General features: G+C 63.1%; 106 protein-coding genes and 2 tRNA genes (1 of these 108 cut by a window edge). 57 read left to right on the forward strand and 51 right to left on the reverse strand.

What is annotated here, in order from left to right:
* A partial coding sequence (locus AC1DVW_RS24175) for a transposase (RefSeq protein ID WP_477326451.1) occupies positions 1-233 on the forward strand: 233 nt, incomplete at its 5' end.
* Between the two features lie 12 nt (positions 234-245).
* On the opposite strand, the gene denD is transcribed toward AC1DVW_RS24175, so the two are convergent.
* From denD to AC1DVW_RS24195, 4 genes are all read right to left on the reverse strand, one after another.
* Positions 246-1,220, reverse strand: a complete 975-nt coding sequence (gene denD / locus AC1DVW_RS24180; RefSeq protein ID WP_477326453.1) for a D-erythronate dehydrogenase — start codon at positions 1,218-1,220, stop codon at positions 246-248.
* 1 nt (position 1,221) lies between these two features.
* Positions 1,222-1,428 (reverse strand): hypothetical protein, encoded by a 207-nt coding sequence (locus AC1DVW_RS24185; protein ID WP_477248387.1) that lies wholly within the window; start codon positions 1,426-1,428, stop codon positions 1,222-1,224.
* A 60-nt stretch (positions 1,429-1,488) separates the two neighbouring features.
* The gene (locus AC1DVW_RS24190; RefSeq protein WP_477326455.1) at positions 1,489-2,469 is read right to left on the reverse strand and encodes a cation diffusion facilitator family transporter; all 981 of its coding nucleotides are present in this window, start codon (positions 2,467-2,469) and stop codon (positions 1,489-1,491) included.
* Between the two features lie 114 nt (positions 2,470-2,583).
* The gene (locus AC1DVW_RS24195) at positions 2,584-3,270 is read right to left on the reverse strand and encodes a GNAT family N-acetyltransferase (protein ID WP_477326457.1); all 687 of its coding nucleotides are present in this window, start codon (positions 3,268-3,270) and stop codon (positions 2,584-2,586) included.
* Between the two features lie 83 nt (positions 3,271-3,353).
* Between AC1DVW_RS24195 and AC1DVW_RS24200 the strand changes: the two genes are divergently transcribed.
* Positions 3,354-4,538, forward strand: coding sequence for a pyridoxal phosphate-dependent aminotransferase (locus tag AC1DVW_RS24200; protein WP_477326459.1), 1,185 nt, complete (start codon positions 3,354-3,356; stop codon positions 4,536-4,538).
* 3 nt (positions 4,539-4,541) lie between these two features.
* Here AC1DVW_RS24200 and AC1DVW_RS24205 read toward each other — a convergent pair whose 3' ends face one another.
* From AC1DVW_RS24205 to AC1DVW_RS24215, 3 genes are read right to left on the reverse strand one after another with little or no spacing between them, the layout of a single operon-like run.
* Positions 4,542-5,282, reverse strand: a complete 741-nt coding sequence (locus AC1DVW_RS24205) for an MBL fold metallo-hydrolase (protein WP_477326461.1) — start codon at positions 5,280-5,282, stop codon at positions 4,542-4,544.
* A complete protein-coding gene (locus tag AC1DVW_RS24210) occupies positions 5,282-5,959 on the reverse strand; it encodes an amino acid ABC transporter permease (protein WP_477326463.1) in 678 nt (225 codons plus the stop codon). The genes AC1DVW_RS24205 and AC1DVW_RS24210 overlap by 1 nt, the downstream gene beginning before the upstream one ends.
* A 12-nt stretch (positions 5,960-5,971) precedes the next feature.
* Complete coding sequence (locus tag AC1DVW_RS24215; protein ID WP_477326465.1) at positions 5,972-6,811, reverse strand: transporter substrate-binding domain-containing protein; 840 nt, start codon at positions 6,809-6,811, stop codon at positions 5,972-5,974.
* 131 nt (positions 6,812-6,942) lie between these two features.
* On the opposite strand from AC1DVW_RS24215, the gene AC1DVW_RS24220 reads away from it, so the two are divergent.
* Positions 6,943-7,839, forward strand: a complete 897-nt coding sequence (locus AC1DVW_RS24220) for a LysR substrate-binding domain-containing protein (RefSeq protein WP_477326467.1) — start codon at positions 6,943-6,945, stop codon at positions 7,837-7,839.
* A 26-nt stretch (positions 7,840-7,865) separates the two neighbouring features.
* Here the strand turns inward: AC1DVW_RS24220 and AC1DVW_RS24225 are convergent, their stop codons facing one another.
* Together AC1DVW_RS24225 and AC1DVW_RS24230 are read right to left on the reverse strand one after the other, a co-directional pair.
* The gene (locus AC1DVW_RS24225) at positions 7,866-8,627 is read right to left on the reverse strand and encodes an SDR family oxidoreductase (RefSeq protein ID WP_477326469.1); all 762 of its coding nucleotides are present in this window, start codon (positions 8,625-8,627) and stop codon (positions 7,866-7,868) included.
* Positions 8,628-8,863: 236 nt separating this feature from the next.
* A complete protein-coding gene (locus tag AC1DVW_RS24230; RefSeq protein WP_477273135.1) occupies positions 8,864-9,613 on the reverse strand; it encodes a tellurite resistance TerB family protein in 750 nt (249 codons plus the stop codon).
* Positions 9,614-9,796: 183 nt separating this feature from the next.
* On the opposite strand from AC1DVW_RS24230, the gene AC1DVW_RS24235 reads away from it, so the two are divergent.
* Entirely contained in the window at positions 9,797-10,159 is a 363-nt protein-coding gene (locus AC1DVW_RS24235) for a YybH family protein (RefSeq protein WP_477326471.1), read from the forward strand.
* Positions 10,160-10,193: 34 nt separating this feature from the next.
* Here AC1DVW_RS24235 and trhO read toward each other — a convergent pair whose 3' ends face one another.
* Positions 10,194-11,117: an oxygen-dependent tRNA uridine(34) hydroxylase TrhO gene (gene trhO, locus AC1DVW_RS24240; protein ID WP_477273139.1), complete on the reverse strand. Its 924-nt coding sequence runs from the start codon at positions 11,115-11,117 to the stop codon at positions 10,194-10,196.
* A gap of 191 nt (positions 11,118-11,308) precedes the next feature.
* On the opposite strand from trhO, the gene AC1DVW_RS24245 reads away from it, so the two are divergent.
* A complete protein-coding gene (locus AC1DVW_RS24245; RefSeq protein ID WP_477273141.1) occupies positions 11,309-11,947 on the forward strand; it encodes a 2-dehydro-3-deoxy-phosphogluconate aldolase in 639 nt (212 codons plus the stop codon).
* Between the two features lie 359 nt (positions 11,948-12,306).
* Here the strand turns inward: AC1DVW_RS24245 and AC1DVW_RS24250 are convergent.
* From AC1DVW_RS24250 to AC1DVW_RS24260, 3 genes are all read right to left on the reverse strand, one after another.
* Positions 12,307-12,380 (reverse strand) — tRNA-Gln (locus AC1DVW_RS24250).
* A gap of 136 nt (positions 12,381-12,516) precedes the next feature.
* Entirely contained in the window at positions 12,517-14,304 is a 1,788-nt protein-coding gene (gene mepK, locus AC1DVW_RS24255; protein ID WP_477248411.1) for a peptidoglycan L,D-endopeptidase MepK, read from the reverse strand.
* A gap of 381 nt (positions 14,305-14,685) precedes the next feature.
* On the reverse strand, positions 14,686-16,212 hold the full coding sequence (locus AC1DVW_RS24260) for a sigma-54-dependent transcriptional regulator (RefSeq protein WP_477248413.1): 1,527 nt from the start codon (positions 16,210-16,212) through the stop codon (positions 14,686-14,688).
* A 149-nt stretch (positions 16,213-16,361) separates the two neighbouring features.
* Here AC1DVW_RS24260 and AC1DVW_RS24265 point away from each other — a divergent pair, with 149 nt between their 5' ends.
* From AC1DVW_RS24265 to AC1DVW_RS24325, 13 genes are all read left to right on the forward strand, one after another.
* Entirely contained in the window at positions 16,362-18,200 is a 1,839-nt protein-coding gene (locus AC1DVW_RS24265) for a M3 family oligoendopeptidase (protein WP_477248415.1), read from the forward strand.
* A gap of 377 nt (positions 18,201-18,577) precedes the next feature.
* Positions 18,578-19,345, forward strand: coding sequence for a proton-conducting membrane transporter (locus AC1DVW_RS24270; protein WP_477326473.1), 768 nt, complete (start codon positions 18,578-18,580; stop codon positions 19,343-19,345).
* Positions 19,346-19,512: 167 nt separating this feature from the next.
* A complete protein-coding gene (locus tag AC1DVW_RS24275) occupies positions 19,513-20,658 on the forward strand; it encodes an aminodeoxychorismate synthase component I (protein ID WP_477326475.1) in 1,146 nt (381 codons plus the stop codon).
* Complete coding sequence (locus tag AC1DVW_RS24280) at positions 20,607-21,269, forward strand: aminotransferase class IV family protein (protein WP_477326477.1); 663 nt, start codon at positions 20,607-20,609, stop codon at positions 21,267-21,269. Before AC1DVW_RS24275 ends, AC1DVW_RS24280 begins: the two co-directional genes overlap by 52 nt.
* Positions 21,270-21,291: 22 nt before the next feature.
* Positions 21,292-21,579, forward strand: a complete 288-nt coding sequence (locus tag AC1DVW_RS24285; protein ID WP_477273201.1) for a YciI family protein — start codon at positions 21,292-21,294, stop codon at positions 21,577-21,579.
* Positions 21,576-22,529, forward strand: coding sequence for a heme-dependent oxidative N-demethylase family protein (locus AC1DVW_RS24290; protein WP_477326479.1), 954 nt, complete (start codon positions 21,576-21,578; stop codon positions 22,527-22,529). The genes AC1DVW_RS24285 and AC1DVW_RS24290 overlap by 4 nt, the downstream gene beginning before the upstream one ends.
* A complete protein-coding gene (locus AC1DVW_RS24295; RefSeq protein WP_477326481.1) occupies positions 22,513-23,778 on the forward strand; it encodes a hypothetical protein in 1,266 nt (421 codons plus the stop codon). The genes AC1DVW_RS24290 and AC1DVW_RS24295 overlap by 17 nt, the downstream gene beginning before the upstream one ends.
* A gap of 249 nt (positions 23,779-24,027) precedes the next feature.
* Positions 24,028-25,473, forward strand: a complete 1,446-nt coding sequence (locus AC1DVW_RS24300; protein ID WP_477326483.1) for a homospermidine synthase — start codon at positions 24,028-24,030, stop codon at positions 25,471-25,473.
* 86 nt (positions 25,474-25,559) lie between these two features.
* Positions 25,560-25,937, forward strand: a complete 378-nt coding sequence (gene omp10, locus AC1DVW_RS24305; protein WP_477326485.1) for an outer membrane lipoprotein Omp10 — start codon at positions 25,560-25,562, stop codon at positions 25,935-25,937.
* Positions 25,938-26,141: 204 nt separating this feature from the next.
* Positions 26,142-28,169, forward strand: coding sequence for a 5'-nucleotidase C-terminal domain-containing protein (locus AC1DVW_RS24310; RefSeq protein ID WP_477326487.1), 2,028 nt, complete (start codon positions 26,142-26,144; stop codon positions 28,167-28,169).
* A gap of 158 nt (positions 28,170-28,327) precedes the next feature.
* The gene (gene hemH / locus AC1DVW_RS24315; RefSeq protein ID WP_477326489.1) at positions 28,328-29,392 is read left to right on the forward strand and encodes a ferrochelatase; all 1,065 of its coding nucleotides are present in this window, start codon (positions 28,328-28,330) and stop codon (positions 29,390-29,392) included.
* 138 nt (positions 29,393-29,530) lie between these two features.
* Positions 29,531-30,481, forward strand: coding sequence for an SPFH domain-containing protein (locus AC1DVW_RS24320; protein ID WP_477248435.1), 951 nt, complete (start codon positions 29,531-29,533; stop codon positions 30,479-30,481).
* Positions 30,482-30,562: 81 nt separating this feature from the next.
* On the forward strand, positions 30,563-31,027 hold the full coding sequence (locus tag AC1DVW_RS24325) for an NfeD family protein (RefSeq protein WP_477326491.1): 465 nt from the start codon (positions 30,563-30,565) through the stop codon (positions 31,025-31,027).
* Positions 31,028-31,030: 3 nt separating this feature from the next.
* Here AC1DVW_RS24325 and AC1DVW_RS24330 read toward each other — a convergent pair whose 3' ends face one another.
* Positions 31,031-32,032, reverse strand: a complete 1,002-nt coding sequence (locus tag AC1DVW_RS24330) for a KpsF/GutQ family sugar-phosphate isomerase (protein WP_477248439.1) — start codon at positions 32,030-32,032, stop codon at positions 31,031-31,033.
* A 276-nt stretch (positions 32,033-32,308) separates the two neighbouring features.
* Between AC1DVW_RS24330 and AC1DVW_RS24335 the strand changes: the two genes are divergently transcribed.
* Positions 32,309-34,084 carry an outer membrane beta-barrel protein gene (locus tag AC1DVW_RS24335; RefSeq protein ID WP_477326492.1) on the forward strand — a complete coding sequence of 592 codons (1,776 nt, stop codon included), beginning with the start codon at positions 32,309-32,311 and terminating at the stop codon, positions 34,082-34,084.
* Positions 34,085-34,090: 6 nt separating this feature from the next.
* Here AC1DVW_RS24335 and galU read toward each other — a convergent pair whose 3' ends face one another.
* On the reverse strand, positions 34,091-34,993 hold the full coding sequence (gene galU, locus AC1DVW_RS24340; protein ID WP_477273217.1) for a UTP--glucose-1-phosphate uridylyltransferase GalU: 903 nt from the start codon (positions 34,991-34,993) through the stop codon (positions 34,091-34,093).
* A gap of 210 nt (positions 34,994-35,203) precedes the next feature.
* Between galU and AC1DVW_RS24345 the strand changes: the two genes are divergently transcribed.
* Complete coding sequence (locus tag AC1DVW_RS24345) at positions 35,204-36,427, forward strand: lytic murein transglycosylase (RefSeq protein ID WP_477326494.1); 1,224 nt, start codon at positions 35,204-35,206, stop codon at positions 36,425-36,427.
* Positions 36,428-36,481: 54 nt separating this feature from the next.
* Positions 36,482-37,702, forward strand: coding sequence for an SGNH/GDSL hydrolase family protein (locus AC1DVW_RS24350; protein WP_477326496.1), 1,221 nt, complete (start codon positions 36,482-36,484; stop codon positions 37,700-37,702).
* On the opposite strand, the gene AC1DVW_RS24355 is transcribed toward AC1DVW_RS24350, so the two are convergent.
* Together AC1DVW_RS24355 and gltB are read right to left on the reverse strand one after the other, a co-directional pair.
* The gene (locus tag AC1DVW_RS24355; protein WP_477248451.1) at positions 37,699-39,153 is read right to left on the reverse strand and encodes a glutamate synthase subunit beta; all 1,455 of its coding nucleotides are present in this window, start codon (positions 39,151-39,153) and stop codon (positions 37,699-37,701) included. The two genes, AC1DVW_RS24350 and AC1DVW_RS24355, sit on opposite strands and share 4 nt — an antisense overlap.
* A gap of 145 nt (positions 39,154-39,298) precedes the next feature.
* Entirely contained in the window at positions 39,299-44,047 is a 4,749-nt protein-coding gene (gene gltB, locus AC1DVW_RS24360) for a glutamate synthase large subunit (protein WP_477326498.1), read from the reverse strand.
* 477 nt (positions 44,048-44,524) lie between these two features.
* Between gltB and AC1DVW_RS24365 the strand changes: the two genes are divergently transcribed.
* Positions 44,525-45,577 (forward strand): threonine aldolase family protein, encoded by a 1,053-nt coding sequence (locus tag AC1DVW_RS24365; RefSeq protein WP_477326500.1) that lies wholly within the window; start codon positions 44,525-44,527, stop codon positions 45,575-45,577.
* Positions 45,578-45,590: 13 nt separating this feature from the next.
* Here the strand turns inward: AC1DVW_RS24365 and AC1DVW_RS24370 are convergent, their stop codons facing one another.
* Positions 45,591-46,355 carry a sulfite exporter TauE/SafE family protein gene (locus AC1DVW_RS24370; protein WP_477326502.1) on the reverse strand — a complete coding sequence of 255 codons (765 nt, stop codon included), beginning with the start codon at positions 46,353-46,355 and terminating at the stop codon, positions 45,591-45,593.
* Between the two features lie 198 nt (positions 46,356-46,553).
* A complete protein-coding gene (locus AC1DVW_RS24375; RefSeq protein ID WP_477248458.1) occupies positions 46,554-47,021 on the reverse strand; it encodes an Hsp20 family protein in 468 nt (155 codons plus the stop codon).
* A 465-nt stretch (positions 47,022-47,486) separates the two neighbouring features.
* On the opposite strand from AC1DVW_RS24375, the gene AC1DVW_RS24380 reads away from it, so the two are divergent.
* Positions 47,487-48,443: an alpha/beta fold hydrolase gene (locus AC1DVW_RS24380; protein WP_477326504.1), complete on the forward strand. Its 957-nt coding sequence runs from the start codon at positions 47,487-47,489 to the stop codon at positions 48,441-48,443.
* 21 nt (positions 48,444-48,464) lie between these two features.
* Here AC1DVW_RS24380 and AC1DVW_RS24385 read toward each other — a convergent pair whose 3' ends face one another.
* The 3 genes from AC1DVW_RS24385 to AC1DVW_RS24395 all read right to left on the reverse strand — a co-directional run bounded on the left by AC1DVW_RS24385 (position 48,465) and on the right by AC1DVW_RS24395 (position 51,127).
* The gene (locus tag AC1DVW_RS24385; protein ID WP_477326506.1) at positions 48,465-48,977 is read right to left on the reverse strand and encodes a DUF1579 domain-containing protein; all 513 of its coding nucleotides are present in this window, start codon (positions 48,975-48,977) and stop codon (positions 48,465-48,467) included.
* Positions 48,978-49,082: 105 nt separating this feature from the next.
* The gene (hisN, locus tag AC1DVW_RS24390; RefSeq protein WP_477326508.1) at positions 49,083-49,856 is read right to left on the reverse strand and encodes a histidinol-phosphatase; all 774 of its coding nucleotides are present in this window, start codon (positions 49,854-49,856) and stop codon (positions 49,083-49,085) included.
* Positions 49,857-50,185: 329 nt separating this feature from the next.
* The gene (locus tag AC1DVW_RS24395) at positions 50,186-51,127 is read right to left on the reverse strand and encodes an N-formylglutamate amidohydrolase (protein ID WP_477326510.1); all 942 of its coding nucleotides are present in this window, start codon (positions 51,125-51,127) and stop codon (positions 50,186-50,188) included.
* A gap of 163 nt (positions 51,128-51,290) precedes the next feature.
* Here AC1DVW_RS24395 and cpdR point away from each other — a divergent pair, with 163 nt between their 5' ends.
* On the forward strand, positions 51,291-51,653 hold the full coding sequence (gene cpdR, locus AC1DVW_RS24400) for a cell cycle two-component system response regulator CpdR (RefSeq protein ID WP_010911372.1): 363 nt from the start codon (positions 51,291-51,293) through the stop codon (positions 51,651-51,653).
* A 104-nt stretch (positions 51,654-51,757) separates the two neighbouring features.
* A tRNA-Val gene (locus AC1DVW_RS24405) sits at positions 51,758-51,832 on the forward strand.
* Between the two features lie 188 nt (positions 51,833-52,020).
* On the opposite strand, the gene AC1DVW_RS24410 is transcribed toward AC1DVW_RS24405, so the two are convergent.
* Positions 52,021-52,227: a hypothetical protein gene (locus AC1DVW_RS24410; RefSeq protein WP_477326512.1), complete on the reverse strand. Its 207-nt coding sequence runs from the start codon at positions 52,225-52,227 to the stop codon at positions 52,021-52,023.
* Positions 52,228-52,413: 186 nt separating this feature from the next.
* Positions 52,414-53,577: a dihydrodipicolinate synthase family protein gene (locus AC1DVW_RS24415; protein ID WP_477326514.1), complete on the reverse strand. Its 1,164-nt coding sequence runs from the start codon at positions 53,575-53,577 to the stop codon at positions 52,414-52,416.
* 239 nt (positions 53,578-53,816) lie between these two features.
* On the opposite strand from AC1DVW_RS24415, the gene AC1DVW_RS24420 reads away from it, so the two are divergent.
* From AC1DVW_RS24420 to AC1DVW_RS24480, 13 genes are all read left to right on the forward strand, one after another.
* Positions 53,817-54,872: a LacI family DNA-binding transcriptional regulator gene (locus AC1DVW_RS24420; protein WP_477326516.1), complete on the forward strand. Its 1,056-nt coding sequence runs from the start codon at positions 53,817-53,819 to the stop codon at positions 54,870-54,872.
* Complete coding sequence (locus AC1DVW_RS24425) at positions 54,869-55,885, forward strand: Gfo/Idh/MocA family protein (RefSeq protein WP_477326518.1); 1,017 nt, start codon at positions 54,869-54,871, stop codon at positions 55,883-55,885. Before AC1DVW_RS24420 ends, AC1DVW_RS24425 begins: the two co-directional genes overlap by 4 nt.
* 47 nt (positions 55,886-55,932) lie before the next feature.
* On the forward strand, positions 55,933-57,483 hold the full coding sequence (locus AC1DVW_RS24430) for an acyl CoA:acetate/3-ketoacid CoA transferase (RefSeq protein ID WP_477326607.1): 1,551 nt from the start codon (positions 55,933-55,935) through the stop codon (positions 57,481-57,483).
* Positions 57,476-58,252, forward strand: a complete 777-nt coding sequence (locus AC1DVW_RS24435; protein ID WP_477326520.1) for an enoyl-CoA hydratase/isomerase family protein — start codon at positions 57,476-57,478, stop codon at positions 58,250-58,252. The genes AC1DVW_RS24430 and AC1DVW_RS24435 overlap by 8 nt, the downstream gene beginning before the upstream one ends.
* A 16-nt stretch (positions 58,253-58,268) precedes the next feature.
* Complete coding sequence (locus AC1DVW_RS24440; RefSeq protein ID WP_477326522.1) at positions 58,269-59,780, forward strand: aldehyde dehydrogenase family protein; 1,512 nt, start codon at positions 58,269-58,271, stop codon at positions 59,778-59,780.
* Positions 59,781-59,838: 58 nt separating this feature from the next.
* Complete coding sequence (locus AC1DVW_RS24445) at positions 59,839-61,092, forward strand: ABC transporter substrate-binding protein (RefSeq protein WP_477326524.1); 1,254 nt, start codon at positions 59,839-59,841, stop codon at positions 61,090-61,092.
* A 152-nt stretch (positions 61,093-61,244) separates the two neighbouring features.
* A complete protein-coding gene (locus tag AC1DVW_RS24450) occupies positions 61,245-62,195 on the forward strand; it encodes a carbohydrate ABC transporter permease (RefSeq protein WP_477326526.1) in 951 nt (316 codons plus the stop codon).
* Positions 62,192-63,136: a carbohydrate ABC transporter permease gene (locus tag AC1DVW_RS24455; protein ID WP_477326528.1), complete on the forward strand. Its 945-nt coding sequence runs from the start codon at positions 62,192-62,194 to the stop codon at positions 63,134-63,136. The genes AC1DVW_RS24450 and AC1DVW_RS24455 overlap by 4 nt, the downstream gene beginning before the upstream one ends.
* Positions 63,137-63,140: 4 nt before the next feature.
* On the forward strand, positions 63,141-64,256 hold the full coding sequence (locus tag AC1DVW_RS24460) for an ABC transporter ATP-binding protein (protein WP_477326530.1): 1,116 nt from the start codon (positions 63,141-63,143) through the stop codon (positions 64,254-64,256).
* Positions 64,257-64,261: 5 nt separating this feature from the next.
* Positions 64,262-65,764: a GMC oxidoreductase gene (locus AC1DVW_RS24465; RefSeq protein ID WP_477326532.1), complete on the forward strand. Its 1,503-nt coding sequence runs from the start codon at positions 64,262-64,264 to the stop codon at positions 65,762-65,764.
* Positions 65,761-66,522, forward strand: coding sequence for a 3-ketoacyl-ACP reductase (locus AC1DVW_RS24470; protein WP_477326534.1), 762 nt, complete (start codon positions 65,761-65,763; stop codon positions 66,520-66,522). The genes AC1DVW_RS24465 and AC1DVW_RS24470 overlap by 4 nt, the downstream gene beginning before the upstream one ends.
* Positions 66,523-66,534: 12 nt before the next feature.
* Positions 66,535-68,163 (forward strand): GMC family oxidoreductase, encoded by a 1,629-nt coding sequence (locus tag AC1DVW_RS24475; RefSeq protein WP_477326536.1) that lies wholly within the window; start codon positions 66,535-66,537, stop codon positions 68,161-68,163.
* Positions 68,164-68,177: 14 nt separating this feature from the next.
* Positions 68,178-68,495 (forward strand): Dabb family protein, encoded by a 318-nt coding sequence (locus tag AC1DVW_RS24480; protein WP_477326538.1) that lies wholly within the window; start codon positions 68,178-68,180, stop codon positions 68,493-68,495.
* Here AC1DVW_RS24480 and AC1DVW_RS24485 read toward each other — a convergent pair.
* The 12 genes from AC1DVW_RS24485 to AC1DVW_RS24540 all read right to left on the reverse strand — a co-directional run bounded on the left by AC1DVW_RS24485 (position 68,482) and on the right by AC1DVW_RS24540 (position 82,977).
* Positions 68,482-69,327 (reverse strand): EamA family transporter, encoded by an 846-nt coding sequence (locus AC1DVW_RS24485; RefSeq protein ID WP_477326540.1) that lies wholly within the window; start codon positions 69,325-69,327, stop codon positions 68,482-68,484. The two genes, AC1DVW_RS24480 and AC1DVW_RS24485, sit on opposite strands and share 14 nt — an antisense overlap.
* A gap of 7 nt (positions 69,328-69,334) precedes the next feature.
* Positions 69,335-70,246, reverse strand: a complete 912-nt coding sequence (locus AC1DVW_RS24490; protein ID WP_477326542.1) for an endonuclease/exonuclease/phosphatase family protein — start codon at positions 70,244-70,246, stop codon at positions 69,335-69,337.
* 86 nt (positions 70,247-70,332) lie between these two features.
* Positions 70,333-71,886 carry a cation:proton antiporter gene (locus AC1DVW_RS24495; RefSeq protein WP_477326544.1) on the reverse strand — a complete coding sequence of 518 codons (1,554 nt, stop codon included), beginning with the start codon at positions 71,884-71,886 and terminating at the stop codon, positions 70,333-70,335.
* 216 nt (positions 71,887-72,102) lie between these two features.
* Positions 72,103-73,167, reverse strand: a complete 1,065-nt coding sequence (locus AC1DVW_RS24500; protein WP_477326546.1) for an ABC transporter ATP-binding protein — start codon at positions 73,165-73,167, stop codon at positions 72,103-72,105.
* A gap of 30 nt (positions 73,168-73,197) precedes the next feature.
* Positions 73,198-73,989: an ABC transporter permease gene (locus AC1DVW_RS24505; protein ID WP_477248506.1), complete on the reverse strand. Its 792-nt coding sequence runs from the start codon at positions 73,987-73,989 to the stop codon at positions 73,198-73,200.
* Complete coding sequence (locus tag AC1DVW_RS24510; RefSeq protein ID WP_112559240.1) at positions 73,986-74,900, reverse strand: ABC transporter permease; 915 nt, start codon at positions 74,898-74,900, stop codon at positions 73,986-73,988. The genes AC1DVW_RS24505 and AC1DVW_RS24510 overlap by 4 nt, the downstream gene beginning before the upstream one ends.
* Before the next feature lie 63 nt (positions 74,901-74,963).
* Entirely contained in the window at positions 74,964-76,070 is a 1,107-nt protein-coding gene (locus AC1DVW_RS24515; protein ID WP_477326548.1) for an ABC transporter substrate-binding protein, read from the reverse strand.
* A gap of 241 nt (positions 76,071-76,311) precedes the next feature.
* The gene (locus AC1DVW_RS24520) at positions 76,312-77,484 is read right to left on the reverse strand and encodes an iron-containing alcohol dehydrogenase (protein ID WP_477273303.1); all 1,173 of its coding nucleotides are present in this window, start codon (positions 77,482-77,484) and stop codon (positions 76,312-76,314) included.
* A gap of 17 nt (positions 77,485-77,501) precedes the next feature.
* A complete protein-coding gene (locus AC1DVW_RS24525; protein ID WP_477326550.1) occupies positions 77,502-78,890 on the reverse strand; it encodes an aldehyde dehydrogenase family protein in 1,389 nt (462 codons plus the stop codon).
* Positions 78,891-79,057: 167 nt separating this feature from the next.
* Positions 79,058-80,428, reverse strand: a complete 1,371-nt coding sequence (locus tag AC1DVW_RS24530) for a glutamine synthetase family protein (RefSeq protein WP_477248514.1) — start codon at positions 80,426-80,428, stop codon at positions 79,058-79,060.
* 95 nt (positions 80,429-80,523) lie between these two features.
* The gene (locus AC1DVW_RS24535) at positions 80,524-82,137 is read right to left on the reverse strand and encodes an amino acid permease (protein WP_477326552.1); all 1,614 of its coding nucleotides are present in this window, start codon (positions 82,135-82,137) and stop codon (positions 80,524-80,526) included.
* Positions 82,138-82,158: 21 nt separating this feature from the next.
* Positions 82,159-82,977: an N-formylglutamate amidohydrolase gene (locus tag AC1DVW_RS24540; protein WP_477273308.1), complete on the reverse strand. Its 819-nt coding sequence runs from the start codon at positions 82,975-82,977 to the stop codon at positions 82,159-82,161.
* A 146-nt stretch (positions 82,978-83,123) separates the two neighbouring features.
* On the opposite strand from AC1DVW_RS24540, the gene AC1DVW_RS24545 reads away from it, so the two are divergent.
* Positions 83,124-83,951 carry a MurR/RpiR family transcriptional regulator gene (locus AC1DVW_RS24545; protein WP_477326609.1) on the forward strand — a complete coding sequence of 276 codons (828 nt, stop codon included), beginning with the start codon at positions 83,124-83,126 and terminating at the stop codon, positions 83,949-83,951.
* A gap of 16 nt (positions 83,952-83,967) precedes the next feature.
* Here AC1DVW_RS24545 and AC1DVW_RS24550 read toward each other — a convergent pair whose 3' ends face one another.
* Both AC1DVW_RS24550 and AC1DVW_RS24555 read right to left on the reverse strand, forming a co-directional pair.
* Positions 83,968-85,005: a zinc-binding dehydrogenase gene (locus AC1DVW_RS24550; protein WP_477326554.1), complete on the reverse strand. Its 1,038-nt coding sequence runs from the start codon at positions 85,003-85,005 to the stop codon at positions 83,968-83,970.
* 57 nt (positions 85,006-85,062) lie between these two features.
* Positions 85,063-86,304 (reverse strand): acyl-CoA dehydrogenase family protein, encoded by a 1,242-nt coding sequence (locus AC1DVW_RS24555; protein WP_477326556.1) that lies wholly within the window; start codon positions 86,302-86,304, stop codon positions 85,063-85,065.
* A gap of 119 nt (positions 86,305-86,423) precedes the next feature.
* On the opposite strand from AC1DVW_RS24555, the gene AC1DVW_RS24560 reads away from it, so the two are divergent.
* The 6 genes from AC1DVW_RS24560 to AC1DVW_RS24585 all read left to right on the forward strand — a co-directional run bounded on the left by AC1DVW_RS24560 (position 86,424) and on the right by AC1DVW_RS24585 (position 90,728).
* Positions 86,424-87,239, forward strand: a complete 816-nt coding sequence (locus AC1DVW_RS24560; RefSeq protein WP_477326558.1) for an SDR family oxidoreductase — start codon at positions 86,424-86,426, stop codon at positions 87,237-87,239.
* On the forward strand, positions 87,236-87,763 hold the full coding sequence (locus AC1DVW_RS24565; protein WP_477248527.1) for a MaoC family dehydratase: 528 nt from the start codon (positions 87,236-87,238) through the stop codon (positions 87,761-87,763). Before AC1DVW_RS24560 ends, AC1DVW_RS24565 begins: the two co-directional genes overlap by 4 nt.
* Positions 87,760-88,794 (forward strand): phosphotransferase family protein, encoded by a 1,035-nt coding sequence (locus AC1DVW_RS24570; protein ID WP_477326560.1) that lies wholly within the window; start codon positions 87,760-87,762, stop codon positions 88,792-88,794. The genes AC1DVW_RS24565 and AC1DVW_RS24570 overlap by 4 nt, the downstream gene beginning before the upstream one ends.
* On the forward strand, positions 88,794-89,570 hold the full coding sequence (locus AC1DVW_RS24575; RefSeq protein WP_477326562.1) for an SDR family NAD(P)-dependent oxidoreductase: 777 nt from the start codon (positions 88,794-88,796) through the stop codon (positions 89,568-89,570). The genes AC1DVW_RS24570 and AC1DVW_RS24575 overlap by 1 nt, the downstream gene beginning before the upstream one ends.
* Positions 89,571-89,661: 91 nt before the next feature.
* The gene (locus AC1DVW_RS24580; RefSeq protein ID WP_477248533.1) at positions 89,662-90,306 is read left to right on the forward strand and encodes a TetR/AcrR family transcriptional regulator; all 645 of its coding nucleotides are present in this window, start codon (positions 89,662-89,664) and stop codon (positions 90,304-90,306) included.
* 185 nt (positions 90,307-90,491) lie between these two features.
* Entirely contained in the window at positions 90,492-90,728 is a 237-nt protein-coding gene (locus AC1DVW_RS24585) for a DUF680 domain-containing protein (protein ID WP_477326563.1), read from the forward strand.
* Positions 90,729-90,837: 109 nt separating this feature from the next.
* On the opposite strand, the gene AC1DVW_RS24590 is transcribed toward AC1DVW_RS24585, so the two are convergent.
* From AC1DVW_RS24590 to AC1DVW_RS24610, 5 genes are all read right to left on the reverse strand, one after another.
* The gene (locus AC1DVW_RS24590; protein ID WP_477273322.1) at positions 90,838-91,068 is read right to left on the reverse strand and encodes a hypothetical protein; all 231 of its coding nucleotides are present in this window, start codon (positions 91,066-91,068) and stop codon (positions 90,838-90,840) included.
* A gap of 78 nt (positions 91,069-91,146) precedes the next feature.
* Positions 91,147-91,728, reverse strand: coding sequence for a sarcosine oxidase subunit gamma (locus AC1DVW_RS24595; RefSeq protein WP_477326565.1), 582 nt, complete (start codon positions 91,726-91,728; stop codon positions 91,147-91,149).
* The gene (locus tag AC1DVW_RS24600) at positions 91,721-94,714 is read right to left on the reverse strand and encodes a sarcosine oxidase subunit alpha (RefSeq protein ID WP_477326567.1); all 2,994 of its coding nucleotides are present in this window, start codon (positions 94,712-94,714) and stop codon (positions 91,721-91,723) included. Before AC1DVW_RS24600 ends, AC1DVW_RS24595 begins: the two co-directional genes overlap by 8 nt.
* Positions 94,711-95,007, reverse strand: a complete 297-nt coding sequence (locus tag AC1DVW_RS24605) for a sarcosine oxidase subunit delta (RefSeq protein ID WP_477248543.1) — start codon at positions 95,005-95,007, stop codon at positions 94,711-94,713. Before AC1DVW_RS24605 ends, AC1DVW_RS24600 begins: the two co-directional genes overlap by 4 nt.
* A gap of 61 nt (positions 95,008-95,068) precedes the next feature.
* On the reverse strand, positions 95,069-96,322 hold the full coding sequence (locus tag AC1DVW_RS24610) for a sarcosine oxidase subunit beta (protein ID WP_477326569.1): 1,254 nt from the start codon (positions 96,320-96,322) through the stop codon (positions 95,069-95,071).
* Between the two features lie 216 nt (positions 96,323-96,538).
* Between AC1DVW_RS24610 and AC1DVW_RS24615 the strand changes: the two genes are divergently transcribed.
* The 9 genes from AC1DVW_RS24615 to AC1DVW_RS24655 all read left to right on the forward strand — a co-directional run bounded on the left by AC1DVW_RS24615 (position 96,539) and on the right by AC1DVW_RS24655 (position 103,332).
* Positions 96,539-96,907 carry a YrdB family protein gene (locus AC1DVW_RS24615; protein ID WP_477326571.1) on the forward strand — a complete coding sequence of 123 codons (369 nt, stop codon included), beginning with the start codon at positions 96,539-96,541 and terminating at the stop codon, positions 96,905-96,907.
* A 109-nt stretch (positions 96,908-97,016) separates the two neighbouring features.
* Positions 97,017-97,787, forward strand: a complete 771-nt coding sequence (locus AC1DVW_RS24620; protein ID WP_477326573.1) for an SDR family oxidoreductase — start codon at positions 97,017-97,019, stop codon at positions 97,785-97,787.
* Positions 97,788-97,911: 124 nt separating this feature from the next.
* Positions 97,912-98,298, forward strand: coding sequence for an SET domain-containing protein (locus AC1DVW_RS24625; protein ID WP_477248551.1), 387 nt, complete (start codon positions 97,912-97,914; stop codon positions 98,296-98,298).
* 177 nt (positions 98,299-98,475) lie between these two features.
* Entirely contained in the window at positions 98,476-98,754 is a 279-nt protein-coding gene (gene rpsU, locus AC1DVW_RS24630; protein WP_023671138.1) for a 30S ribosomal protein S21, read from the forward strand.
* A 140-nt stretch (positions 98,755-98,894) separates the two neighbouring features.
* Entirely contained in the window at positions 98,895-99,749 is an 855-nt protein-coding gene (locus AC1DVW_RS24635; RefSeq protein ID WP_477326575.1) for a tetratricopeptide repeat protein, read from the forward strand.
* 117 nt (positions 99,750-99,866) lie between these two features.
* Positions 99,867-100,484, forward strand: a complete 618-nt coding sequence (locus tag AC1DVW_RS24640) for a DUF4274 domain-containing protein (protein ID WP_477326577.1) — start codon at positions 99,867-99,869, stop codon at positions 100,482-100,484.
* Positions 100,485-100,624: 140 nt separating this feature from the next.
* Entirely contained in the window at positions 100,625-101,098 is a 474-nt protein-coding gene (locus AC1DVW_RS24645; RefSeq protein ID WP_477326579.1) for a DUF992 domain-containing protein, read from the forward strand.
* 73 nt (positions 101,099-101,171) lie between these two features.
* On the forward strand, positions 101,172-101,654 hold the full coding sequence (locus AC1DVW_RS24650; protein WP_477326581.1) for a DUF992 domain-containing protein: 483 nt from the start codon (positions 101,172-101,174) through the stop codon (positions 101,652-101,654).
* Between the two features lie 241 nt (positions 101,655-101,895).
* Entirely contained in the window at positions 101,896-103,332 is a 1,437-nt protein-coding gene (locus AC1DVW_RS24655; protein WP_477326583.1) for an MFS transporter, read from the forward strand.
* Between the two features lie 4 nt (positions 103,333-103,336).
* Here AC1DVW_RS24655 and coaBC read toward each other — a convergent pair whose 3' ends face one another.
* From coaBC to ubiE, 3 genes are all read right to left on the reverse strand, one after another.
* Positions 103,337-104,809, reverse strand: a complete 1,473-nt coding sequence (gene coaBC / locus AC1DVW_RS24660) for a bifunctional phosphopantothenoylcysteine decarboxylase/phosphopantothenate--cysteine ligase CoaBC (protein WP_477326585.1) — start codon at positions 104,807-104,809, stop codon at positions 103,337-103,339.
* 80 nt (positions 104,810-104,889) lie between these two features.
* On the reverse strand, positions 104,890-106,464 hold the full coding sequence (gene ubiB, locus AC1DVW_RS24665; RefSeq protein WP_477326587.1) for a 2-polyprenylphenol 6-hydroxylase: 1,575 nt from the start codon (positions 106,462-106,464) through the stop codon (positions 104,890-104,892).
* Positions 106,465-106,534: 70 nt separating this feature from the next.
* A complete protein-coding gene (gene ubiE, locus AC1DVW_RS24670; RefSeq protein WP_477273350.1) occupies positions 106,535-107,311 on the reverse strand; it encodes a bifunctional demethylmenaquinone methyltransferase/2-methoxy-6-polyprenyl-1,4-benzoquinol methylase UbiE in 777 nt (258 codons plus the stop codon).
* A 147-nt stretch (positions 107,312-107,458) separates the two neighbouring features.
* On the opposite strand from ubiE, the gene AC1DVW_RS24675 reads away from it, so the two are divergent.
* The 3 genes from AC1DVW_RS24675 (at position 107,459) to AC1DVW_RS24685 (ending at position 109,876) form a co-directional block, all read left to right on the forward strand.
* On the forward strand, positions 107,459-108,433 hold the full coding sequence (locus AC1DVW_RS24675) for an adenosine deaminase (RefSeq protein WP_477326589.1): 975 nt from the start codon (positions 107,459-107,461) through the stop codon (positions 108,431-108,433).
* A 148-nt stretch (positions 108,434-108,581) separates the two neighbouring features.
* Entirely contained in the window at positions 108,582-109,211 is a 630-nt protein-coding gene (upp, locus tag AC1DVW_RS24680) for a uracil phosphoribosyltransferase (protein ID WP_095084682.1), read from the forward strand.
* Positions 109,212-109,318: 107 nt separating this feature from the next.
* A complete protein-coding gene (locus AC1DVW_RS24685) occupies positions 109,319-109,876 on the forward strand; it encodes a TIGR02281 family clan AA aspartic protease (protein ID WP_477326591.1) in 558 nt (185 codons plus the stop codon).
* A 20-nt stretch (positions 109,877-109,896) separates the two neighbouring features.
* On the opposite strand, the gene deoA is transcribed toward AC1DVW_RS24685, so the two are convergent.
* The 5 genes from deoA to AC1DVW_RS24710 all read right to left on the reverse strand — a co-directional run.
* Positions 109,897-111,216, reverse strand: a complete 1,320-nt coding sequence (gene deoA, locus AC1DVW_RS24690; RefSeq protein WP_477248572.1) for a thymidine phosphorylase — start codon at positions 111,214-111,216, stop codon at positions 109,897-109,899.
* Positions 111,216-112,034 (reverse strand): purine-nucleoside phosphorylase, encoded by an 819-nt coding sequence (locus AC1DVW_RS24695; protein ID WP_477326593.1) that lies wholly within the window; start codon positions 112,032-112,034, stop codon positions 111,216-111,218. Before AC1DVW_RS24695 ends, deoA begins: the two co-directional genes overlap by 1 nt.
* Before the next feature lie 29 nt (positions 112,035-112,063).
* The gene (cdd, locus tag AC1DVW_RS24700; protein ID WP_477248577.1) at positions 112,064-112,456 is read right to left on the reverse strand and encodes a cytidine deaminase; all 393 of its coding nucleotides are present in this window, start codon (positions 112,454-112,456) and stop codon (positions 112,064-112,066) included.
* Between the two features lie 80 nt (positions 112,457-112,536).
* Positions 112,537-113,508, reverse strand: a complete 972-nt coding sequence (locus tag AC1DVW_RS24705) for an ABC transporter permease (RefSeq protein WP_477248578.1) — start codon at positions 113,506-113,508, stop codon at positions 112,537-112,539.
* A 1-nt stretch (position 113,509) separates the two neighbouring features.
* A protein-coding gene (locus AC1DVW_RS24710; RefSeq protein WP_477248579.1) for an ABC transporter permease crosses the window boundary here: on the reverse strand, positions 113,510-114,379 show its 3' portion. Its footprint extends 270 nt past the window's final position; only the last 870 of its 1,140 coding nucleotides appear in the window; the start codon falls outside the window, past its right edge — the gene reads right to left on this strand; it ends in the stop codon at positions 113,510-113,512.

The following is a 114,379-nucleotide window of genomic DNA, read 5'->3' on the forward strand; positions in this document are numbered from 1 at the left end:
AGGCCGTGCGCCGCGCCATCCGCTCGGCCGGCGCCAGGCTGTTCTTGCTGCCCAAATACTCGCCTGACCTGAACCCCATCGAGAAGCTCTTTGCAAAGCTAAAGCATTGGCTCCGTAAGGCTGCCAAGCGTACCGTCGAAACCGTCTGTGACGCCATCGGCCAAATCCTCGGCACCGTCTCTTCAACCGAATGCAGAAATTACTTCACAGAGGCAGGCTATGCGCCAACCTAGATTCATCCCGCTCTAACTTATCTTGCCGCCCAACTCGTCTTCGATATGGGCGCGGATAATGTCGTCGAAGCTGGTTTCGGCGACAAAGCCAAGCTCCCTTGAGCGCCGCGCCTCGAACCGGGTTGGCCAGCCCTTGACGATCGCCCAGATCGTGTCGTCGGGTTCTTCGCGGATCAGCTTCACCGCCTTGGCCCCGGCAATGCGCTCCAGCGCCTCGATCTGCTCGCCGACGGTAACGGCGACGCCGGGCATTGTCAGATTGCGGCGCGGCCCGACGGCATTGCCGTCGATCCCCGCGGCATGGATCAGGAAACCAACCGCCGAGCGCGGGCTGGCATGGGTGTGGACCACCGAGCGCGGCACCGGCAGGATCGCCTCCTGGCCGCTCAACGGCTCGCGGATGATGCCGGAGAAGAAGCTGGAAGCCGCTTTGTTGGGCTTGCCTGGCCTCACACAGATGGTCGGCAGCCTGATGCCGATGCCGTCGAAGAAGCCGCGCCTGGAGTAATCTGCCAGCAGCGCTTCGCTCATCTGCTTTTGCGTGCCATAGGAGGTCAGCGGCGTCGGATGGAATTCGTCCGGGATGACATCCGGGAACGGTGCACCGAACACGGCGATGGACGAGGTGAAGACGACACGCGGCGCAAAGCCGGCCAGCCGGATCGCGTCAAACAGCGCCCTTGTGCCGTCGAGATTGACGCGGTAGCCGAGATCGAAATTGGCTTCCGCCTCGCCCGACACGATGCCGGCGAGATGGAAGACGATATCGGGACGCGAAGCCACCAGGCTTGCGGTTGCACCGGGTGCCGCGAGATCGCCGGTATGGATGGAAACGGCCACGCCTTCCATCGCCGGCGCCTGCGGCGGCACGATATCGTGCAGGTCGAGCGCCGTGATCTTGTGGCCGTTGAGCGTTCCGTCCTCTGCTAGCCGGGCGATGAGCTTGCGGCCGACCATGCCTGCCGCGCCGGTAATCAGAATGCGCATGTCAAAGACCCTTTTTGCGTTGGCTGCGGGCGCGCAGCCAGAACACGGCGAAGAACGCCACCAGGAAAATAGCCGCGACAATGCCGGCCAGGACGGTGGAGACGCTGCCAACCGCCAGCATCACCGTTGGCAGCCAATAGGCGGCGAGGCCAAACAGCAGCATGATCCACGCCGCCGCGATCAGCGCGTTGCGCGTGTCGCGATCCACTACGCGCGCCCGCTGCGGCGGAAATTCAGTCTCGTTGCCAATGTCATGGAGGTCCCTGCGTCAGTGATAATGGCCATGATGCGGCACCGTACCATGCGCATGATCATGGTCGTTGTCATGCTCGTCGTCGGCGCAGTGGCCGAATTCCGGTTCGACGGTGGCATGACTGATGCCATGCTCGGCGGCAAGCCGTTTCTTGATGGCGCTGACCGCCATGTGCGCATCGACGCCGTCGTTGAGACAGGCATGCAATGTCGCCATGTTGCTGGAACCGTCGAGGGACCAGACATGCATGTGATGCACCTCGCGCACGCCCTTGACCTTCGCCTCGATATCCTTGGCGATCAGGTCGCGATCGAGGCTGGCCGGCACGCCTTCGAGCAGGACATGGGCGGCCTCGCGCATCAGCGACCAGGCAGTGGACAGGATCAGCAGCGAGACCAGCACCGACAGGATCGGATCGATCGGCGTCCAGCCGGTTGCCAGGATGACCACGGCAGCTACAATGGCTGCCGCCGAGCCGAGCAGATCGCCGAGCACATGCAGGATGGCGCCGCGCATGTTCAGGCTGTCGCGGTCGCCGCCATGCAGCACGAAGAACGAGCCGATGTTGACCAGCAAGCCGAGGATCGCAACCACCAGCATCGGCCCGCCGAGCACCGGCGCCGGCGTCAGCAGGCGCCCCCAGGCCTCGTAGACGATCCACAGCGCAATGGCGAAGATGGCGATGCCGTTGGTGTAGGCCACCAGGGTTTTGACCCGGCCGAAACCGTAGGTGAGACGGACTGTCGCCGGTCGTCCCGCCAGATGAAACGCATACCAGGCCAGGCCGAGCGCGATCGCGTCGGCGAGCATGTGGCCGGCATCCGCCAGCAGTGCCAGCGAGCCCGTGAGCAGGCCGCCAAGCGCTTCCGCGACCATGAAGCCGGCGGTCAGGCACGCCGCAATCAGCACGCGTTTCTTGTCGGTCGAGCCGTGCACATGACCGGCGCCATGGCTGTGGTCGTGCCCTTGCGCACCATGGTCGTGGCTATGCGCCATCATCCAACTCCCGCTAGAGCCTGATCCATCCCGATAAGATCGGCATGGAGGCTCTATCTTCTTGTTTGACCATGATCTTGTCCGAAAACCGGTTTCCACTTTTCAGGATCATGGTTAGGCGCCAAACTCGGCGCGGAAATCCTCAAGCCGTCGCTTCTGCCCACCGTCACCATCGAAATTGGCCGGATCGAGCCATGCCTCATAGGCACTGCGCAGCGCTGGCCACTCCTTGTCGATGATCGAATACCACGCCGTATCGCGGTTTTCACCCTTGACCACAAGATGCTGGCGGAAAATGCCCTCGAACTTGAAGCCGAAACGCTCGGCCGCGCGCTTCGACGGCTCGTTGCGGTTGTTGCATTTCCATTCGTAGCGGCGATAGCCGAGGTCGTCGAAGATGTATTTCATGAACAGGAATTGCGCTTCGGTCGCCGCGGGCTTGCGCGAAATCAGCGGGCCCCAATAGATGTTGCCGATCTCGATGACGCCATAGGCTGCATCGATGCGCATCAGCGTCTGGCGCCCGGCGACCTTGCCGCTGGCCTTGTCGATGACGGTGAAGAACAGTGGGTCCTCGCTGGCTTCCACTCTGTCCAGCCATGGCTGGAAGTCGGCGCGGGTCTGCGGCGGATAGTCGGGCAGCCAGGCGAAACGGCCGCCTATATCGGCCACCGACGACGCCTCGTACAGGCCGTCGCCATGCTTTGCGGCGCTCAACGGCTCGAGCCTGGCATAGCGGCCGTCGATGACCTTGCGTTCGGGACGCGGGCGAGGCTGCCAATTCTTGAGATTTTCCGACACGCAAGACTCCAATCCGTTTGACATTTGCGAGCGGACGCTCACAAAAACGCACGCCCAGGGAAAGAACCACACGGACGGGAAAAATGCTCCACACGATTTCGGCCTTCGACCGTCTCGGCGAGGAAAATGCTTTTGCGGTGCTGGCGCGGGCGACAGCATTGGCGCACCAAGGCCGCGATATCGTCAATCTCGGCATTGGCCAGCCCGACTTCAAGACGCCGCAGCACATTGTCGAAGCGGCGATCAAGGCACTGCGCGACGGCCATCATGGCTACACGCCGGCCAACGGCCTGCTGGCGACGCGCGAGGCGGTGGTGCGGCGCACGCTGACCACCACCGGCATCGAGGTCTCCCCGGAGAATGTGATGATCTTGCCCGGCGGCAAGCCGACCATGTTCGCCGCGATCCTGATGTTCGGCGAGCCGGACACTGAGATCCTCTATCCCGATCCCGGTTTTCCGATCTACCGCTCGATGATCGAGTTCACCGGTGCGGCGCCCATTCCGGTGCCGATGCGCGAGGCAAACGGCTTTGCCTTTTCGGCCGAGGAAACGCTGGCGCTGATCACGCCAAAAACCAGGCTCCTGATCCTCAACTCGCCGGCCAACCCGACCGGCGGCGTCACGCCGCGGGTCGAGATCGAGAAGCTGGTCAAGGGGCTCGAGGCGCACCCGCATGTCGCCATCCTCTCCGACGAGATCTATGACGTCATGACCTATGATGGCGAGACGCATTGCTCGTTGCTCACCTTCCCGGAAATCCGCGACCGGCTGATCGTGCTCAACGGCTGGTCGAAGACCTGGGCGATGACCGGCTGGCGCATGGGCTGGTCGATCTGGCCGAATGGCGACAAGGGCGCCCATCTCTACGACAAGGTGCGCAAGCTGGCGGTCAATTGCTGGTCCTGCGTCAACGCGCCGAGCCAGTATGCCGGAATCGCGGCGATCGACGGCCCGCAGGACGACGTCGACAAGATGATGCGCGCCTTCGACAACCGCAGGAAGGTCGTTGTCGAGGGGCTGAATGCGCTCCCCGGCGTTTCCTGCATCACGCCGAAGGGCGCCTTCTATGCCTTTCCCAATGTCTCGAAGACCGGCTGGAAAGCAAAAAAGCTTGCCTCGGCATTGCTTGAGGATGCCGGCGTGGCGCTGATCGGCGGGCCCGATTTCGGCATTCTTGGCGAAGGCTACATCAGGCTGTCCTACGCCAACTCCGAAGAGAACATCTTGCGCGCGCTGGAGCGGATCGAGGCGTTTCTGGCGAAGTGACGCTCAGCTGTCCAGATAGGTTGTTGCAATCGATCGCAGTTCGTTCTGGTCGATCATCTCACCGTGCCCGCAATATGCCCTGCTGAATTCTATTTCCAGAAGCCGTTGCATGGTTTTCCGATAGGCCTGCACGTCCGAACCCGGAAGATCGTCGACCAATCGCCCGCGATAGATCGCATCGCCGGCCAGGAAGTCGCCGTTGCGTTCATCAAGAAGCCCGAGCGACCCCGGCGAATGACCCGGGAGGTGAAGGACCAGAAACGACCTGTCGCCTGTCTCTATGATGCTGCCTTCATCCACAATTCGCGACAATGGCGCTGGTCTGATCTGGAAACACTTGGGCGACCATGCCGGATACGGTGACCTGCTCACTGCATCCGTCTGCGCACGGAAGAGATGAGCCAATGTGTGCTCATCCGCCATGGCTTCGAAAAGCGCTGACTCGTCGCGATGGCCGGCTCTCGTCTCGAACTCGCTCAATGCGCCGACGTGATCGACATGGATGTGCGTTGCAACGGCTACAACCGGCTTGCCAGGCATGAGGTCCAGAATCGGCCTGAGAGGCACGAGACCCATCCCGCCGTCGATGACGAGATCGACATCGCGCCCGCGAACATGAAAGACATTGCTTCTGAAATAGGGATGGACGTGCGGCTCCCATATCCGCGTGATGCCTTGCCCCAGCGCTTCGCGTGAAAACCAGTCGGAAGCACGCTGCACCTCGCCGGCGGCTGTGAACGACATCAACGATGTCCCCGCGCAAGCATCCGCTCGATCTTCATCTGAAAGACGGTCAGAACCGAAACCATCGACATGTAGTAGATCAGTGCAGCGCCATACCATTCCAGGAAGCGAAAGCTGGTGGCGATGGCAAACTGGGTGACGGTCATGAGCTCCTTCAGGGAGATCACCGTCGCCAGCGAGGTCGCTTTCAACAACGAAATGAACTCGTTGACCAGGGACGGCAGCGCGACGCGAAGCGCCTGAGGCAAGACGATCAGGAAGAATATCTGGCCTCGGTGCAGGCCAAGAGCCGCCGCCCCTTCCGATTGTCCCTTGCCTATGGATGCGTAGGAACTGCGAAAGATCTCGGTCAGGTAGGCAATCTGGATCAGCGTCAAGGCAAGAAACGCCGCGAGGAACGGCGTGAACCAACTCGATCGGAAGACCGTCGAGATTTGCGGCAGCCCGTTCCACACGAACAGCAGGACGAGCAGCGCCGGCGCTCCGCGAAAAAGCCAGACAAAGGCGGCAATCAAGAAACGCACCCAACGCCGCTTCGACGTCGCCAACGCCGCTGTTGCCAGCGATATCGCCAAGGCAACGGACATCACGAAAACCGAAAGCATCAATGTCAGCAAGGCCCCCTTGGCGAGGGGCCAGCCGAACAATGCCGTCAGGAAGAGCTTGTTGTCGAACACGGCAGCCCTTCCTCAATTGGTCGCGTGCTTGACGTCGGTGGCAGTCGCGGGGAGGGTCCACTTCTTCAGCAGCGTCGCCATCTCGCCGCTCGCCTGCATCGCCTCGATCGCCTTGACCAGTTGCTGGCGATCATCGCTGCTTTTTCTCAGGTAGATTCCGTAGGTTTCACCGCCGCCATAGTTGTACGGAATTTGCAGCTGGCCCGGCATCTGCTGCATGCGAAATGCTGCCGTCGTGTCCTGGGTGATTGTTGCAGCGGCTCGCCCGACCAGGATCTGCTGGATGACGCCAGACGCAGAGGGGTAGGTCTGTATTTCGGCTGGCGCCTTGCCGGCCTTCGTCAATTCGGCGTTCAGATCGGCGGCTGTCTTTTCGTAATTGGTACCGGCCTCGATCGCCAGCACCTTGCCGCTCAAATCCTGCGGGGTCTTGGTTGCCTCATCGGCGACAGCCGTCACCATAACGACATTGGAGATGAAGTAGGGAACCGCATCATAGGCCTTGAGGCGCTCGGGGGTAACCAGGATGCCGGAAGCGACCAGATCGCAGCGCTCGGCGCCGAGTGATGGCAACAGCCCCTTGAAATCGCCAACGACATATTTGGTGGTGGCGTTCCACTGCTTGGCGATCGCATCGACGACATCGACTTCGAAACCGACAAGCTTCTCGTCACCCGGATTCTGGTAATATTGCATGGGCGGGAAATCACCACCGGTGCAGACATTCAGCACGCCGTTCCGGACCAGTTTAGAATCCGTGGCCTGTGCCGCTGGCATGGTGATTGAAAGAGCAATGAGGATCGTTCCGCCAAGCGCAAATTTGGCTGCGGCGGAGATCGGCGCATGAAACATTTCGAGGTCCCCTTTTGTTTTTTGTGACGGCCGGATGGCAGCGCGGGGAACGTTATGTTGCTAGTTTTCTTCAAACAAGCTAAATCTTTAGAGGAAAATATGAGCAGTTTTTCTAAACTATCAAGGTCGAAATGAGCCTGCCATCCCTTCATTCGCTTCGTGCTTTCGAGAGCGTTTCGCGGTTGGGCAACATCGCTGCCGCAGCCGCCGAACTGCATGTGACGCCGGGCGCCATCAGCCAGCAATTGCGCGCGCTGCAGTTGTCGCTCGGCCTCGACCTGCTCGAGAAGCGCGGCCGCCGCCTCGTGCTGACCGAGCGCGGGGCTGCGTTGCAGAAGAGCGTGGGCATCGCCATGCAGCAAATATCGGAATCGATCCGTGAAATATCGGCCGATGCCTACAGCACGGCCGCCAAGGCGACTCTCAGCGTGTCGGTGCCTTCGGTCTTCGGAACCACATGGCTGGCGGCCCGGATCTTTCGGTTTCTCGATGCGAACCCGGATATTCGCATGCGGATGCACACGGCGGTGGCCTTCGAGGAGATCGACTGGCGAAAAGTCGATGTCGCCATCGTCTATGGGAATCCACCCTGGGCTGGATTTTGGTGGCGGATGCTGCACAGCATCTACGCGGCACCAGTGTGCAGTCCGCAATTGCTGCGGGGCCTAAACGCTATTCGAGAACCCCGCGACGTTCTGAAACACCGCCTGCTCCACGAAGACGACGGCGACCAGTGGAGGCGTTGGCTAGCGGAAGCGCGCGTGCCACATGCGGTGGAGTCCGATATCTATTTCGACAACTTTGCCATGGTGCTACAGGCCGCGCGCGACGGTCATGGTGTCGCCCTCACAAACGATATCATTTCCTTCAGAGACCTTGATGAGGGCCGACTTGTGCAACCCTTGACGCTCGGCGTTCCCTCCGCACGAAACTATCACTGCATCTGCCACGAAGAAGGCTTGGCAAATCCAGCTATCGGCCGGTTTGTCGACTGGCTGGTCGATCAGGCGTCGCGACGGTCAGGCTGACATGCGATGACGGCGCCAGGGTCAAATCATCCGCGCCCGACGAACGGCATCTTGGTCGCCATCACGGTCATGAAAAGCACATTGGCGTCGAGCGGCAGGCTGGCCATGTGGACGACGGCGTCGGCGACGCGCTGAACATCCATCACCGCTTCGGCGGCGATACTGCCATTGGCCTGCGGCACGCCAACCGTCATCGCTTGCGCCATGTCGGTCAGCGCATTGCCGATGTCGATCTGGCCGCAGGCGATGTCAAAGGGCCTGCCGTCCAGCGCCAGCGTCTTGGTGAGGCCCGTGATGGCATGCTTGGTCGCCGTATAGGGCACCGAGCCCGGCCGTGGCGCATAGGCCGATACCGAGCCATTGTTGATGATGCGGCCGCCCATCGGCTTTTGCTTGCGCATGGCGCCGAAGGCAGCACGCGCGCACAGGAACGAGCCAGTGAGATTGACGCCGACGATATCGTTCCACACCTCGACCGGGATCTCGTCGATCGGTGTCGACTTGTAGCTCATGCCGGCATTGTTGAAGAGCAGGTCGACGCGCCCGAAAGCCGCAAGCACCGTCTCGAACAAGTCATCGACCTGATCGGCCTTGCTGATGTCGCAGGCAACCGCCAAGGCCTTGGCTTGCGTTGGCCCGGCTTCCGCGATCGCAGCGTCCAGGACCGGCTTGCGGCGGCCGCAGAACACCGTGTTCCAGCCGGCCTTCAGCAGCGCCGTGGCGACGCTCTTGCCGATACCGGTGCCGGCGCCGGTGACGATGGCGGTTTTCTTAGTGATGGCTGTCATCGCCGTCCCCCCTGATCATGGCTGGAAGAACATGTGGCATCGCAAATGATGACAGCTATGGCAAGGCGCTCGAAGGGAGCGTGCCCGACAAAAAGGGCGGTCATTGGCGACCGCCCCTGATCTGAATCGGGCTTGGGAGGAGGAAAAGCCGATCCGACTGGCTAGAATCATGCGCTTGCTAGGTTAACGAGACGTTAGCGCGAAACGGTGTCCGACTCCGCACTCTCGTTTGAAGCCTACCAGCGTGGGTTCGGCGCCGTCCCGGCCTTGGCCTTGCCTGAAGCCGGCACCTGTGCCGCCGACACGGTCGCTTCGACATGGTCGACCAGCGCGTCCGGCAGGCCGAGCCGGCCGGCCAGCAGGTCGAGATAGCCGCGTTCGGCACGCGTGTCGGGATCGATGGTGAGGCGCGACGCGGTGTAGAGCTCAAGCTTCTGCGCGTCGGTCTTGGCGCCGGCGACCAGCGTATCGAGGTCGAGCGGGCTCTCCAGCTCCGACATCAGGAACTTCTCCGCTTCCGTGCCGATGCCCGCTAGGCTGAGCTTGCCGGCGATCTTCTGGCGTTCGTCATCGTCGACATGGCCGTCGGCCTTGGCCGCCGAGATCATCGCCCGCACCAGCGTCAGCGTGAACTCATCCTCGCCCTGCGGCGCTTGCGAGGGATGGAAGGCGGTGTCGGCGGGCGGCGGCAGCAGTTCCGGCTCGCCGGCGGCCGGCGCCTGCTCGGGCGCATTGCCGGCCTTGTAGTTCTGGTAGGCCTTGTAGGCGAGGCCGCCGATCGCGGCCAGTCCGCCGAGCTTGATGGCGGTGCCCGTTACCTGGCGTCCGGTGCCGGTCCCAAGCAGCACCGCGGCCAGCGCGCCGGCCGCCAGCGGATTGTCCTTGGCCATCTGCACCGCCTGCCCGGCCTTGTCGCGGACGGTGCCGCTGGTGCCGGGAATTTGCGAGCCGAGCAGATCGTCGAGGAGCTTCTTGGGATCGAACATCAATGCCTCCAGAATTTGCCCAGCCAAACGGGCAGGTTTCGAACGTCAGAGAGGTAGGCCCCGCATATGGACATTACAATGACGGGCGAGCGCTTTGCCAGCAGCGGCGGAAATCGACGTGTCGAAACAGACTTCGGCTTCGGCTAGTGTCACGCTCCCCAACTGGATTGTCTGGAGCGTCGCATGACCGATGAATCAAGCCGTGAACCCGCACGTGATCCTCAGGATCTCGAGCGCCTGTTGATTGATCGGCAGTGGGTGGGAGACATTGACGGCATGGTTGCGTTGTTCGAACCCGATGCCGTCATCGATAGCGGCGAGGCTGAATTGACGCGCGGCCGCGAAGCGATCCGCGCGCTGTATGCCGCGTTTGCCGCGACCGGGCGAAAATTCCAGCGCGGAGAGCAGCGCCCGGCGGCGATCAACGGTGACCTGGCGCTGACGTCGACCCGGCTTCCCGACGGCACGGTGACCTCCGAGGTCGCCCGTCGGCAAAGCGACGGCACGTGGCTGTGGGTGATCGACCGCTATTCCGTCGCCTGGTGACGCAATCAGAGTCCGCGCCGGCGCTCCGCCAACGCTAGCTGCCGATATGCGGCCCCCTGCCCTGGGCCTGCGCCAGCTCGACCTGGCGCTGCCGCTCGGCATAGCGGGCGCGATCCTCGTCCGAGCGAGCCTCAAAGCAATGCGGGCATGAGACGCCGGCGGCATAGTTCGGCGACAGGCGATCCTCTAGCGTCAACGGATGGCGGCAGGCGCGGCAGAGTTCGGCATCACCCTCGGTAAGGCCGTGCGACACCGAAACGCGCTCGTCGAAGACGAAGCACTCGCCTTGCCACAGGCTTTCCTCGGCCGGCACCTCTTCGAGATATTTCAGAATGCCGCCCTTTAGGTGAAACACATCCTCGACGCCCAGCGACTTCACATAGGCTGTCGCCTTCTCGCAGCGTATGCCGCCGGTACAGAACATGGCGACCTTCCTGCCGTCGAATTCGTCCCGATGTTTTTCGACCCAGGCCGGGAATTGACGAAAGCTCGCCGTTGCCGGATCGACCGCGCCCTTGAAAGTGCCGATCGACACTTCGTAGGCGTTGCGAGTGTCGATGACGATCGTGTCCGGGTCCGCGATCAGCGCGTTCCAGTCCGCCGGCGCGACATAGGTGCCGGCACTTCTCGCCGGATCGATATCCTCGACACCCATGGTGACGATCTCGCGCTTGAGCCGCACCTTCATGCGGTGGAACGGCATCGTCTCGGCGCTACTGTATTTGACTTCGAGACCGGCGAGACCCTCGATGGTTTCCAGGTGATCGATCAGTTCAGCGATTGCCGCCTCGCTGCCGGCAACCGTGCCGTTGATGCCCTCATGCGCCAGAAGCAGCGTGCCCTTGATGCCGCGTCCGCAGCAGAAGGCGGCGAGCGGCGCACGCAACGCCTCGAAAGCATCGAGCCGCGCAAAGCGGTAGAGCGCCGCAACGCGCAAAGGTTGATTGGACAGTGTCATTGCCAAGCCACTAAACGCTTGCGAAAGCCGATTCAAGGCAAGGCCAGCACACCAGTCTTTCCATGACTGACGCAGCGACTCGATTCAGGGCATTGCCGGCCATGCGTGACATCGCGACACGCTTGCCTTCGTGGACAGAAAAACGGCCTTCTGCTAATCGGTTGAATTGTTCGAAGCCGGAGAGACGACAAATGCCCAGCAAGACCGAAAAGCTCCTGTCGCTCCTCAATGGCCAGCCGGTCATCCCGGTGTTGAAGATCGCCAATGTCGCCGACGCCGTGCCGCTCGCGCGGGCGCTCGCCGCCGGCGGCCTGCCGGCGATCGAGATCACGCTCAGGACAGCCGATGCACTGGAGGCGATCCGCCGCGTCGCCGGCGAAGTCGAGGGCGCCATCGTCGGCTCCGGCACCATTCTCGATGCCAAGCAGTTCGACGAGGCGGCGGCCGCAGGCTCGAAATTCATCGTCAGCCCCGGCATCACCCGCGAACTGCTGGCGGCGGCGAAGGACAGCGAGGTTCCGTTGCTGCCCGGCGCCATCACGCCGGGCGAAATCATGGCCGCCCGCGAGGCCGGCCTGCGTTTCCTGAAATTCTTCCCGGCCGAACAATCGGGCGGCATCGCCTCGCTGAAGGCGTTCGCCTCGCCGCTTGCCGACGTGAAATTCTGCCCGACCGGCGGCATTTCGGCCAAGAACGCTGCCGATTATCTGAGCCTGCCCAACGTCATCTGCGTCGGTGGCTCCTGGGTGGCCCCGGACGAATTGGTCAAGGCCGGCAAGTGGGATGAGATCGAAGCGCTGGCGCGGGCCGCGAGCAAACTCGGGAAGTAAGCCCAAAAAAGCCCGTCCGGCTTTCGCCGACCGGCTCGCTTCTTCGAATGCCTCAGTTGCAGACTTTGACCTTCTCGACGACCCTGTGGTGGTGGACCCAATGCGTAACCCACTTGGTCCTGCAGTGATGCTTTCCGGTCTTGATGATCACGGTTTCAGCCTGCGTTGGAAGCGATCGCGGCCGAAACTGCCGCCAGCGCCAGAACTGACGCCAATAGAATGTTTTTCATTGAAATCCCCAGGTTGGAACAAACCTAGCCCCATCCCGGAAAAGGCTGGGGTGTTCCACCATCACGGGAAGTTCAGTCCTGCGTGATCTTGCAGGCCCAAGGGGCGCGAAAAGCATCATTTGAGGAAGCTGGTTCCCGCTCATGGGCTCGAACCACGATTCACGCCTTCAAAGGGCGCTGTCCTACCATTAGACGAAGCGGGAGAAAGGTGGCTTGGTGGTTAGCATCCCAGCGCGATGAAGGCCAGCGCCGTGTGGAAAAGACCGACCAGTAGAATTTCCTTAAAACAAAAAACCGCGCGGGTTGCCCGGCGCGGCTTTGGTGGCATTCGGCCAGACGTTACTTGGTCTGGAAGCGGGCGACAGAAAGGAACTTGATTGCGTTGCCGGTGAACCGGTTGGCGTCGGCCATCTGGTTGTCCTGCTGGAAGCCGGCCGTGTAGACCTCGCTCGGCGCCGTACGCACCAGGTTGTAGGCAAAGCGCGGCGCCGTCGTGGAGTCTGAAACGGTGGCGACATACTCGCCGCTGTGCAGCGCCCAGCGCGCCGCCTGCGGCGCGGCGGCAACCACCACCGCTTTCGGTCCCGGCTTCAGGTCGCGGGCGGTGGCCCTGGCTTCCTTGCGCGTGGTCTTCACACCGGCGCCGATTGCTGCAGCCGGATCGGAACCGGCCGGGCGGGCGGCGATGGCATCGCGCGGCGAAGCGGCATCGACACCGGACGGGTCGTTGAACGCCGAGCGCGGCTGAAGCGAGGCGACCTGATAGCCGTCGGTGACGCCGGCCTGCTCGAGAACAGCCTTGACCTCATCCGGACGCTGCGACGGCAGCACCGAGAAGGCGTCGGTAGCGGTCTGGTTGTGTGATGCCGTATCCGCCAGCGCCAACAGCACGTCCTTGTCCTGCGGTGCGAGATCGGCCGGCAGCGAACGGTCGGGACGCCAGGTCGGCAACGGAATGTTGTTGACCGCGACCTGCGCCGGGTCGGCGATTGTAGAGGGATCCGCCATGCCGAAAGGAACGCTCGTCGGCGCTTGCGCCGTCGCCACCGTCTGCTCGGTTGTGGCGGTGGCATCGGCGGTGCCGAACGGAACATTTTCAGGTGTCTGCGCGCCGACATCAGCCTTCGGACGCGGTGCGAAATCAGGCAACGGAATCTCTTTGGCCGGCAGCGCCGCGATGATCGTCGCCGGCGTGTCCTGCTGCGGCTCCGAATCGGCAGCGTCATCGGCAAGCTGCGGAATCTCGGCACGCTGCGCATCCTGCGGCGCCACAATGGTTATGCCGGGAAGGTTGCTGCTCTTGGCGGTCGGCTTCACGCTCTTCAACTTGGGAGCGGGGGCGGCCGAAGCCGTCTCGACATCGGCGCTGTCATCGGCCTCGTCGTCGCCGCCGCCAAAGAAAGCAGCAAGGAAGCCACCGGACTTCTTGGTGCTGCCGCCAGCACTTGCCAGTTCGATGGCGGGGGCGCCAGAACCCTTGCGCGCCTTGTAGGAGGCGAGCGCCTGCGCATAGCCCGGCAGCGGCTTGCCGTCGCTCGGCACATGCAGCGTCTTGCCGTTGGGAAATACACTCACCAGTTCCTGACGGCTGATGCCGGGCCAATGGCGCACATTGCCGACATCCATGTGGACGAAGGGCGAGCCGGAGGTCGGATAATAGCCGACGCCGCCACCTTGCATCTTGAGACCGATGTTACGCAGCTTCTTTAGCGGCACGCCGGGAATGTAGAAGTCCATTGCCCTGCCCAGCATATGCTGGCTTTTCTCGGCAACGCCCCGGCTGCGGCTGCGCAGCATCGAGTTGGTGGCCGGCGAGCGATAGCCGCAGACGACCTGGATGTAGTCGGTGGCACCGCTTTCCCGGTAGGCTTCCCAGACCAGGTCCAGCAAGCGCGGATCCATCTTGGTCGGCTCGTTGCGACGCCAGTCGCGCAGGATGATGTTGATCTTCCTCAGCCCCTCGGGGACATAGCGGCCATTGCGCTTGTAAACGATCTCGGCCTTTTCGTGCGTGTGGAGATGATACAGCTTGAGCGAACGTGTTTCCGCGCTGGCGCCGGTTGCAGCCGCGGAAAGGAAACAAACAGCAAGAATCACCGCTGCCAGCCATCTCGGCCAGACGCTCATGTGATAGTGCCGCCCGTTTGTGTGTCGTTCGACTCTGTTCAAATCAAAAGGCCCTGCAGGCTGCCGTTTGTCCCCGGATTTGCCCAAACGGATGCGTCGTTTTCACATCCGAATATCGATCCTAATGGTTAATCATCGCTTATTGAAGCCGAAATGCGGTAACACCGTGGCGATATCCCGTCAAAAATATTGCACAGGGTTTCTTGGTAAACTGCTGGTTTAGATCAGGTTTCAGCCTTTTGCAGCAACACGATCTGTTACCGTTGGCCTTAATGCGTGAACAGCAGCACACATACGTCGTCCCAGCCTGCCACATTCCGGCTTTGACGCCTGAATCAAGGCCGCATTATGATTGGGGAAACTGGTCCCGGCCTTGCGCCGTCAGGATGCTAGCCGGTCGACGCGGCCGGTTTCCGGGTCGATACCGTATTCCTTGAGCTTCCGGTAGAGCGTCGAGCGGCCAATGCCGAGGCGGCGGGCGACCTCGCTCATCTGGCCGCTATAGTGGTCGATCGCCAGCTTGATCATTTCCAACTCGACATCGGCCAGCGCGCGCACATTGCCGCGCTCGTCCAGCGCCCGCAGCGTGCCGAAACGCGGCTGCAGCCTGGCCGGAGGATCGAGTTCGGTCGCAACGGCACCGCCATCGTCTTGCGGCTCGCTGCCCGGGATCGAGCCGGGTTGGGGCAATGCGGCATACGCATCGAGATTGACGGTGCCGTCCACCTGCGCCCGGATCTGCGGAAACTCCTCCGTGGTCAACACATCGCCTTCGGCAAGCACTGAGGCCCTGAACACTGCGTTTTCCAGCTGCCGGATGTTTCCCGGCCAATCATAGGCCTGCAGCATGGCAAGTGCTGCATCCGAAATGCCGAGCAGTCGGTGGCGCGAATCGACGGGCGCAACCTTCTCCATGAAGTGCGTGACCAGATAGGGAATATCGTCGCGACGGTCGCGCAGCGGCGGTACGAAGATCGGATAGACATTCAGCCGGTAGAACAGGTCCTCGCGGAACTTGCCGTCCTTGACCTGCTGCAAAAGGTTCCGGTGCGTTGCCGAGATCAGCCTGATGTCGACCCTGACGGTCGAACGGCCGCCGACCGGATCGACCTCGCCATCCTGAACGGCGCGCAGAAGCTTGACCTGCACGTCGAGCGGCAGGTCGCCGATCTCGTCGAGGAACAGCGTGCCCGAATGCGCCTCGACGAACTTGCCCGTGTGTTTTTCGGTGGCACCGGTGAACGACCCTTTTTCGTGGCCGAACAGGATCGATTCGACCAGATTATCGGGGATGGCGCCGCAATTGACGGTGACGAAGGGTCTTGAGCGGCGGTCGCCGCTGCCCTGGATGGCACGCGCCACCAGTTCCTTGCCGACGCCCGACTCGCCCTCGATCAGGATCGGGATGTTGGAGGCCGCCGCCTTCTGGCCGAGACGGATCACCCGGTCCATCGCCGGGCTGTGCGTGATCATGTCCTTGAAGGTCAGATGGCCGCCGCGCCGTCGCGACGTGCGCTTGACCTCGTCCTCGACCGCCTCGACCTTGAGCGCGTTGCCGATCGACGTCTGCAGTCGGTCGGGAGAAGCCGGTTTGACGACAAAATCGAAAGCACCGTGCCGCATCGCCGAAACGACGGTTTCGATGCCGCCCTGGGCGGTCTGCACGATAACAGGGATATGGATGCCGCGCTCGCGCATGGCCTTCAGCACGCCGATGCCGTCGAGGCCCGGCATGACAAGATCGAGGATGATCGCCGACACATCGCCTGCATTGGGCCCGTCGAGGACCGCGAGCCCGGCTTCGCCGCCATCGGCAACGATCGCGGTGTGGCCGAACCGCGTCACTGCCGCCTCGAGCAGCCTGCGCTGCACGGGATCGTCATCGACTATGAGTATGGAACCTGTCATGACTGCTCTGAATTACCCGCCCGATTGTATCCGCCCTATGGATCATCTTGGCACAGGGTTCTAAATAAGGTTTCAAAAAACCCGGTGAATGAATTCCTTAGGATTTGACCGGCTTGTCCTTTCCCCTTGATTCCGGAAGGTTATTGTTGATGCGCATGGTTCCAGGTGGGCAGCTTGCTGCGGCGGCGTCCGGTCAGGGCGCAGCGGAGCTTGGCGATCTGCCGGAGTGGAACCTCGCCGATCTCTATCCCGGCATGGAAGCGCCCGAGCTGAAGCGCGACATCGCCAAGGCAGCAAGCGATGCCACCGCCTTCGAGAATCGCTGGAAAGGCACGCTGGCCGCCGAGGCCGGACGTGGCAGCGCCGGCAAGTTGGGCGAGGCGCTTGCCGCCTATGAGGCGCTCGAGGAACTGATCGGCCGCATCGTCTCCTATGCCGGTCTGGTCTATGCCGGCAACACGGCCGACCCGCAGCGCGCCAAACTCTATGGCGACATTCAGGAGAAGATGACCGACGCCAGCGCGCATCTCCTGTTTTTCGCGCTCGAACTGAACCTGATCGACGATGCCGCGATCGAGGACGCGCTTGCATCCGACCCGGGCTTCGCCCACTACCGGCCTTGGGTGCTCGATCTGCGCATGGACAAGCCTTACCAGCTCGAGGATCGCGTCGAGCAGCTCTTCCACGAAAAGTCGATTACCGGGCGCGGTGCCTGGAACCGGCTGTTCGACGAGACGATGACCGATCTGCGCTTCGACATCGACGGCGAGGAACTGGCGCTCGAGCCGGCGCTGAACCGCCTGCAGGACGCCGACAGTGAGGTGCGCCGCCGGGCTTCCGAGGCGCTGGCCGCAACCTTCCGCAAGAATTTGCGCACCTTCACGCTGATCACCAACACGCTGGCCAAGGACAAGGAGATTTCAGACCGTTGGCGCGGCTTCGAGGACATCGCCGATTCACGCCATCTCGCCAACCGCGTCGAGCGCAGCGTGGTCGATGCGCTGGCGTCGGCCGTTCGCGACGCCTATCCGCGCCTGTCGCATCGCTATTACGCGATGAAGGCGCGCTGGCTCGGCATGGACGTGATGAACCATTGGGACCGCAACGCGCCATTGCCGGAGACGCCGCAGGCGGTGATTGGCTGGGACGAGGCGAAGAACACGGTGCTGTCCGCCTACCAGCGCTTTTCACCCGACATGGCGGAAATCGCCAGGGTCTTCTTCGACCGCAACTGGATCGACGCACCGGTCAGGCCGGGCAAGTCGCCGGGCGCGTTTGCACATCCGACGGTGCCGTCGGCGCATCCCTATGTGCTGCTCAACTATATGGGCAAGCCGCGCGATGTGATGACGCTGGCGCACGAACTCGGCCACGGCGTGCACCAGGTGCTGGCCGGCGGCCAGGGCGCGCTGATGGCCTCGACGCCGCTGACGCTGGCCGAGACGGCATCCGTCTTCGGCGAGATGCTGACCTTCCGCTCGCTGCTCGACCAGACCACCGACAAGCGCGAGCGCAAGGCCATGCTCGCGCAGAAGGTCGAGGACATGATCAACACGGTCGTGCGCCAGATCGCCTTCTACGAGTTCGAGCGCAAGGTGCATGCCGAGCGCAAGAACGGCGAACTGACCTCCGACAAGCTCGGCCAGTTCTGGCTGGAAGTGCAGGCGGAGAGCCTCGGGCCGGCGATCAAATTGCGCGAGGGCTACGAGGTCTTCTGGACCTACATCCCGCACTTCATCCACTCGCCCTTCTACGTCTATGCCTATGCCTTCGGCGATTGCCTGGTGAACTCGCTCTATGCCGTCTACCAGAATGCCGAACGCGGTTTTCAGGACAAGTATTTCGAGATGCTGCGCGCCGGCGGCACCAAGCACCATTCGGAGCTTCTGGCGCCCTTCGGCCTCGACGCCACCGACCCCGCCTTCTGGCAGATCGGACTTGGCGTGATCGGCGGACTGATCGACGAACTGGAAGCGCTGGACAACTGACCCGCACCGGCATGGCGTCAGCTGGCGGGTCGACCAGAACAGTTTACCGGGAATGCATGTTGAGACGCTCTATTCTTGCTCTAAATATTTGTTCTTGAACAACTCTGCGTGGAAATTTTCCGTTAGCTTTCCGTAGGCTGTATGGTAGCGTCGCGCTTGAAGCTCAGCCGGGCTCGCGGCTCCGGCCGGCAAGATTTCGGCCGGTCGTGGCGGCTCGGCGAATGCGACAACGACCGTTGGCCATGGGCGGGAAGCCGATCCCCGACAGTCGATCAAGAAGCCGGCTGTTCTGCGAACCGCCGAACCACCATTGATTGATCCTTCGCCAAGGTCATGACTTTTAGGCCACGGCGGGCGGATCTGACCGGAGAGAGACAATGGGCACTTTTATCTACATCCTCCTGGCGTTCCTTGTAGGCGTGTTGGTTGGCTGGTTTCTCTGGGGGCGTCTGCGCGGCGAGCTTGACAGCCTGCGCGGCGACATGGACCGCACGCGCAGCGAGCGTGACAGATTGCGTGCCGATTCCGACCGCCTGACCGGCGAGCTGAATGCATGCGGCAAGACCCGCGCCGATCTCGAGCGCCGGCTGCGCGAAACGCAAGCGGCACCCGCCAAGCCCGGCCCGGCAAAGGCAGCTGGCCAGGCGCCGGCAGCCCTGATGTCAACGCCGGCGGCGGCCAAGTCCGCACCGGCCAAACCGGCGGCGGCCAAATCTGCGGCGGCCAAGCCCGCGCCAGCAAAGCCGGCGGCTGCCAAGCCTGCGGCCGCAAAACCAGCCGCAGCCAAGACGGCAGCCGCGCCAAAGGCCGCCGCCCCCAAGGCGGCTGCGTCAAAGGCAAATGCCGCACAGGCCGCGCCAACGGCAACGACAGCAGCGCCGGCCGCCGGCAAGGCCGACAATCTGCGCCGCCTGATCGGCATCGGCCCGGTCAACGAGAAACTGCTCAAGGGCCTTGGCGTCACAACCTACGCCCAGATCGCCGGCTGGACCGCCGACGACGTCAAACGGATCGAGGACGTTCTGAACTTCGACGGCCGCATCGCGCGTGAGCACTGGATCGAGCAGGCGAAGCTTCTGGCCGCCGGCGACGAGACGGAATTCGCCAAGCAGTTCCCGACCGCCGGAACCGCCAACAACACCTGAGCCCGGCAACAAGACTGCATTTGGAACAAGGCGGCGTCCCCGGACGCCGCCTTTGTCTTTTGGCCGTAACCACCTTTGCGTCTTCAGACGCCGTTCCCTCGATTGCGCGCGGTCACCCCCCCATATAGAGCCATCACTGGCGCCATCGACTGCAGCATCCGAGCCTCATGTCCCTGCCCTCTGCAATTTTCCGCAATGATGAAAGCGGCCGTCAGCTCGTTTTCGACCGTCCGGCTGAAATCATCGTCGCAAACACGGCTGAGGATTTCCTGCCGGCGTTGCAGGCCGCGCAGGCAGCAACCGATGCCGGCAAATGGCTGGCTGGCTATTTCTCCTACGAGGCCGGCTATCTGCTCGAGCCAAAACTTGTTCCGCTGCTGCCGGCAGGTCGACGCGCTCCACTCGTTTGTCTGGGTGTCTTCGATGCTCCGGTCGAACAGGCCCTGCCGCATCGTGGCGCGCCGGCCACCAACGGTCCGATCTTCGACGCCAAAGCCGACTGGTCTTCAAAGGACTACTCGGAACGCTTTGCGCGGCTGCACGACCACATCCGCAAGGGCGACTGCTATCAGGGCAATCTGACCTTTCCGATCCATGCGCAGTGGTCGGGTGATCCGCTCGCCGCCTTCGACGCGCTGACCGAACGCCAGCCGGTGAAATATGGCGCGCTGGTCGCGCTCGGCGACCCGATCGTTCTGTCGCGCTCACCGGAGCTGTTCTTCCAGATCGGCACTGAGGGCATCATCGAAACCCATCCGATGAAGGGCACCGCACCGCGCGGCGCGACCAAGGCGGAAGACGCGCGGCTGAAAGCGTTTTTGCGCAACGACGAGAAGAACCAGGCCGAGAACCGGATGATCGTCGACCTCTTGCGCAACGACATCTCGCTGATCAGCGAGGTCGGCACGCTGGAGGTGCCGGAGCTGTTTCGCATCGAAAGCTATCCGACCGTCCACCAAATGGTCAGCCGCGTGCGGGCAAAGCTTCTGCCGGATCTCACCATCCGCCAGATCTTTGCGGCGCTGTTTCCCTGCGGCTCGATCACCGGCGCGCCGAAAATCCGCGCCATGGAAATCCTGCACGAGCTGGAAGGCGTGCCGCGCGATGTCTATTGCGGCGCCATCGGCTGGATCGCGCCTGAGGGCATGATGCGCTTTTCGGTGGCGATCCGCACCATCTCGCTCTTCTCCAGCGGCGAAGCCGTCTACAATGTCGGCGGCGGCGTCGTCTTCGATTCGACGGCCGAGGAGGAGTACCAGGAGTGTCTGCTGAAAGCGCGCTTCGCGACGGGAACGCCGCCGACTTCGAACTGATCGAAACCATGCGCTGGGAGCCTGGAACAGGCTTCCTCCGTTTCGACCGCCACCTTGCACGCCTCTATGGCTCGGCAGCTGAACTCGGCTTCGCCTGCGATCCGCAGAAGGTCGGCGAGGTGTTGATGGATACGGTCGGCCGACAAGGCATCGCCCTGCGTACTCGGCTCGTTCTCTCGCGCAACGGCAAGGCGACGGCTGCTGCCCAGCCTTTTGAACCACTCGCCGCCAACAAGGTCTGGCGGCTGCAGCTGGCCCGGGTGCGGCTGGATTCGAACGACACCCTGCTGCGCCACAAGACCAGCCGGCGGCATTCCTATCAGCGGGCTCGTTCCGAGTACCTGATCAGCCAGGCCGACGAAGTGCTTCTGGCCAATGAGCGCGGCGAAATCTGCGAGGGCACCATCAGCAATATCTTCGCCGATTTCGGCGATGGCGTGCTGGCGACACCCCGGCTCGACTGCGGCCTGCTGCCTGGCGTATTGCGCGGCGCGTTGCTGGATGAAGGCCGAGCCCGGGAAGCGATCTACACCTTGGATGATCTGAAGTCGGCCAAGGCGCTTTTTGTCGGCAATTCCTTGCGCGGTTTGATCCCCGCACGGCTAGGCTGACCGAAGCCATCGGGAGAAAAGAATGTTCGTGGTTTCGCTGAACTACAAGGTGCCGCTGACCGAGATCGACCGCTTGGCGCCCGCGCATGTCGAGTGGCTGAAGGCCTGCTATGCCGAAGGCGTCTTTGTCGCTTCCGGACCGAAGAAACCACGAACCGGCGGCATCATCATCGCACGCGGCCCTCGTGACGTACTCGACGCCAGGCTGGCCGCCGATCCTTTCGCCAAGGCAGGCGCCGCTGACTACGATGTCACCGAATTCACGGCAAAAATGACCGCCGCCGCATTGGACGCCTACAAAGAGGCATGAGCGTCCGCCAGCCCACCCACACGCCCTATGACGGCTCCTCGAAGCTCTTCACCATCGGGCTGAAGCCGCTCGACCCCGATAGATGGATCGAGGTCGATGAACACCTCAAACCTTATCTCGCCGAGAAGCGCCGGCTTTATGCGACAATGCCGGACAAGGTTTTTGTCGAGGAGGCAGGCACGCGCGACGCCCAGCGCGAAGTGCTCGAAATGCTCGGCCCGCATCTCACGGCGAAATTTCCCGAGACCTACAGGCGCACAGCGGCGGGGATCGAAGTGATCGACGCGGCAGACAATCTAGCCGGCAGCACCACCGCCAGTTTCAGCGACGCTCCACTTGTCGCGGCCTCCTTGCTTGTCCAGGAAGACCTGATCCTGATGCGGCGCGACGACAGCGGTTGGCGACTGGCCGCCGGCTCGCTGTGCTTTCCCTCGTCATGGTCGCTGACCGAAAAATTCGGCAGGCCGCTGCAGCAGATCCACGCGCCGGTGCCGGGTTTCGGGCCGGGCACGCGTTCGGCCGACCTCATCAACCGCATGTTCGACGGCCTGCAGGGCCAGGCGGTCGAGCGCTACAACTGGTCGATCCAGGCCGACGACGCGCTCTATCATCCGCTGTCCAACGTCGAGCGCATCGATCGCGCCACGAACCGCCCGACCCGATTTCCCGATGGCGACGTCAACGCTCATGCCTTCATCCGCGTCGAGCGGCAGACGCTGCGCAAGCTGCCTGTTTCGCGCGACATCCTGTTCACCATCCGCATCCATCTCGACCCGCTCAAGGTGCTGGCGCGGCATCCCGACAGGGCCACGCTGGCGGCGTCCTTTGCCGCCCAGCTCCAGGCGCTGGATCAGGCGCAGCTTGACTATAAGGGCCTGACCGCCGACCGTGACAGACTGGCGCAAAGCCTGGATATCATGGCTCGGGGGAACAATGATCCATCATCCTAGCAAGCCGGTCGCGCTTGCCTGCGTGCTGTCGGGTCTGGCGACCGCAACGCTGGCCGAGCCGGTGACCTATGCCGGCAAGATCGGACAGACCGACATCGTTGTCGAATTCACCAGCGATCCGTCGGAGCCGGACGGACCACTCGCCGGCCGCTATTTCTACCGCGCGAAAGGTGTCGACATCCCGCTGCAGGCCAGGCCGCTGAAGGGGCGCCGGTTCGAATTGGCGGAGGAGGAAGCGTGCGGCCCCGAGAAATGCGGAGAAGGCCGGGCCGCGCCAGTGGCCGCGATCTGGCGCCTCGCCTCCGCCGATAAGGGCAAGACATTGGAAGGCACCTGGATCGGGAAAAAGACGCGGCCGTTGAAGCTGACCCGGATTGCAGAGCGTGAGCAGACCGAGCCGCCGGCCTCGAGCCCGCTCGATCTCTATAGTTTCACCGGCAGCATATTCTTCAACGATGCGCCGATCACCATGGAAGCGTCGCCCTACGATTATCTACGGCTGGATTTTGCCCTCAGGACTGACGACCCAAAGGCCGGCGACCCACAAACCGGCGAAACAAACGGCTGGCCGGATGCCGCCTATAGCTATGTCGTCGATCCCCGCACCAGATTCACCGTGCCGCGCATCGTCAAACTGTCGGGCGGCGCGCCGGTCGAGGCGGCGAATGCCTTGCTTGAGAATCGGCACCGGCATGCCAGCCTCGGCGCGTTGAGCTGTGCGGCGTTGCGCTACGCCGGCTTTCACGAGGACAGCCCGATCGACAGCATGGATGACGGTTCGCTCGGCGGCTATGAGGACTCGACGTCAGAGGTCAGCTCGCTGACGCCGCAATTGATGAGCTGGCGGGAGTCCGGGACCCTGTTTTGCGGCGGTGCGCACCCGACCATCTATTCGGATACCTACGTGATGGACGTGCGCCGCGGCGTGTTGCTCGGCCTTCAGGATATGTTTTCCGATACGGTCGACGGCAAGCCCGGTCCCTCGCTCATCGCCTTCATCGCGGAACGGCGCAAGAAGCCGACCGATCAGACCCAAATCGATTTCGAAACCGAATGCGGCACCGACGATCTGATCACCGAATATCTGGCGGCAAGCCTCTGGCGCGACGGCGACAAGGAGGTCCTGCTCTTCGGGCTCCAGGGCCTGCCGTATACCATCCAGGCCTGCGGCGACGGTGTGCTGGACCTGCCGGTCTCCGAGGCCCGTGATCTTTTCAAGCCGGAATTCGCAAAATTGCTCGGGCTATAAAGCATGATCCCGAAAAGTGGGAACCGGTTTACTCGGACAAACGGGAACCGTTTTGTCCCAAAGATCATGCTCGAACAATGAGATAGAGCTCCATCCCGATCCATCGGGATGGAACAGGCTCTAGGCGCGACGGCGTCGGGCAAAGCCGGCCATTTCCCGCTTTTTCCTTTATTGTGACAATGATCTATGGTTTGTCGCGCCGCGGCCACGCGGCCGGTGTGAAGCGTTCTTTTGAGGAGTGTTCGATAGATGGCGACTGAAAATTGGCCCGTTTACGGTGAGATCACCGGCCCTGTCGTGATGATCGGCTTCGGCTCGATCGGACGGGGAACGCTGCCGCTGATCGAGCGCCATTTCAAGTTCGACAAATCGCGCATGACGGTCGTCGACCCGCGCGACACCGACCGCAAATTGCTCGATGAGCGCGGCATCACCTTCATGCAGGATTCGGTGACCCGGAAGAACTACAAGAAGCTTTTGACGCCGCTTCTGACCAATGGCGGCGGCCAGGGCTTTTGCGTCAACCTGTCGGTCGACACCGGCTCGGTGGATCTGATGCGGCTCTGCCGCGAGCTCGGCGTGCTTTACATCGACACCGTGGTCGAGCCATGGCTCGGCTTCTATTTCGACGCCAAGGCCGACAATGCAAGCCGCACCAACTACGCGCTACGCGAGTCGATGATCGAGGAGAAGCGCGAAAACCCGGGCGGCGCGACCGCCATCTCCACCTGCGGCGCCAATCCGGGCATGGTCTCGTGGTTCGTCAAGCAGGCGCTGGTCAATCTCGCCACCGATCTCGGGCTGGAGTTTTCCGAACCGGCGCAGCAGGATAGCGAAGGCTGGGCCAAGCTGATGAAGAAGGCCGGCGTCAAGGGCATCCACATCGCCGAGCGCGACACCCAGCGCACCAAGAAGCCAAAGCCGATGGACGTGTTCTGGAACACCTGGTCGGTCGAAGGCTTCATCTCGGAAGGGCTGCAGCCGGCCGAACTCGGCTGGGGCACGCATGAGAAATGGATGCCGAAGAACGGCAAGAAGCACAAGCACGGTTCGCAGGCGGCGATCTATCTGGAGCAGCCGGGCGCCAACACGCGCGTGCGCAGCTGGTGCCCGACGCCTGGTCCGCAATACGGTTTCCTGGTGACCCACAATGAGTCGATTTCGATCGCCGATTTCTTCACCGTGCACGGCAAGAAGGGCAAGGTTCACTACCGCCCGACCTGCCACTATGCCTACCATCCGTGCAATGACGCCGTGCTGTCGCTGCACGAGATGTTCGGCGCCGCCGGCAAGGCGCAACCCGTGCATCACGTGCTCGACGAAAACGAACTGGTCGACGGTGTCGACGAGCTCGGCGTGCTGCTCTACGGCCACGACAAGAATGCCTACTGGTATGGCTCGCAGCTGTCACTGGCCGACGCCCGCAAGCTGGCGCCGTATCAGAACGCCACCGGCATGCAGGTCACCTCGGCGGTTCTCGCCGGCATGGTCTGGGCGCTGGAAAATCCGGAAGCCGGCATCGTAGAGGCCGACGAGATGGACTACAGACGCTGCCTCGAAGTGCAGAGCCCCTATCTCGGACCGGTCAAGGGCTACTACACCGACTGGACGCCGCTCGATAACCGCCCCGGCCTGTTTCCCGAAGACCTCGACAAGAACGACCCGTGGCAATTCCGCAACATCCTCGTTCGATAGCGTTTCCCCTAGGCATGCCTCACTGCCTTGCAATCGCCCGGAAATCGGGCGATTGAAGGGATGCGGACTGAGGAGAGGATTCTCACATGACGATTGCGCGCAAAGTTCTTTCGATGGGCGTGGCCGGCGCCTTGGCGACGATGCTTGCCGCCTGCGTCACCGGCGGCCCTGACGAGCCACCAATCGCCTCTGCGGCGAAGGGGGTCGAAGGCTCGTGGCTGAACGCCGAAGGCAACGCGGTGTCGACATTGAATGGCGGAAATTTCACCACGGTTTCCGCCGAGACCGGCGAGAAATTTGCCGACGGCAGCTATTCCAAGACCGGGCCCACCTCGGTCGAGATCAACGGCACCTCGTTGATCCGGCAGCAGACGATAGCCTTCAACTGTCTGCTGGTATCCATCAATCAGCTCAATTGCACCAGCGCCGCCGGGCAGAACTTTGTGCTGACAAGACGCGGCTGAGCCCGATCCCGCAAGGGTTAGCAAAAGGCGGCGGCACGATGCCCGTCGCCTTTTTTATGTCGGCAAACCGATCCCGATTCCGTTCGCCCTGATTCTTCTTGCATCGCCAGAAACGCGATGTGAACATGCCCGAAAAGCTGGCTGTTATGCTCCAGTCAAGCAAGAGCGTTATACGCCTCTGGTCAGGCCATCCGGGAGACGAAGATGAAGAAGTTTGCTGCCATTGCCGCTCTGTCGGCATCCACGCTCGGCCTGTCGGCCGGAGCATCCTTTGCCGACTACACGTTGAACATCCTGCATTTCAACGACTGGCACAGCCGCATCGAAGGCAACAACAAATACGAGTCGACCTGCTCGGCCGAAGAAGAGACCAAAGGCGAATGCATCGGCGGCGCAGGCCGGCTGGTCACAGCGATCGCCCAGGAGCGCAAGAAGCTCGAAGGCCAGAACGTGCTGCTGCTCAATGCAGGCGACAGCTTCCAGGGATCGCTGTTCTACATCACCTACAAGGGCACCGCGGAGGAGGAATTTCTCAATCAGATCAAGCCCGACGCGGTGACGCTCGGCAACCACGAGTTTGACGATGGCGAGAGCGCGCTGGTGCCTTACCTGGACAAGGCGAAGTTCCCGATCGTCAGCGCCAATGTCGTGGCCAACGACAAGTCTGGCGCGGCGGGCAAGATCAAGCCGTCGATCGTACTTGAGGTCGGCGGCCAGAAGATCGGCATCATCGGCGCCGTGACCAACGACACCCCGGAGCTCGCCTCGCCCGGCCCCAACATCACCATCGCTGATGACGTCAAGTCGATCACGGCCGAGGTCGAGAAGCTGAAGGGAGAAGGCGTCAACAAGATCATCGCGGTGACCCATATCGGCTACAAGCGTGAACGCGACGTCATCGCCAAGATCCCGGGCATCGACATTGTCGTCGGCGGCCACAGCCATTCGCTTTTGTCCAACACCGACCCGAAAGCGGAAGGTCCCTACCCGACGATGGTCGACAATCCGGACGGCTACAAGGTTCCGGTCGTCCAGGCGGCGTCCTATTCGAAATATCTCGGCGAGTTCAAGATCGTGTTCGACGACAATGGCGTCGTCAAATCGGCCAGCGGCGACCCGATCTTCCTCGACAAGTCGATCACGCCCGATCCCACCGTGCTTGCCCGCATCAAGGAGCTTGGCGCGCCGATCGAGGCGTTGAAGAACAAGGAGGTGGCCGAGACCACCAAGGCGATCGACGGCAGCCGCGAAAACTGCCGCGCCCGCGAATGCGAGATGGGCAATCTCGTCTCCGACGCGATCCTCGACCGGGTCAAGGGCCAGGGCGTCGAGATCGTCATCTCGAATGGCGGCGGCCTGCGCGCCTCGATCGACCAGGGCACCGTCACCATGGGCGAGGTGCTGACCGTGCTGCCGTTCCAGAACACGCTGGCCACCTTCCAGATTTCCGGCAAGGATCTGGTTGCCGGGCTGGAAAGCGGTCTCAGCCAGCTCGAGGATGGCGCCGGACGCTTCCCGCAGGTGGCAGGTCTCAAATATTCCTTCGACAAGTCGGTCGCGCCCAATGCCGGCCGCGTCAAGTCGGTCGAGGTCATGGAAGGAGGCGCCTGGACGCCGATCAATCCGGACAAGGACTATCTGGTCGCCACCAACAACTATGTCCGCCAGGGCGGCGACGGCTACAAGATCTTCGCCGAGAAGGCCAAGAACGCCTATGACTACGGTCCGGGCCTCGAACAGGTGGTTGTCGACTATCTCGGCGCGCATAAGCCCTACACGCCAAAGCTCGACGGCCGCATCACCGAGATCGCCGCCACGGTTGCCGCGGCGCCAGCGGCTCCGGCCGCAGAACCGGCAAAGCCGGCGGAACCCGCGCCGGCGCCCGCCGAGCCCGCGCTGCCTGCACCGCCGGCAGGCTCCGGCGATATCGCGGCAACGCCGCCAACCGTCCCGGCGGAAACCGCACCTGCGACGCCGGCACCCGCCGAACCGGCCAAGCCAGCCGAGGCTGCCCCGGCGACACCAGCACCGGCTCCTGCCGAGCCGGCAAAGCCGGCCGAGGCCGCTCCCGCTGAAGCCAGCCATGTCATCGTCGCCGGCGATACCTATTGGGACCTGGCCAAGCAGGCCTATGGCGACGGCACCAAGTGGAAGGTGATCTCCGAGGCCAACAAGGGCTACGAGCCACGCCGGCTTCCCGTCGGCGCAACCTTGACCATTCCGCCAAAATAACAGCGCTTCGCGCCTTGCGACTGGCAAAACCCGTCCGGGAAACCGGGCGGGTTTTCTGCTTTCAGGGTAAGGTGCGGCCAGACGCAGCATTGAAAACTCGCGCCGCATCGCTAGTTTCGCCGCGACATCGCCGGTTTCGCGGTGTCGGGAGACCTTTTATGACGCTTTCCACGCCTGTCGATCCCAAAGCCGCGAAGGCGCTTGGCCCGCTGCCGGCAGGACATCCCTCAGTCAGAAGCGGCAAGATCGGCGTCATGCTGGTCAATCTCGGCACGCCCGACGGTACCGATTTCAAGCCGATGTGGCGCTATCTCAGGGAATTCCTGTCCGATCCGCGTGTCATCGAACTCAACAGGGCGATCTGGTATCCGATCCTCTACGGCCTCGTTCTGACCACACGGCCGAAGAAGTCCGGCGCCAACTACGCCAGGATCTGGAACCGGGAGCGCAACGAGTCTCCGCTGCGCACCTTCACCCGCGCCCAGGGCGAGAAACTTGGCCAGGCGTTGCACGACCTGCCCAACGTCGCCGTCGACTGGGCGATGCGCTACGGCAATCCTTCGACCGAGAGCGTCGCCAAAAAGCTGGTCGAGCAAGGCTGCGACCGCATCCTCTGCTTCCCGCTCTATCCGCAATATTCGGCGACGACGACGGCGACCGCCAACGACCAGCTGTTTCGCGCGCTGATGAAGATGCGGGCAGCCCCAGCCATCCGCAGCGTGCCGCCCTACTATGACGAGCCAGTCTATATCGAGGCGCTCGCCCGTTCGATCGAACAGCATCTGGCGTCGCTCGACTTCGAACCGGAGGTCGTCATCGCCTCCTATCACGGCATTCCAAAACCCTATTTCGAAAAGGGCGACCCCTATCACTGCCATTGCCTGAAGACGACGCGTCTGCTGCGCGAACGGCTCGGCTGGAGCGACAAGAAGCTGATCACCACCTTCCAGTCGCGCTTCGGCGCACAGGAATGGCTGCAGCCCTATACCGACAAGACGGTCGAGAAGCTCGGACAGGACGGCGTGAAATCAATCGCCATCGTCAACCCTGGTTTCTCCGTCGACTGCATCGAGACACTGGACGAAATCGGCCGCGAGGCGGCCGAAACCTTCCATCACGCCGGCGGCGAAAAATTCGCCCATATCCCTTGCCTCAACGACAGTGTGGAAGGCATGGCGATGATCGAAGCGATGGTGCGGCGCGAACTGTCGGGTTGGATCTGAAGCCGACGCCTCTCGCAATCAGCTGTGCATAGATAATCAGCGATCACCAGATTGTAACATTGCTGAAACACACTTAAGTGTTTGGTGAAGTCGGTTGCACGGAAGCGTCTCCGTGGCCGGCATCTGAGGGAGAACCAAATGGACTTCAGTGGTTTCGGCATTGCGATTGGTGCACTTGCCTTTCTGGTATTGGTGCTTCTTATCAAAGGCATCAGGACAATCCCGCAAGGCTACAATTATACGGTTGAGCGCTTCGGTCGCTACACCAAGACACTGAGCCCCGGCCTCAATTTCATTACGCCGTTCGTCGACCGTATCGGCGCCAAGATGAACATGATGGAGCAGGTGCTCGACGTTCCGAGCCAGGAAATCATCACCCGCGACAACGCCATAGTGGGTGTCGACGGCATCGCCTTCTACCAGATCCTCAACGCGGCGCAGGCAGCCTATCAGGTCTCAGGCCTGCAGAACGCCATCCTCAACCTGACGATGACCAACATCCGTACCGTCATGGGCTCGATGGACCTCGACGAACTGCTGTCCAACCGCGACGCCATCAACGAGCGCCTGCTGCGCGTCGTCGACGAGGCGGCGCACCCGTGGGGCATCAAGATTACCCGCGTCGAGATCAAGGACATCAACCCGCCGGCCAATCTCATCGAATCGATGGGCCGCCAGATGACCGCCGAACGCAACAAGCGTGCGCAGATCCTCGCCGCTGAAGGTCTCAAGCAATCGCAGATTCTGGAGGCCGAGGGCCGCAAGGAAGCCGCCTTCCGCGACGCCGAGGCGCGCGAGCGTTCGGCCGAGGCCGAAGCCCGCGCCACGCAGGTCGTGTCGGAAGCCATCTCCAAGGGCGACGTGCAGGCGCTCAACTACTTCGTGGCGCTGAAATACACCGAAGCGATGGGCAAGATCGGCACCGCCAACAACAGCAAGGTCGTGCTGATGCCGATGGAGGCCTCGGCGCTGATCGGCACGCTCGGCGGCATAAGCGAGATCGCCAAGGAGGTGTTCCGCAGCGAAGGCACTGCCGGCGCCGCGCGGCAGGCCGCCCGCCCACCGGTGGTTCGCCCAAGCGATAACTGAGATCATTGGAGCATGATCCCGAAAAGTGGGAACCGGTTTTCGGAAAAGATCATGCTCGACAGTAAATAGGAGCGCACTCCCATGTTCGACCGCATCATTTCCGAACTCGGCCCGTGGAACTGGATGGTTCTGGGCTTCGTCCTGCTGGTGATGGAAGTCATCGCGCCAGGCATCTTCATGCTGTGGATCGGTATTGCCGCGCTGCTGATCGGCGTGGTCTCACTGCTGATCTGGGATACCGGCTTCTGGACTTGGGAAATCCAGGTTCTCGCCTTCCTGGCGCTGTCGCTGGCCTCTGCCTTCGTCGGCAAGAAGCTGGTCGGCGGGCGCAATGACACGACCGACCAGCCGCTGCTTAACCGCCGCGGCGCCCAGATGGTCGGCAAGATGGCTACCCTTGCCGAACCGATCAAGGACGGCCGCGGCCGCATCAAGCTCGGCGACACGCTGTGGCGCGTCTCCGGTCCCGACCTGCCGGCCGGCACGCAGGTGCGTGTAGTCAGTTCCGCCGACACAGATCTGGAGTTGACGGTCGAGCGGGTCTGAATTTCAGGCCGCGCCGATGCGCAACAGGTCGTGGAAATGAACCACGCCCAGCGGCATGTTGTTTTTGGTCACCACCAGCGCGCCGATATTGTAGTCGTTGAGGAGCGCGATCGCCGTACCGGCTAGCGTCTGCGGATCGATCGTCTTGGGCGTGCGGGTCATGACCTCATCGACGATGACGTTGGCCAGGTTACGGTGCAGATTGCGCGCCACGTCACCGTCGGTGATGATACCGGCCAATTCACCATTCGTATCGACGATCAAGACGCAGCCGACCTTCTTCTTCGACAGCGTCATGACCGCTTCCGGCATCTTGGTGCCGAGCACGGCCAGCGGAATCTGGTCGCCGACCCGCATGATCTCGGAGACCATGGTCAGATTGGCGCCGAGCTGGCCGCCGGGATGGAAGGTGCGGAAATGGTCCGGGGTGAAGCCGCGTGCTTCGAGCAGCGCAATGGCCAACGCATCGCCGATCACCAGTTGCAGCAGCGTCGACGTGGTCGGCGCAAGGCCGTGCGGGCAGGCTTCGGGCGCGCGCGGCAGCAACAGCACCACGTCCGCCTCGCGCGCCAGCGCCGATGTCTCGCCGGCGGTGATCGCGACCAGCGGGATCGAGAAACGCCTGGAATAGGCGATGATGCCGTTGAGCTCCTTGCTCTCGCCCGACCACGACATGGCGATGATGGCGTCGTCCCTGGCGATCATGCCGAGGTCGCCGTGATTGGCCTCGGACGGATGGACAAAGAAGGCCGGCGTGCCGGTCGAGGCGAGCGTCGCGGCGATCTTGGAGCCGATATGGCCACTCTTGCCGACGCCGGTGACGATGACGCGGCCTCTGGCCTGCGACACGATATCGACGGCGCGCGCGAACGGTTCGGACAGCCCATTTTCGAGCGCCGCGGCCAGAGCCGCCACACCGGCCTGCTCGGTTGCCACCGTCCTGAGCGCCGATTCTATCGAAGCTTGCTTGTTCAGCCGCTTCTTTTCTGGGGATCCCGCATGCATGGCTGATGCGATTAGCGCTTTGGCGCTCGCCTGTCCAACAGAAATGCCACCTCACGCCTGTCGCCCAAAGGCCTGCCCCGGGCCTGAACCAAGGCCATGCAGCGGTTTTGGGATGGCGAGCTGCACGAAAACAGGAAGCTTGAAGCGCGCCGCATGAATCCCTTCGGACATCAGCGCCTTAAGGGTCATTGGCCCGCCGCCTCAACCCTCCGTTAACCATCCCCATTTACGGTTCGGTAAGTATGGCGCGCTTGCGCCGCGCAAGCAGTGGTGACGATGTCGCGGGCCCAGCCTGAAAGCAAAAGAGGTCGAAACGGCAAAGCCATCAGCGCACTGCTGCTGGCGGCCAGCGCTTTCGCTTTGCTGCGGCCAACACCGCTTTGCGCTCAGGAGACCGAGCTGCGCGGCGAGGTTTCGGAATCGGCGATCCTGTTTGACCAGCAGCGCAAGGTGAGACAGCTGAGCGCCGCCGGATCTCAAGATCAGGCAGCAGCCGATGCAGCCGCTCAGGCCAACCCGCCAACCCCGACGACCTATCTGCCGGCAAGTGCCGGCGCCGTGCCGGATGACACCGGCGCCACGCCCGCGACCGGCAGCATCTTCGATCCGCTGGCGGCCAGCGATGGCAGTTTTGGCGACAATCCACCCCCAGCTAAGCCGCGCCGGCCGTCGACCGCAAAACAGCGCGCCGCCGATGCGGACAAGGCTAAAGACAAGGCCGCCGACAAGAAGAAGCTCGGCAAGGCAACGGACCCTACCACGACCGGAACCACTTCGACCGACGCAGCGGCAGACGACACCGACCAGGACACAGCCAATCGCCGTGCCCTCACCGTCGACAGCGCCGACCGGCAGAAGCTCGATCCCGGCGCCGAGCGCACCGGCTCCATCGAGGGCCTGAAGAAGAAGCCCGAAGAAGATCCCTACGCCGCACCCGGCATCAAGGTTGGCTCCTTCCTGCTCCGGCCGACGCTTGAGCAAGGCGTGACCGCAACGTCGAATGCCGATTCCAGCAGTGGCGGGACGTCGGCAGTGCTGTCCGAAACAGCGCTGCGTTTTTCCGCCGCCTCTGACTGGCGCGAGAATTCGGCGGTCATCGACGGATACGGCAACTTCCGCAACACCATTTCGGGCAAGAAGATCAATGAAGGGCGCGGCCGCATCGAAGGCACCCTAAACGTCGATCTCGACAATGAACTGCGCGCCATCGCCAAGCTCGGCTACGAAATTGCGCCGGAATCAGCCTCCTCGCCCGACGCCATTGCCGGTGTCAAATCGCAGCCGATCCGCCAGACCATCGACGGCAGCTTGGGCGTCGAGAAGGACGTCGGCAAGCTGCGCTTCGCGCTGACCGGCGCGGTCTCTCACGACATCTATGGCGACGCCGAGCTGACAGACGGCACCGTGCTGTCGCAGAAAGACCGCGACTCGACGCTGTATACCGCCACCTTGCGCACCGGCTACGAGATTTCGCCTGCCATCACGCCTTTCGCCGAGGTCGAAGTCGGCCGCCGCGCCTATGATCTGCGCGTCGATTCGGGCGGTTTCGAACGGTCGTCCACCCGCCTCGGCGCGCGTGCCGGCGTCGAACTCGACATGGGCGAGGAGCTGACCGGCGAATTCTCGGCCGGCTGGCTCCGGGAAGCGATCGACGACGACCGTCTGGCGGCGATCTCCGGCGCAACCGTGAATGCAGACCTCAAATGGTCGCCCGAGCGCGGCACCATCATCGGCCTCACTGGGAAGACCACCGCCGAAGGCACCACGGCCGCCAACGAAAGCGGCGATATCCTCTATTCCGGCCGCCTCACCGGTGAGCGGCAGATTCGCGCCAACTTGACTGGAAACGCGGCTCTCGGCCTCGACTGGCGCGATTACACCGGCTCCGACGGGCACGACCTGACGCTGAGCGCCGAGGCCGGCCTGACATGGTGGCTGAACCGCTATGTCGGCCTCACCAGCCGCGCCCGCACCGAAAAGCTGACCAGCAACCTGCCCGGGCGCAACTACACCGCCAACAGCATCTACCTCGGCCTGAAGCTGCAGCGGTAGGAAGTCTTAAGCGGCGCCGCGCCGTTCCGACGGTTTTATCTCATCGAGCAGCGTGCGGATGACGCCCGACATGTTCTCGTTCATGTCGCTGCGCCACAGCGCGAAAGCCACATTGGCCTCGACGAACCCTTCCGGCGAACCACAATCGAAGGTGCGGCCCTGGTAGTGGTAGCCATAAAAAGGCTGCTGCTTTTCCAGTTTCAGCATCGCGTCGGTGAGCTGGATCTCGTTGCCGGCGCCCTTTTCCTGGCCTTCGAGAATGCCAAAGATCTCGGGCTGCAGGATGTAGCGGCCGTTGATGTAGAGATTGGACGGTGCGGTGCCGGTCTTCGGCTTCTCCACCATCTCGGTGATGCGGAAACCGTGATGCGTATCCTCGCCGCGGCCGACAATGCCATATTTGTGCGCCTCGGCCGGGTCGCATTCCTGCACGGCGATGATGTTGTTGCCGGTCTCCTCGTAGAGCTCGACCATGGCCTTCATGCAGCTCTTTTCCGACTGCATGATCATGTCGGGCAACAGCAGCGCGAAGGGCTCGTCTCCGACCAGTTCACGCGCGCACCAGACGGCATGGCCGAGCCCCATCGGCACTTGCTGGCGGGTAAAGCTCGTCTGTCCCGGCGCCGGCTGGAGGCGCTGCAGGCGGGCGAGCTGGTCATCCTTGCCGCGCTGCGCGAGCGTGTCATAGAGCTCGAACTGGACGTCAAAATGGTCTTCGATGACCGCCTTGTTGCGGCCGGTGACGAAGATGAAATGCTCGATGCCGGCCTCGCGCGCCTCATCGACAACATACTGGATGACCGGTCTGTCGACGACGGTCAGCATTTCCTTCGGGATGGCCTTGGTGGCCGGGAGAAACCGCGTGCCGAGACCGGCGACCGGGAAAACTGCCTTGCGAACTCTCTTCATGCTGTCAATTATCCGTTTGAGGGCCTGCTCCGCAATCCCGCTCCGAGACATTTTCACGCCGGAATCGAGGATTACGGAAGGACTGGTGAGAAACTGGCAGTGCGTAAAAGCAACGACGCGTCTTTTCGTTCCCAACGGCTCCTATGGTAAACTAATTCCTAACCGGGTTCGGCGATGAATGATCTTCCTGAGATAATGAAGGAGGAAAAGATGTCCGTTCGCAATGCCGCAAAACTTTTCACCAGCGTCATGACGGCCGCCAGCCTCTCGCTTGCCTTGCTGATGCCGGCCGGACCGGCTTTTGCCGATGCCGGCTTCCGGCAATGGGTCGCCGGCTTCCGCGCCACAGCCGTGCAAGGCGGCGTTTCCGGCGCCGTCTATGACCAGGCGTTCAAGGATATCAGGGATATCGACCCGGTGGTGCTGGAAAAGGCGCGCACGCAGCCTGAATTCACCGCGCCGGCCTGGGATTATTTTGACAACCGCGTCCATGACCAGTCGGTCGCCGTCGGCCAGCAGATGGCGAAGAAATGGAAGCCGTGGCTCGACCGGATCGAGGCAAGGTTCGGTGTCGACCGTGACATCCTGCTTGCCATCTGGTCGATGGAATCGAACTATGGCGAAATCCTCAAGCGCGACGACATCATGCGCAATGTCGTGCGCTCGCTGGCGACCTTGGCCTATGCCGACCCCAAGCGGGGGAAATTCGCGCGCACCCAGCTGATCGCGGCGCTGAAGATCCTGCAGACGGGCGACATCGATGAAAGCCATCTGAGCGGATCCTGGGCGGGCGCCATGGGCCACACCCAGTTCATTCCGACCAGCTATCAGCACTATGCCGTCGACATGGACGGCAATGGCAAGCGCGACATCTGGAATTCAATCCCCGATGCGCTGGCGACCGCCGCCAATTTGCTGAAGAAGAATGGCTGGCAGGCCGGCAAGACCTGGGGCTATGAAGTCACGCTGCCGGCCGGCAAGCTTCCCGGCGGCGCGAAGACACTGACGCAATGGCAGGCGCTCGGCGTCGTCAGGGCTAATGGCAAGCCGTTCAAGAACGTTGCCGACAAGGCGACACTGAAGGTGCCGGACGGCCGCGGTGGCCCAGCCTTCCTGATGATCAAGAATTTCTCGGTCATCAAGGCGTACAACAACGCCGATAAGTATGCGCTGGCCGTCGGCCTTCTTGCCGACGAAATCGCCGGCTCCAGCGGTCTCGTGCAGGACTGGAAACGGCCCTTTACCAAGCTCAGCTTCGAGGAAAGGCAGGAGCTGCAGAAGCGGCTTTCGCAGCACGGGCTTTACGACGGCAAGTTCGACGGCAAGATCGGTGATGGCACCAAAACAGCCATCATGACCTATCAAGCAAAGGTCGGCTTGACCCAGGACGGGTATCCGAGCATGGAAGTGCTCAAATGGCTCCGACAAAAATAGAGCCGCCGCGCGATCCCGATTTCGGGGGTCATGCGCCAGGGATGGAGAGGGTGATTGGTTTCGGTCGCGCGTATCCGGGTCATCGTCCGTCGCATGCCGATCCTGATTCTGGCCATTGCCGTTCTGGCAGTCGCCGCCGCCAGCACCTTTCACACGCCGGCCATGGCGCAGGAACAGCAAACCCGGGGTTGGTCGCTGCGCGACCTGTTGTTCCCGCGCAGAAGTGAGCGGGTCGAGCCGCCGCTCGACATCCAGAAGCCGCAGCCCAAGCCAAGAAAGAAGGCGCCTCGCCCACCGGCCGAACCGGCAATACCGATTGTCGAGAAAACACCGGATGCTCGTGTGGTTCTGGTGGTCGGCGATTTCATGGCAAGCGGCCTTGCGGAAGGCCTCGATACTGCCTTTGCCGAAAATCCCGGCGTCAGGATCGTCGTTCGCGCCAACGGTTCGTCCGGTTTCGTGCGGGATGATTTCTACAACTGGCCCGAACAGATCAAGTCGTTGATCGAGACCGAGAAGCCCGCGGTCGTGGTCGTCATGCTCGGCTCCAACGACCGCCAGCAGATGCGCGTCAACGATGTGCGCGAACAGCCGCGATCCGAGAACTGGACCAAGGAATATGAACGCCGTACCGATGCGCTGGGCAAGGCCATAGCGTCGACCAAGGTGCCCTTCCTGTGGGTTGGCATGCCGGCTTTCCGGGTGCCGAGAATGACTTCCGACATGCTGGCCTTCAACGACATCTATCATTCGGCGGCCGAAAGCGGTGGCGGTGAGTTCGTCGACATCTGGGATGGATTCGTCGACGAGAACGGCGCCTTCGTCACCACCGGACCTGACATTAACGGCCAGGCGGTGCGCCTGCGCTCCGATGACGGCATCAACGTGTCGAAGGCCGGCAAGCGCAAGCTCGCCTTCTATACCGAAAAGCCATTGATGAAGATCCTTGGGCTGACGGCACCCGGCGGTGTGGTGACGGCGTCCGCGCCGGCTGGCGCCCCGGTCGAAGTGCCGTCGCCGGCCGCCGCCCCCATCGTGGTCGACCGCACCGTGCCGATGCTGCTCAGCGATCCGGCGCTCGACGGCGGTTCGGAACTTCTCGGTGCAGCGCCACCGACGACAAAGGCGGATGTGAACCTGCCCGGCGAAAAACTGGTCGTCGAGGGCAAGGCGCCCGCTGCCTCGCCCGGCCGCGCCGACGATTTTTCCTGGCCGCCCAAGACCCAGCCCGCGACAGCGGCCGCCGGCGACACGACGACGGCGATCAACCCTTAGCGGGGCAGAACAGTCGATCCCATCAGTGCCTCGTCGATCGAGCGCGCCGCCTGGCGACCCTCACGGATCGCCCAGACGACCAGCGACTGGCCGCGACGCACGTCGCCCGCCGCATAGAGCCTGTCGACGCTGGTCTTGTAGTCGCGATCGTTGGCCTCGACGTTTTTCGAACGGCGGCTGTCGGTTACGATCTTCATCTGGCCATCCAATTCCGACACCAGTCCGGCGGTGGTCGGCCCGGCAAAGCCGATGGCGATGAAGGCGAGATCGGCGCGGATGACGAATTCGGTGCCGGCGATAGGCTTGCGCTTGTCATCGACCTCACAGCATTTGACGCCGGTCAGCTGGCCCTCTTCGCCGATGAATTCGAGCGTCGCCACCTGGAATTCGCGCTCAGCGCCTTCCGCCTGCGACGACGAGGTGCGCATCTTGGTTGCCCAGTAAGGCCAGACCGAAAGCTTGTCTTCCTTTTCCGGCGGCTGCGGCCGGATGTCGAGCTGGGTGACGCGCACGGCGCCCTGGCGAAAGGCGGTGCCGACGCAATCGGAGGCGGTGTCGCCGCCGCCGACGACGACGACGTGCTGGCCGCCGGCGACGATCGGCCCCGAGTGCCACGCCACCGACTGGATCGGCTCGCCGCCGACGCGCTTGTTCTGCTGCACCAGATACGGCATCGCATCATGCACGCCGTCGAGATCGTCACCGGGAATGCCGGCCGCGCGCGGTGTTTCCGAACCGCCGCAATAGAGCACCGCATCATATTCGGCGAGCAGTTCGCTGACCTTCTTGTCGACGCCGACATTGACGCCGCAATAGAACGTCACGCCCTCGCCCTGCATCTGCTCGATGCGCCGGTCGATATAGTGCTTCTCGATCTTGAAGTCGGGAATGCCGTAGCGCATCAGCCCGCCCGGCCGGCTCTCGCGCTCATAGACATGGACGTCATGGCCGGCGCGGCCCAACTGTTGGGCAGCTGCCATGCCGGCCGGTCCCGAACCGATGATGGCGACGCGTTTTCCCGTCTTCTTTTCCGGCGGATAGGGCCGGATATGACCGGTCTCATAGGCCTTGTCGGCGATCGCCTGCTCGACGGTCTTGATGGCGACCGGAATGTCCTCAAGGTTCAGCGTGCAGGCTTCCTCGCAAGGCGCCGGGCAGATACGGCCGGTGAACTCAGGGAAATTGTTGGTCGAGTGCAGGTTGCGGATCGCATTGTCCCAGTCGCCGTTGTAGACGAGGTCGTTCCAGTCCGGGATCTGGTTGTGGATAGGGCAGCCGGTCGGCCCGTGGCAGAACGGAATGCCGCAATCCATGCAGCGCGCGGCCTGTTTCTCGACCTCCTTGTCAGACATCGGCAGCGTGAACTCGCGGAAATGCCGGATGCGGTCGGAGGCCGGCTGGTACTTGTGCACCTGCCGGTCGATTTCGAGAAAGCCTGTTACCTTGCCCATAGTCCAGTTCCTGCTGTCCAGATGGTGCGGTTTTCGCCGCACCCGTTAACCTCTTGAGGCAGCCATGGCAACCTTGCGCCCGAGGTCAAACTTTCGATGAAGGTGTGGGCCGGGAAACCCTGGGGCCTCCCGGCGATGCATCAGTCTATTCCGCCGCCACGCCCATGCGCATGCGTTCCATCTCGATCAGCGCACGGCGGTACTCGACCGGCATGATTTTCCGGAATTTCGGCCGGAAAGTCGTCCAGTCGTCGAGGATCTCGCGACCCCTGACCGAGCCCGTGTAATGCACATGGTTCGAGATCAGCTGGTAGAGTCGCTCCTCGTCATGGCTGGTCATGTCGCCGGAGACGTCGACGCGGCCCTTGTGGTCGAGGTCGCCGCCGTGATGGAGCAGCTTTTCCATCAGATCGTCTTCTTCCGGCACCGGCTCCAGTTCGACCATCGCCATGTTGCAGCGCTCGGCGAAATCGCCTGCCTCGTCCAGCACATAGGCGACGCCGCCCGACATGCCGGCGGCGAAGTTGCGGCCGGTCTGGCCGATGACAACGACGATGCCGCCGGTCATGTACTCGCAGCCATGGTCACCGACGCCTTCGACGACGGCCGCAACGCCCGAATTGCGCACCGCGAAACGCTCGCCAGCGACACCCGCGAAATAGGCCTCGCCCTCGGTTGCGCCATAGAGCACCGTATTGCCGACGATGATGGAGTCCGCCGCGACGATCTTGGCCTCTTCCGGCGGCCGGATGACGATGCGCCCACCAGACAGGCCCTTGCCGACATAGTCGTTGGCCGCACCGACAAGCTCGAACGAAATGCCGCGCGCCAGGAAGGCGCCGAACGACTGGCCGGCGGTACCGGTCAGCTTCACCGAGATCGTGTCTTCGCGCAGGCCCTTGTGCTTGAAGCGCTTGGCCACCTCGCCTGACAGCATGGCGCCCGTCGAACGGTCGACATTCCGGATGTCGACCTCGATCTTGACCGGCAGCTTGCTCTCGAGCGCCGGCTTGGCCAGTTCGATCAGCTTGCGGTCGAGCACGTCGTCGATCGGATGCTTCTGCCGTTCGGTCCAGTGCACGGAAGCATGCGGCGCATCGGGCTTGAAGAACATCTTCGAGAAATCGAGGCCCCGCGCCTTCCAGTGCACGATCAGGTCGCGCTTTTCCAGAAGGTCGGTGTCGCCGATGATCTGGTCGATATGGGTGTAGCCCATCTCGGCCAACAGCCCGCGCACCTCTTCCGCCACATAGAAGAAGAAGTTGATCACGTGTTCCGGCGTGCCCTTGAAGCGCTTGCGCAAGACCGGGTCCTGCGTCGCGACGCCGACCGGGCAGGTGTTGAGGTGGCACTTGCGCATCATGATGCAGCCGGCCGCGATCAGCGGTGCGGTCGAGAAGCCGAACTCGTCGGCGCCAAGCAGCGCGCCGATGATGACATCGCGACCGGTACGCAACCCGCCATCGACCTGCAGCGCCACGCGCGCTCGCAGACCGTTCAGCACCAGCGTCTGGTGGGTCTCGGCGAGACCCATTTCCCACGGGCTGCCGGCATGCTTGAGCGAGGTCAGCGGCGACGCGCCGGTGCCGCCATCATAGCCGGAGATGGTGATGTGGTCGGCGCGCGCCTTGGCGACGCCGGCCGCAACCGTGCCGACGCCAACTTCCGAGACCAGCTTGACCGACACGTCGGCCGCCGGATTGACGTTCTTCAGATCGTAGATCAGCTGCGCCAGATCCTCGATCGAATAAATGTCGTGATGCGGCGGCGGCGAGATCAGGCCGACGCCCGGCGTCGAATGCCTCACCTTGGCGATCGTCGCATCGACCTTGTGACCTGGCAGCTGACCACCCTCGCCGGGCTTGGCGCCCTGCGCGACCTTGATCTGCATCATGTCCGAGTTGACCAGATACTCCGCCGTCACGCCGAACCGCCCGGAGGCGACCTGCTTGATCGCCGAGCGCTCGGGGTTCTTGCCGCCGCCCGGCAGCGGCAGATAGCGGTCGGCCTCTTCGCCGCCCTCGCCGGTGTTCGACTTGCCGCCGATCTGGTTCATGGCGCGCGCCAGCGTGGTGTGCGCCTCGCGCGAGATCGAGCCGAAGGACATCGCCCCGGTCGAGAACCGCTTGACGATGTCGGCCGCCGGCATGACCTCATCGAGCGCGACCTTCTTGCGGCCGCTCTCTTCCGCCAGCTTGATCCTAAACAGGCCGCGAATGGTCTGGGCGCGCGCCGTCTCGCTGTCGATCTGGGCGGAATAGTCCTTGAACGTTTCCCACGAGCCCTGACGCACGGCGTGCTGCAGGGTGGCGACTGCGTCGGGCGACCAGATGTGCGCTTCACCGCGCATGCGGAACACGTATTCGCCGCCGACCTCGAGGCTGTTGCGCAGCACCGGGTCATTGCCGAAACCATCGGTGTGGCGGCTGAGCGTCTCGACCGCGATCTCGTCCAGTCCGACGCCCTCGATCAGCGTCGCGGTGCCGGTGAAGTATTGCTGCACGAAATCGGTCTTCAGCCCGATGGCGTCGAAAATCTGCGCGCCGCAATAGGACTGGTAGGTCGAGATGCCCATCTTGGACATCACCTTGAGGATGCCCTTGCCGATCGACTTGATGTAGCGCGAGACCACTTCGTAGGCGTCGACTTCCTTCGGCAGTTCGCCACGCTTGTGCATGTCGGTGAGCGTGTCGAAGGCAAGGTAAGGGTTGATCGCCTCGGCGCCATAGCCGGCAAGGCAGCAGAAATGATGCACTTCGCGCGGCTCGCCCGATTCCACGACCAGACCGACCGAAGTGCGCAGGCCCTTGCGGATCAAATGGTGGTGCACCGCGGCCGTCGCCAGCAGTGCCGGGATGGCGATGCGGTCCGGCCCGACCTGGCGGTCGGACAGGATGATGATGTTGTAGCCGCCGGCGACCGCCGCCTCCGCCCGCTCGCACAAGCGGTCGATGGCGCCTTGCATACCGGCTGCGCCCTCGTTCGAGCCATAGGTGATGTCGATCGTCTTGGTGTCGAAGCGGTCCTCGGTGTGACCAATGGAGCGGATCTTTTCGAGATCGCCATTGGTCAGGATCGGCTGGCGCACTTCCAGCCGCTTGCGGCGTGAATTGCCGACCAGGTCGAAGATGTTGGGCCGCGGCCCGATGAAGGACACCAGGCTCATCACCAGCTCCTCGCGGATCGGGTCGATCGGCGGGTTGGTGACCTGGGCGAAGTTCTGCTTGAAATAGGTGTAGAGCAGCTTCGACTTGTCCGACATTGCCGAGATCGGCGTGTCGGTGCCCATCGATCCCACGGCTTCCTGGCCGGTGGTCGCCATCGGCGACATCAACAGCTTGGTGTCTTCCTGGCTGTAGCCGAACGCCTGCTGGCGATCGAGCAGGCTGACGTCCCGGCGCAATTCGCGCGGCTCGACCGGCTTCAAATCTTCAAGGATCAGCTGCGTGTTGGCGAGCCAGCTCTTGTAGGGATGCTTGGTGGCGATCTCCGACTTGAGCTCCTCGTCGGAGACGATACGACCCTTCTCGAGGTCGATCAGCAGCATACGGCCGGGCTGCAGCCGCCACTTCTTGACGATCCTCTCTTCCGGCACCGGCAGCACGCCGGCTTCCGAGGCCATGATGACGCGGTCATCGTCGGTGACGATGTAGCGCGCCGGGCGTAGTCCGTTGCGGTCGAGCGTGGCGCCGATCTGGCGGCCATCGGTAAAGACCACCGCAGCCGGTCCGTCCCACGGCTCCATAAGGGCGGCATGGTATTCGTAGAAGGCCTTGCGGTCGGCATCCATCAGCTTGTTGCCGGCCCAGGCTTCGGGGATCAGCATCATCATGGCGTGGCTGAGGCTGTAGCCGCCCTGGAACAGGAACTCGAGCGCGTTGTCGAAACAGGCTGTGTCGGACTGGCCCTCATAGGAGATCGGCCACAGCTTCGAGATGTTGTTGCCGAACAGTTCGGAATCGACCGACGCCTGGCGCGCCGCCATCCAGTTGTTGTTGCCGCGCACGGTGTTGATCTCGCCATTGTGGGCGACCATGCGGTAGGGATGCGCCAGCTTCCACGACGGGAAGGTGTTGGTCGAGAAGCGCTGGTGGACGAGGATCAGCGCCGTCTCGAAGCGCGGGTCCTTGAGATCCTTGTAGTAGGCGCCGACCTGGTAGGCCAGGAACATGCCCTTGTAGACGATGGTGCGCGCCGACAGCGATACGCAGTAGGAACCGATGTCCTTGTTGTCGTTCTCGGCGTAGATGCGGCCCGATATGACCTTGCGCAGCAGATAGAGCCTGGCCTCGTACTCCTCGTCGTCGGTAATGTCGGCCGTGCGGCCGATGAAAATCTGCCGATGGAACGGCTCGGACGCGACGATATCAGGCGCCTTCGACAGAGACGAATTGTCGACGGGCACGTCACGAAAACCGATGAGCGGAAGCCCCTCGGACTGCGCCGATTCGGCGATGATGTCCTCGATGTGGGCGCGCAGTGCTGCATCCTGCGGCATGAACCAGTGCCCGACGCCGTATTGACCGGCCGGCGGCAGTTCGATGCCCTGGGCTGCCATCTCTTCGCGGAAGAAACGGTCCGGAAGCTGCACCAGCACGCCGGCGCCATCGCCGACCAGCGGATCGGCGCCGACGGCGCCGCGATGCGTCAGGTTTTCGAGCACGGCGAGGCCGTCCTTGACGATCTGGTGCGACTTCACGCCCTTCATGTTGACGATGAAGCCGACGCCGCAGGCATCATGCTCGTTGCGCGGATCATAAAGGCCCTGCGCGGCAAAGCCGTTGGCGGTTCGGCCAATAGTGGTCAGGCCAGTGGTGATAGACGCATTTTTGACGGCTGCCGCTTTCGTCTGCGCGGCCTGGCCGTTCGTCGCAGAGAGCGTCATGTCCGTCATCGTCCTGTCCTCCGTTCCCAGCCGTTCGGGCGCTGGTTTGCCTCGGGAAGCGCTTGGCTCCCCCTTGATCCTTGCGGCACGTCTTGCGAAATCTTGGGCTGAACCATGCGGCTTTCCACACGGTTCGTATCTGGTATTCGTACAGGCCAGAGCCAGTCTGTCTACCTGTCGCTCGCGGCAACGGCCGGAGAGGCCCAACGATACGCCAATCCAGCCTGTTTTGTGCGACAAAATAAGACAGCACTACTGTCCTAAATTTTTATGACAGAAATCCTGGGAGCGCACAAGACCGATTCACAAAAATCTTGGACATTCCGCGACAGAAAATTACGTGAAGCATGGAGAAAACGTAACCTTCAATCGCCGCCCTATCCGGGGCGGCTGCGGTGGCTTTACCGATTTTCCAGCGCCTGGCTCTTGCGAGCGGCATGCGAAAGCAGCCAAGGTCAACTCGATTTCCCCAGCACAGGCAGATACATGATTTTCGCTTCCGACAATTGGGCAGGCGCCCATCCCAGCATCGCCGCCGGCCTGTCGGCCCATGCCGGCGGGTTTTCCACCGCCTATGGCGACGGCACGCTCGACCAGGCTGTGTACCAGCGCTTCAACGAAATCTTCGAGCGCGAGGTCGCGGTGTTTTTCGTCGCCACCGGCACCGCCGCCAATGCTCTGTCGCTGACCGTGTACAACAAGCCCGGTGGCCTGTCCTTCTGCCACCGCGAATCACATATCGTCGAAGACGAATGCGGCGCGCCGGAACACTTTTCCGGTGGCTCGCGTTCCTGTGCCGTCGACGGCGCGCTGGGCAAGATCGACCCCCGCAATCTGGAAAAGGCCGTTGGCCGCTTCGCCCCGGAAATCGTCCATTGGGGACGGCCGATGGCGGTGTCTATCACCCAGTCGACCGAGGTCGGCACCCTCTATTCCCTTGATGAAATCGCGCGGATTTCGGCGATTGCCAAACACCACAAGCTGCCGCTGCATATGGATGGCGCCCGCTTTGCCAATGCGCTGGTCGGGCTCGACACCACGCCGGCCGAAATGACCTGGAAACGCGGTGTCGACATCCTCTCTTTCGGTGGCACCAAGAATGGCTGCTGGTGCGCCGAGGCGATCGTGCTGTTCGATCTCGACCGCGCCAAGGAATTGGCCTTCCTGCGCAAGCGGGCGGCACAATTGTTCTCGAAGTCGCGCTTCATCGCTGCGCAGTTCGACGCCTATTTCCGCGGCGGTCTCTGGCTCGACACCGCCCGCCACGCCAATGCGATGGCGGCGCGCCTCGCCGCCGCACTCGAGGATTCGCCCTCGGCGCGGCTGGCCTGGCTGCCGCAGGCCAACGAGGTCTTCGCGGTGATGAAAAAGGCCGAGGCCGAGAGAGTTCAGGCGGCGGGTGCCGCTTTCTACGATTGGCACAAGCCCCACGGTTTCGACGGCCATGTCGGCGAGGACGAAGCGCTCTATCGCTTTGTCACCAGCTTCGCCACGACCAGCGAGGACGTCGCGCAGTTCGAGGCGCTAATAGGCGCATAATCTCCGGGGGGATCTAGGCGAGGACAGGCCTGAGCAGCAGCTCAAGGCCAAGCAGGATCAGGAAGATTAGAAACCAGCGCCGGAAGGTCTCCGGGCTGATCTTTTGCCTGAGGACCTGACCCAGCCACATGCCGAGCAAGGCCGGCGCGACGGCCAGCGACGACATGGCGATATGCTCGACCTGGAACGCGCCATGCGAGGCAAGGCCAACCGCAAGCGCGATGGTCGACACGGTGAAGGAAAGTCCGAGCGCCTGGATCAAATCGTCCCGGCTCAATCCCAGCGCCTGGACGTAGGGAACGGCAGGAACCACGAACACGCCTGTGCCACCCGTAACAATCCCGGTGATGAAACCGACGACAGGCGACATCAAGCGCTCGGCCGATGCCGGAACCGTCAATTGCCGCGCCAGCAGCGTATAGGCGGCATAGACGATCAGCGCCGCGCCAAGGCCCGCGGTCGTCCATTTGACGTTGTCGCTGGCCAGCAGCCTTGAACCAGCCATCGTGCCGATGACGATGCCGATCATCATCAGCCACAGCCGACGCAGGATCGACGCGAAGCTCGGGCCGGCGAACAGCTGCCAGACATTGGTGACGAAGGACGGCACGATCAGCAGCGAGGCCGCCGCGACCGGCGGCATGATCGTGCCGAGCAGCCCCATCGCCAGCGTCGGCAGTCCCATGCCGGTGACGCCCTTGACGAGGCCGGCAAGCAGGAAGGTGACGGCAATGGTGGCCGTCAGCGCCAAGGAGAAATCGGACGAAAAATCAGACATCGCCCTTCATGGGAAGGCGGCGCGCACTGCAAAAGAGCCAGAACTCATGGTTCTGGATGGCAGAGATTCGGTACAACAAAAAAGCGGCGCCTTTCGGCGCCGCTTTCGTCTTGGGAGGAGACGCTTTGTCTCTAGTTTTTATGCATGTCGTTGTCCTAAAACCGCTACGCACTTTTGGGCGACATGCATTGGGCTGCGTTACGCAGCGGTCTTGGCCTCGATCTGCTTGGCCTTCGCCGAAGACGCCGTGATCGCGATCTTGCGCGGCTTCAGCTCTTCGGGAATGTTGCGCTTGAGGTCGACGAAGAGCAGGCCGTTCTTCAGCGAAGCGCCGACGACTTCGACGTGGTCGGCAAGCTGGAAACGGCGCTCGAAGGCCCGCGAGGCAATGCCGCGATAGAGCAGCTCGGAGCCTTCGCCGGTGCCCTCTTCCTTGCGCTCACCCTTGACGGTCAGCACGTTGCGATGGGCTTCGATCGAGATTTCCTCGTCCGAGAAGCCGGCAACCGCCATCGAGATGCGATAGGAATCCTCGCCGGTGCGCTCGATATTGTAGGGCGGATAGGTCTGTGCGCTTTCGGGCTGCGCAAGCGAATCGAGCATGGTGAAGAGGCGGTCGAAACCGACGGTCGAGCGATAGAGCGGGGAAAAATCAACGTGACGCATGAGGTGTTCTCCTGTTGAGCAACATGGTTTGCGTATGGCCGGTGCGAAACCCTTGAGCGGCGTTTCGGCTGGACCAGCGGCCCCGACATTGGCGACCGCATCCAACATTTGGGGAGCGGTCGAAAGCATTTCAAGATTTTGCCTGCTGATGGGTTTTGTCCCTCGATGAACGGCAGATGAACCGCGGCTTCGGCACGCGTTCAGCTACCCGGCGCTAGAGTGTGTTCAAGACTAGGAACAAGCGGCGCCCGACAAGGCGCCGCAACGGGGCCGAACCGGGGGTAACGTCCCTTCCTCCCGGATCGACAGAGGCCGGAAGCATGCCGCAGGCGGCTTCCGGCCTTGCTCGTTGCCGGGCCCGGCTCTGCCCATCTCCCGGAAATCCTTTGCTTTTGACGCATGGCCGTCTATCACCATGGCGACGCCTCGCTGGGTCAGGCGAGACACCAAAAGACAAAGCGCCGAATGACGGACCTCTTCCACCAGACTCCAGACAATCCGTCACCGGAAAACGCTGCCGGCGGCTTTTTCACCACCCGCGACCGCAAGACGATCCGCTACGGCCTCTTTCCTGCGGTGACCCGCCCGTTGAAAGGCACCGTGGTCCTGCTCACCGGCCGCAACGAGTGCATCGAGAAGTATTTCGAGACCATCCGCAACCTCGCCGACCGGGGCTTTGGCATTGCCACCCTCGACTGGCGCGGCCAGGGCGATTCCGACCGGCTGATCCGCGACCGCCAGCGCGGCTATGTCCGCAGCTTCTATGACTACACCGGCGATCTGGAGCAGTTCTTCGAGGAAATCGTGCTGCCCGATTGCCGTGGGCCGTACTACATCCTGGCCCATTCGACCGGGGCGGTGATTGCGCTGCTCGCCGCGCCGTCGATGGTGAACCGCGTGCGGCGCATGGTGATGATCGCGCCCTTCTTCACCGTGCCAGACCTGCCGGTATCGATAAGAACGGTGCGCCGCGTCTGCTCCGTTTTGTGTCTTCTCGGCCTCGGCCGGCTTTACGCGGCATGGGGTCCGCGACCAAGGGAAACGGCACCGTTCGCCACCAACAAGGTGACATCGGACCCGGAGCGATATCGACGCAACACTGGGATTTACGAGACCTATCCGCAACTCGCGCTTGGCGGCCCGACCATCCGTTGGCTGAAGGCCGCAGCTGAGGCGACCGAAATCGTCAGCGACCCGGATTTCATGGCCAGGATCCAGGTGCCCCTGCTGATGATCGCCGCCGGCGGCGATCAGGTCGTCTCGACCAAGGCGGTGGAAGCCTACGCCAGACATTTGCGTCTCGGCTCCCTGCTGATGATCGACGGCGCCCGCCATGAAATCCTGCAGGAACGGGATATCTACCGCGAGCCGCTGCTCGCCGCGTTCGATGCGTTCATCCCCGGAACCGACGACAACGCGTGACCGCAAGAAGCGCCCCGGCGTTCATGTCTGGCCGGCGAAGTCCATGATCCAGTTGGTTTCCCATGTCTTGCCGCCATCCGGTGAAAAGGCCTGCTCCCAGCGGGGCGAGTCTCCCGTGATCCGCGACCAGAGAAAGCGAACCTGGATCGGACGGCCTTCGAAGACGTCCTCGCACAGAAACGTGCCGACGCCGTCGGCAAAGGTGCCGCGCATCGGCACATCGATGGTCAACGGGTTGCGGCCGTCGATCCACCAGATCGACCATTGCCTCGTCTCCGGATCGAAGGTCCGGAGCGTGGCGGCGCGATAGCTGCCACCGGGCAAGTCGATGACGTTGTCGTCGAAATTGCCGAGGCCGCCGAGGATCGGCCGCGTGTCGCACGTCCCGCCAAATGCATCCCAGTTGGTGTCGCCGGCAAGCCGCTTGCGCAACCGTCGATGACTGACAGCCCAGCGACCGAAGAAAAAATCGAAATCGGCCCGGCCGTCGGCCGGAGCATTGTCGGAGCGGCTGGCTGTTGACGGCGTCGGCATGTGTAGTCCTCCCTCTGGCGATACCTCCATAGCGGAACCCTCCTGACACCTTCCTGTCAGGAGGGTTGGCTAATCGCCTGAGGATTTTGCCACTGTGGCGGCGCGCTATCCGCGCAGCGCCGCCATCGCAGCAGTGTGAAGCTCCGGTGTCGCCGCAGCCAGGATGTCGCCACCCTTTTCCGCCGGTCCGCCCTCGAAAGTGGTGACGACGCCGCCGGCCTTCTCGATGATCGGGATCAGCGCCACGATGTCATAGGGCTTCAAGCCGGGATCGGCGACGATATCGACGCTGCCGGACGCGATCATCGAAAAGGCATAGCAATCGGCGCCGTAGCGGACGAGCTGGACCTGCTTCTCGAATGCGTCAAAGCGCTTGCGCGCCTCGCCCTTGAACAGTGCCGGCGTGGTGGTGAACAGCGTCGCTTGGGAAATATCCGTCGTTTTGCGTGTCGCCAGCTTTCGCGGTCCACCGGGACCCTCATAGTAGGAACCGGAAGCGTTGGCGTAGAACAGCTCGCCGGTGAAGGGCTGCGACATCATGCCGGCGACAGCATCGCCGTCGACCGTCAGTCCGACCAAAGTTCCCCACACCGGCAGGCCGGAGATGAAAGCGCGCGTGCCGTCGATCGGATCGATCACCCAGACATGCCTGCTCGAGATGTTCTCGCTGCCATGCTCTTCGCCAAGAATGCCATGGTCGGGATACTCCGCTGATATCAGCGCCCGGATGACGCGCTCGGCTTCACGGTCAGCCTCGGTGACCGGGTCGAAGCTGCCCGCCTCCTTGTTGGCGACCGCGCCTTGCTGGCGGAAGCGTGGCAACGTCTCGGCGGCGGCGGCATGAGCAATGCGCCGCATGAAGTCGATGCTGATGTCCAACTGATTCTCCCGCTTTGCGGCATGCCCGAGCGGGCTCTGCCGGCACTTTCCTGACAAAACAAGCCCATTTATCGATTTATCCGTCGCGACAACTGTTGCCAGAATGTCACATCATCGTCATCGAAACGCAATTTCCACATCACTCTGAATTAAAAAAGCCTGAAGGTCGCTTGACATTTGTGCAGCGCACAATACCCTGGACCTCGGACAGGTTTTCCTGTCCATGCCCTCCTTGGGCGTTTCCTCCCTAGACTTCGACCGTGTCGTGCAAACGATGCGGTCTTTTTTTACGCCCGGCATGGCTGGCGGACCGCACCGGGCTCGCAGCGCTATTCGGCGGCAAGCGGCAGGTCGACAAAGTGGTGATCGGGCATCGCCATCAGGTCGGCCGAGAACCGCGCCAGATCGTCGGCAAGCGCATCGAAGCCGGCGGTTTTCTGGAACGTCCGCTCGTTCATGTAAAGACCGCGATTGACCTCGATCTGCAGCGCGTGGAGATGGCGCGCCGGCCGACCATAGTGTTCGGTGATAAAACCTCCGGCATAGGGTTTGTTGTGGGCAACGGTATAGCCCATGCCGACGAGCAGGCCGATCGCCGTCTCGGTCAGCGCCGGCGAGGCGGAAATGCCGAACCGGTCGCCGATGATGAAATCCGGTCGCACCCCGTTGTCGCCAACCCTTATGCTGGCAGGCATCGAGTGGCAGTCGATCAGCACGGCATAGCCGAACCGCGCATGGGTTCTGGTCAACAGCCGCTTCAGCGTCTCGTGATAGGGTTTGTAGACGGTTTCGATGCGCGCCACCGCCTCTGCCAGCGGCAAGCGGCCGGAATAGATGTCGAGCCCCTCCCCCACCAGCTTGGGTACGGTGCCAAGCCCGCCGGCCACCCGCGCCGAGCGGATGTTACAGAAGGACGGCACTGGTTCGGCGAACATGCGCGGATCGAGTTCCCACGGCTCGCGGTTGACGTCGAGATAGGCGCGCGGAAAATTTGCCGCCAGCATCGGCGCGCCAAGCGCGACGGCGCCGCCGAACAATTCATCGACATAGCAATCCTCGGATCGGCGGATGGCGTTTCGATCCAGCCGTGCCATGGCCAGGAAGCGGTCGGGGTAATAGCGGCCGCTATGCGGAGAATTGAAGAGGAAGGGAACGCGCTGCTCGGCGCCCGAACGGATTTCGAAGGGTGGAACGACCGAAAAATCCTCGGCTGCCGTCTTCAATTTGATCGAACCCGGAAACACCAGTGCATCATGATGGGAAAGTGCCATCTCGCTCGCCCCATGTCCAGCATTTCGGCGGCCAAAACACTTTGTAGAATGCGGATTTGGCTTCTCCTCGTTCACTTGATCTTTACCGTCACCTCCTCATATACAGGATGGTTAACAGGCTTGCCCAACGGCAATGTCTGGCGGGTGATTCGGACGGGATAAGATGGCACGCATTCTTCTGGCGGAAGACGATGACGATATGCGCCGGTTCCTCGTCAAGGCACTGGAGCGCGCCGGCTACCAGGTCAGCGATTTCGACAATGGCGCCAGCGCCTATGAGCGGCTGCGCGAGGAGCCTTTCTCCTTGCTGTTGACCGATATTGTCATGCCCGAGATGGACGGCATCGAACTTGCCCGCCGCGCCACCGAGATCGACCCCGACCTCAAGGTCATGTTCATCACCGGCTTCGCCGCCGTTGCGCTGAATCCGGATTCCAAGGCGCCGAAAGACGCCAAGGTGCTGTCGAAGCCGTTCCATCTGCGCGACCTCGTCAATGAGGTCGAGAAGATGCTGCACGCCGCCTGAGGCGTTTTTGGCGGGCCTTTGCCGCCGCGACAAAGCGAGCCTCTCTTTCCCCTTTCCTGCTATTGACGCGCTGGATCAAAAATGGTGTATGCGCGGCTTCGGATGGGCGTGTAGCTCAGCGGGAGAGCACTGCATTGACATTGCAGGGGTCACAGGTTCAATCCCTGTCACGCCCACCATCCAACAACCAGCTTGTCTGCACCGCATGTGTTGATTGACCTTGGTGACGTCGATCGTGGCCTCGACTTTTCGGGCTCAGGTCCAGTGCCGCTCTGGTTGGCAACGCTAGTCTAGTCGGCACCTGTGAACCCGGCGTTTGAATGCGGACCGTCCAGGCTTGAGCCGAGACAGACCGGCAGCGATCAAATCATTGCGGCCGCGGGTCGGGCGTATGTCCCTGCGGGCGACCACCCCTGCCTTCCTTGCAGGTCGCATCGCCAAGGCCGCAGCATTTGCCGTTGTAGGTGACTTTCGGCTTCAGGTTGTCGCATTCCGGTGGGGTGGTTGTCTTGCAGCCTGCCAGCACCGAAACGGCGATGGCGGCAAGAAAGACGTTTCTTGAAACAATAAACATGGGACGTTCTCCTTGAGGGATTGCGTTTCTACGCAGCGCTATGTCGCGTCCCGAAACGGATTGGTTCAAAGGAACCCCAAAATTTGTCGGCGGGGTCTTTACCCCGGGGCGTAGGCAGGCGGGCACAGCAATGCGACCGCCGCTGAAACTTCACAGCCGTAACGCAGACTTATGGGGCTGCGGCGATCAGATACCTGCCACGGTGCAGAAGCTTCTCATCCGGGCGACAGCAAGCTCCGGATCGGCCAGCAACCCAGCCTGATCGGCAAGCCGGAACACATCGGCATAGTGGCATATGCCGCGCGCCGACTGCATGCCGCCGACCATCGCAAAATGCTGCTGATGGCCATTCAGCCACGCCATGAAGACGATACCGGCCTTGTAGTATTCGGTCGGTGCCTCGAAGATTTTCCGCGCCAGCGGCACGGTCGGCGCCATCAGCGCGTCGTAGCCGGCGTGGTCGCCGGCAGCCAGCTTCGCCAAGGCCGCATTGGCGACTGGCGCAATGGCGTCGAAAATGCCGAGCAGTGCGTGCGAGTGTCTTTCGCCGTCGCCGGCAATCAGTTCGGGGTAGTTGAAGTCGTCGCCGGTGAACATGATGACGCCGTCAGGCAGCCGATTGCGCAGCGCGATCTCCTTGCCGGCATCGAGAAGCGAGATTTTTATCCCCTCCACCTTGTCGGCATGGCGTTCGATGATGGCGACGACCGTATCGAGCGCGGCGTCGAAATCATGGCTGCCCCAATAGCCTTTCAGTGCCGGGTCGAACATGTCGCCCAGCCAGTGCAGGATGACCTTGCCGGAGGCCTGGCTCAAGATTCGATCGTACACACGCACATAGTCGTCCGGGCTCCTGGCAACGGCCGCGAGCGCGCGGCTGGCCATCATGATCGCCTTGCCGCCCAGGCCTTCGATGAAACCGAACTGTTCTTCATAGGCTGCTATGACGTCGTCGATTGTCCTGGCTGTGCCCGGCACCAGATGGTCGGTGCCGGCGCCCGAGGCGAGATCGGCGCCCTCGACGGTTCGCGCCTCGGCGATCGAGCGGCGGATCAACTCCTGTGCATTCGACCAGTCGAAACCCATGCCGCGCTGCGAGGTGTCCATCGCCTCGGCGATGCGGAAGCCGAGCCGCCACAGATGATGGCGAAACGCCATCGTGCGCTCCCAGTCGACCGCCGGCTTGGACCACGGATCGGCCATGGCGAACGGATCGGCAACAACATGAGCGGCGGCATAGGCGATGCGCGAGAACCGCGCGCCGACCGCCGGCTGCACCGGCTGCACCGGCTGGCCGACAAGGCGATAGCGGCTGCTGCGGCCGCCCTCTCCTGGCAAGGAAATGTCCATCGATCTCTCCCTTGGCTGCGCCCTATAAATGGAACGTTCCAATAAATCAAGAACCTTTGTGATTCATGTTCGATGCGTCGCAAATGCTGCAACGCACCACGAAAACCCTTGATGTCGGCCATGTTCAGACCTTATCCGATCAAATTTTCAGATTTGGAAAATTCCCGATTGACTCAAATCCATGACCCGTATTAGAACGTTCCAATAAATTCGATCAAAAGCCGGGAGGATGCATCTGGATGGCCAGCCGGGCCAAGTCGACGATACTCGACATCGCTCGCGAGGCTGGCGTGTCCAAGTCGACGGTGTCGCTCGTGTTGCAGGGCAGCGGGCTGATTCGGCCTGAAACGGCCAGCAAGGTCCGCAAGGCGATCGAGGATGTCGGCTATGTCTACAACCGCGGCGCCGCCAATCTGCGCAAGTCTCATTCCAATGTTATCGGCATGGTCATCAACGATCTCACCAACCCCTTTTTCGCCGAACTGGCGGTCGGCATGGAGCGCGTCTTCCAGTCGGCCGGCATCGTGCCGTTCATCGCCAACACGGCTGAAAATCCCGTGCGCCAGGAAGAAGTGCTGAAGTCGCTGATGGAGCAAGGTGTCGCCGGGCTGATCGTGTCACCGGCGCGTGGCACCACGCCGGGCGCCTTCCGGCGCATCGAGGCGGCGGGCCTTCCGGTGGTCTTCGCCATGCGCCGCTTGCCTGAAAGCCGCATCCCGGTGATCGCGCCGGACAATCATCGCGGTGCCTATCTCGCCACCGCCCATCTGATCGGCAAGGGGCATCGCCGGCTGGCCTTCTTCGGCGGTTCGTCAGACCTGGTTGTCTATCACGAGCGGCGGGGCGGATTTCGCGAGGCCTGCGCGACGCTTGGCATCGCCGCTGCAGACACGCTGGTCGTCGAAGGCGAGACCAACCGCAGGGGCGGCATTGCTTGCCTCGAGACGGCCCTCGCAATGGCCGAGCCGCCGACTGCTGCGCTGTGCTTCAACGACGCCGTTGCCTTCGGCGCCATGCTGGCGCTGCGCAAGCGCGGGCTGGAGCCCGGTGCGGATTTTGCCGTCGTCGGCTTTGACGATGTGGCCGAGGCCGAGCATTACATGCCGGCACTGACCAGCGTCGCGGTGGACTCCGCGGGCCTCGGCGAGCGCGCCGCCCACGTCATGTTGAAGATGATCCAGTCGCGCACCACACGCGCCGAAGACCATATCGGCGCCGTCAATCTCGTGGTCAGGGACAGTTGCGGCCCGGACCGCACAGGAAATCTTCGTGCGGGATTGGGAGACGCGGCATGAGCGTCAGATGGGGACTGATCGGCGCCAGCACGATCGCAAAGCAATTCATGATCGGCGCCATCCGCGCGCAGGCCGATGGCGAGATCGCGGCGGTGATGAGTTCCAGCCCGGAGCGCGCAGCCGCCTATGCCAGCGAGAACGGCATTCCGCTCGGCGTCTCGACGCTCGACAGCCTGCTGAAGTCGGACATCGACGCCGTCTACATCTCGACCACCAATGAACTGCATCTCGAACAGGCGCTGGCTGCCATCAAGGCGGGAAAACATGTGCTGTGCGAGAAGCCGCTGGCGCTGACCAGCGCCGATGCGCGCAAGATGCTCGCGGCCGCCAAAGCCGCCGGAATCGTGCTCGGCACCAATCATCATCTGCGCAATGCCGGCTCGCATCGGGCCATGCGCGACGCCATCGCTGCCGGCCGCATCGGCAAGCCGATCGCCGCACGCGTCTTCCATTCCGTCTACCTGCCGGAGAATCTGCAGGGCTGGCGCATCACCAGGCCGGAGGCCGGTGGCGGCGTGGTGCTCGACATCACCGTGCACGACGCCGACACGCTGCGCTTCGTGCTCGGCGACGACCCTGTCGAGATTTCGGCCTTCACGCAGACCGCCGGCATGGCCGGCGGCGGGCTAGAAGATGGCGCCATGTGCATCTGGCGTTTCAAGTCCGGGGTCATCGCCCAGTCGCATGAAGGCTTCACCACGAAATTCGCCGGCACCGGCTTTGAGGTGCACGGTTCCGAAGGCTCCCTGATCGCCAGCAATGTGATGACCCAGAAGCCCATCGGCACCGTGCTGCTGCGCACCGCAAAGGGCGAGGAAGAATTGAGCTTCGATCGCGAAGATCTTTATGCCCGTTCCCTGCGCCAGTTCCATGCCGCGATCCGTGGCGAAGGCCAGCCATCCGCCACCGGTGAGGACGGCGTCTGGTCGCTGACATCAGCCGAAGCGGCGTTGCAATCAGCCAAATCCGGCAAGGCGGTCGCGATCGATCCGAAACTCGGGAGTGCCGCTTGAGCAAGCTCGTCTCAGCAGCGCAGGCAGCAGGCCTGATCAAGGACGGCATGGTCGTTTCCGTGTCGTCGTCGAGCGGCCTTGGCTGCCCGGACGCCGTGCTGGCCGCCATCGGCGAGCGCTTCGACGCGGAAGGCCATCCGAAGAACATCACCACACTGCACCCGATCGCCGCCGGCGACATGTACGGCATCAAAGGCATCGACCATCTGGCCAAGCCCGGCCTGTTGAAGCGCACACTGTGCGGCTCCTACCCGTCCGGCCCCTCCTCGTCCGAACCGCCGCAGATATGGAAGATGATCGGCGACAATTCGGTCGCCGCCTACAATGTCCCGTCCGGCATTCTGTTCGACATGCACCGTGAGGCCGCGGCCAAGCGGCCGGGCGTGCTGACCAAGGTTGGCCTCGACACTTTTGCCGACCCACGCCATCAGGGCTGCGCCATGAACGCGGCCGCCAGCGAACCGATCGTTTCAGTGCAGCTGTTCGATGGCGATGAATGGCTCTATTTCCGCTCGATCGTGCCGCATGTCTCGATCATCCGCGCCACCACGGCCGACGAGCGCGGCAACCTGACCTACGAGCACGAAGGCGCCTATCTCGGTGGCCTCGAACAGGCACTGGCAGCCCGCAACAATGGCGGCGTCGTCATCGCGCAGGTCAAGCGCGTCGTCGAGAACGGCACGCTGAAGCCGCATGATGTGCGCGTGCCCGGTGTCTTGGTCGACCATATCGTCGTCGCCCCCGACCAGTTGCAGACGACGCTGACGCCCTACGACCCGGCCATATCAGGCGAAATCTTCCGGCCGCTGTCGAGCTTCCGCAACGCGGAAATGAACGTCCAGAAGGTGATTGCGCGCCGCGTCGCCCTGGAATTGCGCGACGGCATGGCCGTTAACATCGGCTTCGGCATCTCCGCCAATGTGCCGCGCATCCTTCTTGAGGAAGGCCAACACGGCAAGGTCACCTGGGTGATCGAACAGGGCGCCGTCGGCGGCGTGCCGCTGCTCGACTTCAAATTCGGCTGCTCGTCCAATGCCGACGCCTTCATGCCGTCGCCACACCAGTTCATCTATTTCCAGGCCGGCGGTTTCGACGCCTCGCTGCTGTCCTTCCTGCAGATCGACCGCCACGGCTCGGTCAACGTTTCGAAGCTTTCGGCAAGGCCGCATGTCACCGCCGGCGCCGGCGGTTTCGTCGACATCACCGCGCGGGCGAAGAAGATTGTTTTCTCGGGTTTCTTCAACGCCGGCGCCAAGCTGTCGCTGGCCGATGGCGGCATCCGCATCGACGCGGAAGGCAAGGTCAAGAAGGTGGTCGCAGAGGTCGAGCACATCTCCTTCTCCGGCAAGCGCGCGGTCATGCAGGGGCAGGACATCACCTATGTCACCGAGCGCTGCGTCATGAAGCTGACGCCCCAAGGTCTGGTGGTGACTGAACTTGCCCCCGGCATCGACCTGCAGCGCGACGTGCTTGCGCAAGCCGAGATCCCGCTCGGCATCGCCAAGGACCTCAAGACGACACCGGAAGCCCTATATCGGGACCAGCCGATCGGCCTGTCGCTGAATGGCGGCGCTTCGCTCGGAGACGCACATGTCTGAGCGTCTCGTCACCTTTGAAACCGACGGCGCCATTGGCATCGTCACGCTGCGGCGGCCGGAGAAATTCAACGCGCTGGACATTCAGATGCTGCGGGCGCTGGAAACGGCACTCGACGAGGCGGAAGCCGCTAATGGCATCCGCGTCGTGCTGCTCTGCGGCGAAGGCAAGGGCTTTTGCGCCGGTGGCGATGTCGAGGCCTGGGCGCAGATGAGCGCCGCCGATTTCCAGGTGCAATGGGTGCGCTACGGCCATCGCGTCTTCGATCGTCTGGCGCGGCTCAGGCAGCCGACCATCGCCGTGCTGTCCGGCCACGCGCTGGGCGGCGGGCTGGAACTGGCTGCGGCCTGCGACTTCCGTGTCGCCGAGGCGCAGGTGAAACTGGGCTTCCCCGAGACGTCGATCGGCGTCGTCCCCGGCTGGTCCGGCACGCAACGCGCCGTGCGCCGCTTCGGCGCCCAGACGGTGCGCCGCATGGCGCTCGGCGGCGAGGTTTTTCTGGCGGCTGAAGCGCTGGCGCTGGGCATCGTCGACCGGGTGGTTGAAACCGGCAAAAGCCAAGCGGACGCCAAGGCCTGGGCCGGAAAAATCGCCGAACGTGGCCCGCTGGCGACGGAGGCCGCCAAGCTGATGATCGCTGTGGCCGAAGGCGAAGAAAGCGCTGCCGCAGTCGAGGCATTGGCCAGCGGCTTCATCGCCCTGACCGGCGATCTCAAGGCCGGCGTCGAGGCTTTCAAGGCCAAGCAGAAGCCCGTATTTTCAAGATCCTAGAGAAGAACAAAACCTGATGAACGCACTCCTCAAGATCGCCATGCCCGCCGAGGCGTCAGCTGCGCCGAAAACCTACCGGCTGCTGATCGACGGCAAGCATGTCGACGCCCGCGACGGCCGCACGCTGGAGCGCAAGAGCCCCGGCCATGGCTTCACCGTCTCGCATTATGCGCAGGCCGGCGAGGCGGAAGTCGAGCAGGCTGTGCTCGCCGCGCACAAAGCCTTCGAGACCGGCCCGTGGCCGCGCATGAAGGCGGCCGAGCGCGCCGCGATCCTGCTCAGGGCAGCCGACCTGATCGAGGCGCGGCTGGAGGAGATCGCCCGGCTGGATGCGCTGGAATCCGGCAAGCCGATCGCCCAGGCGCGCGGCGAGATCGGCGGCGCCGTCGACATCTGGCGCTATGCGGCAGCGCTTGCCCGTACGCTGCACGGCGAGACCTACGCCAATCTCGGCGACGCCATGCTGGGCGTCGTGCTGCGCGAACCGATCGGCGTCGTGTCGATCATCACGCCATGGAATTTCCCGTTCCTCATCGTCAGCCAGAAACTGCCTTTCGCGTTGGCCGCAGGCTGCACGGCAGTGGTCAAGCCGAGCGAAATGACCTCGGCCTCAACCTTCGTTCTTGGCGATATCCTGCTGCAGGCTGGCATGCCGAAGGGCGTCGTCAACATCCTTGCCGGTCTCGGCGCCGATGTCGGGGCACCGATGGTCAGCCATCCCTTGGTCGAGATGGTGTCGTTCACCGGTTCCACCCGCGTCGGCAAGATGACCATGGCGTCCGCGGCGCAGTCACTGAAGAAAGTGTCGATGGAACTCGGCGGCAAGAACGGCCAGATCGTCTTCCCGGACGCCGACCTTGAAGCGGCCGCCGACGCGGCGGTGTTCGGCGGCTTTTTCAACGCCGGCGAATGCTGCAATGCCGGCAGCCGGCTGATCGTGCATGAGGCGATCGCCGACGATTTCCTGAGCACGGTGAAGGCGCTCACCGCCAAGGTGATTGTCGGCGATCCGCTCGACGACCGCACCAAGGTCGGCGCGATGATTTCGGCCGACCATCTGACAAAGGTAGCCGGCTATGTCGCGGCGGCGGCAATCGATGGCAGCGATGTCTATAGCGGCGGCAAGCAGCTGGCCTCGAATGCCGGCCAGTATCTCGATCCGACCATCATCCGTGGCGTCACCGAGGACATGGCCATCGCGCGCGAAGAGGTGTTCGGGCCGGTGCTCTCGGTGCTGACTTTTGGATCGATTGAAAAGGCGTTGCACATCGCCAACAACACGCCCTATGGTTTGTCGGCGGGTGTGTGGAGCGCCAGCATCGACACTTGTATGTCGGTGGCGCGTGGAGTGCGTTCGGGGACCGTCTGGGTGAATACGTTCATGGAAGGTTATCCCGAGTTGCCTTTCGGAGGCTACAAGCAATCCGGCCTCGGGCGCGAACTCGGCAAGCGTGCCGTCGAGGACTATACCGAGGAAAAGACAATCCAGTTTCATCGCGGCCAGCGCACCGGATGGTGGGTCGGCTGAGTTGGGAGACCCCGGCGGACATCCGCCGGTTATGTGCATGCAACAAGGGAGGAAGTACATGTTGCGCAAACTGCTTATCGGAACGGCTCTCGCATCGGGCCTGGCTTTCACGGCCCATGCCGAGGACGTCAAGGAAGTGCAGATGCTGCATTGGTGGACGTCGGGCGGCGAAGCAGCTGCTCTCAACGTCCTCAAGGGCGACCTGGCCAAGGAGGGCTTCGCCTGGAAGGACGTGCCGGTGGCCGGCGGTGGCGGCGACGCTGCCATGACCGCTCTGAAGGCGATGGTCGCGGCCGGCAATTATCCGACAGCGTCGCAGATGCTCGGCTATACCGTGCTCGACTATGCCGCTGCCGGCGTCATGGGCGACCTGACCGAGACGGCGAAGAAGGAAGGCTGGGACAAGTCGGTTCCGGCGGCCCTGCAGAAGTTCTCGGTCTATGACGGCAAGTGGGTCGCGGCTCCGGTCAACGTCCACTCGGTCAACTGGGTGTGGATCAACAAGGCCGTGATGGACAAGATCGGCGGCACCGAGCCGAAGACCTTCGACGACTTCATTGCCCTGCTCGACAAGGCCAAGGCGGCAGGCGTCATCCCGCTCGCTCTCGGTGGTCAGAACTGGCAGGAAGCCACCATGTTCGACTCGGTCGTGCTGTCGACCGGTGGACCTGACTTCTACAAGAAGGCCTTCAACGACCTCGACGACGAGTCGCTCAAGTCCGACACGATGAAGAAGTCGTTCGACAACCTCGCCAAGCTCGTCACCTATGTCGACCCGAACTTCTCGGGCCGCGACTGGAACCTTGCCACCGCCATGGTCATCAAGGGCGATGCCCTGGTACAGGTGATGGGTGACTGGGCCAAGGGCGAGTTCAACGCCGCCAAGAAAACACCGGGCACGGACTTCCTGTGCTATCGCTTCCCGGGCACCGACGGCTCGGTGGTTTATAACTCCGACATGTTCGGCATGTTCAACGTTCCGGACGACCGCAAGGCCGCCCAGATCGCGTTGGCCACCGCCACCCTGTCGAAGAGCTTCCAGTCGGCCTTCAACGTCGTCAAGGGTTCGGTTCCGGCCCGTACCGACGTTCCGGACACCGACTTCGACGCCTGCGGCAAGAAGGGTATCGCCGACCTGAAGGCTGCCAACGAGGGCGGCACGCTGTTCGGCTCGCTCGCCCAGGGCTATGGCGCGCCCCCGGCGGTCGCCAATGCCTACAAGGACGTTGTCTCGAAGTTCGTCCATGGTCAGATCAAGACCTCGGACGAAGCCGTGACCGAGCTGGTCAAGGCGATCGACGACGCCAAGTAAGCGCTATGCCTGAAAACACCTTCCCCGCTCCGGCGGGGAAGGTTCCACCTCAGGATTGGCCGGCTCGACACCATGCCGACCGAAGACCCGTATGCACGGGACGCCTTGCCGCCTGACGGCAGAGCACGGACGACCCGAAACGGGAGGAGCTCATGAGCACGCTCGCAACAAGCCAGATCAAGCTGACGCCGGAGCGGTCGCGCCCCTCGGTGCGCACGCGCCTGCAGGACGCGCTGCCGAAGATCGTGCTGGCGCCGAGCTTCGCCATCACCATCGTCTTCGTCTACGGCTTCATCCTGTGGACGATCTATCTGTCCTTCACTAACTCCAAGACCTTCCCGTCCTATGTCATCACCGGTTCGCGCGCCTATCAGCGGCTGTGGGGCTGGACCTTCGACACCGACCCGCCATCGAGCTGGTACACGTCGATCACCAATATGGGCATTTTCGGTTTTCTCTACATCTTCATCTGCCTGGCGCTCGGCCTGTTCCTGGCCATCCTGCTTGACCAGAAGATTCGCGGCGAAGGCGTGCTTCGCCCCATCTACCTCTACCCGATGGCGCTGTCCTTCATCGTCACCGGCGTTGCCTGGAAATGGTTCCTCGATCCCGGTCTCGGCCTTGAGCAGACACTGCATCAATGGGGCTGGACAAGCTTCCATTTCGACTGGATCAAGAACAAGGATTTCGTCATCTACACCGTGGTCATTGCCGGTGTCTGGCAGGCCTCGGGCTTCATCATGGCGATGTTCCTGGCCGGCCTGCGCGGCATCGATGGCGAGATCATGAAGGCGGCGCAGATCGATGGCGCCACGACCTTCCAGCTTTATCGCCGCATCGTCATTCCGATGCTGCGGCCGATTTTCCTGTCGGCCTTCATCGTGCTCGCCCACCTCGCCATCAAGTCCTACGACTTGGTCGTCGCGCTGACCAGCGGCGGGCCGGGCGGCTCGGCCTGGCTGCCGTCCAACTTCATGTATGAGTACACCTTCAAGCGCAACGAGATGGCCGTCGGCTCGGCAAGCGCCGTGATCATGCTGATGACCATCGTCGCCATCATCGTGCCCTATCTCTACTCGGAACTGCGGGAGAAACCGCGATGAGCGCCGTCACCACTCCCGCCCGCCAAAGCTCCGGCGGCATCAACATGAAGATTGTCAACCGCGTCGTCATCTACGGGCTGCTGGCGCTGTTTGCGCTGTTCTACCTGATGCCGCTGTTCGTCATGCTGGTGACCTCGTTCAAGACCATGGACGAGATCCAGAACGGCAACATGCTGGCACTGCCCAAGGCACCGACCTTCGACCCGTGGTTGAAGGCCTGGGGCGAGACCTGCGTCGGCCTCACCTGCGCCGGCATCAAGGGCTATTTCTGGAACTCCATCAAGATGGTGGTTCCCGCGGTGCTGATCTCGACCATGCTCGGCGCGCTCAACGGCTACGTCTTGACCAAATGGCGTTTCCGGGGTGCCACGCTGGTCTTCGGGCTGATGCTGTTTGCCTGCTTCATCCCGTTCCAGTCGGTGCTGCTGCCGATGGCGACGATCCTCGGCAGCGTCGGCCGCTTCGGCGTGACGCTGCAAAACTCGATCGGAACGAGTTTCGGCCTCGGTAATTCGACGGTCAATCTCGTCTTCGTCCATGTCGTCTACGGCATCGGCTTCACCACCTTGTTCTTCCGCAATTACTACGAGGCCTTCCCGACGGAGCTGATCAAGGCCGCACAGGTCGACGGCGCCTCCTTCTTCCAGATCTTCCGTCGCATCATGCTGCCAAACTCGATGCCGATCTTCGTCGTCACCGTGATCTACCAGTTCACCAACATCTGGAACGACTTCCTGTTCGCCTCTGCCTATGCCGGCACCGGCGACGCGATGCCGATGACGGTGGCGCTCAACAACGTCGTCAACACCTCGACCGGCGTCGTCGAATACAACGTCAACATGGCGGCTGCGATGATCGCGGCATTGCCCACCCTTCTCGTCTATGTGCTCGCCGGCCGCTACTTCGTACGCGGTCTCATGGCTGGCGCCGTCAAAGGATAATCCGATGGCTTTTCTGGAAATTGATGGTTTGAGGAAGCGCTTCGGCCAGGTCGAGATCCTGAAAGGGATCGACGTCGAACTGGAAAAAGGCGGCTTCCTGGTGCTGGTCGGCCCGTCCGGCTGCGGCAAGTCCACGCTGCTCAACACCATTGCCGGGCTGGAGACGATCACGTCGGGCGAAATCCGTGTCGACGGCCGCCAGATCAACGATCTGCACCCTTCGAAGCGCGACATCGCCATGGTGTTCCAGAGCTATGCGCTCTACCCGAACATGACGGTGGCCGGGAACATCTCCTTCGGCATGGAGATGCGCGGCGTACCGGCGGACGAGCGCCAGAAGGCGATCGACAAGGTGGCCAAGGTGCTGCAGATCGGCCACCTGCTGCAGCGCAAGCCAAGCCAGCTTTCCGGCGGCCAGCGCCAGCGCGTCGCCATGGGCCGGGCGCTGGTGCGCGACCCAAAACTGTTCCTGTTCGATGAGCCTCTCTCCAACCTTGACGCTAAATTGCGCGTCGACATGCGCATCGAAATCAAGCGCCTGCACGCCACCACCGGCACCACCATCGTCTACGTCACCCACGACCAGATCGAGGCGATGACGCTGGCGACCAAGATCGCTGTCATGCGCGACGGCGAGGTGCAGCAATTCGGCACGCCGGCCGAGATCTACAACAACCCCAGCAATCTGTTCGTCGCCGACTTCATGGGCTCACCGGCGATGAACCTGATCCCGGCGACCATCGGCGCCAGCGGCAATGCGCTGTCCGTCGTGTTGCAGCGCGAGGCGCGCGAGCCGATCTCGCTGCCAATGGCCAATGCGCCGGCGGGTCTCTCGGCATTCCAGGGCAAGCCGATCATCTTCGGCGTCCGCCCGGAAGCGCTGACCGATCCAGAGGGCGCTGAACGCAACGCCTCCAACATCGCCACCGCCGACCTGCACATCGAAGTGGTCGAGCCTGCAGGCTCCGACACTTTCGCGGTCACCAATCTCGGCGGCAAGCCCGTTGTAGCGCGGCTGCGCGCCGACGCCAACATCCAGCCCGGCACCAGCACGCTGCTCGCCTTCAACCTGACCAAGGCAGTGTTCTTCGATCCGGCGACCGAGAACCGCATTCGCTGACGACGATGGCAAATCCCGACATCGTCATCATCGGCTCCGGCATTGGCGGCGCCACGATCGCGTCCGGCCTTGCCGGCAGCGGCGCCTCGATCCTGATGCTGGAGCGCGGCGAGAAGCTGCCGGCAACGCTGCATGCGCGCGACACGCGCTCGATCTTCGTCGACGGCCACTACCGGCCGAAGGAGATGTGGCGCGAGGCCGGCGGTGCCGCCTTCAACCCCGGCAACTACTACTATGTCGGCGGCAATTCGAAATTCTATGGCGCCGTGCTGATCCGCTATCGCAAGGAAGATTTCGCTGCCATGGAGCACTTTGGCGGGGTGTCGCCGGCCTGGCCGTTTTCCTATGACGAATTCGAGCCCTGGTACTCGAAAGCCGAGCAGCTGTTTCGCGTGCGCGGCACGCTGGGCGAAGACCCGACCGAACCCTTCCACTCGATCCCCTATGCCTTCAAGCCGGTGCCCGACGAGGCACCGATCGCCCGCGCCCGCGCTGAACTCAAAGGCCTCGGATTGCATCCGGCCTCGCTGCCGCTCGGCGTCGACATCGACACTTGGCTGAAGGAGGGCAAGACCGGCTGGGACGCGTTTCCGAACACCGGCCAGGGCAAGATCGACGCGCAAACTGGACCGCTGACGGCGGCCCTCAAGGACACCAACATCCGGCTCGAAACCGGCTGCTATGTCGAGTACCTCGAAGCGGCGCCCGACGGCAAAAGCATCGCCGCCATCCATTACCGACAGAACGGCGAAGCGAAGAAAGTCTCGCCAAAACTGGTCATCCTCTCCGCCGGTGCGGTCAATTCCGCCGTCATCCTGCTGCGCTCGCCCTCAGCCGATGGCAAAGGCCTCGCCAACCGCTCCGACCAGGTCGGCCGCAATTTCATGAACCACAATTCGAGCGCCATGCTGGCGATCGATCCGCGTCGCCGCAACGATTCCGTCTACCAGAAGACGCTGATGCTGAACGATTATTACTTGTCCGACGGCAAGGGCGGCAAACCGCTCGGCAACGTCCAGCTGCTCGGCAAGATCGACGGCAACATGCTGAAGGCCAACGTCAAGCTGGCGCCAAAATTCGCGCTGGATTACATGGCCGGTCACGCCGTCGACTGGTACCTGATGTGCGAGGATCTGCCCGATCCCGAAAGCCGCATAATGGTCGACGGCAAGGATATCGTCATGCAGTGGCGGCGCTCCAACATGCAGTCACTGGACGGCCTGACCAAGGTGATGCGCGAAAATTTTCGCGCCCGTGGTTATCCGATCGTGCTGTCACGCCCCTTCGACAAGCGGACGCCCTCGCACCAGTGCGGCACGGTTAAGATGGGTGACGATCCGGCTACATCGCCTCTCGACCCGTTCTGCCGCTCGTTCGACCATCAGAATCTGTTCGTCGTCGATGGCGGCTTCCTGCCCAACTCGGCCGCGGTCAATCCAGCGCTGTCGATCGCCGCGCAAGCGCTGCGCGTCGCCGACCACATCCGCAGAACGGAACTCGCGGCATGACTCGCCCCGTAGCCATCGTCACGGGCGGTGCACGCGGCATCGGCCTTGCCTGCGCCGAGGCGCTGGCCGATGCTGGCTTCGATATTCTTGTGGCCGACCTTGCCGAGAACGCTGATCACGGGCTCGCCGCCAATATCACCAAGCGCGGCGCGAAATTCGCATACCATCGTTGCGACATCGCCGATCTCGACGGCCATACCGCGTTGGTCGATGCCGCGTTCAGCGCCTTCGGCCGCATCGACTGCCTCGTCAACAATGCCGGCATCGGCGCCGTTGTGCGCGGCGACCTGCTGGAACTGAAGCCGGAGAATTTCGACCGCGCCCTCGGCATCAATCTGCGTGGCACCGTGTTCCTCAGCCAGGCCGTCGCCAGGGCGATGCTGGCCAGACCGGGCGATCATCCGAAATCGATCATCACCATCACCTCGGTCAGCGCCGAAATGGCGTCGCCCGAACGGTCCGACTACTGCATCTCCAAAGCCGGGCTTTCCATGTGGGTGAAAAACCTCGCGCTGCGGCTCGCCCCTGAAAACATCGGTGTGTTCGAGCTGAGGCCGGGCATCATCCGCACCGACATGACGGCGGGCGTCACCGCCAAATACGATGCGCTCATCGACAGCGGGCTGGTGCCGGCAAAACGCTGGGGCGAAGCATCAGACATTGGCGCCGTGGTGGCGACGCTCGCTGGCGGCAAGCTCGGTTTTTCCACAGGCTCGATCATCAATGTCGACGGCGCGCTCTCCGTGCCGAGACTGTAAGTGGATGGTGTCATGACCGACTATATCATCGTGGGCGCCGGTCCGGCCGGCTGCGTTCTGGCCAACCGGCTGAGCGAGGATCCGGCCAATTCGGTGCTGCTGTTGGAGGCCGGCGGCAAGGACTGGCATCCGTACATCCACATGCCGGCGGGCTTTGCCAAGATGACCAAGGGCATCGCCTCCTGGGGCTGGTCGACCGTGCCGCAGAAGCACATGAAGGACCGCATCTTCTGGTACACGCAGGCCAAGGTCGTCGGAGGCGGCTCCTCCATCAACGCCCAGATCTACACGCGCGGCAATGCCCGCGACTACGATGCCTGGGAGAAGGAAGAAGGGCTCGTCGGCTGGGGCTATCGCGACGTGCTGCCCTATTTCAGACGCGCCGAGAACAACCAGCGCTATGCCAACGATTTCCATGGCGACCAGGGCCCGCTCGGCGTGTCGAACCCGATTTCGCCGTTGCCGATCTGCGAGGCCTATTTCCGCGCCGGCCAGGAGATGGGCATTCCCTTCAATCCGGATTTCAACGGCGCCACCCAGGAAGGTGTCGGCTACTACCAGCTGACCCAGAAAGACGCCCGGCGCTCCTCCGCCTCGGTTGCCTATCTCAAGCCGATCCGCGCTCGCAAGAACCTCACCGTTAGGACCGACGTGCTGGTGACCCGCATCGTCGTCGAGAAAGGTCGCGCCATGGGCGTCGAGATCGTGGACAGGCCGGGCGGCGAGACAAAAGTCCTGCGCGCCGAGCGCGAGGTGATCGTCTCGTCCGGCGCCATCGGCTCGCCGAAGCTGCTGATGCAGTCCGGCATCGGGCCGGCCGATCACCTGAAGTCGGTTGGCGTCACGCCCGTGCACGACCTGCCCGGCGTCGGCTCCAACATGCAGGACCATCTCGATCTGTTCGTCATCGCTGAATGCACCGGCGACCACACCTATGACAACTACGCCAAACTGCACCGAACAATATGGGCCGGCCTGCAATATCTGCTTTTGAAGAAGGGGCCGGTGGCCTCCAGCCTGTTCGAGACCGGCGGCTTCTGGTACGCCGACCCGACCGCCGCGTCGCCCGACATCCAGTTCCATCTCGGCCTTGGCTCCGGTATCGAGGCCGGTGTCGAGAAGCTCAGGAACCCGGGCGTGACACTGAACTCGGCCTTCTTGCGACCGCGCTCGCGCGGTACGGTGCGGCTGAAGAGCGGCGACCCGGCCGATCACCCGCTGATCGATCCGAACTACTGGTCCGACCCTTACGACCGCGCGATGTCGATCAAGGGCCTCAGGCTGGCGCGCGAGATCATGCGGCAGAAGGCGCTTCAGCCCTACGTGATGCGCGAGGTGCTGCCCGGCCCGACGCTCGCCAGCGATGACGAGTTGTTCGACTATGCCTGCCGCAGTGCCAAGACCGACCACCATCCGGTAGGCACCTGCCGCATGGGCCATGACGAGATGGCGGTAGTGACGCCCGACCTCAGGCTGCGCGGTATCGAGGGTTTGCGCGTCTGCGACGCCTCGGTGATGCCGCGCGTGCCGTCTTCCAACACCAATGCGCCGACGATCATGGTCGGTGAAAAGGGCGCCGATCTCATCCTTGGCCGTGAGCCGTTGCCGCCGGCGGTATTCTCGGGCAATCAGGCAGCGTAACCCAGAGGCAAAAAATGATCAGGCATTGTGTCTTCGCCAGATTCCGCAACGACGTCGACGCCGCCGAGCGTGCGGCGATCCACGCCGATCTCGAGGCGCTGCGCTGGGCGATCGACGGCATGGACAAGGTCGAATTCAGCGCCAATGTCAGCCCCGAGCCTTTCGCGCGCGGCTTCACCCACGGCTTCACCATCGACTTTCGCGATGCCGCCGCTCGCGACGCCTATCTGGTGCATGAAGCGCATCAGCGCGCCGGCGCCCGGCTGGTCGCCGCGCTCGAAGGCGGCACCGACGGGCTGATGGTGTTCGACCTCGAAATCAGCCAAGCCTGAGCGCGACGACGCCGGCGACGATGCTGAACGCGGCGGCAGCGCGCCAGCCCGTCATCTTCTCGCCAAGCGCGAACACCGAGATCATCATGGCGAACAGGATCGAGGTTTCGCGCAGCGACGCCACCGAGGCGATCGGCGCCTTGGTCATTGCCCACATGACGATCCAGTAGGCCGCACCGCTGAGCACGCCGGTAAAAAGCCCCGCCTTCCAGTCACGCGCCAGCACGGGCAGCGACTGCGGTCCGCGGAAGACGACGCACAAAACAAGCGCCCATGTCGCGTCGCAGATGAACAGCCAGGCGGCATAGCTCTGCGCCGTGGCAGCCAGCCGCGCGCCGCTGCCGTCGGACAGCGTATAGCTGGCGATGAAGATCGAAGTGCCGAGCGCAAAACCGACAGCGCGCAGGTTGAACCTTTCCAGATGCACGCCGCCGCGAAACGACATCACCAGCGTGCCGGCCGATAGCAGCAGGATCCCGGCTATGGCGAATGGGCCGGGAATCTCGGCAACGACGAACATGCCGCCAAAGGCTGCCAGCAGCGGCGCGGTGCCACGCGCCAGCGGATAGGTCTGGGCGAAATCGCCGGCCTTGTAGGCGCCGATCAGGAAGGTCCGGTAGCCCATGTGGAAGACCACCGAAGCGAGAATGAATGGCCAAACCTCGGCCTTCGGGAATTCGACAAAGGGCAACACGAAAAGCGCGGCAAATCCCATGCCTAATGTCATCAGCGTGATCGACAGGAAGCGGTCGAGATGCACCTTGACCAGCGCGTTCCAGGTCGCATGCATGGCGGCGGCGGCAAGCACGGCGAAGAAGACGAACAAGCTCATTGGCGGCTCATCCGCCGCCCTGCATGGCGAGTGGCGTTTCCAGGTCGATGTCGACGCGCAGCGGAAAATGGTCCGAGGCGATTTCGCCGATGTCGGCGCCGACCGAGCGCACGCGCCCGGCAAGCATGCCGCCGACAAAGCAATGATCGAGCCGGCGCTTTGTCAGACTGCCGTCAATGGTCTTCACATGAGTGTGGAAATCCGCCGGAGCTTCGCTGGCAACCGCCGCGGCATCGACGAACCCGTCGAGATAGGCGGCACCGCGATGATAGGGCGTGCTGCCGACGATGCGCCTATACTCGGCGCTGTCCGGCTCCATGTTGAAATCGCCCATCCAGATCGCCGCCAGTGGGTTTTCCGGCTCCGCTTCGCCATTGCTCCAGTTGCGCGCCGGTTCGTCGTCGACGCCGCTCCATGGGCCGCCGTCGGACCGCGCCCGGCGATGCTCGGCGAGCAGATAGTCGATCTGCTCCAGCCGCTCCTCGGCGGCGATATGCGCGAGATGCAATGAGAGAAACCGCACCGGACCGGCCGGCGTACGGATCATGCATTCGAGCCCAGCGTTGCGGGTGTTGAGTGGACGCAGTGTGCGGCGCAGCGGCAGCGTGTGCAGGCGCGACCAGACGATCGGCAACCTAGACAGCATCATGGTGCCGAATTGCCGGCGCCGGTTGACGAGGCGGCCGTCACGCCGCTCGCTGGCATCCATGTCGAAGGCCGGGCCGTAAACCCAGTGGTAGTCCGGTAGCAGGCGGGAAAGCAGCTCCGGCTGGTCGTCCTCGTTGCTCCGTTGCCAGTGTCGCTCCACTTCCTGCAGCGCGATAATGTCGGCGCCGGCAACGACGCGTGCCGCGCGCGCAAGGTCATAGCGGCCGTCGCTGCCGAACCCGTACTGGATGTTGTAGCTGACCAGCTTCATTGCTTATCCGGCTCAATTTCGGATTGACGTAGCGGTTCGGCGATTTGCTTGCAATGTGCAGCGGAATGGACGGAGTTTGGGCCAGCCTAATTCGTCGTCAGCGGCTGGAACCGTCCTGCCGGCGAGGCCGCCAGTTCCGTCCAGTCGATTTCTTCCTCCAAGCGGTGATAGGCTTCGTCGCCGATGGTCCCGTTTCGCCGCAGTTCCTCTAGCGCATCGCGCTGGCTGTTGATGGCATAGAGGCGCAGCCTGTCATACTCCGTCGCCGCCTGCGCGTTTTCAGGGTTTTCGGCGATCGTGCGCTGGGCCGTGTATTGCTCGCGCACCGCAGCAGCGGCATTCGACGTCTTGCCGCTCAACACGTTGAGCGCGGCTTGCATGATGGCGACACGCGCCTGCGCCACTTCGCGGTCGATCGTCGTGTCCGGATCGAAGGCGAGCCAGCGCAGCAGCGGCTTCAGCGTCATGCCTTGCAGCACCAGTGTGCCGAGAACGACAGCGAAGGCGGCCAGCACGATCGGATCGCGGCCCGGGAAGTTGGGCGGCAATGCAATGGCGGCCACCAGCGTCACCAGCCCGCGCATGCCGCACCAGCCGACCAGCAGCCCGCCCCGAACCGTCGGCGCGTCTCGCCTTTGTTCCTCACTGCCGAAGCGGGCAAACCATCGGACGATCACGCCGTAGCTCAACACCCAGGCGAGGCGTGACACGATGACGACGCCCAGCACCGTTGCGGCGAAGACGAAGGCTTCGCCCTGTCCTTCCCCGGCAAGCCGGCCGACGATCGACCGTGCCTGCAGGCCCATCAGCACGAAGGCCAACACATTGAGCACGAAGACCGCCGACTCCCACACCGAATAGGTGCTGACGCGCCGCCTTGCCGACATGCGGCGCGGCGCCCTGCGGGCGAGGGTCATGGCATAGACGACGATGGTGATGATGGCCGAAAGTCCCAGCCTGTCGGCCAGAATCCAGACGCCGAACGTCCCGGCGAACTGTATCACAGTGCTGCTCGCCGCATCCTCGATGCGGGTGAGCGTCAGCAATGAGAAGCGGCCCAGCAGATACCCCGCGGCCAGGCTGCCGATCGTCGACAACAGGATCGTCGGAATGGCGCTGCTCAGCATGATCGCGCCGAGCGCTGCCGAAACCGCCAACCGGTAGATCAGGAGCGCGGTGGCATCGTTGAGCAGGCTCTCGCCCTGCAGAATGGCGGTGATGCGGTGCGGCACCTTGAACTGCCCGAGCACGGCGCTTGCCGCCACCGCGTCGGGCGGCGCGACGATGGCGCCGAGTGCAATGGCCGCCGCGATCGGCAGCCCGGCCATTTTCCAGCCGACGAAAGCAACGATCGCGGTGGTGAAGATGACGGCGCCGAGCGCCAGAGCCACGAGCGGCAGGCGATAGCGGTTGAGATCGCGCAACGACGTGTCGTAGGCGGCATCCAGAAGCACCGGCGCGATGAACAGCGCCAGCGCCAGCTCCGGGTCGATCTCGATCGTTGGAGCACCCGGCACGAAGGCAATCCCAACCCCAGCCAAAGCCAGCAGGGAAGGATAGGGAATCTCCAGCCGCCGCGACAGCGCCGTCAGCGCGACGGCGATCAACAGCAGGACAAGCGTCAGTTCGAAAAGAGCCATGACCTATCGTAGCCGCGAAGCGGCATTGTTGGCAGGGGTGACTTGGCAAGATGCTGTTGATTTTTCCAGCAGGCCCCTGCCAGCCGGCAGTATGCCCGGCCTCGGTTGCCAGGATATGAGCCTCGGTCATGGAGGCGCTGCCGGTCTTTCAGGCTGTATTGTAGCCGTTCATTGCACCTGCTGGAATCGACCGTCTCAGTTCCCTGAGGATGCTTACTAGTGCAGCACCAGCATGTCGCTCGACGAGAACGATATCTCGGCCTTCTCGCCGACAGCCGGCGGCGGAGCGGCTGGGCTGTTGAAGGTGTCGAGCGACACCGTGCTGCCACCGATGCCGACACGAACCCGGATCACCGAGCCGAGGAAATGCACCTCGGAGATTTCACCGGACAGGCTGGAATCGCGGCCGGGCTGGCGGCCAAGCGAAATCGCCTCAGGCCGCAAAGCCAGCGACAGCGTGTCGCCTGACTTGGAGCCGTTGAGCTTGCCCTTGAGCAGAACCTCTTCGCTGTTGACGCGCACCATGCCCGCCGCTGCGTCGGTGACAGTGCCTTCCAGCACGTTCAGCGTGCCGACGAAGTTGGCGACGAACTTGGTCGCCGGCCGGTTGTAAATCTCGAACGGCGTGCCGACCTGCTCGGCCTTGCCGCCATACATGACGGCGATGCGGTCGGAGATCGACAGCGCTTCTTCCTGGTCATGGGTGACGAAGATGGTGGTGATGTCGAGCTTCTTCTGGATCGAGCGGATTTCCTCGCGCAGCGACACGCGCACCTTGGCGTCGAGCGCCGACAGCGGTTCGTCGAGCAAAAGCAGCTTCGGTTTCGGCGCAATCGCACGCGCCAGCGCGATGCGCTGCTGCTGGCCGCCGGAGAGCTGGTAGGGATAACGGTCGGCCATTTGCGGCAGCTTGATGATGTCGAGCATCTCGGCCACGCGTCTATCGATGTCCGCCTTGGGCATGCCGGCGACCTTCAGGCCGAAACCGATGTTCTGCGCCACCGTCAGGTTGGGGAACAGCGCATAGGCCTGGAACACCATGCCGACATTGCGCTGGTTTGGCTTCAGCCTCGTGATGTCCTTGCCTGCAACGACAATCTTGCCGGCGCTCGGCTCTTCGAAACCGGCGACCATGCGCAGAACGGTGGTCTTGCCGCACCCGGACGGCCCGAGGAAGGAAACGAACTCGCCCGGCTCGACATCAAGATTGAAATCCTCGACCACTGTGGTGGCGCCGAAGGATTTTCGCACATGCTGGATGGAGAGGAATGGTTCGGCCATGGCTTTTTCTTTCGATCAGTACTTTGTCGATCAGTTTGGGCGGTTCGCGGATCTCGGCGCAAAGCGGGACAGTATCTGAATCAGCGACATGCAGCCCCAGGTAATGGCGAAGGCGATGATGGCAAGCGCCGCCGGCTCATAAGCGCGGTTGGCGCCGACGTTCTGCAGATAGGGGCCGAAGGCAGGCCGGTTGAGCAGGCTGGCCATGGTGAATTCGCCGATGACGATGGCGAAGGTGAGGAAGGCGCCCGATAACACCGCGATCAGCACATTGGGCAGGATCACTCGACCAATGATCGTGCCCCAACCGGCGCCCAGGATCTGGGCCGCTTCCGTCAGCGTCCTGACGTCAATGGTGCGAAGGCCGGTATCGACGGCGCGGTACATGTAGGGCAGTGCCAGCATCGCATAGCCGATGACCAGCAAGGCATTGGTACCCATGTCGGTCGCCAGGAACGGCAGCGGCGAATTCGAACCGTACATCCTGATATAGCCGAAGACGATGACGATGGCCGGAATGACCAGCGGCAGCAGCGTGATGAACTCGACGATCGGCCGCAGTTGCGGCAGGCGCAGTCGAATCCAGTAGGCGGCGGGAACCACGATCAGCACACCGAGGATGATGGTGAAGATGGCGGCAACCACGGAATAGCCGAACGTCGCCTGGAAATGGGCGTCGCCCAGCACGATTTTGTAGGCGTCAAAAGAATACTCGCCACGCCGCATGCGCATGGAAAATTCCACCGTCGCGATCAGCGGAATGAAGAAATAGGCCGCGCCCAGCGCGAATACGACCCAGGCCCAGAATTTGCCGGACTTCATTTCAGCCACCTCTCCGAACGCGTCCGGAACCAGATGTAGAACACATTGGCCAGTCCGGTGATGACAATCATGCCGAAGGCGATTGCATAGCCGAGATGAGCGTTGTGCAGCACGTCGCCGCGGATCTGCGCATAGAGCAGGATCGGCACGATGTTGAGCGAGGAGCCGGTCAGGGCATAGGCCGTGGCGATGGCGCCGAATGCATTGGCAAAGAGCAGGATAACAGTGCCGAGAAAGCTCGGCCAGATCACCGGGATCACCACCATGCGCCAGTATTGCGCCTGGGTGGCGCCGAGCGTCGCGGCGGCCTCGCCCCATTCCTTCTTCAAGCCGTCGATCGCCGGCGTGATGATGACCACCATCAGCGGGATCTGGAAATAGACATAGGTCAGCGTCAGGCCCCAGAACGACAGGATGTTAAAGCCGTGCGCGTAGATGTTGAGGCCGAATACGGTGTTGAGGAGCACCGTCGCGAGACCGAGCCGTCCGAGTGTCGCGAGGAAGGCGAAGGCCAGCGGTACGCCGGCAAAATTGGAAGCTACACCAGAGAATGTCAGGGTTGCCGAACGTATCCACTCCGGCAGGCCGCCGCGCACGATGGCGATGGCAATGGCAAGACCTGCGAAAGCGCCGATCAGAGCCGAGGAAAGGCTGACCTTGAGAGAGATCCAGTAGGCGGCGACGATCGATGGCTGCGCCAGTGCCGCTATGTTTTCGAACGTGAATTCGCCGGCATCGTTCTGGAATGCGCCCAGCATCAGATAGAGCGTGGGCAAGATCAGGAACATGATGGCGAAGATGAAAAATGGCGCGACGCCGAGCCATTGCGTTGGCAGTCGCAATGCGCGCGCCTCGCTGGGCGGCGCGGTCTTCCCGGCAACTGCGTGATCGGAAAGCGAGAGATCTGTCATGCGCCGGCTACCGTCTCCGAGGAACACCGGGCGGCCGCGCGGCCGCCCGGTTGGTTTCAAGCCTTACTTGACGTTGGCGCCGACGACGGCATCCCAGTTCTTGGTGACGGCTTCCTTCGCCTTGCCCTGCTCGTCCAGCGTCGGGAACACCGCGGCGGCGTAAGCCTCGGCCGGCGGCAGCTTGGCCATCACGTCCGCCGGGAGCTTGCCGTTCTTGGCAAGATCGTTGAAGCGGATCGGGTGGCAATAGCCCTTGAGCCAGCCGATCTGGCCTTCGTCGGAGTAGAGATACTCCAGCCAGAGCTTGGCAGCGTTCGGATGCGGTGCGAAAGCGCTGATCGCCTGCACGTAAACGCCGGCAACGACACCCGTCTTCGGCACGACGACGTCGACGGGCGGATTGCCCTTCAGCGTGTCGCGGCCGGCAAGTGCATTGTAATCCCAGGTCACCAGGATCGGCGTCTGGCCTTGTGCCAGGGTCGCCGGCTTACCGATGACCGGCACGAAATTGCCGGCGGCATTGAGCTTCTTGAAGAAGTCGAGGCCAGCGGTGCCGGCAGGTTCGCCAGCGGCGGCGCCGCCGGAAAGGCCGGCGGCATAGACAGCCTGGATGGCCTGGTTCGAGGCGCGCGGGTCGCCGGCAAGCGCCACGGTGTTGGCGAATTCCGGCTTCAGCAGGTCAGCCCAGTCGGCCGGCGCTTCCTTGACGAGGTCCTTGTTCACCAGGAAGGACAGCACGCCGTAGTAGTCGCCGGTCCAGAAACCGTCGGCATCCTTGGCCGAGTCGGGGATCGAGTCCCAGGTCGACACTTTGTAGGGCTGGATCAGGCCGTCAGCCTTGGCGGTTGGACCGAAGGACAGGCCGACGTCGATGACGTCAGGCGCCTGCGGGCCCTTGTTGTCCTTGTTGGCCTTGATCGCCTCGACCTCGTCGCCGGAGCCGGCATCGGGGTTGAGTTCGTTGATGGTGATTTCAGGATATTTCGCCTTGAAGCCGTCGATGACGGCGCCATAGCCGCACCAGTCATGCGGCAGGGCGATGGTGGTGAGCTGGCCTTCCGCCTTTGCGGCCTTGACGAGATCGTCCAGCGACGCTGCGGACGAAATCGCCGACGACGCAAAAAGGGTCGCGGCCGAAAGGGAAAGCACTTTCCCCGTGAATTTGAACATGTGTTCTCTCCATTGAACTGACGCCGTTGGACGCCTGCGATGCGGTATCGTTTTCATGTGACAGCCAGATGAAAGCATTGTGAAACCGGCACCCGCAGTACGAAAAAGTAAACTCTTTTTAACCGGTGGTAGCAATCGCCTCGCGATTATTTTTCCGGCTAACTAGTTTCTGCATGCCTTTCGCCCCTTCCCCTTTCCTTTCCCCTCGTTTTCCAAATCATATTCCGGCACCAAATCCGCCTCAGACGGTACCGGCGATCGCGTTCTCCAGCAGCGTCAGCGCCGCCTTCTTGGTCAGCTTGACAGGGTTGCCGCCGGCGGTCGGGTCGACCACCGCCATGTCGGCGATCAGGCCCTTGCGCTTCTTGTCCATATCGAGCCCCTTGATCAGGCCCGGCAACGCATGCGGCACCTTCAGCTCTTTGCGCAATTTGATGACCGCCTTGGCGAAACCGTCGAACCCGCCCTTGATGCCGCAATAGGCGGCGAGCCGGGCGATGCGCTCGTCGATCGCCTCGCGGTTGAAAGCCAGCACATAGGGCATGAACACGGCATTGGTCATGCCGTGATGGGTGTCGTAGAGCGCACCGATCGGGTGCGACAGCGAATGGATGGCGCCGAGCCCCTTCTGGAAGGCAGCCGCACCCATGGCAGCCGCACTCATCATATGGGCGCGGGCGACCAAATCCTTGCCGTTGGCATAGGCCTTCGGCAGGTTTTCGAAGACGAGCCTGACACCTTCCACCGCAATGCCATCGGCCATCGGATGATAGCCCGGTGCACAATAGGCTTCGAGGCAATGGGCGAGCGCGTCCATGCCGGTGCCCGCGGTGATGAAGCTTGGCATGCCGACCGACAGTTCCGGATCGGCAATGACGATTGCAGGCAAAAGCTTCGGGTGGAAGATCACCTTCTTGGTGTGCGTCGCCTCATTGGTGATGACACCGGCGCGGCCGACCTCGGACCCTGTGCCGGCGGTGGTCGGCACGGCGATGATCGGCGCGATCGCATCGGAATCGGCGCGCGTCCACCAGTCGCCGACATCCTCGAAATCCCACACTGGCCGCGTCTGCCCGGCCTGGAAGGCGATCAGCTTGCCGAGATCGAGCGCCGAGCCGCCACCGAAAGCGATGACGCCGTCATGCTTGCCCTTCTTGAACACGGCGATGCCAGCAGTGAGATTGGAATCGACCGGGTTCGGCTTCACCTCGGAGAACACGCCATAGGGCACCTTGGCGTCGTCGAGGATCTTCAGTGTCGAAGCGACGACCGGCAATTTCGCCAGCCCCGGATCGGTAACGAAYAGCGGCCGCTTGATGCCGGTTGCATCAAGCACATCCGGCAGTTCCTTGATGCGTCCCGCGCCGAAGCGGACGGTGGTGGGAAAATTCCATTTCGAGATGAGCTTGGACATTTTTGTCTTTCAGAAAATCAGATGGTTTCACGCAGGTGGAACGACTTCGGCCGGGTCAGATTGTCGTAACCGATGGCCGACAGTGCCGCCCCCTTGCCGGTGTCCTTGACGCCGGTCCAGACCAACGCCGGATCGAGATAGTCGCAGCGGTTCATGAACACGGTGCCGGTCTCGACGCGGTCGCCGATCGCCGCCGCATGGTCGGTATCACGCGTCCAGATCGAGGCCGTCAGCCCATAGGGGCTGTCGTTCATCAGCGCGATAGCCTCCTCGTCATTGCGCACCTTCATGATGCCGACAATGGGACCAAAGCTTTCCTCGCGCATGACGCTCATCTGATGGTCGACTTGCGTCAGCACCTCCGGCGCCAGATAGGGCGAGCCGGCCTGGTCGCTGGCCACCTTCATGTTGATGTGTGCCTTGGCGCCCTTGCGCAGCGCCTCGGCCTTCTGCTCGCGGATCAAATCGGCGAAGCGTGCCTGGGCCATGGGCCCCATCGTCGTTGCCTGATCGAGCGGGTTGCCGACGACATAGTTCTTCGTCTCGGCGATGAAGCCTTCGACGAACTCGTCATAGACCTTCTCGTGGACATAGACGCGTTCGATGCCGCAGCAGCACTGGCCGGAATTGAAGAAGGCGCCGTCGACCAGATTGGCAACGGCATGGTCCATCTTGGCGTCGGGCAGCACATAGGCCGGATCCTTGCCGCCAAGCTCGAGGCCGAGCGTCATGAAGGTGCCGGCCGCCGCCTTTTCGATGGCGCGGCCGCCGCCGACCGAGCCGGTGAAATTGACATGGTCGATCTTGCCTGAGCCGAGCAGCTTTTCGGTCTGGGCGTGGTTAAGCACGATGTTCTGGAACAGGCCCTTGGGCAGGCCGGCCTTGTCGAAAGCCTGCTGGAAGCGTTCGCCGACCAAAAGCGTCTGCGCCGCATGCTTAAGGATGACGGCGCTGCCGGCCATCAATGCCGGCACGATGGTGTTGACGGCGGTGAGATACGGATAGTTCCACGGCGCGATCACCATGACCACGCCGAGCGGCACCTTCTTCACATAGCGGCGGAACCCGTCCTTCGGATTGGAGGCCAGAACCGGCTTGAGAGCGGCTTCGGCGATCTCGACCATGTAGTTGGTGCGTTCCTTGACCCCACCGAACTCGCCGCCATAGCGCACCGGGCGGCCCATCTGCCAGGCGATCTCCGGCACGATTTCGTCGGTCATCGCGACCAGCGCTTCCAGCATGGCCAGCATATATTTGCCGCGCTCGACGACCGGTGTCAGCGCCCATTTCTCCTGCGCCGCCTTGGCGCGCTCAACCGCGGCATTGATGGCCTGGTCGGTGGCGACTGGCCGTTCGGCATAGATCGAACCATCGATGGGGGATTTTAACTTGACCGTTTCGGCCATTCTTTAAGTCCTCGCACTTTGTAACAATCGAAAATCATATGACTTGGCGCTGCCCCTCATCCGCCTGCCGGTACCTTCTCCCCGTATAGTGACGGGGAGAAGAATGGAGCTCCGGCGTCGGCGCCCCTGTTGTTCACGGCGAGAGGGCAAGGGCGTTCAAGGCAAGCCTAGTACCGCTCGAACCCCCGGTGCAGTTCCCAATCCGTAATCCGGCGGTCGTATTCGAACTGCTCCCACTTCGCGGTGTGGACATAGTGTTCGAGCACGTCCTCGCCGAGCGCCTGCTTCAGCATCTTCGATTTCGCCAGCGTCTCGGTGGCGTCGCGCAGCGTCTTCGGGATCTCCGGCAGGCGCGACGCCTGATAGGCATCGCCGACGAAGGGCTTTTGCAGTTCCAGCTTCTCGTCGATGCCGGCAAGGCCGGCGGCGATCAGCGCTGCGAAAGCGAGATAGGGATTGAGGTCGGCGCCGCCGATGCGGCATTCCATGCGGATGCCCTTGGTGCCCTCGCCGCACAGGCGGAAGCCGGCGGTGCGGTTGTCCTCGCTCCACATGATCTTGGTCGGCGCAAAAGTGCCGGCCTGGAAGCGCTTGTAGGAATTGATGTAGGGCGCCAGGAACCAGGTGAACTCCTTGGCGTATTTGAGCTGACCTGCTCCCCATTGCTGGCCAAGCGTCGACAGCGTCCAGTCCGCCTTCTTGTCGAAGAACAGCGCCGTCTTGCCGTCGGCGCTCCACAGCGAATTGTGGATGTGGCTGGAATTGCCGGCCAACCCGTAATTGTACTTCGACATGAAGGAGATCGCCTTGCCTTCAGACTCGGCGATTTCCTTGGCGCCGTTCTTCAGGATGACGTGGCGGTCGGCCATCTCGAGCGCCTCGGCATAGCGCACATTGATCTCTTCCTGGCCCGGACCCCATTCGCCCTTGGAGTTCTCGATCGGGATGCCGGCCGCATCCATCTCATTGCGAAGCCGGCGCATGACGCCTTCTTCCTTGGTGGTGATGCCGATCTGGTAGTCGCCAATATAGGGCGAGGCCGTGTCGAGGCCCTGCCAATGCTTCTTGCGGGCGGAATCGTAGGTCTCGTTAAACAGATAGAATTCGAGCTCGGAGGCGAAATAGCCGATATAGCCGCGCTCCGTCAGCCGCTTGACCTGCTTCCTCAGGATCGCACGCGGTGAATGCGGCAGGTCGTCATGGGTGTGGTGGTCGAGCACGTCGCAAATCACCAGCGCCGTCTTTTCCAGCCATGGAATGCGCCGCAATGTCGCCAGGTCTGGCTTCATGACGAAGTCGCCATAGCCCTTCGACCAGCTCGCCGCCTTATAGCCCGGGACCGGCTCCATATCGATGTCGGCTGCCAGCAGATAGTTGCAGCCATGCGTCTCGTCATGGGCGGAATCGACGAAATACTGGGCCAGGAAACGCTTTCCCGCCAGCCGGCCCTGCAGGTCGACGATGCAGGCCAGCACAGTGTCGATCTCGCCGCTGGAGACCGCCTTCTTCAACTGATCGAACGAGAAATTTCCGGCCATTCTTTTGGCACTCCAGCTAGCCGCTTTGGGCTTGTCACTTTGAAAGGGAACAAAAAACCGTGGCGAGCGAACCCGCCACGGCTTCAGCCTGCTGCTTAGGCGGTTTCGCCGACAGCCTTTTCAGCGGCCGCGATGATCGCCTTGCGCTTGGCGATTGCCGCATCACCGATAGGCGGGCCCTGGAAGCGACGGTTTTCGATGGCGAACCAAAGAATTGCCAGGATGATCGCAAAGCCAAGCGAATAGTACCAAAGGCCCGGCACAAAGCTTGTGGCCGCGACAGGCGGATTGGCGGCAGCATCGGCCGGCGTACCGGGAATGGATACGACGAAGGCATGACCGCCAATCGTAACCAGCACCGTGCCGATCATGACTATGATCGCGAAGACTTTCGACAGACCGCCAAGGCGGAAACTGCCGAAGGTTGTCCAGGTTTTGCCTTCGGCAAAGAAGCCGGCGACAATCGGCATGGCGTAGGAGATATAGAGATACATGGCGCAGCCGGTGGAGAGAGCGGCAAAAGCGTTGAGCGGCGTGGTCACCGCGGTGAGCACGACAGCCATGACGGCCGAGAACCAGATGGCCGCCACCGGAGTGCGGTAGGTCGGGCTAACCGAGCTCAGCAAGCCCGAGAATGGCAAGCCGCCGTCACGTGCAAACGCATAGATCATCCGCGACGTGGACGTCACGGCTGCCAATGCGCAGAGGAAGTTGGAGATGATGACGCCGATCAGCATCAGCTTGCCGATGAAGGATGGCAGGATGGCTGCGATGAACAGGTTGTTGAACGAGCTCCAGCCTGTCGCGGCAGCAGCATTCAGATCCGGAATTGCCAGGATCATGACAAGGATCAGCACAAAACCAAACACACCTGACCAGAACACCGAATGCAGCATGCCCTTGTGCACCGTCTCGCGCGCATTGACTGTTTCTTCCGCCGTGTGCGCGGACGCGTCAAAGCCGGTGATGGTGAACAGCGGATAGAGAAGGCCGATGATGATCGCCATCAACGGACCGGTTTGCGGGGAAACGCCGCCACCAGGGGCTCCGGTGTTGTTTACGAAGGTGAACGCCTTGCTGACGTCGAAGCTCGGCGCCGCCATCAGAAACATGACGATTAGGATGACGGTGACCCCGAGGATCAGATAGCCGGAGAAATCCGTCAGTATGGTCGTTAGCCTGATGCCGAAATGGTTCAGCAGGGCTTGCGCTGCGGTGATAACAGCAACCGATAAGATTTGCGTCCCCATTCCCCAGCCGGAAACGTCCCAACCGAGCACCGAACCGAAGAACAGATCCCGCGTGACGAGGTAAAGAAATACATTCACTGCCGGGATGACAAACAGAAGTCCCAGCAGATTGACATAGGCCGTTGCCCAACCCCAGAACCGGCCGCCCAGGATTGACGACCAGTGATACAGGCTGCCTGCGGTCGGGTAGGCAGATGCGATCTGGCCAAGGCAGGCTGCAACGATGAGCGCATACGCGCTTCCGATGATCCAGCCAATGGTCAGTGAGAATGGGCCGCCCGTCGAAAGCGCGATCGGAAATGATCCAAATCCGCCGGACAGGATGCAGATGATTGAGAACGAGATCGCAAAGCTCTGGAATGCTCCCATCCGTCGCGATAGTTCCTGGGCGTAGCCCATGCCATGAAGGATTTTTACGTCCTCCGTTGTATCGACGTCTATTTGACCCGGTGCTGCCATTTTGGTGTCCCCTTTTGATTCTTAGCTGGCCGATTGAACTGACTTTCTGACTGCGCTTGTTCGAGAGCCCTTGGCCTCCTCGGGCTCCAGATCCAGAAAAATGCCTGTGAGCAGATCCGCCCATTTCCGCTGCCCGGTCTCGCCGGAGATTTCGTCATTGCGGATTTCGATCATCGCGCAGGGAAGGCCGCGCGAGCGCGCATGGCGCTCCAGTGTGAAATAGACCCGGTCGGCCGGCGAATAAGGCTCGTTGACGCCGACGGTGACGCCGGCGAGCCGCTTGAGCGCGGCGATCAGCGGTGACGCCAATCGGCGATCCTCGTCATGAATGATACCGATGTGCCAGGGCCGGTTTTTGCCCTTGTAGATCGGGGTAAAGGAATGGACCGAAACCAGCCGGGTTTCCCGACCGCGCGCCTGCCTTGCGTCGACGATATTTGCGACCGCGTCATGGAAGGGCTGCCACGACAAGGCGATGCGCTGGGCGCGCTGCTTTTCCGAGAGACCAGTATTGCCGGGTATTGCGGTGGTTTCGCTGACCGGCGGCACCAGGTCGGGCGCGTCGAGCGGGCGGTTGCAGTCGATGACCAGGCGCGAAATACGCGTTTCGACCAGCGTCGCATCGAGCGCCTCGGCCATGCGGTGGGCGACCGGCAGCGCGCCGGGATCCCAGGCGATGTGACGGGAAAGGTCTTCGACTGGAAGGCCGAGCGTTCCGAATTCGGCCGGCAGGAAATTGGAGGCGTGGTCGCAGGTCAGCACGAATGGGCTCGATCCACCCGGGTTCGTCACCCTGACGGAGTTTGACGATGCAAGGCTGGCGGGCCGTGCTGTCTCCATTGTCTGTCGTCCCCTGGGGAGCGCTGTATCGTATGTTACGTATTTTGCCTCATTGCGTCCCTGTGGATGATTTCATACAGTTTGACCGGCTTTGTCAAATGCGAATTCGGGAAAGCAGTGTCGGCCAGGCCAAGGGTGGGGAAAACATGATTTCCAGCATTGCCGAACTGATCTCGGACCGCATCGGCACGATGCCGGCAAGCGAACGGCGCGCCGCGCAAACGCTGATTGCCAACTATCCGCTGATCGGCCTGAAGACGGTCGCCGAATTCTCGGCTGCGGCCGGCGTATCCTCGCCGACCATCCTGCGTTTCGTCGCCCGGCTCGGCTTCCAGAACTACCCGGAGTTCCAGTCGGCCCTGCAGAACGAACTGGCGGCGCAATTGCAATCGCCGGCTATTCGGACGCTCAATCCACAGTCGCAGGGCGGCGGCCCGGTATCGCCGATGCTGGAAGCAACACTCGACAATATGCGCGAGACGTTCAGGCACCTGTCCGACAAGCAACTGGCCGACATCGTCGCCAAGCTTGCCGACCGGCGCGGCAAGACATTTCTGATCGGCGGCCGCTTCACCGATCCGCTGGCGCGCTACATGGCCGCTCATCTCGCCATCGTCCAGCCCAATGTCTTCCACCTCGCCGGACAGGAAAGCGTCTGGCGCGACCGGCTGATCGACATGGGCAAGCGCGACGTGCTGGTGATCTTCGACATCCGGCGCTACCAGGACAGCCTGGTCCGTCTTGCCGAAACGGCGCACCAGCGCGGCGTGCAAATCGTGCTGTTCACTGATCAGTGGCTGTCGCCGATCGCCCGCTTCGCTCGCCATGTCATCGCAGGGCGCACCGCCGTGCCGTCAGCCTGGGACTCCTCAGCCGCCCTTTTCGTCGTTGTCGAAACGCTGATCGGCGCCGTCACCAGACAGCTCGAGGCCGATGGCGCCAAACGCATTCGCGAACTGGAAAGCCTGCGATAACGAGGCAACCCGCTGACTACGGCTTGATGAACACCTTGCCGTTGGGCTTGGCCAATTCAGCCGGAACTTTTGCCATCGCATCAGTCAGCGGCACGACCGCCGTCACATCGGTCGACCAGCGGCCGTCGGAAAACCGCTTCTGCGCCTCCAGGATCGCCGGACCGCGGCGGTCGCGGAACTGGCGCATCCATTCGCTCAGCCAGAAGCCCTCGATATGCTTGTGCTGGAAAATCAGCTGGCCGGGCTCGCGGATGATTGTCGTGTCGGGATCGAGCCGCCCGTAGACGATCCAGCGCGAGCGCTTCGGCATGACATCGAAGATGGTCGAGGCCAGCGGCCCGGTCACCGCGTCGAGGAAGATGCGCGGCTGCTCGGTCTTCACCACTTCGCGCAGCGTCGCCTTGAAATCTGGCGCCTTCTCGTTGAGGACATGGGCCGCACCGATCTCCTGCAAAAGCGGGATCTGATCGTCGCGGCGCACGGTGACGATCGGCCGGAAGCCTTCTTCTTTCGCTAGTCCGATGATCAGCTTGCAGAGCTGGCTGGCGCCGGCGGTCATGATGAAGGCTTTTTCGCCTTCCTGTTTGACGATGTCGAACATGGCGAGCGCGGTGAGCGGGTTGACGATCAACGCCGCGCCGTCCTCGTCGCGGACCGTGTCAAGCAGCGGGATGCACGCAGCCGCCTCGGCAACGGCGTAGTCGGCCCACGAGCCCCAGTTGGTGACGCCGGTGGCGAAGGCGACGCGCTTGCCGATCAGACTCTTGGGATAGGGTTCGTCACCACTGGCGACGACGGTGCCGACGCCCTCAAAGCCGGCCGGCTGGCCCTTGGCGCGCGGCTGGCCGTATTGACCCTTGATGAAGGCGACATCCGACGGATTGATCGAAGCGAGGCTGACCTTGATCAGAACCTGTGTCGGCCCCGGCGTCGGCACGGCGATGCTGCCCGGCTGGAGATAGGGTTCCATCGCTTCCAGCACACTGCCGGTTGGGGTCTTGGTGTAGCCGTCGCCGACCAACAGCAACGCTTTCATCTCGGAGGGGATGGCCATCGGGGGTACTCCTTGGTTACCGCCAGAACACCGCAACGCGGCCGGCTAAGCCGTCACTCAGACCTTTTCCTGCGTGTACTTCTTCAACTCAGTTCGCGCCACCTGCCGGCGATGCACGGCGTCCGGCCCATCGGCCAGGCGCAGCGTGCGCAAATGCGTCCATGAACGCGCCAGCGGCGTGTCCTGGCTGATGCCTTGCGCGCCGAACATCTGCACCGCCTCGTCGGTGACCCTGAGCGCGACGCGGGGTGCTACCACCTTGATCTGGCTGATCCAGGGCGCGGCAGCCCGCGCATCGCCCTGGTCGATCATCCACGCCGCCTTGAGGCAGAGCAGCCGCGCCATCTCGATCTCCATGCGGCATTCGGCGATGATGTCGAAATTGGCCCCGAGCTTGGCCAGAGGCTGGCCGAAGGCTTCGCGGCGGACGGAGCGCTGGCACAGCATCTCCAGCGCCATCTCGGCCTGGCCGATGGCGCGCATGCAGTGGTGGATGCGGCCGGGCCCGAGCCGCCCTTGCGCGATCTCGAACCCCCTGCCCTCGCCGAGGATCAGGTTCGATGCCGGCACACGCACATTGTCGAAGCGGAGGTGCATATGGCCGTGCGGCGCGTCGTCGTCGCCATAGACCTGCATGGCCCGAACCTTGGTCACGCCCTTTGCGTCGGAAGGCACCAGGATCATCGAATGGCGACGGTGCTGCGGCTCGCCGTCGCCACCGGTCCTGACCATGACGATGTAGATGGCGCAGCGCGGATCGCCGGCGCCCGATGCCCACCATTTCTCGCCGTTCAGCACATAGTGGTCGCCCTGCCGCTCGCAGCGCATGGCGATGTTGGTGGCATCGGAGGAAGCGACATCCGGCTCGGTCATCAGATAGGCAGAGCGGATCTTGCCCTCGAGCAGCGGTTCCAGCCATTCCTTCTTGTGGTCCACTGAGCCGTAGCGCTCAAGCACCTCCATATTGCCGGTGTCAGGCGCCGAGCAGTTGAAGGTCTCGGCACCGAGATGCGCCTTGCCCATCTCTTCGGCGAGGTAGGCGTATTCGACGGTGGAGAGGCCATAGCCGCGCTCCGAGCCGGTCAGCCAGAAATTCCACAGGCCGCGCTCTTTCGCGGTCTTCTTCAGCCCTTCGAGGATTTCGGTCTGGCGCGCAGTGTAGACCCAGCGGTCGCCATCCCTGCCGATTTCGGCCAGGAATTCCTCGCCAAGCGGCATGATTTCGTCGCGAACCATCGCCGTGACGCGCGCGTGGATCGGCTTCAGCCGCTCGGTCATGCCGAGATTCAACTCCGCCATCGGTCACCAACCCTTTCACGCATCTGGGCACTTTACCCGTGGCAAGGATGACCGTACTTCGGGTAGCCTTGTCAACGCGAGCCCTTTCGCCCTGAGGGGAGAGGCGCGGAGGAACTGCGATGAGCTATCTGGACGAGCTGTTTTCGGTCGCCGGCAAGACCGCGCTGGTCACCGGGGCCGCAACCGGCATCGGCCGCATGGCGGCAACGGCATTGGTCAAAGCCGGCGCCACCGTGATGATCGCCTCGCGCAAGGGCGACGATTGCATCAAGGTCGCTGAAGAATTGAATGGACTTGGCAATCCCGGCCGGGCGGAAGGCTTTGCCGGCGACGTCTCCAGCGAGGCTGGCATCGCGGCCCTCGTCGCCGAGGTCAAGGCGCGGACCGAACGGCTGCACATCCTGGTCAACAATGCCGGCGTTTCCTGGGGTGCGCCGCTGGAGACGTTCCCCTACCCTGCCTGGGCAAAAGTGTTCGGCGTCAACGTCACCGCCGTCTTCCATCTGACGCGCGAATTGCTGCCGCTGCTCGATGCCGCCGCCAGCGATGCCGATCCGGCACGGGTGATCAATCTGGGCTCGGTGATGGGCACCCAGCCGCTGGCCGACGACGCCTATTCCTACACCGCCTCCAAGGCGGCGGTTCACCATCTGACGCGCACGCTGGCGATCGAGTTTGCCGCCCGCCGCATCACCGTCAACGCCTTCGCCCCCGGCCCTTTCCAGAGCCGGATGACCGCTTTCGCCACCGGCAGCGCGGAACAGGCCAAACATGTCGGCGGCCATGTTCCGATCGGCCGTATCGGCGCGCCGGATGACATTGCCGGCGCAACGCTCTATTTGTGCAGCCGTGCTGGCAGCTATGTCACCGGCGCCATCCTGCCGATCGATGGCGGGCAGTCGGTGCAGCATGGGCTGACGCTGTTCAAGGAATGATACAACCGACCGGAACGCCGGCGGCTGAAGTGGAGGACATCGCAGTGGAACCGATCAGTCTCGATGTGCTTCTGGCCAGTGTCGGCAAGGAAGTCGGCGTGTCGCCGTGGCGGGTGGTGTCGCAGCGCATGATCGACCAGTTCGCCGACGCCACCGACGACCACCAGTTCATCCATTGCGATCCCGAGCGCGCCAGGCTGGAGACGCCGTTCGGCGGCACCATCGCCCACGGCTTCCTGTCGCTGTCGCTGTTGTCGGCGATGACCTTCGAGACTATGCCGCCGCTCGAAAACGGCAAGATGGGCGTCAACCACGGCTTCGATTCGCTGCGCTTCCTTGCGCCGGTAAAGACCGGCGCGCGCATTCGCACGCGCTTCGTGCTGGCCGACGTCAAGGTGAGGCCGTCGGGCTGGGTGCAGACGGCGCATGACGTGACCATCGAGATCGAGGGCTCGAAGAAGCCGGCGCTAACCGCGCGCTGGCTGACGCTGACGCTGATCGAGCGCCAGCCCGAGACCGCATGAGCGACCCGAACGCGCTCGACCAGGCAGCGCTTGCGCCTTACCTCGAGGCGGAAATTCCGGGTTTTGCCGGGCTGCGTTCCATCGAAAAGTTCAAATCCGGACAGTCGAACCCGACCTATTTGCTGACGGCGGCAAGCGGCCGCTATGTGCTGCGCGCCAAACCACCGGGCCAGTTGCTGAAGTCCGCCCATCAGGTCGATCGCGAATTCAGGGTGATGAAGGCGCTTGCCGGCACAGCGGTGCCCGTGCCCGACATGCTGCACCTTTCCAGCGAGGACTCGCCGATCGGCCGCATGTTCTATGTGATGGCCTTCGTCGATGGCCGCATCTTCTGGGACCCGGCGCTGCCGGAGGCCTCCGGCAATGATGAACGCGCCGCCATCTACGATGCCATGAACGCGACGCTTGCCGCCTTGCACGATGTCGACGTCGAAGCAGCCGGGCTCGGCGATTTCGGCCGGCCGGGGAGTTATTTCGAGCGCCAGCTGACGCGCTGGACCAGCCAGTACCGTGCCGCCGAAACCGGAACGGTGGCCGACATGGACCGGCTGATTGCCTGGCTGGAGACCCACATGCCAGCCGATGACGGCCTGGTCTCGCTGGTGCATGGCGACTATCGACTGGACAACATGATCTTCGCCCCTAGTGAACCGAAAGTGCTGGCGGTGCTCGACTGGGAACTGTCGACATCAGGCCATCCCTTCGCCGACATCGCCTATCAGTGCATGCAGTGGCGCCTGCCGCATGCGTCAGGCTTTCGCGGCCTTGGCGGCATCAACCGTGCCGCGCTCGGCTTGCCCTCCGAGAAAGCCTATGTCGCCGCCTATTGCCAGCGCCGCGGCCTGGCTGGCGTCGGCAACTGGACCTTCTTCCTCGCCTTCTCCTTCTTCCGGCTGGCTGCCATCTGCCAGGGTGTCTACAAGCGCGCGTTGGATGGCAACGCCTCCAATCCGGAGAAGGCCAAAACCTATGGCGAGGCGGTCAAGCTGCTCGCCGGTCTCGCGGTGAAACTGATCGACAAGGAGACGTGATGGGCCGTTTTGAGCGAGCGACGGTGCTGATCACCGGTGCCGCCGGCGGCCTCGGCCGGGGCGCGGCCAAAGGCTTTGCCGCCGAAGGCGCGCGGCTGCTCCTTTCCGATATCGACCACGCGGCGCTCGAAAACCTCGCTGCCACGCTCGATGCGGAAACGGCGATACTGGCCGGCAACATCGCCGACGAAGCGGTGTCGGAAGCGCTGGTGGCACTGGCGGTCGAAAAGTTCGGCAGACTGGATGTCTCCGTCAACAATGCCGGCATCGTCCAGAGTTTCGTGCGCCTGCCGCAGGTGGCCTCGGACGAGGCGCGCCGCGTTCTGGAGATCGACCTGCTTGGCGTCTTCTACGCCATGAAGCACCAGATCCCGCAAATGGAGCGGCAGTTCAGGGCGACCGGCAAGGGCGGCGCCATCGTCAACATCGCTTCGGTCGCCGGGCTGGTCGGCGCCCCGAAACTCTCGGTCTATGCCGCCGCCAAGCATGGCGTCGTCGGACTGACCAAATCGGCGGCGGCCGAATACGCCACCAAGGGCGTGCGCATCAACGCCATCTGCCCGGCCCACACCAGAACGGCAATGGTCGACAGCTTCGTGCGCATGTCCGGCGCGCCGGAAGCCGAGGTGCTGGCTGAGTTGACGCGCGGCGTGCCGATGAAGCGGGTCGGCGAAGTCGACGAGATCGTCACCGCCATCCTGTTTGCCGCCGACCCCGCAAATTCTTTCATGACCGGCCATGCGCTGGCGGTGGACGGCGGCGTCGGCGCCATCTGATGCATGCCGCATGGGAACTTCCCGCGCCCTTGTCCGTTTTCGTACAGCGTATATAATTTAGCCAGGCACCAACCAACCAAAGGCACAGACATTGCCGCTGAGCGTCCAGAAACGCCGCGAGAAACAAAAGGCCGAACTGCGCTCGGAGCTTGTCGAGGCGGCCCACAAGCTGGTGCAGGAAGAAGGCTATGAAGGCCTGACCATCCGCAAGCTGGCAAAGCGCGTTGGCTATGCACCGATGTCGGTCTATTCCTACTTCGCCGACAAGCAGGACATTCTTTTCGCGCTGGCCGAGGATGCTTTCGAGACCCTCGCCAAACGCATCGAGGCGCACCCGTCCGACGATCCCATCGAGGCGTTGCAGGCGGTAATGACCGAATATGCCGCCTTCGGGCTCGGCAATCCCAACGAATACCGCACCGTGTTCATGACCGAGAAGACCAAGCTGCCGGAAGGCAGGAGCTACGAGGACATGGAAGAAGGCAACCCGGCGATGAAAGTGCTGATCTCGAGGGTCGAGGCCTGCGTTGCCGCCGGCAAGTTGCAAGGCGATCCGCGCGCGATCGCCACCATGCTGTGGGCAGTCGGCCACGGCACGATCTCGCTGTTGATTACCTTTCCGTTCTACCCCTTTGGCGATCCGCAGGCTTTCGTGAAGCGGATGTGCGATTTCACGCTGGCCACGCTCAGCACGCAAAACGTGACGCCACTGACCGAGACGCCCGTCAACTGCTGAACGGCCTTTCGTCTCCCTATTTCCTCGCCAACCTCCCAGCCAAACCAAGGGCGAGTTTCTTGGTTAACAAAAAATTTATCGTACGCGTACGATTTCGGCTTGAACTTCGCGATCGGCAGGCGTATCTGTACGTCACACCGTACATGTACGGAAGAGAATTCAACGGTCGAAAACGGAGACTGACGATGAAAAAGACAATCCTCACCCTCGCTGCAGTACTGGCATTCTCGGGCGCCGCTTTCGCCGGCACGAGCCAGCCAAGCAAGCACGTACCCGCTGCTGTCTGCGTCGACACCAAGACCAACGTGAAGCTCGATTGCAGCGCGACCGGATCGGTCGAAAAGTCCGACGCCAAGGCCGACAGCAAAGGCCCGCGGCTCGGCATCGAGATCAATCCGTGGATCGTGCCCAGCTCCTTCTGAGCCGACCCGGTAGCCTGACCAAGAACGGCAGAACGACAAAGGGCGGCAGGATCTCCTGGCCGCCGTTTTCCTAACCGTTTCGGCCCGCTCCGCTGCAGCCCGCTGGGATCTATTTCTTGGGTTTCTTCATTCCCGCCACGACCTTGGCCTTGCCAGGTCTTGCTGGTCCACCGGAAATGGACGTAGCGGTGATCGATACCGGATCGCTGGCCGGAAACGTATCCTCGAGACCTTCCTCGAGTTCTTCTTCCGCACTAACCTCGTTGTGCCGCTCATGTTCGAGCGAGCGGACCGCCGACGTCTTCTTGACCAGGGACTTCGGCGCGGATTTCGACGGCATCGGTATTCTCCCTCGACGTGCTGACGCAGAACGATCCAGCGCGGCAGACGTTCCCGGAGCAATCCGAAAAGGATTGCTCTACGCCGCCGCGTCGACTGCCGCCTCCGACAGGAAAGTAAAGACATAATCGGAGAAAGAACGCCAGCATTCGACCCGGAAGGCGTCGGTTGCGGTGCGCAACAGCACGATCTCGACCTTGCCCAGAATGGTGCGCGAGCACGCCCCCACCGGAAACGCTGCGAGCGACAGATCCTGCGGGCAGCCGGCATTGACGGTCGTAGCGGCGGCCGGGCCGGTGACCGATATGGCGATATTGCGGTGCGAGATTCCGACCGCCGAATGCAGCGCGCCAACCTTGGCGCAATCAGCGAGCGGGTCTTTTCCAGCCTCGTCGATGACCAGCCATTCGTCAGGACCGAGCCACAAAGCCGTACGCCCGGCCTTTGTCGCCGAGGTCTTTGGCTTCTGTGGCACGGTCACGCCGAGCGCCTTCGACAGTGCTGCAAGCGAAGCCTCCGGCGCGCGCAGCGAAATCCGCTCCGCCGGCGGCAGGATAGCCAGCTTGACGCCGGTGGCGGAAAGCTCCTGACCGGCGAGCGCGGCGCGGCGTTCAACCGAAGCCGTGGCAGTGGATGTGGTCTTCGCAGCAGCCTTAGCCATTGAGGCGCCCTCCCGTCTCGTCGAAGAACACCATGCCGGTGACCTCCACCTCGATGACGCCGTTCGGCATCGGCACATAGAGCGTGTCGCCCATCCGGTCTCGGCCGCCGGCGACCAGCGCCAGCGCGATCGAGCGGCCGCAATTTTCCGACCAGTAGCTGGAGGTGACGTGGCCGATCATCTTCATCGGGATCGCCTGCTTCGGATCCTCGACGATCTGGGCGCCCTCTTCCAGCACCACTTTCGGGTCCTTCGTCCTAAGGCCGACAAGCTGCTTGCGGCCCTTGGCGACCAGATCCGGCCGCGCCATGCCACGGATGCCGACGAAGTCGGTCTTCTTCTTGCCGACCGCCCAGTCGAGCCCGGCATCGTTCGGCGTCACCGTGCCGTCGGTGTCCTGGCCGACGATGATGTAGCCCTTTTCGGCGCGCAGCACGTGCATGGATTCGGTGCCGTAGGCGGCCGCACCATGCTTCTGGCCTTCGGCCCACAGCGCTTCCCAGACCGCCTGGCCGTAGTCGGCCGGGACGTTGACCTCAAAACCGCGCTCGCCGGTGAACGACATGCGGAACAGCCTTGTCGGCACGCCGCAGATCTTGCCCTCGCGCACCGACATATGCGGCAGCGCCTCGTCCGACATGTCGATGCCTTCGACCAGCGGCGCGATTATGTCGCGCGACTTCGGCCCCTGCACCGCGATGACCGCCCACTGCTCGGTGATCGACGTCAGCCAGACGTTGAGATGCGGGAACTCGGTCTGGAGATAGTCCTCCATGTGGTTCATGACGCGCGGCGCCCCGCCAGTCGTCGTCGTCACATGGAAACGGTCGGGCGCCAGCCTGCCGACAACGCCGTCATCATAGATGAAACCGTCCTCGCGCAGCATGATGCCGTAGCGGCAGCGGCCGGGCTCGAGCTTCTCCCACGGATTGGTGTAGAGCAGTTCCATGAACTTGGCGGCATCCGGCCCGACCACCTCGATCTTGCCCAGCGTCGAGGCATCGAACAGGCCGGCCGTCTTGCGCACTGTGACGCATTCACGGTCGACGGCGGCATGCATGTCCTCGCCGCCCTTTGGGAAATACCAGGCGCGCTTCCATTGGCCGACATCCTCGAACACGGCGCCCTGGGCTGCCGCCCAGGGATGGATCGCCGTCTTGCGGGTTGGATCGAACAGCGGACCGCGCGCGTGGCCGATGATCGCGCCGAACGTCACTGGCGTGTAGGGCGCCCGGAACGTCGTCAGGCCGACCTCAGGGATCGCCTTGCCCAGTGTCTCGGCGGCAATCGCCAGCCCGTGCATGTTGGAGGTCTTGCCCTGGTCGGTCGCCATGCCGTTGGTGGTGAAGCGCTTGACGTGTTCGATCGAGCGCATGCCTTCATGCACCGCCTGGCGGATGTCCTTGGCGGTGACGTCGTTCTGGAAATCGACAAAGGCCTTCACCGTCGTATCCGGCCCGGCGCCGGGCGCAGCGCCCAGCATGCCGCGCGACCAGCTCTCCGAGGCGTCGACCTTCGGCTTCGTGCCCTTGGCGGTTTTGGCGCCGGCGTCCTTGGCCGCCTTGGCGCCGGCCGCATAGGCTTCGTCGATCGTCGCCGACAGCCCGTCAGTGCCGTTGCAGGCGCCGACCGAGACGCAATCCTGCGCGTAGGTACCCGGCACGAAGCGCTTGGTCTCGTCGTTGAAGGCGACCTTGCCGCGTGACTGCGAGAACAGATGCACCGATGGCGTCCAGCCGGCCGACATCAGGATGGCGTCGACCGGGATGGTGCGCTCGCCGCCGCCATTCTTCGGCTGCACGGTCATCGAGGTGACACGCAATTTGCCGCCGGCGCGGATCACCGCGCGGCCGAAATTGACCTCGATGCCGAGCGCCCTTGCCGCGTCGATCACCGGTCCGGTCGGGTTGTCGCGCAGGTCGACAATGGCCGCCACATTGACGCCGGCCTTCTTCAGGTCGATCGCCGCCGCGTAAGCCGAGTCATTGGCCGTGTAGACGCCGACATTTCTGCCGACCGCGACGCCGTAGTGGTTGAGATAGGTGCGTGCGGCGGACGCCAGCATGATGCCCGGCCGGTCATTGTCGGCAAACACCATGTGGCGCTCGATGGCACCGGTCGCCAGCACGACGCGCCTGGCGCGAACCTGCCAAAGCCGCTCGCGCGGCAGGTCGCGGCCAGGGTTTTGCAGATGGTCGCTGACGCGCTCGACCAGACCGACGAAATTCTGCGCGTAGTAGCCAAAGGCGGTCGTGCGCGACAGCACGCGGACATTGTCCATCGCCCTGAGTTTGGCCACCGTGGCTTGCGACCAGGCATAGCCATCCTGGCCGTCGATCTTGGCGCCGGACTCGAAACGCAGGCTGCCACCGAAATCCGGCTGTTCGTCGGCAAGAATGACGCGCGCGCCGGTCTCGGCTGCGGCGAGCGCCGCGGCAATGCCTGCAGCGCCGCCGCCCACCACCAGCACATCGCAATGCGCAAAGCGGGCGGAGTAGTGGTCGGGATCCGGCTTGTCGGGCGCGACGCCGAGACCGGCCGCGGCCCGGATCTTGGGTTCGTAGAGGTTCTTCCAGGCCGCCTTCGGCCACATGAAGGTCTTGTAGTAGAAGCCGGCTGAAAACAGCGGCGAGGCAATGTCGTTGACCGCGCCAACGTCAAAGGCCAGCGACGGCCAGCGGTTCTGCGAGCTCGCGTCGAGCCCCTCATAGAGTTCCTGCACGGTGGCGCGGATGTTCGGCGCCTTGCGCGCCGCATCGCGCTTGACCTCGACCAGCGCGTTCGGCTCTTCGGCACCGGCGGACAGGAAGCCGCGCGGCCGGTGGTATTTGAACGAACGTCCCACGAGATGGACGCCATTGGCGAGCAACGCCGAGGCCAGCGTGTCGCCTTCGATGCCGGTGTAGGCCTGGCCGTCGAAGCTGAAGCGGGCGGTCTTGGCCTGCTGGAAGCGGCCGGCGCCGGGAATGCGGAACGCGCCGCTCATTTGGCAACTCCCGGCAGCTTTGACGGCTTCGGTTCGCCGGCCTTGTAGGTCAAAAGGAACTTGTCGGTGACGGTGTCGCGCACGGCGTTGAAGAACCGGGCGCAGCCATGCATGTGCCGCCAGCGCTCATAGATGATGCCTTTGGGATTGGAGCGGATGAAGAAGAACTTCTCGAAATCGTCATCGCTCTCGCCGGCCATGTTGGCCGAGCGCGCAATATGCGCTTCGCCGGCGTTGCGGAACTCGAGCTCCGGACGCTCTTCCTCGCAGTAGGGGCAGCGGATGAGAAGCATTCTATTTCGTTCCTACAATTCGCCGTGGCCGATGGCCGGTTGATTGCAAAGCCTGCGGTGCTCAGTGCGCCACCGCCGCCGCCGCCGCCTCGTCGATGAGACGGCCGGTGCGGAAGCGCTCGATGGTGAAGGGCGCGTTGATCGGGTGCGGATCGTCCTTGGCGATGGTGTGGGCAAAGACGTGGCCCGAGCCCGGCGTCGCCTTGAAGCCGCCCGTCCCCCAGCCGCAGTTGACGTAGAGGCCTGATACCGGCGTCTTGGCCAGGATCGGCGAGCGGTCGGGCGTCACGTCGACGATGCCGCCCCACGAGCGCAGCATCTTCATGCGCGTGAACATCGGGAACATCTCGCAGATGGCATCGAGCGTGTGCTGGAGAATGTGCAGGCCGCCGGTCTGCGAATAGGAGACATACTGGTCGGTGCCGGCGCCGATCACCAGTTCGCCCTTGTCGGACTGCGAGATATAGGCGTGCACCGTGTTCGACATCACCACGCACGGGAATACCGGCTTGACCGGCTCCGACACCAGCGCCTGCAGCGGATAGCTTTCCAGCGGCATGCGCACGCCGGCCATGTTCATGATGACAGAGGAGTGGCCTGCGGCAACCACGCCGACCTTCTTGGCGCCGATGAAGCCGCGCGTCGTGTCGACGCCCATGACCGCGCCGTTCGGCGCCCGCTTGACCCCTGTGACCTCGCAATTCTGGATGATGTGGACGCCGCGCGCCGAAGCGCCGCGCGCATAGCCCCAGGCAACGGCATCGTGTCGCGCCGTGCCGCCGCGGCGCTGCAGCGCCGCCCCGACGACGGGATAGCGGGCATCCTTGGAGATGTTGAGCGGCGGGCAGAATTCCTTTGCCGCTTCCGGTGTCAGCCATTCATTGTCGATGCCGTTCAGCCGGTTGGCATGGACATGCCGCTTCAGCACCTGGATGTCGTGCACGTTGTGGGCCAGCATCATGACGCCGCGCGGCGAGTACATGACGTTGTAGTTGAGCTCCTGGCTGAGCCCGTCCCACAGCTTCAGGGCATGATCGTAGATGCCGGCGCTCTCGTCATAGAGATAGTTGGAGCGGATGATGGTGGTATTGCGGCCGGTGTTGCCGCCGCCAAGCCAGCCCTTTTCCAGCACCGCGACATTGGTGATGCCGTGCACCGTGGCGAGATAATAGGCTGTCGCCAGCCCATGGCCGCCGGCGCCGACGATGATGACGTCGTATTCCTTCTTCGGCTCCGGCGAGGACCACTGTTCCTCCCAGCCCTTATGGCCGCGCATGGCCTCGCGGGCGATGGCGAATACCGAATATTTTTTCACGTTCCAGCCTCGCGCCAAAGGTCTCGCGGATTGCCGCCGGGCATTCGTTCAGGCTCCGGCGCGCGAGGTGTATCACTAGCGAAACAGCGCTGCCACCCTTGCGCTGTTTGCGACGGCGCTTGCCGTTTTGCGCCGCGACCAAAATGACGCATCTAGGGCTGGCCGATGTGACTGCCTTTCGCCACTATCCCTCCGGTTCGGGATTCGGAGGACGAGTTGGGCAGCGCCTGGTGGAATCTGACGTTGCGCTTCTTGCTGGAGCTTGCCGCTTTGCTCGGCCTCGGCATGGCGGGCTGGAGCCTTTCAGGTGGATGGTGGCGCTGGTTCCTCGCCTTGGCCGTGCCGCTTGTCGCGGCCGCGCTCTGGGGAACCTTTGCCGTGCTCAACGATCCAAGCCGATCGGGCCGCGCGCCGGTGCCTGTGCCAGGCGCAGTACGGCTGGTGCTGGAGCTCGTCATCCTGTTCGGCGGTGCGGCCAGTTTCTATCTGACCGGCCATACGACCACTGGCATCATCATGGCTCTGCTGATCGTCGTCAGCTACGCATTCTCGCTCGATCGGCTCGGCTGGCTGCTGAAGCAATAGCTCGTATTGGCACCGCCTCTGCAGGTATCGGGTGGCTCGCGCCGGCCCCATCTGCGACCAAAGCATCCAATCGCCGGCGAAGCTGGCGCGAACAAAAGGATGCAGAAAAATGCTCGCACTCGCCAACAAGGTCGCCATCGTCACCGGCGCCAGTTCCGGCATCGGCCGCGCCACGGCAAAGCTCTTTGCCGAGGAAGGCGCCAGGATCATCGTCGCTGCCCGCCGCCAGGCGGAGCTTGACGCCCTCGTCGCCGAAATCGAGGACGCCGACGGCACCGCAATCGCCCTTGCCGGCGATGTCACCGACGAAGCCTATGCAAAAGCTCTCGTCGAGCTGGCCGTCGGCCGGTTCGGCGGGCTCGATATCGCCTTCAACAATGTCGGCTCGGTCGGCGCGATGGGTCCCATTTCGGAATTGTCGCTCAAAGGCTGGCAAGAGACGCTCGACACCAATTTGACCAGCGCATTCCTCGGCGCCAAGTATCAGGTGCCGGCTATGGTCGAACGTGGCGGCGGCTCGCTGATCTTCACCTCGACCTTTGTCGGCCACACGGTCGGCATGCCGGGCATGACCAGCTATGCCGCGAGTAAGGCCGGGCTGATCGGATTGACGCAGGTGCTCGCCGCCGAATATGGCCCGAAAGGCGTGCGGGTCAACGCGCTGATGCCGGGCGGCACCGACACGCCGGCAAGCATCACCAACGCGCCGGATGCAGGTCCCGAGGTGCTGGCTTTCGTCGAGGGCCTGCATGCCTTGAAGCGCATGGCGCGGCCGGAGGAGATCGCCCGCTCGGCGCTTTATCTGGCTTCGGACGCGTCGAGCTTCACCACCGGAACGGCGTTGTTTGCCGATGGCGGCGTCTCGATCAACCGGACGTGATGCATTTTGCGGCCAACGCACCCGCGCGCAGGCCACAATGTCCCAAAACCGGCCTTGCTTTTTCGGCGCGATTTGGCGATTCCGTCTGTCTTCGAAGACTTCTGTTCGAAGACGGGCGGGAACCATGCTGCTGATCAGAACCTATGTTGCGGCGAGTGCAATCGAAGGCGTCGGCGTGTTCGCCGCCGACCCGATCAGCAAGGGGGCGTCAATCTGGCGGCTCGATCCGGACTTCGACCGGCTGATCCCGATGGAAAGATATGAAGCAGCACCCGCGCATCTCAGGGAATTGCTCGACAGATATGCCTATCCAAGCCCCGACCGGCCTGGCTTCATGGTCTATGAGGTCGACAATGGGCGCTTCATGAACCATGCCGACAGGCCGAACACGGATTTTTCGCAGTATGGCGGAGCCATCGCGACTCGCGACATCGCAGCGGGCGAGGAAATAACCTGCGACTACGGCGAATTCTTCGAGGGTTTCGAAGAGCTTCACCTGGCCACGGCGTAGGTTGACCACTTATCTCATCGTAACCGGTCGCACTTTGCCGCTGACCTGCATTTCGGCTGTGGACAGCGCGACCTGATTCTGCTATCAGCCGCCACAATTCGTGGTGTAAACCGCCGCGGAGGCTAGGGGCTATGGCCGCTTGCCTGTTGATATCAAACCCGAAAGACAGGATTGCCCGTGCAGGTACTCGTCCGCGACAACAATGTTGATCAGGCGCTTCGCGCGCTCAAGAAAAAGATGCAGCGCGAAGGCATTTTCCGCGAAATGAAGATGCGCGGACATTACGAGAAGCCTTCCGAGAAGCGCGCCCGTGAAAAGGCCGAGGCCGTGCGCCGCGCCCGCAAGCTGGCCCGCAAGCGTGCCCAGCGCGAAGGTCTGCTGCCGATGACGCCGCGCCCAGTGGCGGCTGGCGCTGCCGGTGGTCCCGGTGGTGCTCCGCGTCCGCCGCGGTTCTAACGCCAATTTTTCGTCCTTTTTGAAGGATATCCAAGGTGGCGCGATGCGGAATCGCCGCCACCTTTTTGTTTTGACGTGTGACCCGGCCCGGAGGGGGGACCCGGACCGAGCGACGCGACTGAAGTGAGGACAGGGCAGACATGAACGCAATCAGCGTAGAGCGCAGGACAGCATTGCGCGGTTTCGCCCTGACGGCAGCCCTGATTTCCGGGTTGGCGCTTGCCGGCTGCCAGACGGCCCCGACCGGCGAATTCAACAACATCGACAAGGCGCAGGGCTCGACCGAGAACATCTCCTCGCTGTCGGCCGTGATCCAGCGCAGTCCCCAGGATCCGGAAGGCTACAATGTGCGCGGCTCGGCCTATGGCCGCGGCGGCCAGTATCAGGCGGCGCTGAACGACTTCGACACCGCCATCCAGCTCAATCCGAATTTCTACCAGGCCTATTCGAACCGCGCCCTTATCCAGCGCTTCCTCGGCAATCAGGCGGCGGCCCTTGCCGACTACAACCGCTCGATCCAGATCAATTCGAATTATGACGCCGCCTATATCGGCCGCGGCAATCTCTATCGCAAGGCAGGCAAGACCCAGGACGCCTTCAACGATTTCCAGAAGGCGATCCAGCTCGACACCACCGATGCGCGCGCCTACCACAATCGCGGCCTGATCTATCAGAGCCAGGGCCAGCACGCTTTCGCCATCGAGGATTTCTCCACCGCCATCTCGCTGGCGCCGGACGCCGCCGAACCCTACAACGGCCGCGGCCTCTCCTACCTCGCCATGAACGACGAGGACAATGCCTTCGCCGACTTCAACATGGCGATCAAGCTCGACGGCAGGAATGCCGAGGCCTGGGCCAACCAGGCGCTTGTCTATGAGCGGCGCGGCGACAAGGTCAAGGCGTCGAAGGCCTATCGCGAGGCGGTCCATCTCGACCCGACCTATCAGCCGGCCAAGGACGGCCTGTCGCGCACTGCCAGCGCCGCCGCCGGCTGATAGCAGCCAGCGCGATGCCTGCCGTCACTAGCGACGGCTTTTTTCGACAGTGTTCCAGTCCTGATCCGGCTAGCCTTAAAGCGCGCCGCGCAGCAAAATCGCAACCTTTGCGTGCCAATGTGCAAGGCGCGAATAGGCAAAGGTCGGCATCAGCAGCTGCGGGACGCGAGTGGCATGGCGATGGATGAGAACGACATCAAGCAACAGATCGCCTGGCTTGAAAATGCCTCGCCCGATGATTGGCACCGTGCCGTGCTGGACTTCAACTGGGACTGGGACATCGACCCGCTGTTCTGGATCGCGCGCCAGCCGGAATGCGACAAGGCCACGGCGCTGACCATGTTCTGGCTGGGGCAGCCAGCCTTTTACCTCATCCTGGCCGTGGAGAACGGCGGATCGGACAATAACCAGGACCCGATCTGGGAGATGCTGAAGTTCATTGCCTGTCGCATCAACGCCAATGGCTATGTCCGTTCGAAAATCGCCTACGACGTCGATGATCTCACGCACCAGGATTTTGACGAGCTGGCTGAGCAAGCAAGTCAGCTGGCCCATCCGCCGCTGAAGCCGCATCCCGATATGCGTCGCGCCATTCGTGGACGGCGGATCGTCAACGATATCGACTTCTACCGGCGCTATCCCCAGGATTTCCATGGCACGGTGCTGATCGACCTGCCGGACCAAGGCCCTCTGGACAAGGCCTGGTCAGCGCTTGGGCGTCTGTGGCGCCACTGAGCGCTCCGACCACCACTGTCACCCCATCTTAACCACCGAAGGCAAAGCGTTAACCCTTGCCTTGATCGCGCCAAGTTTTCGGCGGAACGCTCCGGGCCATTCAACCGTTGTTGAAAACAATTTGCGAAAGGACCTGTCCCATGATCAAGAAACTCTGCTGTGCCGCAGCGCTCGCCGCCACCGCTCTTGCCACGCCCGTCAACGCCGGCACGCTCCGGCTGGGCACACTCGATTGCACCATAGATGGTGGCGTCGGTTACGTTGTCACGTCGAACAAGGGAGTCGCCTGCACCTTCCGTCCCTATCATCATGGGCCGGCCGAACAGTATACGGGGATGATCTCCAAGCTCGGCGTCGATGTCGGCCAGACACATCAGGGCCAACTGGCGTGGGCGGTTCTGGCCGCCACCCGCAGCCATGACGAGGGCGACCTTGCCGGCCACTATTACGGCGTCAATGCCGAGGCCAGCGTGGTGACCGGCGGCGGTGCGAACCTTCTCGTCGGCGGCCTAGACAGTGCCTTCATGCTGGAGCCGCTCAGCGTGCAGGCGCAGACCGGCGTCAACCTGGCGGTCGCGGTGACCTCGCTGGAGCTGATCCACTCGTTCAAGTAAGGGCATTTGGCCCCTCTACGCGCGGCGCGGAACAGGATACTGTTTCGCGCCGCATGCTTTTGGGGGAACCGCCGTGCTCAAGACCGTTATCGCCGCCGCAATCATTGCCGCCGCACTTGCCGGACAGGCTCATGCGCAGGACCAAGGCATTGAGCTCGGCACGCTCGATTGCGCCATCGGCGGCGGCACCGGTTTCATCTTCGGCTCGACCAAGGATCTGAGCTGCACCTTCACCCCTGCCGACAAGAGCTTCGCGCCGGAAGCCTATTTCGGCGTCGTCAACAAATACGGCCTCGATATCGGCACGACCAAGCAGACGGTGATGCAGTGGCTGGTGCTGACGCCGCTGAAGAACATCTATGCACCGGGCGCGCTGGCCGGCGACTATGTCGGCGCCAGCGCCGAAGTGACGGCAGCGGTCGGCGCCGGCGCCAATCTCTTGGTCGGCGGCTCCTCGCAGGCCTTCACGCTGCAGCCGCTCAGCCTGCAGACGCAGACCGGCATGAACATCGCCATCGGCGTCAGCCAGTTCCAGCTGCGCAGTACGGCGAATTGACGCCTCGTCATCCACGGGCGAAGCAGCCGCGAAGCGGCGTCGCGGAGACGCGAGGATGACGAAGTTGAGATGCTCTCTACCAATCGCGAACGTCTCACAAAAAAAGTCGCTTGAACTCAACCACGGTTGAGGTTTTAGAAGCCTGCCCTGACTGAAGCAGCGCGTATGGCCCCGCCGGAAATCCTCACTGGCTTCTGGTGCCATGCGACGACATAGAGATATGCAAGGCAGGGTAAGAATGATGACCGAGATCAGCAAAAACAGAGTGGACTGGCGCGCGCTGTGGGCGAGCGGCGACCTCGCCCGCTTCTGCTTCATCAGCCTCGGCATCCTGCTGCACGCCACCAACGAGACGATGGTGGCGACAATCATGCCGGCGATGGTTGGCGACCTCGCCGGCGTACAGCTGGTCGGTTGGTCGCTGGCGATCTACGAACTCGGCGCCATCGTCGCCGGTGCGGCCGCCGGACGACTGGTGAGCTATGTCCCGCTGCGCACCAACATGGTCGTCGCCGCCTTGCTCTATGCGACCGGTGCGCTGATCTGCGCGACGGCACCTTCCATGCCGTTGTTCCTGAGCGGCCGGCTGATCGAAGGATTTGGCGGCGGCGCACTCGTGTCGCTGGCCTTCGTCTCGGTCGAGCGGCTGTTTGCGCGCGCCATCTGGCCACAACTGTTCGGCGTCATGTCGGCAATCTGGGGTGTCGCCGCCTTCAGCGGGCCGCTGCTCGGCGCTGTCATGACCGAGTTGCTGTCATGGCGCTGGGCCTTCGGCATCTTCACGCTGGGCGGCACCGCCATGGCGCTGGCGAGCTTCATCGTGCTCGACACCCCCGAGGCAACCAGGCCGCAGGCGATCATCGGCACAGCACCGCCCTTCCCCTACGCCGCTCTCGGCTGCCTCGCCGTCAGCGTTGTGCTGATCGCCACTGCCGGCGTCGACATCGCCCTGCTGCGCTCCTCGCTGCTGCTGATCCTCGGCCTGATCGGGCTTGCGCTGTTTGTCCGCGTCGACGCGCTGAAGCCGCGCTCGCGGCTGTTTCCGTCGCTTCTGTTCTCATGGCGCTCGCCGGTCGGCGCCGGCATGACCATGGTCGCCGCCTTTTCGGTGGCGACCTGCTCCTTCGGCGTCTACGGGCCGCTGATCCTGACCAGCCTGCACGACATTCCGATCCTGACCACAGGCTACATCATCGCCGCCGAATCGATCGCCTGGTCGATCCTGTCCATTCTCGTCGCCAACGCGCCGCCGGAGCGCGAACGGCTGATCATTGTCGGTGGCGCGGTGATGATCGCGGCGGGTATCGCCGGTTTCGCCTATACGGTGCCGGCGGGCTCAATCCCGCTGATCCTGCTTTGCGCCCTGCTGCAGGGTGGCGGTTTTGGTATCGCCTGGCCCTTCCTCACCCGCGTCATCGTCGCGTCGGCGCGCAACGACGAGCAGACCATCGCCTCGGCCGCCGTGCCGACCATGCAGCGCATCGGCTATGCGGTGGGCGCCGCCCTGACCGGCATCGTCGCCAACGCCAGCGGTTTTTCCGAAGGTCTGAACCGCGAAGCGGCAGCCAACGTCGCGGCCTGGCTGTTCCTCGCCTTCATACCGCTCGGGATTTTGGGCTGCCTGGCAGCTCTGAAGATTTCGGCGGCGGTCGACCGGCCCCAGGAAGCAACCGGGTAGATAGTCAGACTACGACTGTCTTCAGCCGCTCCGCGATCAACGCGGCGAGCCGGGTTGCCACTTCGTCCTTGCTCATTTCGGGCCATTCCTCGACGCCGGCCTTCGATACGATCCGCACCCGGTTGCGATCGCCGCCCATGACGCCGGAAGACCCGACGCCGCTGTCATGCGAGACATCATTGGCGACGATGAAATCGGCGCCCTTCTTCTTCAGCTTGGCCTCGGCATTGTTGACGAGGTCTTGCGTCTCGGCAGCGAAGCCGACGACCAGGCCGGGCCGCATCTTGTGATGACCGACGCCGGCGAGAATGTCCGGATTTTCAACCATCTGCAGCGCCGGCGGCCCCTCGCCCGCCACCTTCTTGATCTTTTCGCCGGCCGAATTCGCCGTGCGCCAGTCGGCGACCGCCGCGACGAACACGCCCGCATCCGCCGGCAGAAGTTGTTCGACCGCGTCCTTCATCTGCGCCGCCGTTTCGACATGCAGCGTCGTCACGCCGGCCGGATCGGCGATTGACACCGGACCGGAGACGAGGCGTACATCGGCGCCAAGCCTAGCCAGGGCAGCGGCGATGGCATGGCCCTGCTTGCCGGAGGAACGGTTGGCGATGTAGCGCACTGGGTCGATCGGTTCATGCGTCGGCCCTGAGGTGACGATGATTTTTCTGCCGGCCAGCGGCTTTGGCCTGCTGTCGAGCAGCGCTTCGATCGCAGCCGCGATCTCCAGCGGCTCGGCCATGCGGCCTTCGCCGGCCTCGTTGCTTTCGGCCATCTCGCCCTTGGCCGGGCCGATGAACGCGATGCCGTCCTTGCCGAGCGTTGCGCGGTTGCGCCGTGTCGCCGGATGCGACCACATTTTCGGGTTCATCGCCGGCGCCATCAAGACCGGCTTGTCGGTGGCGATCAGCACGGTCGAGGCCAGATCGTTGGCATGGCCATTGGCAAGCTTCGCCATCAAATCGGCGGTAGCCGGCGCGACCACCAGAAGGTCGGCCTCGCGCGACAGCCTGATATGGCCGACATCGTGCTCGTCATTGCGGTCGAACAGCTCGGTGAAGACATGGTCTGCCGAAAGCGCGCCGACCGAAAGCGTGGTCACGAACTCCTGCGCCGCCGCCGTCATCACCACCCGCACCGCAGCCCCTCGCTCGCGCAGCCGGCGGATCAGGTCGAGCGTCTTGTAGGCGGCAATGCCGCCGCCGATGATGAGCAGGATGCGCTTGCCGGAGAGGCTGCCTCTCAGGGCGACCTTGCCTGATACGGCAGCATTGGGCGCCGCCTGCTGGCGCGAGCCTGTCAGTTCACGCAGCGTCCTTTCGATCTCGTCGATGCGGCCCGCCGGAGCGACCTGGCCCTCGACCGCGGCCCGGATCATCACCCGCGCCTGCTCCTCCATCGAGCGGTCGTTCTCTGCAGCAAGCCGCCGCAGCAGTTCCTTGACCTCGTCGTCAAGATTACGGATCGTGATATTGGCCATGTGATTGCACTCTGTAAACCGTTGCCGCATGCAATGCTAGCAATGCAATCAATTCGAGGCAAGCCGCTCACGGCAGGCTGTCAGAAAATCCGCCACGCAACATAGATCAGCGTCAGCGCGATCACCCACAGGGCGATCCGGCCGGAGCGTGTGTAACGCGCCTCGGCCTTGCCGATGGCGCGCGACGTCGCCTCGTCGAAGCGCAGGCCGTGCTCGGCCATCAGGTCGATCTCGCGCGACAGGCGCTCGGTGCGGGCGGCGAGTTCCGGCGCCTGGCGGGCCAGCGCCAGCATCGCCTTGGCGCCGTCGCGCGCGTCGACCAGAATGCCGCGCGGGCCGAGATTGCCGGCGATCCAGTCGCCGACCACAGGCTCGGCCGTCTTCCACATGTTGAAGGCCGGGTCGAGCGTGCGGGCGACGCCTTCGACCACCACCATGGTCTTCTGCAGCAGGATCAGTTCGGGCCGCGTTGCCATGTCGAACAGTTCGGTGACCTCGAACAACAGCGTCAGCAGCTTGGCCATCGAGATGGTTTCGGCCGGCTGGCCATGGATTGGCTCGCCAATGGCGCGGATCGCCTGCGCGAAGGCCGCGACATTGTGCTGGCGCGGCACATAGCCAGCCTCGAAATGCACTTCGGCGACACGCAGGTAGTCGCGGGTGATGAAACCATAGAGGATTTCGGCGAGGAAGCGGCGCTCCTTCTTGCCGAGCCGGCCGGCAATGCCGAGATCGACGGCAACGATGGTGCCGTTGGCCTCGACGAACAGGTTCCCCGGATGCATGTCGGCATGGAAGAAGCCGTCGCGCAGCGTATGGCGCAGGAATGACTGGATCAAATTGCCGGCGATGGTTTTCAGATCGTGGCCGGCGGCCGCGAGGCCGGCAATGTCGTTCATCTTGATGCCGTCGACCCACTCCATGGTCAGCACGTCACGGCCGGTGCGCTCCCAGTCGACGGACGGCACGCGAAAGCCGGGATCGTCCTTGGTGTTCTCGCCAAGTTCCGAAAGCGCTGCTGCTTCCAGCCGCAGGTCCATCTCGACCTTGGTGGTCTGCGCCAGCGTCTCGGTCACCTCCACCGGCCGCAGCCGGCGCGACGACGGGATGTATTTTTCCTGCAGGCGGGCGGCGAGGAAATAGCTTTCGAGATCGTGGAAGAAGCGGCGGCGCACGCCCGGTCGGATGACTTTTACCGCCACCTGGGTCGCGACACCGTTCCGCAGGGTTTCAGCGGTGTGGACCTGGGCGATCGAGGCTGCGGCGACGGCATCGCCGAAGCGGATGTAAAGCTCGCCGATCTTGCGCCCGAGCGAGGCCTCGATCGCGGCCACCGCCTCTGCCTGCGGAAAGGTGTGCATCTTGTCCTGCAGCATGGCGAGATCGAGCGCCATGTCGTTGCCGACGACGTCGGGCCGCGTCGCCAGGAACTGGCCGAGCTTGACGTAGGACGGACCAAGCCGAACGACGGCCTTGGCCAGCCGGTCGCCACGTTCATAGGCAAGCGCGCGGCGGCGAGTGAAAAGCCGCGCCAGGCGCCAGCCGAATTTAGGCAGGCCGGAAAGCTCGTCGCCCGGCAAGGCGGCGACGACACCCTCGCGCACGAGCACCCAGCCGGCCCGTCCGAGCCGGAAAGCAGCGCCGACTGTGCTCATGGCTGCACTTGCCCTGCCGGTTTCCTAAACCGGCACTGAGCACATCGACCATGAAAAATACGGGCCAGCCTCAAAGCTTCCAGCCCGAATGCAGGGCGGCGATGCCGGCCGAATAGTTGCGGAAGGAGACGCGGTCGAAGCCCGCGCGGGTGATCATGGCAGCAAAATTCTGCTGGTTGGGAAATTTGCGGATCGATTCGACCAGATAGGAATAAGGCTCGCCGTCGCCGGTGACCGCCTTGCCGATCCTGGGAATGGCGTTGAACGACCAGGCCTCATAGGCCTTGTCGAGCAGCGGCATGTCGACCTCGGAAAATTCGAGGCACAGCAAGCGCCCGCCGGGCTTGAGCACGCGGAACGCTTCACTGAGCGCCACATCGATGCGCGGCACGTTGCGAATGCCGAAGGCGATCGTATAGGCGTCGAAGGTGGCGTCGGGGAAAGGCAATTCCTCGGCATTGGCCTCGACGAAATCGGTGTTGTCGGAAAGGCCTTTTTTCTCAGCCCGGTCACGGCCGACCGCGAGCATCGAGCCGTTGATGTCGAGGATCGTGGCATGGGCATTGCGTTGGCTCGCCTCGACGATGCGGAAGGCGACGTCGCCGGTGCCGCCGGCAACATCGAGAACCTTCCAGCCTGGCCGTTTCGGCGGATTGAGCCATGTCACCATGGCGTCCTTCCACAGCCGGTGCAGCCCAGCCGACATCAAATCATTCATCAGATCGTAGCGGTTGGCGACCTTGTGGAAAACGTCGTTGACCAGGGACTGCTTGTCGCCTGCCCCTACATGCTTGAAACCATAGGAGGTTTCCATGCCGCCCGCGGCCGTGGTTCTCTCAACTGACATTATTTTGATCCGTCATAAAACCGGCGGGACCATAGCCGATCGATGGTGCGGGCGCTATTGTTTAAGGCGCGGTGTTCGGCCGCGCTTCCTTGTCGTGGCAAGATGCCTATGAGGCCACGACCCGGATTGACCTGACGGGATGATTGAATGCCTTTGAAAGCAGAACTGCACTGCCACATCGAAGGGGCGGCAGCGCCCGAACTCGTCATCAGCCAGGCGCAAAAGTACGGCAAGGACACCTCACCCTACATCCAGAACGGCTCCTTCGTCTGGCACGATTTCACCTCGTTCCTCGCCGCCTATGATTTCTCCGCCGACCTGTTCCGGACGGAAGAGGACTATGCCCGGCTGGCCGATCACTATTTGACCAGTCTCGCCCGCGACGGCGCCATCTATTCCGAGGTCTTCACCTCGCCGGACCACGCCAAAAAAGCCGGCCTGTCGCCCAAGGCCTATACCGACGCGCTCGGCGAAGGCATGTCCCGCGCCAAGGCCAAGACCGGCATCGAGGGCCGCATGATCGTCACCGGCGTGCGCCATGTCGGCGTCGAATCGATCGAGCAGGCGGCCCGGTTCGCGGCACGCTGCGGGCATCCGCTGGTGACCGGCTTCGGCGTTGCCGGCGACGAGCGCATGGGCGACTTCGAGGACTATGTCAGGGCCTTCGAGATCGCCCGCGAGGCCGGACTTGGCATCACCGTCCATGCCGGCGAACTGATGGGCTGGGAGAGTGTCCAGGCGGCGCTCGACCACATCCGCCCGTCGCGCATCGGCCACGGCGTGCGCGCCATCGAGAACCCCGCCCTTGTCCGGCGCATTGCCGACGAAGGCGTCGTGCTCGAATGCTGCCCCGGCTCCAACATCGCGCTCAAGGTTTTCGACAGCTTCGCCGACCACCCCTTTCCGGCATTGAAAGCAGCGGGCTGCAAGGTGACGCTCAACTCCGACGACCCGCCCTATTTCTGGACGTCGCTGAAGCGCGAATACGCCATCGCCGCCGAGCATTTTGCGATGGACGACAAGGCGCTCGCCGCGGTCACCCGGACCGCCATCGAGGCAGCCTTCGTCGATCGCAAGACCAAGACCGCGCTGCTCGCCAGGCTCAACGGCGCCGCGCGCTGATTTCTCCCGACAAAACTGTGGTCGGTGCGGGTCAGGCGGTTCCTTGGCCGGCGCATTGTCGCTAGGGTCATTCCAGCAGCCTGTAGCGCAGCGCGTCCGAATGGATCTATGCGCGCGCTTTTGGGCGACATGCATTTAGGAGAACACCATGCAGGGCGTCACCGTCGTCGACCACCCGCTTGTCCAGCACAAGCTGACCATCATGCGCAAGAAGGAGACGTCGACGGCCGGCTTCCGGCGGCTGCTGCGCGAGATCTCGCTGCTGCTCGGCTATGAGGTCACCCGCAACCTCGAACTGACCACGACCACCATCGAAACGCCGATCGAAACCATGGAAGCGCCGACGCTGGAGGGCAAGAAGCTGGTCTTCGCCTCGGTGCTGCGCGCCGGCAACGGCCTGCTCGAAGGCCTGCTCGATCTGGTGCCGGCGGCGCGCGTCGCCCATATCGGCCTCTACCGCGACCACGAAACGCTGGAAGCGGTCGAATATTTCTTCAAGGCGCCGAGCGATCTCGCCGACCGGCTGGTGATCGTCGTCGACCCGATGCTGGCCACCGCCAATTCGGCGATCGCGGCCATCGACAAGCTGAAGGGGCGCGGCGCCACCAACATCCGCTTCCTCTGCCTGCTGGCGGCGCCCGAAGGCATCGAGCGTTTCACCAAGGCGCATCCGGATGTTCCGGTCTTCACCGCCTCCATCGATCGCCAGCTCAACGAGAAAGGCTACATCATGCCCGGCCTCGGCGACGCCGGCGACCGCATGTACGGGACGAAATAATCGTGACGGCCGTTTACCGATCGTTTACGCAACGGCGCGGTTTCGGCGCGTGTTAAAGCCGCAAACACCATGTCGGGATTAGGGTCGGCGCACACAAAGGCCGACCCATGCTGCGCACAGTTCTCATCTTTTGCGTGCTTGCCGCAGCGTCGGTATTGATCCCGTTCGCCTATCAATCGAATCCTGAAATGTTCGACAGCCAGTCGAATTCGGCGGCTGAGGCCAAGCGTGCGACAGAACCGCAACTGAAGCTGGCCGCGGTGCCAGACAAGCCGCCGCTACAGCAACCGCTCGGCCGCAAGGTTCTGGTCGCGGCGGACGCGCGCGGGCATTTCACCACTTCGTTCAAGCTCAACGGCCGCCAGGTCGACGGCCTGATCGACACCGGCGCCACGCTGGTTGCCATCAACACATCGACGGCACGCAGGATCGGCATTTCGCTCAACCAGGCGGACTTCAACCAGCAGGTCAACACCGCCAACGGCGTCATCAAGGCAGCCGTGGTGAGCATCGATCGCCTGCAGATCGGCAAGATCACGGTCGAGGACATCCAGGCCGTCGTGCTTGACGATCGGGCGTTGCGCACCAACCTGATCGGCATGAGCTTTCTGCAGCGGCTTGGGAAATACCAGGTCGAAAACGGCACGCTGCTGCTCGTCCAGTAGAAGAGCCTTCCCGCCTCTGCCTACCCGCGCGGCAGGATCCGCCGGATCACGCTCTTGTCCGCCGCAGGCTTCGAAGCCCCGATCGTATAGGCGGAAAGCACAGCGGCGGCCGCCGCCTCCGCATCCGATACCGTGCGGGCATGGACCAGCGCCAGCGCCTCGCCGGCCCGCACTTCCGCACCGACCGGCAACAGCCTGGTGATGCCGACGGCATGGTCGATCCTGTCATCCGGCCGCGTGCGCCCACCGCCAAGGCCAACGACGGCGAGCCCGATGTCGCGAGTGGCGATACCGGTGACAAAGCCGTTGGCCGTCGCCTTGACCGCGAACTCCGTTGCCGCCTTCGGCAGATATTTTTCCGGCTTCTCGACAAAGTCGGCGGGACCGCCAAGGGCGGCCACCATGCGCGCGAAGATGGCGGCGGCGCGGCCGCCGGCGAGCGTCTCGGCGGCACGCCGCATGCCGTCCTGGTTGGACGACACCAGCCCGGCCGACTGCAGCATCTCGGCCGCCAGCGCGAGCGTCACATCCTCCAGCCGCTTGTCACGGACCCGGCCGGTGAGGAAGTCGACCGCATTGCGCACCTCGACCGCATTGCCGGCCGCTGACGCCAGCGGTTCGTTCATGCCGGTGACCAGTGCCGAGGCCTTCAGCCCGGCGCCATTGGCGACCTCGACCAGGCTGTTGGCCAATGCAGTCGCGTCACGCGACTTCTCCATGAAGGCGCCGTTGCCGACCTTGACGTCGAGCACCAGCGACTGCAGGCCGGCGGCGAGCTTCTTCGACAGGATCGAGGCGGTGATCAGCGGCACCGATTCGACTGTTCCCGAGATATCGCGGATCGCATAGAGCCGGCGATCGGCGGGCGCCAGGTCGGCGGTCTGGCCGATGATGGCGCATCCGGTTTCGAGCACCGTCTTGCGGAAGTGCGCAATGTCGGGCTGGCTGATGTAGCCCGGGATGGCATCCATCTTGTCCAGCGTGCCGCCGGTATGGCCGAGACCCCGGCCTGATATCATCGGCACATAGGCGCCGCAGGCGGCGACGATCGGCGCCAGCATCAGCGAGACATTGTCGCCGACGCCGCCGGTCGAATGCTTGTCGGTGACCGGTCCCGGCAGGTCCGACCAGTCGAGCACGTCGCCGGAATCGCGCATGGCCAGCGTCAGCGCCACCGCCTCGTCGCGGCTCATGCCGTTGAAGAACACCGCCATGGCGAAAGCGCCGACCTGGCCGTCCGAGACGGTGCCGGATGTCAGGCCCTCGATGAAGCCGGTGATCTCCTGCGTCGACAGCTTCTGGCCGTCGCGCTTGCGGCGAATAATCTCTTGCGGAAGCATCAGGCCGAGACCTTACTCTCCGGCAGCCCATCCTGGAACACACGGCTAAGGATCGTCGCCAGCCGCGCGCCGCCGATCGGCGCCATGTCCTTGGTTTCCTGATGCGAGAGCTCTGCCCCGGTCATCCCGGCGGCAAGGTTGGTGACGACGGAGCAGGCGGCGACACGCAGGCCGAGGAAGCGGGCAAGGATGACCTCCGGCACGGTCGACATGCCAACCGCATTGGCGCCCATGATGCGCGCCATGCGGATTTCGGCCGGCGTCTCGAAGCATGGGCCCGAAAACCACATATAGACGCCCTTGTGCAGCGCCGTGCGCGTTGCCTTCGCCGCTTTCTCGATCGCCGAGCGAATGCCGGCATCATAGGCTTCGGTCAGGCCGACGAAACGCCGGTCGCTCGGCTCGCCGATCAGAGGATTGGACCCGGAGAAATTGATGTGGTCGGTGATCAGCATCACCGAGCCAGGCCCCATCTCCGGATCGACCGAACCGGCGGCATTGGTCAGGATCAGCTTGGTGATGCCGATGCCCGCCAGCACTTCCAGCGCCGGCCGCATCGCCGCCGCGTTGCCGTGCTCGTAATAGTGGGCACGGCCGGACAGCATCAGCACCGGCGTGCCGGCGAAAAGCCCCGCCACCACCTCGCCGGCATGGCCAGTGACGCCGCTTCTGGGAAAGCCCGGCAAATCCGCGTAGGAAATGCGCACCGCGTCCGCGACCTGGTCGACAAGGCCGCCTAGGCCCGAGCCCAGCACCAGCGCTGTCGTCGGCGCCAAGCCGTCGAGCCGTTCAACGAGATGATCCAGCGCTTCCTTCATTTCAGCCAGCTCTTCATTTCACCAGTTCTTCATTTCAAAATGTCGCCGCGGAAGCCGTAGGGCAGCATGTCGCCCATGGTCATGGTCTCGACCACGCCGGTATTGTCGCAGAGATAGAGTTTCGTTTCCGGCTGGCAGAATTCCGCGAGTCGCTGACGACAGCCGCCACAGGGCGAGCATTTGCCTGTGCGCTCGGCGATCACCGCAACCTCGGTGATCTTGCCGCCGCCGCCCATGATGTAGTGGCCGAGCGCTGTGGTTTCGGCGCACCAGCCTTCCGGAAAGGACGCGTTCTCGACATTGGCGCCAACGAAAACCCGGCCGTCCTCGGTGCGCAACGCAGCCCCGACCGGGAATTTCGAATAGGGCGCATAGGCCTTGGCCATGGCGGCTTGCGCCGCTTCGAACAGATCATGAGCCATTTAGTCTTTCTCTCGCATGATCTTGTCCGAAAACCGGGTCCCACTTTTCGCTGACGCGGACCTGTGGTTCGGGATCATGCTTAGCGTTCCTTGACGTAAGGCACGCCGCCGGCGCGCGGCGGGATCGCCTTGCCGATGAAGCCGGCAAGCAGGATGACGGTGAGGATATAGGGCAGTGCCTGCATGAACTGTACCGGCACCTTGCCGATCAGCGGCAGTGGCGTGCCTTGCAGGCGGATCGCCGCGGCATCGAGGAAGCCGAACAGAAGGCAGGCGAACATGGCATTGACCGGCCTCCACTTGGCAAAGATCAGCGCCGCCAGCGCGATATAGCCCTTGCCGGCAGTCATGTCCTTCACGAAGCCGCCATTCTGCACCATCGACAGATAGGCGCCGGCAATGCCGGTCAATATACCCGTGCAGATCAGCGCCCGGTAGCGCAGCCAGGCGACAGAGATACCGGCGGTGTCGACGGCGGCCGGGTTCTCGCCGACCGCGCGCAGGCGCAGGCCGAAGCGGGTGCGAAACAGCACCCACCAGGTAAACGGCACCATCGCGAATGCGAGATAAACCAGGATGGAGTGGCCGGACAGAAGCTCGGCATATATCGGTCCGAGGATCGGCACGTCGCGGACAGTATCGGCGCCGGGCAAGGTGATGGCCTCGAAGCGCTCGCCCGGCTGCAGTGCTGGCGTGCGCCCGCCTTGCTGGAACCAGGCTTGGCCGAGGATGATGGTCGAACCAGCAGCGATGAAATTGATCGCCACGCCGGAGACGATCTGGTTGCCGCGGTGCGTGATCGAAGCAAAGCCATGCACCAGTGCAAAGGCGACCGACATCACGATCGCCATGCCGAGGCCGAGAAGGGCCGAATGCATGACCGACGCGGCGGCGGCGCCGGCGAAGGCGCCGACCAGCATCTTGCCTTCCAGCCCGATGTCGAAGACACCGGCGCGTTCGGAATAGAGGCCGGCGAGACAGGCGAGCAGCAACGGCACCGACAGGCGTATCGTCGAGTCGAGTATCTGCACGATGGCCATGAACACATCCATCTCAGGCGCCCTTCCCTTTGACCGCTTCAATGCCGACCGACCTCGGACTGAACGAGGCGAATAGCGCCTGCACATAGGGACGGAACATATGCTCCAGCGCACCAGCAAACAGGATAACCAGACCCTGGATGATGACGATCATGTCGCGGCTGATCGCCGGCATCTCGAAGGCGAGTTCGGCGCCGCCCTGGTAGAGCATGCCGAACAGGATCGCCGCCAGCACGATGCCGACCGGATGCAGGCGGCCCATGAGCGCCACAGCGATGCCGACAAAGCCGGCGCCGGAGACGAAGTCGATCGCCACATTGTGCTGGTCACCCATCACCGGATTGAGCGTCATCATGCCGGCCAGCGCGCCCGAGATCATCATCGCGACGATGATGATGCGGGTCTCTGAAATGCCGGCATAGCGCGCTGCCTTCGGGCTGTGGCCATAGGTGCGCATCTCGTAGCCGAGCTTGGTGCGCCAGATCAGCAGCCAGACCAGAAAAGCCATCACCAGCGCCAGCAGGAAGCAGATGTTGAAGGGCGCCGAGCGGATCTTGGCGCCGAACAGTTCGATGATCCAGTTGAGCTTGGGGAGTTCGGCGCCGGCGAGAAAGTTGCGGGTCTGCGGCGCTTGCGAGGCTGCCGGCTTCAACAGCCCGACCAGGAGATAGACCATGATCGACGCGGCGATGAAGTTGAACATGATGGTGGTGATGACAATGTGCGAACCGCGCTTGGCCTGCAGATAGGCCGGGATCAAAGCCCATAGCGCGCCAACCGCGGCCCCGGCGATGATTGCCAGCGGAAAGGTCAGCCACCATGGCAGCACGCTGTCGAAGGTCAGGCAGACGACGGCGACGCCGAGGCCGGCAATGTAGGCTTG

Source organism: Mesorhizobium sp. P3_B5 (assembly GCF_056402815.1).

Coding starts and splice junctions, on each gene's coding strand:
- denD (WP_477326453.1), bottom strand. CDS start 1,220: ATGCGCATTCTGATTACCGGCGCGGCAGGCATGGTCGGCCGCAAGCTC.
- AC1DVW_RS24190 (WP_477326455.1), bottom strand. CDS start 2,469: ATGGCGCATAGCCACGACCATGGTGCGCAAGGGCACGACCACAGCCAT.
- AC1DVW_RS24200 (WP_477326459.1), top strand. CDS start 3,354: ATGCTCCACACGATTTCGGCCTTCGACCGTCTCGGCGAGGAAAATGCT.
- AC1DVW_RS24205 (WP_477326461.1), bottom strand. CDS start 5,282: ATGTCGTTCACAGCCGCCGGCGAGGTGCAGCGTGCTTCCGACTGGTTT.
- AC1DVW_RS24215 (WP_477326465.1), bottom strand. CDS start 6,811: ATGTTTCATGCGCCGATCTCCGCCGCAGCCAAATTTGCGCTTGGCGGA.
- AC1DVW_RS24220 (WP_477326467.1), top strand. CDS start 6,943: ATGAGCCTGCCATCCCTTCATTCGCTTCGTGCTTTCGAGAGCGTTTCG.
- AC1DVW_RS24225 (WP_477326469.1), bottom strand. CDS start 8,627: ATGACAGCCATCACTAAGAAAACCGCCATCGTCACCGGCGCCGGCACC.
- AC1DVW_RS24230 (WP_477273135.1), bottom strand. CDS start 9,613: ATGTTCGATCCCAAGAAGCTCCTCGACGATCTGCTCGGCTCGCAAATT.
- AC1DVW_RS24235 (WP_477326471.1), top strand. CDS start 9,797: ATGACCGATGAATCAAGCCGTGAACCCGCACGTGATCCTCAGGATCTC.
- trhO (WP_477273139.1), bottom strand. CDS start 11,117: ATGACACTGTCCAATCAACCTTTGCGCGTTGCGGCGCTCTACCGCTTT.
- AC1DVW_RS24245 (WP_477273141.1), top strand. CDS start 11,309: ATGCCCAGCAAGACCGAAAAGCTCCTGTCGCTCCTCAATGGCCAGCCG.
- mepK (WP_477248411.1), bottom strand. CDS start 14,304: ATGAGCGTCTGGCCGAGATGGCTGGCAGCGGTGATTCTTGCTGTTTGT.
- AC1DVW_RS24260 (WP_477248413.1), bottom strand. CDS start 16,212: ATGACAGGTTCCATACTCATAGTCGATGACGATCCCGTGCAGCGCAGG.
- AC1DVW_RS24265 (WP_477248415.1), top strand. CDS start 16,362: ATGCGCATGGTTCCAGGTGGGCAGCTTGCTGCGGCGGCGTCCGGTCAG.
- AC1DVW_RS24270 (WP_477326473.1), top strand. CDS start 18,578: ATGGGCACTTTTATCTACATCCTCCTGGCGTTCCTTGTAGGCGTGTTG.
- AC1DVW_RS24275 (WP_477326475.1), top strand. CDS start 19,513: ATGTCCCTGCCCTCTGCAATTTTCCGCAATGATGAAAGCGGCCGTCAG.
- AC1DVW_RS24285 (WP_477273201.1), top strand. CDS start 21,292: ATGTTCGTGGTTTCGCTGAACTACAAGGTGCCGCTGACCGAGATCGAC.
- AC1DVW_RS24290 (WP_477326479.1), top strand. CDS start 21,576: ATGAGCGTCCGCCAGCCCACCCACACGCCCTATGACGGCTCCTCGAAG.
- AC1DVW_RS24295 (WP_477326481.1), top strand. CDS start 22,513: ATGATCCATCATCCTAGCAAGCCGGTCGCGCTTGCCTGCGTGCTGTCG.
- AC1DVW_RS24300 (WP_477326483.1), top strand. CDS start 24,028: ATGGCGACTGAAAATTGGCCCGTTTACGGTGAGATCACCGGCCCTGTC.
- omp10 (WP_477326485.1), top strand. CDS start 25,560: ATGACGATTGCGCGCAAAGTTCTTTCGATGGGCGTGGCCGGCGCCTTG.
- AC1DVW_RS24310 (WP_477326487.1), top strand. CDS start 26,142: ATGAAGAAGTTTGCTGCCATTGCCGCTCTGTCGGCATCCACGCTCGGC.
- hemH (WP_477326489.1), top strand. CDS start 28,328: ATGACGCTTTCCACGCCTGTCGATCCCAAAGCCGCGAAGGCGCTTGGC.
- AC1DVW_RS24320 (WP_477248435.1), top strand. CDS start 29,531: ATGGACTTCAGTGGTTTCGGCATTGCGATTGGTGCACTTGCCTTTCTG.
- AC1DVW_RS24325 (WP_477326491.1), top strand. CDS start 30,563: ATGTTCGACCGCATCATTTCCGAACTCGGCCCGTGGAACTGGATGGTT.
- AC1DVW_RS24330 (WP_477248439.1), bottom strand. CDS start 32,032: ATGCATGCGGGATCCCCAGAAAAGAAGCGGCTGAACAAGCAAGCTTCG.
- AC1DVW_RS24335 (WP_477326492.1), top strand. CDS start 32,309: ATGTCGCGGGCCCAGCCTGAAAGCAAAAGAGGTCGAAACGGCAAAGCC.
- galU (WP_477273217.1), bottom strand. CDS start 34,993: ATGAAGAGAGTTCGCAAGGCAGTTTTCCCGGTCGCCGGTCTCGGCACG.
- AC1DVW_RS24345 (WP_477326494.1), top strand. CDS start 35,204: ATGTCCGTTCGCAATGCCGCAAAACTTTTCACCAGCGTCATGACGGCC.
- AC1DVW_RS24355 (WP_477248451.1), bottom strand. CDS start 39,153: ATGGGCAAGGTAACAGGCTTTCTCGAAATCGACCGGCAGGTGCACAAG.
- gltB (WP_477326498.1), bottom strand. CDS start 44,047: ATGACGGACATGACGCTCTCTGCGACGAACGGCCAGGCCGCGCAGACG.
- AC1DVW_RS24365 (WP_477326500.1), top strand. CDS start 44,525: ATGATTTTCGCTTCCGACAATTGGGCAGGCGCCCATCCCAGCATCGCC.
- AC1DVW_RS24370 (WP_477326502.1), bottom strand. CDS start 46,355: ATGTCTGATTTTTCGTCCGATTTCTCCTTGGCGCTGACGGCCACCATT.
- AC1DVW_RS24375 (WP_477248458.1), bottom strand. CDS start 47,021: ATGCGTCACGTTGATTTTTCCCCGCTCTATCGCTCGACCGTCGGTTTC.
- AC1DVW_RS24380 (WP_477326504.1), top strand. CDS start 47,487: ATGACGGACCTCTTCCACCAGACTCCAGACAATCCGTCACCGGAAAAC.
- AC1DVW_RS24385 (WP_477326506.1), bottom strand. CDS start 48,977: ATGCCGACGCCGTCAACAGCCAGCCGCTCCGACAATGCTCCGGCCGAC.
- AC1DVW_RS24395 (WP_477326510.1), bottom strand. CDS start 51,127: ATGGCACTTTCCCATCATGATGCACTGGTGTTTCCGGGTTCGATCAAA.
- cpdR (WP_010911372.1), top strand. CDS start 51,291: ATGGCACGCATTCTTCTGGCGGAAGACGATGACGATATGCGCCGGTTC.
- AC1DVW_RS24410 (WP_477326512.1), bottom strand. CDS start 52,227: ATGTTTATTGTTTCAAGAAACGTCTTTCTTGCCGCCATCGCCGTTTCG.
- AC1DVW_RS24415 (WP_477326514.1), bottom strand. CDS start 53,577: ATGGACATTTCCTTGCCAGGAGAGGGCGGCCGCAGCAGCCGCTATCGC.
- AC1DVW_RS24420 (WP_477326516.1), top strand. CDS start 53,817: ATGGCCAGCCGGGCCAAGTCGACGATACTCGACATCGCTCGCGAGGCT.
- AC1DVW_RS24425 (WP_477326518.1), top strand. CDS start 54,869: ATGAGCGTCAGATGGGGACTGATCGGCGCCAGCACGATCGCAAAGCAA.
- AC1DVW_RS24430 (WP_477326607.1), top strand. CDS start 55,933: ATGGTCGTTTCCGTGTCGTCGTCGAGCGGCCTTGGCTGCCCGGACGCC.
- AC1DVW_RS24435 (WP_477326520.1), top strand. CDS start 57,476: ATGTCTGAGCGTCTCGTCACCTTTGAAACCGACGGCGCCATTGGCATC.
- AC1DVW_RS24440 (WP_477326522.1), top strand. CDS start 58,269: ATGAACGCACTCCTCAAGATCGCCATGCCCGCCGAGGCGTCAGCTGCG.
- AC1DVW_RS24445 (WP_477326524.1), top strand. CDS start 59,839: ATGTTGCGCAAACTGCTTATCGGAACGGCTCTCGCATCGGGCCTGGCT.
- AC1DVW_RS24450 (WP_477326526.1), top strand. CDS start 61,245: ATGAGCACGCTCGCAACAAGCCAGATCAAGCTGACGCCGGAGCGGTCG.
- AC1DVW_RS24455 (WP_477326528.1), top strand. CDS start 62,192: ATGAGCGCCGTCACCACTCCCGCCCGCCAAAGCTCCGGCGGCATCAAC.
- AC1DVW_RS24460 (WP_477326530.1), top strand. CDS start 63,141: ATGGCTTTTCTGGAAATTGATGGTTTGAGGAAGCGCTTCGGCCAGGTC.
- AC1DVW_RS24465 (WP_477326532.1), top strand. CDS start 64,262: ATGGCAAATCCCGACATCGTCATCATCGGCTCCGGCATTGGCGGCGCC.
- AC1DVW_RS24470 (WP_477326534.1), top strand. CDS start 65,761: ATGACTCGCCCCGTAGCCATCGTCACGGGCGGTGCACGCGGCATCGGC.
- AC1DVW_RS24475 (WP_477326536.1), top strand. CDS start 66,535: ATGACCGACTATATCATCGTGGGCGCCGGTCCGGCCGGCTGCGTTCTG.
- AC1DVW_RS24480 (WP_477326538.1), top strand. CDS start 68,178: ATGATCAGGCATTGTGTCTTCGCCAGATTCCGCAACGACGTCGACGCC.
- AC1DVW_RS24485 (WP_477326540.1), bottom strand. CDS start 69,327: ATGAGCTTGTTCGTCTTCTTCGCCGTGCTTGCCGCCGCCGCCATGCAT.
- AC1DVW_RS24490 (WP_477326542.1), bottom strand. CDS start 70,246: ATGAAGCTGGTCAGCTACAACATCCAGTACGGGTTCGGCAGCGACGGC.
- AC1DVW_RS24495 (WP_477326544.1), bottom strand. CDS start 71,886: ATGGCTCTTTTCGAACTGACGCTTGTCCTGCTGTTGATCGCCGTCGCG.
- AC1DVW_RS24500 (WP_477326546.1), bottom strand. CDS start 73,167: ATGGCCGAACCATTCCTCTCCATCCAGCATGTGCGAAAATCCTTCGGC.
- AC1DVW_RS24505 (WP_477248506.1), bottom strand. CDS start 73,989: ATGAAGTCCGGCAAATTCTGGGCCTGGGTCGTATTCGCGCTGGGCGCG.
- AC1DVW_RS24510 (WP_112559240.1), bottom strand. CDS start 74,900: ATGACAGATCTCTCGCTTTCCGATCACGCAGTTGCCGGGAAGACCGCG.
- AC1DVW_RS24515 (WP_477326548.1), bottom strand. CDS start 76,070: ATGTTCAAATTCACGGGGAAAGTGCTTTCCCTTTCGGCCGCGACCCTT.
- AC1DVW_RS24525 (WP_477326550.1), bottom strand. CDS start 78,890: ATGGCCGAAACGGTCAAGTTAAAATCCCCCATCGATGGTTCGATCTAT.
- AC1DVW_RS24530 (WP_477248514.1), bottom strand. CDS start 80,428: ATGGCCGGAAATTTCTCGTTCGATCAGTTGAAGAAGGCGGTCTCCAGC.
- AC1DVW_RS24535 (WP_477326552.1), bottom strand. CDS start 82,137: ATGGCAGCACCGGGTCAAATAGACGTCGATACAACGGAGGACGTAAAA.
- AC1DVW_RS24540 (WP_477273308.1), bottom strand. CDS start 82,977: ATGGAGACAGCACGGCCCGCCAGCCTTGCATCGTCAAACTCCGTCAGG.
- AC1DVW_RS24545 (WP_477326609.1), top strand. CDS start 83,124: ATGATTTCCAGCATTGCCGAACTGATCTCGGACCGCATCGGCACGATG.
- AC1DVW_RS24550 (WP_477326554.1), bottom strand. CDS start 85,005: ATGGCCATCCCCTCCGAGATGAAAGCGTTGCTGTTGGTCGGCGACGGC.
- AC1DVW_RS24555 (WP_477326556.1), bottom strand. CDS start 86,304: ATGGCGGAGTTGAATCTCGGCATGACCGAGCGGCTGAAGCCGATCCAC.
- AC1DVW_RS24560 (WP_477326558.1), top strand. CDS start 86,424: ATGAGCTATCTGGACGAGCTGTTTTCGGTCGCCGGCAAGACCGCGCTG.
- AC1DVW_RS24565 (WP_477248527.1), top strand. CDS start 87,236: ATGATACAACCGACCGGAACGCCGGCGGCTGAAGTGGAGGACATCGCA.
- AC1DVW_RS24570 (WP_477326560.1), top strand. CDS start 87,760: ATGAGCGACCCGAACGCGCTCGACCAGGCAGCGCTTGCGCCTTACCTC.
- AC1DVW_RS24575 (WP_477326562.1), top strand. CDS start 88,794: ATGGGCCGTTTTGAGCGAGCGACGGTGCTGATCACCGGTGCCGCCGGC.
- AC1DVW_RS24585 (WP_477326563.1), top strand. CDS start 90,492: ATGAAAAAGACAATCCTCACCCTCGCTGCAGTACTGGCATTCTCGGGC.
- AC1DVW_RS24590 (WP_477273322.1), bottom strand. CDS start 91,068: ATGCCGTCGAAATCCGCGCCGAAGTCCCTGGTCAAGAAGACGTCGGCG.
- AC1DVW_RS24595 (WP_477326565.1), bottom strand. CDS start 91,728: ATGGCTAAGGCTGCTGCGAAGACCACATCCACTGCCACGGCTTCGGTT.
- AC1DVW_RS24600 (WP_477326567.1), bottom strand. CDS start 94,714: ATGAGCGGCGCGTTCCGCATTCCCGGCGCCGGCCGCTTCCAGCAGGCC.
- AC1DVW_RS24605 (WP_477248543.1), bottom strand. CDS start 95,007: ATGCTTCTCATCCGCTGCCCCTACTGCGAGGAAGAGCGTCCGGAGCTC.
- AC1DVW_RS24620 (WP_477326573.1), top strand. CDS start 97,017: ATGCTCGCACTCGCCAACAAGGTCGCCATCGTCACCGGCGCCAGTTCC.
- AC1DVW_RS24625 (WP_477248551.1), top strand. CDS start 97,912: ATGCTGCTGATCAGAACCTATGTTGCGGCGAGTGCAATCGAAGGCGTC.
- AC1DVW_RS24635 (WP_477326575.1), top strand. CDS start 98,895: ATGAACGCAATCAGCGTAGAGCGCAGGACAGCATTGCGCGGTTTCGCC.
- AC1DVW_RS24640 (WP_477326577.1), top strand. CDS start 99,867: ATGTGCAAGGCGCGAATAGGCAAAGGTCGGCATCAGCAGCTGCGGGAC.
- AC1DVW_RS24645 (WP_477326579.1), top strand. CDS start 100,625: ATGATCAAGAAACTCTGCTGTGCCGCAGCGCTCGCCGCCACCGCTCTT.
- AC1DVW_RS24655 (WP_477326583.1), top strand. CDS start 101,896: ATGACCGAGATCAGCAAAAACAGAGTGGACTGGCGCGCGCTGTGGGCG.
- coaBC (WP_477326585.1), bottom strand. CDS start 104,809: ATGGCCAATATCACGATCCGTAATCTTGACGACGAGGTCAAGGAACTG.
- ubiB (WP_477326587.1), bottom strand. CDS start 106,464: ATGAGCACAGTCGGCGCTGCTTTCCGGCTCGGACGGGCCGGCTGGGTG.
- ubiE (WP_477273350.1), bottom strand. CDS start 107,311: ATGTCAGTTGAGAGAACCACGGCCGCGGGCGGCATGGAAACCTCCTAT.
- AC1DVW_RS24675 (WP_477326589.1), top strand. CDS start 107,459: ATGCCTTTGAAAGCAGAACTGCACTGCCACATCGAAGGGGCGGCAGCG.
- upp (WP_095084682.1), top strand. CDS start 108,582: ATGCAGGGCGTCACCGTCGTCGACCACCCGCTTGTCCAGCACAAGCTG.
- AC1DVW_RS24685 (WP_477326591.1), top strand. CDS start 109,319: ATGCTGCGCACAGTTCTCATCTTTTGCGTGCTTGCCGCAGCGTCGGTA.
- deoA (WP_477248572.1), bottom strand. CDS start 111,216: ATGCTTCCGCAAGAGATTATTCGCCGCAAGCGCGACGGCCAGAAGCTG.
- AC1DVW_RS24695 (WP_477326593.1), bottom strand. CDS start 112,034: ATGAAGGAAGCGCTGGATCATCTCGTTGAACGGCTCGACGGCTTGGCG.
- cdd (WP_477248577.1), bottom strand. CDS start 112,456: ATGGCTCATGATCTGTTCGAAGCGGCGCAAGCCGCCATGGCCAAGGCC.
- AC1DVW_RS24705 (WP_477248578.1), bottom strand. CDS start 113,508: ATGGATGTGTTCATGGCCATCGTGCAGATACTCGACTCGACGATACGC.